Here is a 114,223-nt window from a genome sequence, read left to right on the forward strand (position 1 = left end):
GGACACTGCCAGACTCCCCATTCGAAGCCCAGCTCAAACGAGCTGGGCTTTGTGCATTCTGGCTCGGGTAACGGCCATGCTGGCTGTCCTGATTCCTGTTACTGCCTTCCTTCGCTGACCTTCCCTCCGCACAACGGATTCTTTTGCCCTCTGCGCGCCGCTGATCAGAAAAAAACTATCGTCTGTCGGAAAATTCTTTGCTGTTTTGCTGACGGTTTACGCTAATGGCGTAGAAATTTCTTGAGAATCGCCATGGCCGGGACGCGCTGCCTGCGTGGCTTTACCTTGATTGAGGTGGTGGTGGTGATGGCGGTGTTTGCCATTTTGCTGACCATTGCCTTGCCGTCGATGTCGCAGTTTGTGACGGAGAACCGGATCAAGCAAGCTGCCACCGATTTCGACATGACCTTGCTGAATGCACGCAGCAACGCCATGCGCATGGGTGTGCCTGTGGTGGTGTGCGCTTCCACCGGGGCCACCAGCAATAATGTTCCGAGTTGTGACGCATCCAGCTGGAGTTCCGGCTGGGTATCCTTTGTTGACTATCAGCGTACCGGTAGCCCGACGGCTTCCGGGGTGCTGGTGGTGCATGGTTCGATTCCGTCTTCCTTGTATGTCACCGTGACCCCGAGTGCGACCACGGCCTTCCAGTATCTGCCCGGTGGCCAGTTGCAATTGCAGGCCAGCGGTACTGGCGGATCGGCAGCCACAACCACCACCAAGATTGCCATTTGTGATGTGACAGGCAAGAGTTCGACCATGGCGCAACAGGTCAACATCCTGGCCAATGGCCGTCCGCAGCGCCTGAACCTGGGGACCTGTCCATGAACCGTCCCATGCCAGGAAATATCCGGCATGAGGCCGGGGTGACCATGATCGAGGTGCTGGTAGTACTGGTGATTGTGGCTATTGGCTTGCTGGGTGTTGCTGCCTTGCAGCTGAATAATCTGCGCTATTCCAGCATGAGCAGCGGGCGTCAGCAGGCGGCACTGGTGGCCGAGCAGCTGGCAGACCGTATCCGGGCCAATGCGGCGGCGGACTACTCCACTGCATCCGGCAGTTACAGCGGTAATTGTTATGCTGCTTCCGGCAATTGTCCGTCCACCACGCCAGCCAATCGCGCGGCCTTCGATCTGGCCGAGATGCAGGCCATTGCTGCCAGCAGTGGCCTGAGCAGCCCGGCATTGGCAGTCAGCAAGGTGTCCAGTGGCGGTGTGACATTCGGTTATCAGGTGACGGTGAGCTGGCAGGAGCGGGCGACCAGTGTGGCTTCGCAGACAGCGACCGCGTCCATGTCGGTATTGGTGAAACCATGAGCAAGCATCCTGTGTCCGCATTGCATGGTGGTGGCCGTTTTCAGGCGGGTTTCACCATGCTGGAGTTGATGGTGTCGGTGACCATCAGCTTTTTCATCCTGCTGGCCGTAACCAATATCTTTATTGCCAACCAGCAGACCCTGGCTGCGCAGTCGGGTAATGCGCTGATGACAGATAACGGCCGCATTGGCCTGGCGGTGATTGGCCGTCTGTTGAAGCAGTCGGGTTATTGTGATGAAGCGGCGTATAGCAATACCAATGCCAGTGGTAACTGGGTGGTGCCCTGTAATCACATCAATTCTGCCGCTGCATCGGGTAGTGCCGGGTCGGATGGTTTCAGCCAGATCAGCCTGAGTGCATCGGCTGCGGTGAGTATTGCCAGTGGCACCAGCAGTTTTACCCTGAGCAATGGCAATAGCACCAGCCTGAGTGCCATGGGGCAGAAGAGCGATGAATTGACCATCAGCTACATCACCGGCCCGCAGGCTTCTTCCAATACCGCCATGCCGGATTGTCTGGGTAATCCGTCGCCGGCGGCCAGCAATGTGATTGTGACCAACCGCTTCTACATCAAGGTTCAGGGCGTGGGGACTGGCAGTAGTCCGCAGGTGGTGCGACCGCAGCTGATGTGTGATGTCAGCTGGACCGACATCAATGGCAACGCCCTGTCCAGCGCGCTGACCAGCAGTCTGGTTTCATCGGGCATTGTGGCGGAGAACATCGAACGAATCGGTGTGCTGCTGGGTGTGGACAGTGCCAGCGATGGTCAGCCCGACTATTACACGCCGCCCAGCGCTTCCATCAGCATGAACAAGGTATATGCGGTGCGTGTGGTACTGCTGGCCAGGCAGGACCCGGTTTACAACCAGGCGCGGGCCGAGGCTTTTGGTGGTGCCACCTTCAATATGTTCGGTAGCAATTACGGTGCAACGGTGTCGTCCAGCGACAACTCCTGGGTGGCACCGCTGGCCTCGGGCACGGTGGCGTGCAGTGTCAGCAATCCGTGCTGGGCGCGTCGCCTGTATGACTCCACCTTTGTCTTGCGCAACAGGATGTCGTGATGCGAGCGCTTCCAATCAATCCTGCGCAACGCGGGGCCGCCCTCCTGGTGGTGCTGGTGCTGCTGGTGGCCATGATGCTGATCGGCCTCACTGCGTTTTATTCGTCCAAGCAAGAGGAACGATTGGCGCGCGCCGGGCGTGATGGCTTGCTGGCGCGGGAGGCCGCGGAGGCGGCCTTGCGCTATGCCGAGGGGCAGATTGCCAGTGGCGTGATCAGCGGCAACCTGGGTTTCAACAGCTGTCCCAATAGCGCATCCACCGGGCTGTGTTCCAACTATGCCAGTGGGCCGATGAGTGTTTTGTTGGCCTCTACTGCGATTTCCACCTCGCCCACTACGGTGGCTACGGTGCCCAGCAGTGCCTGGAATGGCGGCAGCCTGGGCAGTTTCAGCTTGCAAGCCCCGCGCTATGCCATTGAAGCCATTCCGGATCAGGCGCCGGGCAGTGATGCGAGCACGGAAAGTTATCTGTACCGGATTACCGCCTGGGGTTTTGGTTTCAACAGCAATATCGTGACGGTGACCGAGTCGGTTTACCGCCCGTCGAAGTAAATGGAGTCGGCAATGAAAACCAGATTGTGCCTGTCGGGAATGTTGCTGTGGGCTTGCTGCCTGTCGCTGGCGCAGGCTGCTTCGGCGGTGTCCATCGGTTCCCTGCCGCTGGCCGGTATCGGCTCTTCCTATGGCCCGAACGTGATGTTTGCCCTGTCGGTGGAATTTCCGACTGCGGGTTCGGCATTCAATACCAAGACATCCATCAGCAGCGTGGCGGACCTGGATGTTTCCGGCGTGGGTAATACCCCGTTTCTGGGATATTTTGATTATGCCAAGTGCTACAAATACAGCGGGTCTGGATCGACCGGCTATTTTTCGCCCTATGCCAGCGCCACGCTGACATCGGTCACGTATAACTCCACTGTTTACAAGATTTATACCTGTGATGGCACGGCCTGGAGCGGCAATTTGCTGAACTGGGCCACCATGACGGCCATTGATATTTTCCGTGCCACCCTGACTGGCGGTAACCGCGCGCTGGGAACCGGGGGCTGGTCATCGGGCAGTACCACAGCATCCACGCTGGTGAGTGATTATTCTGCCGGTGACTCCACCACCACCACCTATTTGCGCCGTGCTGCCGTGGTGCCCGGTCAGAACCAGAGCTACAACCTTACCGGCAAGGCAGTATCCGGCCTGACGGTAAGCGGTACCAATTATCTGGCCAAGGTCACGCCATATGCCAGTACCTATACCAATGTGTGGTTTAGCAACGGCCCCAATTACGGTAGCGGCTCTCATCCGTGGAGTGTGTCCATTTATCGGGCCAGCAGTAATAGCCAACCCAGCACCCCTTATGAAATTGATAACGCCATTGCCAAAGTATGTGTCAGCGGCATGGTGGAAACCGGCAGCACCACGCCTTACACCTGCAAGCAATATGGCAGCAATTACAAGCCGGAAGGGCTGATTCAGTCCAATGGCAGCAAGATGCGTTTTGGTGCTGCCAGTTATCTGGTGAACACCCAATACACCCAGGATGGTGGCGCCTTGCGAGCACGTCTGAAATACCCGGGTATTTCCCAGACAGTGACGGGTGGATCGGGCAGCAGTTACACGCTGGGCGCCGAGTGGAACAGCGATGGGACTTTCGTGGTGAATCCGGATGCCAACGACGCCGTTGCACATACCATTACCTCCACCGATACCTCAACAACCTATGGCAGCACGCTGGCGGTGTCCAATAGCGGGGTAGTCAATTACCTGAACAAGTTTGGCGACACCATTGCCAGCAATATCGGTTACAAGCAATACGACCCTGCCGCCCATCTGTACTATGCCGCGCTTCGCTATTTCCGTAATTACGGCAATTACTCCACCTTTACCAGTTCACTTAGTTCCAATACCAGCTGGCAAGGTGGCTTTCCGGCCATTACCGACTGGGATGATCCCATCCTGAATTCCTGTCAGAAAAACTTCATCATTTATATTGGTGACACCAATACGCACAATGATATTGACGTGCCCGGTTCCAGCTGGTCCGGCGCTGCCGTGCCGACCGATGACACCGCTTTCAACGTGACGACCTGGACCAAGAACCTGGGCACGGATGAGGGCATGACCGGCACCCAATACCAGACGGTGAATACCGGTTCCACCAACTCGCCACCGTATATCGCCGGCATGGCCTGGTGGGCGAATACCAACAATATCCGTACCAAGTCCGGGGACAGCAAAACGGCCAGTGTCAGCTCCTTCATGATTGATGTGGTGGAGGGCGGTAACTACAAAGGGGTTGGTAACTCTCCATGCTCCTCCAATTGGAGTTCCAGTGTCTGCAATGCCTTCTTCATGGCGGCAAAATATGGCGGATTTACCGACTCCAATGCCAATAGCTGGCCGGACCTTCCCAAGGAGTGGGCGTCGGCGGCCAGTGGCAGCACATCCACTACCGGCACCAGCTCCATTTCAGTGTTCCCCAGCCCGGCCACCGGTTATACCGGCACGCCAACCAACTATGCCCCGGCCAATAACCCGGCTGCCATGGTGACTGCGCTTACCAATGCGCTCAGTACAGTGTCCGGTGCTGCCAATGCATCGCAAGCCGGGTTGAGTGGTTCCTTCACTGGCAGCAAGGTGTTCACTGACAGTACCTATATATTCCAGCCAGCGTTCAACTCCACTGACTGGAGTGGTGACCTGATCGCCAACACCTATTCACTGACTACCAGTTCCACCGGTGGCATTACCGTGAGCTACACCCCGGCATGGCAGGCCAAGCTGAAACTGGAAACCCAGCTGAACAACAGTGTGAGCTCGCGTAATGTGCTGACTTACGACTACACCACCATGAGCGGTGCAACATTCAATACCAGCTGGTATTCCGCACTCAGCACCAAGACCGATGTCCCGACCGGTACCACCAGCTTCCAGTACACCGGGCTGAATGCCGGTGGTTACGGTACTTACCGGGTCAACTACCTGCGTGGTGACAAAACCCAGGAGGGCAGCTCCGCTTCGCCACAGTTCCGCACCCGCAACTACCGCATGGGCGATGTGGTGCATTCCACGCCGGTATTCATTCCCACGCCGACGGCGGACCCGAGCGGTTGTTCCTACGATGCCAATCTGTCCAGTCCGGCAACGGACCGGGCGACCATTTTTGCCCGGCCGGCCGCGGTGGCCGTGGCCGCCAACGATGGCTTCCTGCACATTTTCAATGCCACTTACGGCAGCAGTAATGTGGGCAATGAACTGGCTGCCTATCTGCCTGCCAGCATTTACCCCAATCTGCCCAATCTGAGCTCCACCAGCTATTCGCACCAGTTCTTCAATGACGGCTCGCCGCTCTACAAGGATGTGTGCTTCCGGTATGGCAGTAATGGCTCGGCACTGGCAACTCCGGAAGCCCGTTCGGTGGTGGTGGGGACGACCGGGGCGGGTGGCAGCAGCGTGTATGCACTGGATGTCACTCATGTGGACAGCCTGGGCAGCAGCAATGTGCTGTGGGAGTTCTCGGCCAAGGACGATGCCAAGCTGGGCTATACCATTGGCAGTCCTGTCATCACCAAGCTGGCAAATGGCCGGCCGGCCGTGATATTCGGCAATGGCTATAACCAGAGCAGCGGCACCACGGCCTCGCTGTTCGTGTTGTATCTGGACAAGCAGCCCGGCACGGCCTGGACGCAGGGCAGCAATTATTTCCGTATCGACCTGCCCACCCCCACCTTGCTGAATACGTCGCCCAATGGCCTGTCCGAGCCGGGCATCATCATCAGCAATGGTGCAGTAAAAACCGTGTATGCGGGTGATCTGAACGGCAATTTGTGGAAGTTCGACCTGTCATCCGCCACGCCGGGCAACTGGACTGCACCGACCACGCCGCTGTTCACCGCCTGTGCCGGTGCATCCACCGGCCAGACCGGTGGCACCCAGTGCACCGCCAGCACGGTGCAGCCCATCACTTCCGGGGTGAAGGTGACCCGTGACCCGCTGCGTGGTTATCTGGTGTTGTTCGGCACCGGACAATATCTGTCCGGCAATGACCTGAGCCAGAGCAATACCCAGACCCTGTACGGCATCCGCGACGATGGCACCCTGTCCGGCAAAACCACCATCTCGGCCAACCTGCTGGCGCAGAGCATCGGTTCGCAGGTGACGACCAGTACCGATATCAGCAACGGTAACTCGCTGACCTACTACAGCATCAGCAACAACACGACCTCCACCATCTCGTCGTGCTCCGGGGTCAACGGCTATCTGCCCAGTGGCTGCAACGGCTGGTATCTGCCGCTGACCGCCAGCGGTTTCACCAATAGCCGGGTGGTGACCACGCCGGCCTTGTACCAGAACACGCTGTCCTACTTCACCGCCATCACGCCTTCGTCCACCAGCGTGTGCGGCAGTGGTGGCACCACCACCTTGTTCGGCCTGAACTATGCCACCGGTGGCGGCACGACCTCGGCAATTTATGACACCTCAGGCAATGGCTCGATGAACAGCACCGACCAGGCAGCCAACGCGGTGACCAGCAACGGCATTGCGCCCGGAGGCCCCATGCTGGTGATGGTGGCCGGCAAGAGCTATATCCTTAACAGCACCGGCTCCAGCGGGGGAATCAGCATGCAGGGGAATGCCAACTACAGCACCATGTATGGCCGCCTGTCCTGGCGGGAAATCATTCAATCCTGGTGAGCAAGAACATGACGGATAGAAACAGCGGTTTTACCTTGATCGAAATGATGATCACCGTGGCCATCGTCGGCATTCTGGCGGCGATTGCCCTGCCGTCCTATCGCAACTACATCATTCGTGGTCACCGTAGCGAGGCGGAAACCGTGATGTTGCAAGTGGCGCAGGAGCAGGAGCGTTACTACACCATGAACAACCAGTACAACATCGGTGCCACCCAGGTCAGCCCGCTGGGGGCCACCGGCACCTCCATCCTGTACAACATCACCGTGGCCAGCGGCACGGCCCCGGCCGGTTTCCAGGTGAATGCGGTGCCGGCCAACAGCCAGTCTCCCGAGAGCCAGTGCGGCACGCTGACGCTGGATTCATTGGGCAACAAAGGGTCTAGTGGCACCTATTCCACCGCCGATTGCTGGAAGTAGGGCCGCCGCCGCATTCCGGCGCATTGTTTCTGTGTCGGCATGCAGCCTGAGGGCGTGACTACCGTATAATGTCGGCCAGTCACGCTCCTTACAGGCCTTGCCATGTCCTACCCCACACCTGCATTCGAAGACAAGATCTGCCCGCCGGAACAACTGGCACAGCGACTGGCGGCATTGCCGCGTCCCATCGTGTTCACCAATGGATGTTTCGACATCCTGCATCGCGGTCATGTCACCTACCTGGCACAGGCCCGGGCGCTGGGTGCCAGCCTGGTGCTGGGGCTGAATACCGATGCCTCGGTCAAGCGTCAGGGCAAGGGCGAGGACCGGCCCATCAATAACGAGCAGAACCGCGCCGCCGTGCTGGCTGCGCTGGAAAGCATCAGCCTGGTGACCTGGTTTGACAGCGACACCCCGGCCGAGCTGATCGAGCTGGTCAAGCCGGATGTGCTGGTCAAGGGCGGCGACTGGGCGGTGGACAAGATTGTCGGCAGCGCTGAAACCCTGGCCCGTGGCGGCCAGGTGCATTCCATTCCCTTCCTGTTTGCCACCTCCACCACGCAAACCATCAACAAGATCCGCGCAGCCGAGGATCAGGCGTGAGCGAACATGCATTTGCCGTACTGCGCCAGCTCAGCGATGGCCGCTTCCACTCCGGCGCCGACATCGCCCGCGAGCTGGGCTGTTCGCGCACGCTGATCTGGCAGGCGGTACATGCCATCGAACAGGAATTCGGCCTGACGGTATTCAGCGTGCGTGGCCAGGGCTACAAGCTGGCCGAGCCGTTCGAGTGGCTGGACGTGGCCCGCGTGCGCGAGGCGCTGACCTCTCCCGCAGCGGAAACCTTCACGCTGGCGGTGACCGAACGTACCGACTCCACCAACAGCCAGCTGATGGCGCGAGCGGCCAGCGGCGGCCTGCATGGCCTGGTGCTGGCGGCAGAAATGCAGACCGCAGGCCGTGGCCGACTGGGGCGACGCTGGCAAAACCGGCTGGGTGCCGGGCTGACCTTCTCACTGCTGTGGCGCTTTGACCGTGGTCTGGCCGAACTGGCTGGCCTGTCGTTAGCCGTTGGCCTGGCGCTGGCGCGTGCCCTGCACCGGCTGGCGGTGCCGGTACAGCTCAAATGGCCCAATGACGTGCTGCTCAATGGCCGCAAGCTGGCAGGTATCCTGATCGAGCTATCAGGCGATGCACTGGGGCCGGCTGCGGTGGTCATCGGCATCGGCCTGAATATCGACAACCCCGGCGCGGTGGATCAGCCGGTGGCCTCGCTGGCTGAGGCGGGCATCCAACTGGGGCGCAACCAGTTGCTGGCTGCCTTGCTCAGCGAACTGGCCGTGGTACTGGATACCTTCAACCGCGAAGGCTTTGCTGCTTTCCGCGAGGACTGGATTCGCTGCTCCAGCCACGAAAACGCACCGGTGCGGCTGAGTTTTTCCCATGGCGAACCGGTGGACGGCATTGCCCGAGGCGTAGCGGAAAACGGTGCGCTGCAAGTGGAAATGGCAGATGGCAGCCTGCGTATCTTCCATGCCGGTGAAGTCAGCCTGCGGAGCCGCACATGAAGCTGCTGCTGGATGCAGGCAACAGCCGCCTGAAATGGGGCGTGCATGATGGCGAGTGCTGGCAGGCACAAGGTGCGGTCAGTCATGAGCAGATTGCACAGCTGGCCGCGCAATGGGCTGCATGGCCGGTAGACAGCGTTTACGCCGCATCAGTGGCCCGTCCGGCCGTAGCCGATGCCATCACCCAGGCCGCTCCCTGTCCGGTGCAGTGGGTGCGCTCTGCCGCCAGCTTTGCCGATGTGCGCAATCACTACCGCAATCCGGCCGAGCAGGGCGCTGACCGCTGGCTGGCGGTGCTGGCGGCCCGCAGCCTGTGTGCGGGCGATGTGGTAGTAGCCTGTGCCGGTACGGCACTGACGGTGGAAGCCCTTAGCGCAGAGGGCGATTATCTGGGCGGAATGATTTTGCCCGGTCAGGCGCTGATGCTGCGCAGCCTGGCACAGGGAACCGCCCAGTTGGACCGCATTGCAGGCCAGGTGACGCCCTTTCCGCAAGGCACTGAAGACGCGCTGGCCAGCGGCGTGCTGGCCGCCCAGTGTGGTGCCATCGAGCGCATGTGCCAGCAGCTGGCTGTGCATACCGGGCGCACCGTGCCGCAGCTGCTGCTGACCGGTGGCGATGCCGCCTCCATTGCTGCGCAACTCGCCGTCCCGGCGACGATCGTGGATAATCTCGTGCTGATGGGACTCTTGAGAGTAGCGTGCGAATCATGAAGTGGTTTCTGGTACTGATTGTGGTGCTGAATCTGGCGGTGGCCGGTTATGGCAGCTTCAAGCAACGCCCGCCGGCGGACGTGCATGCGCAGGAAATCAGCCCGGAGCAGGTCAAGCTGTTACCGGCCGACTGGCAGCCGGCTTCCGGCCCGGCCGGTGAGGCCAGTGCGCCGCTGAAGGTGTTGGCATCCATGCCGCAAACCGAAGCGCTGAAGCCGGAAGACCTCAGCAAGGCTGCGTCGCAGCCGGTGGCCGCCAAACCGGCCAAGGCTGAGGCATCGGCAGCCACCGCCAAGGCTGAAGCAAAGAACCTGCCGCCAGCCAAACCGGTGGAAAAGCCCGCCGGGAAAACGGCTGAAAAACCCAAGACCGAAGCCATCAAGGCCGAGCCGAGCAAGGCATTGGCCTGCTACGACTGGGGCACGCTGGATGCCAGGCTGCTGACCCGGGTGAAGGGTGGTTTGCCCGGCCTCAAGCTCAAGCCCGAGCAACTGGTGGAAAGCAGCAAGGGCGAGGCCAAGGGCAATGGCAAGTTCTGGGTCTATCACCCGCCGCTGGCTACGCAGTCTGAAACCCAGACGCTGTCTGCCGAATTGAAAGACAAGGGTTTTGACAATTACATCGTGCACAGCGCGGAATTCAAGGGCAGCGTATCGCTTGGCCTGTTCGGCCAGGAGTCTGCTGCCAAGGCCATGCAGGCAAGGGTGAAAGCCGCCGGTTTTGACAAGGTGGCCATCGAGCAGAAAGGGCAGAAGTCTGCCGCGACGGTGCTCAGCTTCAAGGCGCTGGAGCCGCAGCAGGCCGAGCGTCTGCAAGCGCTGCAAAAGCGTCTGACGCCTGGGATTGCCTTGCAGCCTTGCCATTAATCGCGGCGGTCAAGACGGTGTGCTGTTGCTGACCTAAGCGGTGCTGACGAAGCAGGGCGCAACGCCAAGGCATTGCGCTGCCGCAAGCGCGCTGGCAATCAGGCTTGTCAGCAGGGGCTTGCAGGATGGATGATGAACGGCAATGGCGGTTGTCCCGCCTTGCCGTTTTTTCATGGTTCGCTATGTCCCGACGTTCAAGCAATATCACCCGCCTGCTGGACCGTGGCGCGTTCAACGACCGCGTCCTGCGTCAGCTGGGCGGCTCGATGGCCTTTATTGCCGGCGCGCTCAATGCCGGTGGTTTCCTGGCGGTGCAGCGTTACACCTCGCATGTATCCGGGGTGGTGTCCGGCATGGCCGACGACCTGGCCCTGGGTGAAGTCCGCCTGTCGCTATCCATGCTGATCATGCTGCTGTGCTTCATTGGCGGTGCCATGCACTCCACCTGGCTGATCCTGTGGGCCAGACGCCAGCGCCTGCGCGGTGGCTACGGGGTGTCGATGATGGAAGAGGCCGGTTTCCTGCTGCTGTTTGGCGTGCTGGGGGCCGGGCTGGCCAGCCACAAGGGCTTGTTCACGCCTCCCACCGTGATGCTGCTGTGTTTCATCATGGGCATGCACAACACCATTGTCACCAAGCTGTCCGGCGGCCTGCTGCGCTCCACCCACATGACCGGCATTGCCACCGATATCGGCATCGAACTGACCAAGATGAGTTACTACAATCATCTGCACAGCCCCAAGATCAAAGACATCAAATCCAACCGCAGCCGGCTGTGGGTATACAGCATGATTCTGACGGCCTTCTTCCTGGGCGGTGTGGTGGGTGCGCTGGGTTTCAAGCATCTGGGCTATGCCTTTACCCTGCCGCTGGCCTTGCTGCTGTTTGCGCTGGGCTTGCGCCCGGTGTGGTACGACATGCGCTTGCGCTGGCGCTGGTGGCAGCATCACCACGATTTGCGCCAGCCCTGAGGCGTCAACCAGCCTGCGCTGCGCACTGGCTGGCCGTGTCTGCCTGGCGGTTGCCGGGGTGGGCGGCCAGCAGGGCGACGGCGCTATGGTCCGGCCCGTCCAGCCGGGCCAACAAGGCATCACGCGCGCACAGGCTTTGTGTACCCAGCAGGCGACTGGCATAGGCGTCGGCCTCGGCCTCAAAGTCGGCCGGATATTTCATGTCCGCCAGCAGAATGGGTGCCACGGCCAGCAGGGTTGAACGGTCGCCACCAAACAGATTGACTGCCAGCGACACGCCACCGGAGCGGATCAGGCCGCGCAAGCCATGCCGCGCCTCGATATGGCCTACCGCATGGGCCAGCATGGCCTGCATTTCCAGCGGGCTTTTGCTATTGCGTACCAGCTGGTCGGTGACAATGATTTGCCCGCCGGGCAAGGGGATGATGTCCGGCCCCAGCTCGCGCGCATCCACCAGCTGCAAGTGATAACGATAGGGGCTGTTGCCCGGCACCAGCTGCTGCAATTGCTGTTGCAGTGCTTGCTGACGGCTGTCCGGCAAGCGGGAAGGGCGCAACGCGCTGGTTTTCTCCAGCAGGCTCAGGGTGGCGCTGGCCATCGCCTGTTCCACCGCTGGCGGGGTGCGGCGTGCCGCTTCGCTGGCAAGCCAGGGCAGGCCGTTGCGGTAGCCAAACCAGCAGGCCAGCAGCAACAACAGCAAGCCAGCCAGCCGCAGCTGCGGCCAGCAGCGCCGCAGGCCGTCCAGTATCCGCGCGGCCAGTGGCAGGTGGCCGGTCAGTTGCTGGCATTGATAGGCACTGGCCACTTCGATAATGCCGCCGTCCGGCAATTGCAGTCGGTCTGGCCGACCGGCCCGTCCGGGGTGAAAACTGACCTCCCGTGCCGGATAGCGATGCGTGTGCACCCCGTCGGTGAACACCAGATGATGGACATTGCGTTGCAGCATCACGGCTTTGCCGATCTGGCTGCGACCATCCAGATAATTGCCTGGCAGACTCATGGCAGATGAATCCTGTTGCGCGCAACCCGCGAACGGGTGGCAGGCTGGTAAAGGGCTGTGTGTTGTTCTCTTTCCTAATCTGTAGCGCAAGCCGACTGCTTTGGCAACGGTGCGCTCACGCCGGGCAGGCCTTGTCCGCCGCTATGGGCAGCTTGCGGTCTCTGCCAGCTTGCATGCTGCCTGCAGGCTATCGTTTTCTGTGCTGTACTGACAGCATTGTGCCGCTGTGGCACGGTTTGCTTGAAGAAGGGGGTAAGGATGATGCGCAAGCTGGGTGGGTTACTGTTGCTGACACTGGCGCACGGTGTGCTGGCGGCACCGCAGTTATTGCAAGGCAAGGTGGGACAGGCTGCGGTGGTGATGGAGCTGGACATTGCCAAGGACGGTGCGGTGGAGGGGCGCTATTTCTATCGCAAGCATCACCGCGATATCGCCCTCACCGGCAAGCAGCAGGCTGATGGCAGCCTGCAACTGGGTGAAAACCTGCAATACGACGAACAGCGCAATGATATTACCCTGCGCCCGCAAAACGGTGGCTGGGTGGGGGAGTGGCATGGTCCCAAGGCTGCCAGGCCGGTGCCGGTCAGCCTGAGTGCCTATCCCCAGGCGCAGTGGCCGGCCAGTAGCGATAGCGCGCTCAATCCGGTGCGCCAGCGTTCCGGCTACGACTATGCCCGCATGGTGGACTTGCCACTCAAGGCCGGCAAGCGTGAGCGGGTGCAGGGTTATACCCTGCAATGGTGGGACGAGCCGGTCAGCAAGATCCGCCTGTTCCGCGTGGTGGATGGTTATCCACAGGCCAGCCTGCAGCACATCAACCAGTTGCTGGCTGAGCGGCAGTGGCAGGAAGTGGCCAGTTATTTTGACTGCCAGCTGGGCGGCGCACGGACTGCCGGGGCCGACTTCGAACAAACGGTGACGCCGCGTCTGCTGGGTAGCAAGCTGCTGAGTGTCAGTATTTTCACCAGCTATTACTGTGGTGGTGCCCATCCCGACTTTGCCGATAATCCGCTGACGCTGGAGGTGGCCAGCGGCAAGCCCTTGCAGCTGGAGGACCTGCTATGGGCAGGCAAGGGCAAACCGCAACTGGCGCGCAAGGTCAGTGGCGAGCGGGCTGACTTCCAGTACGAGGAGAAGGTACTGGCGCCCTGGCTGGTGAGCACCATGACGCGGCTGTATCCGGCACAAACCAAGCCGGGCAAGGAGGACGAGTGCGATTACCGCGACCCGCAGGTGTGGCAGTTTGTCAGCTGGTATGCCACGCCGCAGGGGCTGGTGCTGGGGCCGTCTTTCGCCCGCGTGGCGCGTGCTTGCGAATATCCGGAATGGAGTGTGCTGCCATGGAGTGTGGTCAAGCAGCATCCGGGTGCGCGGCCCGACCTGCTGCCCTGATCAGGCCGCCTGGTCTGCCTTGGGCTGGGCGCGGTGGCCACGCAGCCAGCGCCCTTCTGCTGCACCGCGCTGCCATTCCATATAGCGTTCCCCGTGTTGCAAGGGCGTAAAACCCAGCTGGCGGTAAAAGTCGCCGGCATCACGCGAAACCAGCAAGAAACGGCGTAACTGTTGCAATTGCGGATGATCCTGTGCGGCGCGGATCATCGCCTGTCCCACGCCCTGACCGCGCCAGTCGGGCAGCACGAAGACATCAGACAGATAGGCAAAGCTGGCGTAATCGGTAATCACCCGGGCAAAGCCGATCTGCCGCTGCTGCTGATAGGCGGCAATGATCAAGGAATGCTGGATGGCACGTTCCAGCAGCGCAGCATCCATGCCGCTGGCCCAGTGCGCCTGGGTGGTGAGGAATTGCAGGATCATGGCGCGGTCCAGCCGTGCCGGGTCGTGCGAGATGTCCAGTTGCATGCGCGCTCCTCCCTCAAGGTGGATGTGGGCAAGTATCCGGCGCTTACATCACCACACCGTGACGGCAGGATGACAAGTCTTTTACCACGACCCCAGCTGGTGTAGCGGCAGCAGCAACAGGCCCAGCAGCAGGATTTCACACACTTCGATGCCTGCGCCCAGGCAGTCGCCGGTCATGCCACCCAGCTTGCGCTTGAGCCAGCCGCGCCACAGCAAGGCGGCCAGCGGTGCCAGCAGCAAAGCCGGGGCCAGCCACAGCGACAGACCCAGCAATGCCAGCAGGCCGATGACTTGTGCCCGCCATTGCGGCTGCCACGCAAAGCGTTCACCGCTGCCGGGTGCCAGTGCAGGCAGGGTGGCCGACCAGAACAGGGCAAACAGCCGCGCCCAGGCCGGTAACAGCAGCAGGCCGGGCAGCTTTTGAGGCTGACTGGCCAGCAACATCAGCAGCACCAGTTTGCTGACGATGGCGCAAATCAGCGCAATCACGCCAAAGCTGCCCACGTGCGGGTCTTTCAGTACCTCGAAAAAGCGCTCGCGCGAGCGATGGGCTGCGCCCATGGCATCACTCAGGTCGGCCAGACCGTCCAGATGCAGGCCACCGGTAATGCCTATCCACAGCAACAGGCCGGCCAGTGCCCCCAGCCAGGGGTCGTGCAAGCTGCCCAGCCACACACCCAGCCATAGCAGGCTGCCCAGCAACAGGCCGACCGGCGCAAACCAGCAGGCGCTGGCTGCCAGCCATTCCGGGTGGAAGGTGCGCAGCTGCGGTGTGGGCAGACGGGTGAGAAACTGGATGGCCAGAATCAGGCTTTGCCACCAGCGGGCGCGAGGGGCGGCTATCGGCTGGCTCATGCTTCGCCGGGGCTTTCCAGATGCATCAGATAGGCCGGGTGGCCTTCCAGAATGGACAGCTGGGCAAAGCCGCCGCGCTGCACGGTCATCAGCTTGGCCACGTCGAACTCAGTGCCTAGCAGCTCGGCCAACAGGGCGGTAATCACCCCGCCATGGCATACCAGTACCCGGTGGCTGCCACGCGCGGTCTGAATCCATTCGCTGAATCCGCTCAGCACCCGGGTGCGGAAGACTTCATAGCTTTCCCCGCCGGGCGGAATCAGCTCGCCCGCCGCCACGCGGCTGCCCCAGTCAGGATGCTGACCGGACAGCACCGCGCGCGACATGCCATCCCAGTCGCCAAAATCGAATTCGGCAAAGCGTTCGTCCACCTTCAGCGGCAGGGAGCCATGCAGGGCCTGATGCACGGCAAACTCGCGGCAGCGTTGCAGCGGCGAGGTGGCCATGCTGGTGACCGGTGCCAGCTGGTTCAGCCGTTGCCAGCTGCGGCTCATCTGCTCGCAGCCCAGCTCATTCAGTGGCAGGTCGGTGCGGCCGATCAGGCGGCCGTCGTGGTCGATTTCGCCGTGGCGCAGCAAGGTGAGCGTATAGGGGTTCATGCCTCAGTCTTTCTCGGTGACACCGGCCTGGGCAAACGTGGCCATTTCGGCGTGCAGCTTGATGGCCAGTTGCAGCAAGGGCACGCAGGTGGCCGCACCGGAGCCTTCGCCCAGCCGCATGCCCAGTGCCACCAGCGGGTTCAGTTGCAGTGCTTCCAGTGCCAGCTTGTGGCCGGTTTCTTCCGAGCAATGGCTGGCCAGCAGCCAGTCGGCCACTGCCGGGTCGATGGCGCGGGCGGCCAGGGCGGCGGCGCTGGCAATGAAACCATCCACCAGCGCAGGCACACCCAGTGCCGCGCCTTCCAGATAAAAACCCGCCATGGCGGCAATTTCCAGCCCGCCCAGTTCGGCCAGCACAGCCTGGCCATCCAGAGACTGGCCTTGCAGACGGTCCAGCGCCTGTTGCACCACGCGGCGCTTGTTGACGAGGCCGGCGTCGTCGATGCCGGTGCCACGGCCGACAATGCTGTCCGCGCTGTAGCCCGCCAGACGGCAGATCAGCGCGGCAGACGGCGTGGTATTGCCAATGCCCATGTCACCGGCAATCAGCAGATTGGCACCGTGTTCCACGGCGCGACGCGCCGCAGCGCGGCCCACTTCCAGCGCAGCAGCGCATTGTTCTGCCGTCATGGCGGCTTCCACTGCCAGGTTGGCGGTACCGGCGGCTACCTTGGCCTGCACAATGGGCAGTTCCGGCAGTTGACCCAGCACACCCACATCCACCACCTCCAGCCGAGCGGCAATGGCGCGGGCCAGCACGCAGATGGCAGCGCCACCGGCAGCAAAATTCTTCACCATTTCGCCGGTCACGATGGACGGATAGGCGGACACACCTTCTGCTGTTACGCCGTGGTCACCGGCAAACACGGTGATGGCCGGCTGCAGGGGGGCCGGAATGGTTTTGCCTTGCCAGGCAGCAAAGCGACAGGCCACCGTTTCCAGTACACCCAGGCTGCCAGCCGGTTTGGTCAGCGAATTCTGGCGTTGCAGGGCGGCTTCATGAAAAGCGTGGGCAGGAAGGGCAATGGCCTGGGGCATGGTGTGGTTTCTCGAGGTTGGCATGGACTAGAGCGCGACTCTAAGACATGGGGGGCAGCACGGCAAGCTGAATGCCCTCATGGCAATGGCATTGCTTGTTGCATATCAAGACTGTTCGTGCCAGATTGCCGCGGTTTCGCTCTATTCTGCCGTATAATCGCTGCCGGACAGGTGTCCGGATTTGCATGATCCGGATGAAACGGGAAGCCGGTACAAGCCGGCGCTGCCCCCGCAACGGTAAGGTCTGGCTGGTGGATACCGGCCCAGTTGTCGCCATTGCCACTGTTGCCCATCAGCAACGGGAAGGCGCGACAGCGCAAGACCAAGCCCGGAGACCGGCCTGTCGCTTATCGTCTGCCGCATGGCAGGCGGTCGCTGTATATCGCGGGGAGGCGATCTGGCAAACAGCAGGCAGGCTCATCAGCCCGTTCCGGTGTCATCCATTCTCCATGGCGCAAGCCATCCTCTTCGAACTTCCTGTGGCTGTGGCAGCGTTTGCCCGGCCGGTTTCATGTTTCTGGAGTGTGTGTTTCATGTTCAAAGCCCGACAATCCCTGTGGCTGCTGGTGTTGGCCAGTGCAGCCCAGGCCGACGTCCTGCCCGTTTTTCAGGGCGATGAAGTAGTGGTGACCGCTACCCGTCAGCCGCAATCGGTGGTCAAGACCTTGTCGGATGTGTCGGTGATCACCCGTGAAGACATCGACCAGTCCTCGGCCACCAATCTGCCGCAGCTGCTGGCGCGGGTGCCGGGCATCGAAGTGGTCAGCTCGGGCAATGTCGGCAGCCAGACCAGCCTGTATCTGCGCGGTAGCAATGCCAACCAGACTATCGTCCTGCTGGACGGCATGCGTATCGTCTCCGCCACCAGCGGCACTACCGCGCTGGAAAACATTCCGCTGGACAGCATCGAGCGTGTTGAAGTGGTGCGTGGCAGCAGCTCCAGCCTGTATGGCGCGGATGCCATTGGCGGAGTAATCCAGATCTTCACCCGTCAGGGTAGTGGTGCACCGCGCTTCAACGCCGCGCTGGGATTTGGCGACCATGGTCTGGTCAAATCCTCGGCGGGTGTCAGCGGCAAGGTGGACAATACCGCTTTCAATCTGCAGCTCAGCCAGGAGCAGACCGAAGGTTTCTCCGCCACGAATCCGCAAAGCAGCAGCTACAATGCCGACCGCGATCCCTATCGCAACCTGTCCTACAACGCCAGCCTCACCCAGACCATTGCCAGCGGACATGATATTTCGTTGCAACTGTTCCAGATCATGAGCAAGCTGGACTACGACGGCTATCAAAGCACCGGTGAGGACTTGCAGCACAGCCGCCAGACCGGCGCGGCACTGGAATCCAGAAACCGCTTCAACGATATCTGGAGCAGCACCCTGCGTTACAGCTACACCATGGACCGCCAGGAACACTGGAATAACGGTAATCTGAGCGCCCGGGTCGACTTGTATCAGACCGCCCAAAATGCCGTTCTGTGGCAAAACGACCTGCAAACCGGCTGGGGCAAGCTGCTGGCCGGTGCCGAATACACCGAACAACATGTGGACAGCAGCACCTCCTACGATGCCCACTCGCGTAGTAACAAGGCCGGCTTCCTCGGTTACAGCGGTGAATTTGGCCGCCATTTGCTGCAAGTCAGTGTCCGTCGCGACCAGAACGAGCAGTTTGGTGGCAAAACTACTGGTCAGCTGGGCTATGGCTACCGTCTGAGCGATGCCCTGATCGCGCGTGGTAGCTACGGCACCGCTTTCAAAGCCCCCACCTTCAACGACCTTTATTATCCGCTGGACCAATATGGCTATGCCGGCAACCCGAACCTGAAACCGGAAACCTCGCACAACAGCGAACTGGCCTTGCAATTCAAGGATAACGGCCGTTCGGCATCGTTGACGCTGTTCCGCAACAGCATCAATAACATGATTGCCATGACCTCCGACTACAGCACCGTGACCAATATCAGCCAAGCCACCATTCAGGGCGGCACGCTGGCCGGAGCCATGGCAACGGGTAACTGGGATTTGTCTGCATCCGCCACATATCAGGACCCGCTGGACAACGCCACTCATCAGCAATTGCAACGTCGCGCCCGTGCCTATGGACAAATGGCGGCTGCCTATGACTGGGGCAAGGTCACCACCGGGGTGGAGTGGCAGTTGAGCGCCAAGCGCCGGGATACCACCGATAGCGGCAGCAATGTCTGGCTGGGTGGCTATACACTCACCAATGTGTATGCCAATTACCGCTTTACCCGCGAGTGGGCGGCCACCGTCAAACTGAGCAATCTGTTTGGCCGTCACTACACCACGCTGTATGGCTATAACACAGCCGGGCTGGGTGGTTTTGTCGGTGTAAGCTACCAGCAGAAATAAACCGGCACGCCCATGGCGTGCTACTCCCGGGGGCACCTGACCCGCCCCCCGGATCATCAGGAAACCAGCATGACCCACCTGATCACCGGCGGTGCGCGTTCCGGCAAAAGCCGCCATGCCGAACACCTGGCCATCCAGCATGGCGGCCCGGTCTGCTATATCGCCACCGCCGAAGTGCGTGACGAAGAGTTTGCCGAACGGGTGCGCCAGCATCGCCTGCAACGGCCAGCGCATTGGCAAGTGCAGGAAGCCGGGCGTGACCTGGCCGGGCTGATTCTGGGCCACGACCAGGAAGACGGCCTGTTGCTGGTGGACTGTCTGGGCATGTGGCTGATGCGCTTTTTCGGTCCGGACGATAGCTTCGACGAAGTGGAATTCGCCCGGCAGCGGCAGTGGCTGCTGGAAGCCATCGATGCAGTACAGGGCCGCTTGCTGCTGGTCACCAATGAAATCGGCTGGGGCGTGATGCCGATGAGCCGCATGGCACGCCTGTATGGCGACCTGCTGGGGCGGCTGAACCAGGACGTTGCGGCCCGCTGTCAGCATGTCACCCTGGTGGCCTGCGGGCTGCCCTTGTTGCTCAAGGGCGGCTGATGCTGCTGCGCGCTTTTGCCCTGTGGCTGCTGTTGTGCGTCGGCCCGGTCCGTGCGGCAGTCAGTGCACCCGATGCCAGTGGCAAACTGCTGACCCTGCCGCAGGCGGCGCAGCGTATTGTTTCCCTGTCGCCCCATGCCACCGAAATGCTGTACGCCATTGGTGCCGGCCCACGGCTGGTGGCCACGGTGGACTACAGCAATTACCCGCCGCAAGCGCGTGTGCTGCCGCGGGTGGGCGGCTATAGCGGCATCAGCCTGGAAGCGGTACTGCGCCAGCGGCCGGACCTGGTGGTGGCCTGGCAGGACGGCGGCAACCTGCGCGAGCTGGAGCGTTTGCGCCAGCTGGGCGTGGCCGTGTTCATCAGCCATCCCTTGCAACTGGATGATGTGGCCACAGAAATGCAAAGCCTGGGCCGCCTTACCGGAACGCAGACCACGGCTGCCGCAGCTGCCTCTGCTTACCGCCAGCAACTGGCCACGCTGCGCCAGCGCTATGCCCGCCGTACACCGGTCAGCGTGTTTTACCAGATCAGTGCCGCGCCCATTTTTACCGTCAGCCAGCGCAGCTTCATGGGTGCCATGATGCAACTGTGTGGCGGGCGCAATGTGTTTGGCAGCCTGGGGCAAGCCGCACCGCAAGTAAGCATGGAGGCGGTTGTGGCGGCCCGGCCACAGGTGATGCTGGCTGCACGCGCTGACATCCTGCGCATGTGGGATCGCTGGTCCGCCCTGCCGGCCGTGGCGGCAGACACCCGTTACGTGCTGGATGAAGACCTGCTGACCATTCCGGGGCCACGTTTGCCGCAAGGTGCAGCGGCACTGTGTGCCACGCTGGACACAGCACGGCACAGACTGGGTTTGACGCTGGACTAGCTGGCCGTTATCCTCGCCGCCATGGACAAGGAACTGGAATATCTCGAATCCCGCGTGCAGGCCCTGGTTGCCCGCATCAAGGAACTGGAAACCCAGAACGGCCGTTTTGCCCAGGCGCTGGCTGAAGCGCTGAAGGAAAACGCCGAGCTGAATTTCCGCGTGAACGAAACACGCAGCCGCGTGGCCGCGCTGGTAGAACGTCTGCCCAAGGCAGAGGAACCGGAGCAGGCTGAAGGAGAGGCAGAATGAGCGATATCGTGCAGGTCGACATTGAACTCCTGGGCCGTCATTTCACCATCGGCTCGCCGGTGGATGAGCGTGAAACCCTGCTGGAGGCGGTACGTCTGCTGCAAGGCAAGATTGATCTGATCCAGCAGCACGGCAAGGTGATGGATGCCGACAAGATCGCCATCATGGCTGCTTTGAACATTGCCCATGATTTGTTGCGTACCAAAGTGGGAGAGGGCTTGGAAATGGCTTCATTCCAGCGTAAAATACGCAACATGAGCGAAGCAGCTGATACAGCGCTTCGCGAAAGCCAGCAAGCCTTGTTCTGATTTCTTACTTCAGGCAGGAACTGGCAGACACCCAGATCAGCTTATCCCCTGCGGTGTTCGTGAAGGCTAACAATTCCTTTGTACCAATGCGTTCGCTTTTGGCCGCCAGCGTGAGTCACGGGTGTGTCGCGTCCCTCGAGGATGCGCCCGAAGTGACTGGCAGGTAGCCCTCCCTGGAAACAGGGTACAAGCGAATTATGCCCAAACGACACTCGCGGGGGTCTCCCTTCCACGACCCGGCGCATCTTGCTCCGGGTCGTTTTCATTTGTCCCTTGATTGTCAGGCTTGCGCCATGTCCACTCCCGACACTGCCGTTAACGACAAGATTGCCCTGCGCAAGGCCGTGCGTCGCCAGCGCATGGCACTGACGCCCGCTTACCGTGCACAGGCCATGCGTGCGGTGGCACGTCATGCCAGCCGCTTATTGCGGCGCGGGCGGCGTATTGGCGGTTATCTGGCGGCCGGTTCCGAGCTGGATGTGGAAATCCTGCTCAGTAGCGCGTTACAGCGTGGTGCCAGCGTATGGTTGCCGCAAATTCCGGCCCGTGGCCGCCGTATGTGGTTCTCGCGTCTGACGGGGGACGGGCGGTGGTATCGCCATGCACGCTACGGCATCGTGGAGTTTGACGGCCCCTGCTTGCGAGCGGAAAAGCTGGATGTGCTGCTGGTGCCATTGCTGGCGGTGGATGAGGACGGTTATCGCATGGGGCAGGGCGGCGGTTTTTACGATAGCAGTCTGGCTTTCCGGCAGCGGCCGCGTCGCTACGGCAAGCCCTTGCTGGTGGGCGTGGCTTTCGATTGCCAGCGGGTGCAGCAGGTGCCGCGTGAAGCCTGGGATGTGCAGCTGGATTATCTGCTGACCGAAAGCGGCCTGCATCGTTTTGCCCGTCGCCAGCGCGCCAAAGCCTCCTGACGGAGGCTGTGGGCGGGATTGTGGCAGGTCGTGGCGGTTGTTTATCGCTCCCAGTGGTGGCCATAGCCATAGGCCGGGACGGCTACAACCGGAACAACGACTTCAGGTCGGTAGGCAACCCGTGGCGGAACAACGACGCAGGCGCTCAATGCACTGGCCAGCAATACGCCAATCAACAGGCTTTTCATGATTCTCTCCGGTGAACAAGGGCCAGACGGCCGCAGTTGTTTGTCTGCTTTCAAGCTTAATCGAACACAGCTGCTGCAAGATGGCGTAAATTGTTAAGACCACCTTCCATTGATTAACAGACATTTCCCATGCGTTATTGGCTGATGAAGTCCGAACCGGACGAAACGTCGATTGATGACCTGATGGCCGAGCCACAGCGGGCATTCGAGTGGACCGGCGTGCGCAATTACCAGGCGCGCAATTTCATGCGTGATGACATGCAAGCAGGCGACCGGGTGCTGTTCTGGCATTCCAGCTGTGCCGAGCCAGGCATTGCCGGTCTGGCCGAGGTGGTGGGCAGCGCCCATGCCGACTCCAGCCAGTTTGACCCGGCCAGCCCGTATTACGACGCCAAATCCACGCCCGAGGCCCCGCGCTGGCAGTGTGTTGACGTGCGCTTCCTGAGCAAGACCCCGCTGCTGACACCTGCCTTGTTACGGCAGCACCCGCCGCTGGAGCAGATGCAGGTGCTCAAAAAAGGCAACCGCCTGTCGATTACCCCGGTCAGCCAGACCGAGTGGGAATACATCACCACCCAGCTTTGCTGAGGCAGTCTGTCTGGAGCGCAATGCTTTATCCGCCGATTGAACCATTCAGCCAGGGCATGCTGCCGCTGGATGGCCTGCATCAAATGTACTGGGAACAATGTGGTGCGCCGGATGGCCAGCCCGTGCTCTACCTGCATGGCGGGCCGGGTGATGGCTGTGCTCCGGCCAGTCGCCAGTTGTTTGATCCCTCCCATTACCGAGCCATCCTGTTTGATCAGCGCGGCAGTGGCCGTTCGGTGCCGCGAGGTGAATGGCGCGACAACACCACGGCGCATCTGATTGCCGATATCGAACGCTTGCGCGAGCATCTGGGCATCGAGCGCTGGCTGCTGTTTGGCGGCTCCTGGGGCAGTACGCTGGCACTGGCCTATGCCCAGGCTCATCCGCAGCGGGTGACCGGACTGGTCCTGCGCGGCATTTTCCTGGGGCGGCAAAGTGAAATCGACTGGTTCATGCATGGCATGGGGCAGTTTCACCCGGAAGCCTGGCAGGAGTTTGTCGCACCGATTCCGCCCGCCGAGCGCGGGCAGCTGCTGCAAGCCTATTACCGCGGCCTGTGCGATCCCGATCCGCAAGTCCATCTGCCGCTGGCGCGCAGCTGGGGCCGTTACGAGGCCAGTTGCGTGGCCTTGCGTCCCCAAGCCGACACCATGCTGCGTGCCGGCAGCGAGTATCTGGCCTTGCCACTGGCGCGGCTGGAAGCCCATTACTTCATCCACCGCATCTTTCTGCCCGAAGGGCAGTTATTGCAACAGCTTCAGCGCATCCGTCACTTGCCGGCCATCATCGTGCAAGGCCGTCATGATGTGATCTGCCCGCCGGCCACGGCGCACGAACTGGCCCGCCACTGGCCGGAGGCCGAATTCCAGCTGGTGGAAGCTGCCGGTCACTCCTTGTGGGAAGAAGGCATTTTGCAGCGGCTGTTGCAGGCACTGGAGCGCTGCAAGCAGCTGCCGCGCTGAACTGCCGGTAGTCGGCTGCCGGTAAAAAAATGCAAACGCCTTTGTGATGGCCCGCTGCCTGGTGCAGCCTGTGTGGCGACTGGCCGGCACCGGGTTTGCCAGGGCTGGCGGCAACGGGGGCAAGCGTTTGTTTTTGTGCAGCTCTTATCGACATGCCCCTCTGGCCGCTATAATGGCCCGATTGAATTTGCGACGGACTGCCCAAGCTGCCCTGCCAGGCGGGGACTTGGGCAGTCCGCCATTTTGTTTTCAGCCTTTCCAGACTAAAGATCGCCATGCAAGAAACCTACAGCCCGCGCGAAGTCGAAGCCGCAGCGCAACAAAAATGGCAGCGCACTGCCGCCTTCAAGGCCGTCGAAGACGCCAGCCGCCCCAAGTACTACGCCTTGTCGATGTTCCCCTATCCGTCCGGCAAGCTGCACATGGGCCATGTGCGCAACTACACCATTACCGACGTGCTGGCCCGCTTCAAGCGCCTGCAAGGCTTCAACGTGTTGCAACCGATGGGCTGGGACGCCTTCGGTCTGCCGGCCGAAAACGCCGCCATGAAAAACGGCGGTGCTCCGGCAGCCTGGACCTACGCCAACATCGAATACATGAAGACGCAGCTGGACAGCCTGGGCTTTGCCCTGGACTGGGAGCGCGAGCTGGCCACCTGCAAGCCCGATTACTACCGCTGGGAGCAGTGGCTGTTTACCCGCCTGTTTGAAAAAGGCGTGATCTACAAGAAAAACGGCGTGGTGAACTGGGACCCGGTGGACCAGACCGTACTGGCCAACGAACAAGTGGTGGATGGCCGTGGCTGGCGCTCCGGTGCCGTGGTGGAAAAGCGCGAAATCCCGATGTATTACTTCGCCATCACCAAGTACGCCGATGAACTGCTCACCAGCCTGGATACGCTGGATGGCTGGCCGGAACAGGTCAAGACCATGCAGAAGAACTGGATCGGCAAGAGCCACGGTTCTGACGTGGTGTTTGCCTACGACCAGGACAGCATCGGCCATGGTGGCGAACTGAAGGTGTACACCACCCGTCCGGACACCCTGATGGGCGCAACTTACGTTGCCGTGGCGGCGGAACACCCGCTGGCCACCCAGGCTGCGGCCAATCATCCGGCGCTGCAGGCTTTCATTGCCGAATGCAAGGCAGGTTCCGTGGCCGAGGCCGACGTAGCCAAGATGGAAAAGAAGGGCATGGATACCGGCCTGTTCGTCATCCATCCGCTCACCGGTGCCAAGCTGCCGGTATGGGTGGCCAATTATGTGCTGTGGGGCTATGGCGAAGGCGCGGTGATGGCCGTGCCGGCGCATGACGAGCGGGACTTCGAATTCGCCAACAAATACAGCCTGCCGCTGCTGCAAGTGTATGCCAAGGTGGCTGGCGACAATGATTTCGATGCCAGCAACTGGCAGGACTGGTATGCCGCCAAGGACGACAGCGTACGCACCGTCAACAGCGGCAAGTACGACGGCAAGTCCTTCAGCGAAGCCTTCGATGCCATCGTCGGTGATCTGGAAGCCAAGGCTGCCGGCCAGAAGAAAACCCAGTACCGCCTGCGCGACTGGGGCATCTCCCGCCAGCGTTACTGGGGTTGCCCGATTCCCATCATCCACTGCCCGACTTGTGGCGATGTGCCGGTGCCGGAAAAAGACCTGCCGGTAGTACTGCCGGAAAACGTGATTCCGGATGGTGCCGGCTCGCCCTTGGCCAAGATGCCGGAATTCTACGAAACCAGCTGCCCCAAGTGTGGTGGTGCCGCCAAGCGCGAAACCGACACCATGGATACCTTCGTGGAATCCAGCTGGTACTACGCCCGCTATGCCAGCCCCAAGTGCGACACCGCCATGCTGGACAAGGCAGCTGCCGACTACTGGCTGCAAGTGGACCAATACGTGGGTGGTATCGAACACGCCATCCTGCACCTGTTGTACGCACGTTTCTTCCACAAGCTGATGCGTGACGAAGGCCTGGTATCCAGCGACGAGCCGTTCAAGAGCCTGCTGACCCAGGGCATGGTGATCTGCGAAACCTTCTACCGCGAGCTGCCCAACGGCAGCAAGGACTGGATCGCCCCGCAAGACGTGGTGCTGGAACGTGACGCCAAGGGCAAGATCACCGGTGCCACCCATCGCGTGGATGGCCTGCCGGTGGTGGTGGGCGGCGTGGAGAAAATGTCCAAGTCCAAGAACAACGGTGTGGACCCGCAGGAATTCATCGAGAAATACGGTGCCGATACCGCGCGCCTGTTCATGATGTTCGCCGCCCCGCCGGAGCAAAGCCTGGAATGGTCCGACGCCGGTGTGGAAGGTGCCTTCCGCTTCCTCAAGCGCCTGTGGAAACTGGCCAAGGAACATGCCGACGCAGGTGTGGTGGCCGCTTATGCCGGTGGCGAGCTGAATGCCAGCCAGAAGGAACTGCGCTTCAAGCTGCACAGCACCATCCAGAAAGTGGCCGACGACTATGGCCGTCGCCAGCAGTTCAACACCGCCATTGCCGCGGTGATGGAACTGTTGAACACCTACGACAAGACCGACCGCAGCGATGCCGCCGGCCGTGCCGTGGCACAGGAAGTGCTGGAAAGCGTCACCCTGCTGCTGTCGCCCATCGTGCCGCACATCACTGACGCCATCTGGTCGGTGTTGCAGCCGGGCAGCGAGCTGCTGGCACAAGCCTGGCCGAAGGTGGACGAGGCTGCGCTGGTGAAGAGAGAGATCGAGATGATGGTGCAGGTGGCTGGCAAGCTGCGTGGCAGCATCACCGTGGCTGCCGATGCCGCCAAGGATGTGATCGAAGCTGCCGCACTGGCGCACGAAAACGTACAGAAGTTCATGGAAGGCAAACCGGCCAAGAAGATCATCGTGGTGCCGGGCCGTCTGGTGAACATCGTCGTGTAAACCCCGGTCCGCCCTTGACGGGGTGGGCCAGCAATCCTGCCGGTCAGCTTTTCCTTCCCCTTCCCGTGGGGCAGGGCCTGACCGGCTCCTGTTACGGAGAACAGGCATGAAGCGAATCCTGCGCGGACTGGTCCTGACCAGCCTGGTGTTCCTGCTTGGCGCTTGCGGTTTTCATCTGAAGGGCATCGGCGGCAATGTCCGCCCGCTGCCGTTTGGCAGTGTGTATGTGGATGAGGGCAGCAGCAAGCTGGGTGGCGTGCTGCGCGAAACCCTGGCCCATAACGACAAGCTGATTGTTCTTTCGGCTCCGAAGCAGGCCGAGGCAGTGGTCAGCGTGGTGAGTGAAAGCCAGTCCAAGGACGTTTCCACCATCAATAGCGGTGGCAAGGTCAACGAGTACCAGCTGAGCTACAGCGCGACGGTGCGTACCGTGATTGGCGGCGTACCCGTCGAGCCGGACATGAACCTGACCGTGCGCCGTTACATGAATTATTCCGACAGCGACGTACTGGGCAAGGAACAGGAAGAAAACCTGCTGTGGAACGACATGCGTCACGACGCCGCCGAGCAGCTGGCCCGCCGCCTGTCCTATCTCAAGCGTCCGGGCGCACAAGGCCAGTCCGGCCCGCAAAGCCTGAAGCCAGTCAATGCCCAGCCTAAGCCCTGATGCACTGGCAGCGGTGCTGGACAAGGCTCTGGCGCCGCTTTATCTGATTCATGGTGAAGAAACCCTGCTGGCGCTGGAAGCTTCCGACAGCCTGCGCCAGCATGCCCGTGACCAGGGTTATCTGGAACGGGAAGTGCTCACCGTGGAGGCAGGTTTTGACTGGTCGCAATTGCGCGATGCCATGAGCAGCGTGTCGCTGTTTGCCAGTCTCAAATTGCTGGAAATCCGCATCCCTGGTGGCAAGCCGGGTACCGAAGGCGGCGAGGCGCTGCAACAACTGGCCGCCAATCCTCCGCAAGACACCATCACCCTGATTACCATGCCAAAGCTGGAAAAGACCCAGCTGCAATCCAAATGGTATCTGGCGCTGGAAAAAGCCGCCGTGGTGGTGGAAGCCAAACCGGTCGGGCGGCATGAGCTTGCCGGCTGGATTGCGCGTCGTCTGAAACGCCAGCAACAGCATCTGTCCCCGGAGGCGCTCAGTTTTTTTGCCGACCGGGTGGAAGGCAATCTGCTGGCGGCACGGCAAGAAGTGGACAAGCTGGCCTTGCTGTATCCGGCTGGCGAACTGAGCCTCGAGCAATTGCGCGAAGCGGTGGCCAATGTCGCACGCTTCGATGTGTTCCATTTGTCCGAAGCCTGGCTGTCCGGCGATGCCGCACGGGTGGAGCGCATGCTGGAAGGTTTGCTGGCCGAAGGCGAATCGCCGGTGCTGGTGTTGTGGGCCTTCACCGAAGATGTACGCATGCTGCTGCGCTTGCGGCAGGGTTTGAAGGACGGGCGTCAGCTGCGCGATCTGGCGCGCGAGCTGCGTTTGTGGGGTGACAAGCAAAGGCTGGCGGAACCGGCCTTGCGTCGTATCGGTCCACGCAAGCTGATGACGGCCCTGACCGAATGCGCGCGCATAGACCAGCAAATCAAGGGGGTGGCCAATGGTGACCCCTGGCATGCCCTGCGCGGTCTGGCCATGTTATTGGCCGCCTGATGCAAAAAAATACAGTCATTTGAAACGGTCAGCGCAAGCTGGCCGTTTTTTTTTCAACTGACATTGTCTTTGATGGTTTTTGTTTAAATTTCTTTTAAGTAAGTATTGAGATTGGACAAGCCCTGCCCTATGATAAGGATAAGTTAATACATTTTAAACAAAATAACATAAAGAACAGGGCATGATGCAAGACGAGGGAGTTCTCAGCGTGGCTGTTGCAGGTGAACACCGTACCCGCAGCAAAATTGTTTTGGTTGAAATCATCCACCAGACCCTGGATGTCCTGTTGACGGCAGAGGATGCGCGGCTGGTGCATTGGGATGGCCGCATCCTGCGGGTTCACAAACTGACATCGCGCAAGGCCAATCAGATTCTGCATGCGCCGGATGCCTATCCCGGGTTCCTGGGGGTGTTTGATCACCGTGCCCGCTATCGGGACCTGGCCGAGCCACTGAGCGAGATTGTGGGCGTGCAGCTGTGAGACCACAGCGCCTGCAGCGCGCATGGCGATAAAAAAGACCTGCGATTGCAGGTCTTGCGAGAGGGATGACCGGAACGGCTTGTCCTGCCCAGGTTTTGTTTTATAGTGCCGACGCCTGAGCATTGCTCAGTGCCGCAGGCAGCGGCAGTTTCTTGCTGCGCAGGATGCCGCCAGGCAGGCTGTCACGGAGGCCGGTGCCACTGCGCGTACGGTAGGACGCCAGCACCTTGGCAACGTAATCGCGTGTCTCTTCATAAGGCGGAATGGTATTGCGGTATTTCTGCACCGCCCCTTCGCCGGCATTGTAGGCGGCAATCACCAGCGGCAGGTCATTGTTGAACTGGCTCAGCAGAAAACGCAGGTAGCGCGCACCGGCACGCAGGTTTTGCCGCGGGTCATCCAGCCGGCTGACGCCAAAGCGCTCACCGGTGGCCGGAATCACCTGCATCAGGCCAATGGCACCCTTGGGCGACACCGCCTGCGGGTTGTAGCCGGATTCCACCGTCACAATGGAGTGCAGCAGATTGGCATCCAGCTTGAATTCGCGCGCGGTCTGGTCGATCAGCGTCTTGTACTGGGCTGCCAGGTGCGGGTTGACCACCGGGGCCGCTACGGTTTTGAGGCCGTCCACCCGCGGGGCAGGCGGGCGGTTGTCGCCGCTCAGCGTTGCGCCCAGGCCCGGTGTGGTGGCATCGTCCAGCGCAGCATTGGCGCTGCTGCCGGATAGCTGGCTTTTCTGATAGAGCTGATAGCGCTCGTCCACCTGCCGGTTGGCAAGGTGAACCTGGCCTTGTTCGTCGACAAAACCGTAAAGATCGGCATGTACGCTGCTGGCAGCAAGACAGGCCAGCAAGGCCAGAAGCCCGTTCAAAAAGCGCAATTTTTTCAAGATCAGCCAGTAAGAATTGGTAAAGTGAGCGCTATTGTACTGATTTTTCTATGCTATTTGGCAAGCAAGAATTGCTGAAGACATTTTAAAGCAGTTTTCGACGAGAGGATGAAAGATGAGCCTGTTTGATCAGTTGGGTGGTTTGCTGGGCGGTTCGGGCAATGAGATGACCGGTGCCGTTGCCGGCTTGCTGGAGCAACACGGCGGGCTCTCCGGCTTGCTGGAGAAGTTCAATAGTGGCGGCATGGGCGAGCTGGTGTCTTCCTGGGTGGGTAACGGCAGCAACCTGCCGGTATCGGTCGAGCAGATCCAGCAGGTACTGGGCAGCGAACAGGTGAGCGCGCTGGCGCAGAAGTTTGGCCTGGACCCGCAACAGCTCAGCCAGGGACTGGCTGATTACCTGCCGCAGGCAGTGGACAAGCTGACGCCGGATGGCCAGTTGCCGCAAGGTGGTGATCTGCTGTCCCAGGGGCTGGGCATGTTGCAGGGCTTTTTCAACAAATCCTGAACAAACTGCCGCGTCATCTCCCGCAAGCCGCCTTTCAGGGCGGCTTTTTGCTGTGCTGGCCGTGGTATGACGACAACAATTCAGCCATTTCTGAATGAAAGATTCCGGTTTCTGGCGCAATGACAGCGCTTGCTGGATTTATGGCAATAGGAAATTTCTATTTTTAACATTTAAACAATCAAGTAGATCAATTGGTGCGGCATGCTTAAGATGCACCCATCGAATGCAAACGCAGCCAACCACTGCACTTTCTTATTTCACCGACTGGAGAACAACATGTCCGTATCGCTGATCAACACCGAAGTCAAACCGTTCAAGGCTACCGCTTTTCACAATGGCAAATTCATCGACGTAAGCGATGCCGACCTGAAAGGCAAATGGTCGGTAGTGTTCTTCTACCCGGCTGACTTCACCTTCGTCTGCCCGACCGAACTGGGCGACCTGGCTGACAACTACGCTGAATTCTCCAAGCTGGGCGTGGAAATCTACTCCGTTTCCACCGACACCCACTTTACCCACAAAGCCTGGCACGACAGCTCGGAAACCATCGGCAAGATCAACTACCCGATGATTGGCGACCCGACCGGCATCATCAGCCGCAACTTCGGCGTGATGATTGAAGAAGCCGGCCTGGCCGAACGCGGTACTTTCGTGATCGACCCGCAAGGCAAAATCCAGATCATCGAAATCAACGCCGGTGGCATCGGCCGTGACGCCAGCGAACTGCTGCGCAAGGTAAAGGCCGCCCAGTACGTAGCCAGCCACCCGGGTGAAGTATGCCCGGCCAAGTGGAAAGAAGGCGAAGCTACCCTGGCTCCGTCGCTGGATCTGGTTGGCAAGATCTAAGCCAATGCAGCCTGCCGTGCCGCGTACTGCGGTACGGCCTCCGGGCCGCAGCCAGCGGCCCGTCCCCCTACCACCCGATTGCAGCGGCAAGCTGTTGGCAGCGCATGAGCTTGCCAGTGCAATTGCCTGAGGATATTCCCATGCTCGACACCACCATCAAGACCCAACTGACCGCCTACCTGGAAAAACTGCAGCAGCCGATCGAACTGATTGCCAGCCTGGATGACAGCGCCAAGGCGCAGGAAATGTTCAGCCTGTTGCAAGACATCGCCAGCCTGTCGCCCAAGGTAACGCTGAACAGCAATGGCCAGGCCGCGCGCCGCCCGTCTTTTGCCATTGCCCGTCCGGGCGAAGCTGGCCGTATCGAGTTTGCCGGCATCCCGATGGGCCACGAATTCACTTCGCTGGTACTTGCTCTGCTGCAGACCGGTGGTCATCCGCCCAAGGTGGACGAGGACACCATTGCCCAGATTCGCGGCCTGCAAGGCAGCTACCAGTTTGAAGTGTTTGTCTCGCTCAGCTGCCACAACTGCCCGGACGTGGTGCAGGCCGTCAACCTGATGGCGGTGCTCAACCCCAATGTACGTAGCGTGATGATTGATGGTGGTGTATTCCAGCAGGAAGTCACCGACCGCCAGATCATGGGCGTGCCGGCCATCTACCTGAATGGCGAACAGTTTGGCAGTGGCCGCATGGGCCTGGAAGAAATCATCGCCAAGCTGGATACCGGTGCCGTGGCACGTGAAGCAGAGAAGATTGCCGCCAAGGAAGCATTCGACGTGCTGATCGTCGGCGGTGGCCCGGCCGGCGCGGCTGCTGCCATCTATGCGGCGCGCAAGGGCATCCGTACCGGTGTGGTGGCCGAGCGTTTCGGCGGCCAGGTGCTGGATACGCTGGCGATTGAAAACTTCATCTCGGTGCAGGAAACCGAAGGACCGAAGCTGGCGATGGCGCTGGAACAACACGTCAAATCCTACGATGTGGACGTGATGAACCTGCAACGCGCTGCTGCGCTCAAACCGGCGCAAAACGGCCAGCTGGCCGAGGTGACGCTGGAAAGCGGTGCCGTGCTCAAGAGCAAGGCGGTGATTGTAGCCACCGGTGCGCGCTGGCGCGAAATGAATGTGCCGGGCGAAGCCGAGTACCGCGCCAAGGGCGTGGCTTACTGCCCGCACTGCGATGGCCCGCTGTTCAAGGGCAAGCGTGTCGCGGTGATTGGCGGCGGTAACTCTGGTGTGGAAGCCGCCATCGACCTGGCCGGCATCGTTACCCATGTCACCCTGCTGGAGTTCGGCGACAGCTTGCGTGCCGATGCGGTGTTGCAGAAGAAACTGCACAGCCTGCCCAATGTGCGCGTCATCACCAATGCCCAGACCACCGAGGTAACCGGCGATGGACAGAAGGTGAATGGCCTGAGCTATCAGGAGCGCATTACCGGCGAGACCCACCATGTGGCGCTGGAAGGCATTTTTGTGCAGATCGGCCTGCTGCCCAATACCGACTGGCTGAAAGGCAGCGTTGCCCTGTCGCCGCGCGGTGAAATCGAAGTGGATGCCAAGGGCCAGACTTCGGCCGAAGGCGTGTTTGCTGCCGGCGATGCCACCACGGCACCGTACAAGCAGATCATCATCGCCATGGGCGAAGGCGCCAAGGCCAGCCTGTCCGCCTTTGACTACCTGATCCGCAGCTAAGCCCTGCTGTAATCAAGCAAAAATCCCCTTGGGTCCGCGATGGACGCAAGGGGATTTTGTCATCTGTCACGCCGTGTCCGGAATGTGCTTTGGCGCGGCTAGCAAGAGCGTAGCGTCGCTGGGGCAAGGCGGCGCAATGCAGCAACAGGGTTTTTGTCAGCGGCGCTTAGTGGTGGTGTGCCTCGCCCGGCTCGCTCACCTGCAACACGGCGGCGGGGGACTTCAGGCTGTGGGCATCCTGGCCTTCGGCCGGAATCTCCACCCAGTTGGTGCTGCCCTGCGCGCATTGCTGCTTCACCTTGAAGAACAGCTTGCCCGGCTGGGCAGCAATGCGGGTCTGGAACACGAATTCATCGTAAAAATCAGCCGGCAGATTGCCACCGCTCCAGCTGATGCGGCTGACATCTTCCTTCACCAGCGTGCCATGATTGTCGAACGGCTTGACTGCGGATTTTTCCACTTGCACCTGCCAGCCGGCCTTGGGCATGGGGCGGGCCAGCTGTGCGCCTGCCGGTAGTTCCACGCTGATGCCGGTGGTGGGGCTGCCATCGCAGCCATGGCCCACTTTCAGCACGGCCTTGTAATAGCTGCCGCTGGCGGCAGTCGGGGTTTCCAGCGTGACGTGTGCCTGTGCGCTGGCGGCTAGCAGCAGGGCAAGGATGGCGAGCTTTTGCATGCTTGATTCCTGGATGAGAACGGTTATCAGCCATGGATTGTAAGGGAAGTCCATGGCCTTACCCTGCGACATCTTGTCGCAGTCATGGCTGCCTCGATGTGCTGGCTGTGGCATGCTGAAGGCTTATTGCAGCAAAGGAGTTGTCGTGCAGCATTACCAGGACATCGAGGATTATCTGTATCAGGCCATCCCGCTGGCACAGGCCATGGGGGTGAAAGTACGTCATGCGGCAGAGGATGCCGTCACCCTGTGGGCACCGCTGGAGCCGAACATCAACCATTGCGCCACCATCTTTGGTGGCAGTGCGGCCGCCGTGGCCACGCTGGCAGGCTGGCTGCTGGTGTATCGCAAGTTGCAGGCCCTGGGGGTGCGTGGTCAGGTGATGGTGCGACGCAGCCAGATGGATTATCAGAAAGCCATGCACGGCGCGTTCACTGCCAGCACCCTGACGGTGGCAGACACGGTCTGGCAGCGCATGGCTGGCGCCTTGGCCAAGGGCCGCATGGCGCGGCTGCAACTGGCGGTGGAACTGGAGTGCGGCGGGGTGAGCGTCGGTCGGCTGGATGGCGAGTTCGTGGTGCTACCGCCCAACTGAGTGCAGCAGGCAAGGGGCGTGGAACCGCTAACAAACCTTGTTCAGCGCCGGTGTTGAGTACCCATGTCGATAACCGCGGCCAAGGCGGCCAGGCGCTGGCGCGGTGGTTTTGTGCCGGGTTTTGTTAGTGGGTTTTATTCGCGGTGGTAGGGGTGATTGTTGAGGATGGAGTAGGCGCGGTAAATCTGCTCGCCCAGCATCACCCGCACCATGCCGTGCGGCAGGGTCATGGCCGATAATTGCAGCAGCACGTCGGCACGCTGTTTCAGCTCGGCCGACAGCCCGTCGGCACCGCCGATGATGAAGCACACGTCATCACCACCGGACATCCAGCTTTTCAGCTCTTCGGCCAGCCGCACCGAAGTCCAGTTCTTGCCGCGTTCATCCATCACCACCAGCTTGCAGCGCGCCGGAATGGCCGCCATCAGCCGTTCGTGCTCGGCGGCAATGCCTTTTTCCGCCGTGACGCCACCACCACGCTTTTCCGGCTTGATTTCTTTTAGCTCCAGGCTGATGTCGCGGCCAAAGCGTTTGGCGTAGTCGTTATAGGCTTCGTCAACCCAGCGCGGCATTTTGGTACCGACGGCGAGAATGGTGATTTTCATGGCAGGAGTCTGGCAGGGCAGGGCAAAGAACAGCGGTGGCAGGAGGGCACCGTGACGGCAGGCGTACCGTCACGGGCGGATCAGACCTGCAAGATCAGGAGTTGGCTTGCCAGGGACGGCCGCCAGCCGGGGTGAAGCTGGGTTTCTGGCCACCCCACAGCTGTTCCAGATCGTAGTAGTCGCGTACGGCCGGCAGCATGACGTGAATCACCACGTCGCCTGCATCCACCAGTACCCATTCGCCACTTTCCTGGCCTTCCGTACCCACCAGTTCCACACCGGCTTCTTTCAGGGTAACGGCCACATTGTTGGCCAGGGCTTTTACCTGACGGTTGGAGTCGCCGGTGGCCACGATCATGCGCTGGAACAGCGAAGTCAGCGTGGTGGTATCCATTTCGATGATGTCTTTGCCCTTGATGTCTTCCAGGGCTGTGACTGCCAGTTTGGCAATGTCTTGAACTTCCATGATGTCCTTTTGATGTCAGTCTTGATACATGGCGGCAGCCGGGCGGCCAGAGGTATCCGGTAAAGAGCGTTTGCCACGACCTGTGGCAAAAACGGGCAAGCGCTGCCCCGCATGCGGGACAGGCCTTGCGGCAGTGTCTGAATTTGCCCTGCCGGGCGGGCCTTGCTAGAGATATAGCCCGTGCTGACGGATATAAGCCAGCACCGGCGCACTCAGCAGGGTGCCGGTATCGGCACCGCTTTGCAGGCGCTGGCGTATGGCGGTTGCCGATACATCCAGCGGTGGCAGGGTCAGGGGGCGCATTGTACCGGAAGGCGCGCCATTTGAAAAATCAGTGACTTGGCGTTGTTGCCATTGTGTGCGCACGGCAGCCGGGAGCCGGGTTTCGTCGAAGCCCGGACGCAGGGCAACGGCGATATTGGCCAGCGCGAACAAATCCTCCCAGCGCCGCCAGGTGTGCAGGCTGGCGAGTGAGTCGCCACCGATCAGCCACCACAAGGGACGTTCCGGGCCGATTTCGGCGCGGATTTCTTCCAGGGTGTCGACGGTATAGGCCGGTTTGTTGCGTTGTACTTCGCGCGCGTCCACGGCAAGGCCGGGCAGGCCGGCAATAGCCAGTTGCACCATCTCCAGCCGTTGCACCGGGCTGGCATGCGGGCCTTGCTCGCGGTGATAAGGTTGACCGGCGGGAATCAGCCGTACCTCGTCCAGCTGCAATTCGCTGCGGAAGGCCTGCGCCATGCGCAGGTGGGCACTGTGGATGGGGTCGAATGTCCCGCCGAACAGGCCCAGTGCCGCCCGGGTGTTCATGCGTGCACGGGGGCCTTGCCGGTGTAGCCGTCGATGATCAGTTCCAGCCGGCCGGTAGAGGGATGAATCACCATGCCGTGCACCGGAATGTCCTTGGGCATCAGCGGATGGTTGCGGATGGTCTGCACGCTGTGGCGCACGCTGTCCGACACATTGTCAAAACCCTTCAGCCAGTTGTCCAGGTCGATGCCGGCATTGCGCAGGGTATCGATGGTTTCTTCGCTGATGCCGCGCTCGGTGGCATGTGCCAGGATCTTGTTGGGGTCGATGGCGCGCATGCCGCAGTCGCGGTGGGCCACCACGCAGATTTCCTCGGCCCGCAATTCATACACCGCCACGATGAGGGAACGCATCACCGAACCCCAGGGGTGGGTAATCAGCGCTCCTGCGTTCTTGATCAGCTTGGCATCGCCGTTTTTCAGGCCCATGGCCTTGGGCAACAGCTCAACCAGACGGGCATCCATGCAGGCGAGCACGGCCAGGCCCTTGTCGGGAAACTTGTCGGTCTTGAATTGTTCGTATTCGTGATTTTCGACGAAGCTCCGATTGTGCTCGAGAATGGTATTCAGCACACCCATGCGCGTGATCTCCTGGCTGAGGTTAGATTGTATGCTCTAATCGCGGCGCCATGCTAACACGGAGTCAGCAGCGAAGAAGGGGTATTTCGCCATGGCAGCCGGCTCGGCAGCGGGGGCTATGGTAGCCAGTTTCCGGGGTGAGGGCCAACTTTGCCGACAGCAGATGATGCGGTGGAGACTGCGTATGTGACGGACCGGCGTGTCGCTCAGTCCTTGGTGTCCAGCTGCTTGCGGAAGGTGCGCTGGCTCAGTGCATAGCCCTGGCGCTGGTAGAAGTCTGCCGCTTCGTCGCGATGGATGGCCGCACGCAGGGTGACGGTGGTGGCCCCTTTGGTGCGGGCCCAGCGCTCCGCCACATGCACCAGCGCCCGCCCGGCACCATGCCGTCGCCAGCGCAGGCTGATGGCCAGCCCGCCTATTTCTACTGCCGCCGGGGCATCCAGTAGCGGCCGCCAGAACGCATGCAGCCAGCCGGCCACTTCGCCCTGGATTTCTGCCACCCACAGCTGGTGCAGGTCCGGACTGCCCAGCAGCATGGTCAGCCGGTCGCTCAGGGCCTGGCTGTCCGCGGGGTAGCCCATTTCCTCGGTCAGCGCGGTCAGTGCGGGGACATCCTGATAACTGGCGGGGCGGATGATGACAGTCATAGCGTTACCAACGGGCATAGTGGTCTTCGGTTACCCCGCTCAGCCCCTGCACCACATGACGTGCACCGCTGACGGGATGGACAAGATGGCCGTCGAAACGACCAATAACCTGAATATAACGGCTAGCGGCGATCAGAAGGTTCTGATTTTTCCGGCACAAGCCTTCCGGGGTGAACTGCAAGTCCAGCAAACCATCGTCATCGCTGATATGCCAGGGACGCAAGGGCTGCTGCGGCTCGAAGTGAAACTGTACACCTTCCAGCGCAAACAGCTGCTGTTCCAGCCAGACGGCGTTTTCGTGCTGGGCCATGTAACCCTGTTGCAGATTGAAGCCAAGCCCCGCCCGGTGCGCGCTGGCCCAGCGCCAGGCCGTCTCGCGGGGCAGCAAGCCGTTGCTGTAATCCAGGCTGGCTACCGCCCCGTCCAGCGAGTAGCGCTGGCCATGGCAGTCGGCAAATCCGCTTACCGCCAGAGCGCCGGATTTGTGCGTGCTGTGGCTGTGTGCACCTAAAGGTGCAATGGCGGCCAGTACCGGCGGCATGGTGCCGATGTCCACATGGGCAGCCAGTTTCAGGGTGGGTGATTGCAGGTCTACCGCCAGATAGCTGCCGCAGGCACTGAAGCGAATGGCAAGGGCGTGGCTGGAAAATGCGGCATCGGCAAAGGGCTGATCGGCGACTTCTGCACCATGGCGGGGAAAGCTGTCGGTGGTGACATCCGCCAGCAGCCGTCCAGTGCGCCGATCAAACAGATAGGCAAAGGCGGCACCGGTCCAGCCGACATCCACCACCGCCAGTGCAATGACATAGTCCGGATGGGTCAAGGCCAGATACTGCCAGCGTTTGTGGCGCAGACGCTGCAGCATGCGCTGCCAGCGGCCTTCGGGCCGGGGCCAGTCCAGTCGGGCAATACAGCCCTGGTAGCGGCCGAACCTGATGTGGCCGTGTGCATCCTGCATACAGTCCGGTGCGACGGGTAAAACGGCTGCTGGCATGACAGGGAGGTCCGGTTTGAAACACACGTTTGAGTCTACAACATATCCAGCGGTATTTTCAGGTAAGCCACGCCATTGCTTTCTGCTGCCGGAAAGCGCCCGGCGCGGATATTCAGCTGGATGGCCGGCAGGATCAGCAGCGGCATCTCCAGTGTGGCATCGCGTGCTTCGCGCAGGGCAATGAAGTCAGCCTGACTGATGCCTTGATGCAGGTGGATATTGTGTTTTTTCTGCTCCGCCACCGTACTTTGCCAGGTAATGGCGCGGCCATTGTTCGGGTAGTCGTGGCACAGCAACAGGCGGGTATCGTCCGGCAGCGCCAGCAGTCGCTGTACTGATTGATACAGCGTGGCCGCATTGCCGCCGGGAAAATCACAGCGTGCGCTGCCTACATCGGGCATGAACAGCGTATCGCCGACAAAAACCGCATCGCCAACCTGATAGGCCATGTCCGCCGGGGTGTGGCCGGGAACCGACAGCGCCCGTGCCGGGAGGGTGCCGATGTAAAAATCTTCCTGATCGGCAAACAAGTGGTCGAACTGGCTGCCGTCGGTGGCAAAATCATGCCCCAGGTTGAACACCGCCTTGAAAATGCCTTGTACCTGCACAATGTCCTGCCCGATGCCAATCAGCCCGCCTGCCTGTTGCTGTAGCCAGGCGGCGGCGGACAGGTGGTCGGCATGGGCATGGGTTTCCAGTATCCATTGCAGCGTCAGGCGCTGAGCGTGCAGGAAGTCCAGCAATTGTTGTGCGCTGTACCGGGCGGTACGGCCGGATTTGGCGTCGTAGTCCAGCACCGGATCGATAATGGCGGCATGCCCGCCGGGATGGTCGTACACCACATGGCTTGCCGTGGCGGTGGCCGGATCGAAAAAAGTGGCGATTTCAGGTTTCGGCATGATGGATTCGGCGCTTCCCTTGGCGGTGTTCGTTAGGGCAGGGCTGACCACAGCGGTCAGCAATACAATATACTATAATATATATTATAATTTGCTACGCATCCTTGCCACGTTCAAGAGACAGTGGCGTGCGTAGTGCCAGAGGGGTGGATAACATGGATTTGAATGTGCTGCGGGCAAATGCCGGCCGGGCTGCGGCCTTGCTCAAGAGCCTGGCCAATCAGGACCGTTTGCTGTTGTTGTGCCAGTTGGTGGATGGCGAAAAGACGGTTTCCGAGCTGGAGTCGCTTACCGGTATCCGGCAACCCACCTTGTCACAGCAACTGGGCGTGTTGCGCAACGAAGGTCTGGTGAATACCCGGCGCGAAGGCAAGTGGATTTACTACAGCATCGCCAGTATCGAAGCGATGACCATGCTGTCTGCCTTGCATGGCCTGTTTTGCGCGGACGAGGCGGCCACGCTGCCTGCCGCCCATACCGAGGAGTGAATGTGAATATTGCCTGGGCTAGCTTTACGCCGGCTGCCGCACTGGCCGGTGGCCTGCTGATTGGCGTAGCTGCCAGCTGGCTGGTGTTGTTCAACGGACGGATTGCCGGTATCAGCGGCATGCTGGGCGGCCTGCTGGACCGGGCGAGTGACTGGTCGTGGCGACTGGCTTTTGTATTGGGCCTGCTGCTGGCACCCTTGTTGTGGTCGGGCCTGATTGGACCGCTGCCTGCCATGCAACTGGACGCGCCATTGCCGCGCTTGCTACTGGCCGGCGTACTGGTGGGTGTCGGTACGCGCCTGGCATCCGGCTGCACCAGCGGACATGGTGTGTGCGGCCTGTCCCGCTTGTCGCCGCGTTCCCTGCTGGCCACGCTGACTTTCATGGCCAGTGCCATGTTGACGGTGCTGGTGGTGCGTCACTGGCTGAACGGGGGCTGAACATGAGCAAATTACTCTCTGCTGCGCTGGCCGGCCTGTTGTTTGGCCTGGGCCTGCTGCTGTCCGGCATGAGCAATCCGGCCAAGGTACTGGGTTTTCTCGATGTCACCGGCCAGTGGGACCCCAGCCTGATGCTGGTGATGGGCGGGGCCATTGCCATTGGTTTTTTCGCTTTTCGCCGGGCCGAGCGGCAAACGCACAGCCTGCTGGGTGAACCCATGCAATTACCGGACAAAAGCAGGCTCACGCCAAGGCTGGTGGTGGGCACTGCCCTGTTTGGCATTGGCTGGGGTCTGGCTGGTATCTGCCCGGGGCCGGGGCTGGTGCTGGTGGGCATGGGGCAGGCCGGAGGCGTGTATTTTGTCGTCGCCATGTTGCTGGGCATGTGGTGCGCCCGCCCGCTGATCAAATGGCTGTCCTGAACCGGGTCTGGCCGGTCTGGCTGACCGCTTACCGGCGGCAGTGGCTGGCCGGTGACCTGAGCGCTGGTGTGGTGGTGACCCTGCTGTTGATTCCGCAAAGCCTGGCCTACGCCTTGCTGGCCGGCCTGCCGGCACAGGCGGGTTTGTATGCCAGCATTGTTCCCTTGCTGGTATATGCGCTGGTCGGGCGTGGTCATGCCCAGTCGGTGGGGCCGATGGCACTGACTTCCTTGCTGACTGCCGCCACGCTGTCGCGTTTTGCCGAGGCCGGCAGTAGCGACTATCTGGCACTGGCGCTGTGGCTGGCTGTGCTCTCCGGGGTCATGCTGCTGTTGATGGGCGTGGCCAGACTGGGCTTTGTGGCGGACTTTCTGTCCGAACCGGTACTCTCCGCCTTTACCACTGCCTCTGCTGTGCTGATTGTGCTCTCCCAGCTTGGCCCGCTGGCCGGTTTGCATCTGCCCGGCAGTTCCCTCCCGCAATGGTTGCTGGGCATCAGCCAGCAGTTTTCCGCCTGGCAGCCTGCCGCGCTGGGGCTGGGCATGCTGGCGCTGTTATTGTTGCTGGCCCTGCGTCAATGGGGTGAGGCGCTATTGCAATGTCTGCGCCTGTCCGCGCCCACTGCCCGCCTGCTGGTGCGTGCCGCTCCGGTGTTGCTGATGCTGGCCAGTCTGCCCTTGTCCGCGCAATGGCAGGTCCCGGTGGTGGGGCCGGTCGATGCACAGTGGCCTGCCTTGGCCATGCCGGCCATCAGCCTGTCCCGCCTGGCGGATCTGGCCATTCCGGCATTTTTCATCGCCCTGATCAACTATGTGCAAAGCCTGTCCGTGGCCCAGCTACTGGCCGCACGACGACAGGAAACGGTGGACCCTGACCGCGAACTGCTGGCCCTGGGGCTGTGCAATGTGGCTGCGGGGCTGGCGGGGGGCTTTCCGGTCACCGGCGGGCTGAGCCGTTCCGTGGTCAATGCCGATGCCGGGGCCAATACCCAGCTGGCTTCGCTGGTGACGGCGGCAGGCATGTTGCTGCTCAGTTGCTGGGGTGGCGCGCTGCTGGCCCGGCTGCCTTTGCCGGTGCTGGCGGCCATCATCATTGCTTCCTTGCTTTCCATGCTGAATGTCGCCAGCCTGCGGCGAGCCTGGCTGGCCGAGCGGGCCGATGCGGTGGCCTGGCTGCTTACCTTCGGGCTGGTACTGCTGCTGGGGGTGGATAGCGGCATCATTGCCGGGGTGATGGTGTCGCTCACCACCTTGCTGTGGCGCAGCAGCCGACCGCATATCGCGGTACTGGGCCGGGTGCCCGGCACCCATCATTTTCGCAACCGCGAACGCCATGCGGTGGAAAGCCTGCCCGGCGTGCTGCTGCTGCGGGTGGATGAAAGCCTGTATTTCGGCAATGCCCGTCAGGTACGGCAGGCCGTGCTGGCCCGCCATGCGCTGGCTACCGGCACGCAACAACTGGTGCTGGTGATGAGCGCGGTCAACCGGGTGGATACTACGGCCTTGTCCATGCTGGCCAATCTGGACCAGACCTTGCAACAGGCCAGCGTGAGCCTGCATCTGGCCGAAATCAAGGGCCCGGTGGCGGACATCCTGCAGCGCACCGGCCTGTCACAGCAATTTGCCGGACGGGTGCATCTGTCCACCCAGGCGGCCTGGCAGGCACTGAGCCGGCCGGCGGATTATCAAATCTGAACAATGCTTCACCGTTTTCCCGACCAGCTGATGCTGGTCGGCCACGGCGTGCAGGGCTATGCTGTGGCGATTCCGGGCGCTGACCGTTTGTCAGGTCAGCTTGCAACCAAATCGCTGCTGCCTGTTCACAACCAAGATGAAAAAAACCTTGCTTGCCAGCTTGCTGGCCATGATGCTGGCCCAGCCACTGCTGGCCTATGCCGACCTGCCTGCCTTGCCCGATCTGGGCGATGTTTCCGATAGCACCCTCTCCATGGCGGACGAAGCGCGCCTGGGGCGCGACTTCATGCGTGCCATGCGCGATGCCGGCGACGTGCTGGACGATGCCGAAGTGAATGATTACATCAACACGCTGGGTCATCGCCTGTCGGCCAGCGTGCGGGTGCCCGGCTTGCAGCTGAGCTACTTTGTGGTCAACGACAAGCAGATCAACGCTTTCGCCATGCCCGGCGGCTATGTTGGCGTGAACAGCGGCCTGGTGGTGGCCACCCAGAGCGAGGGCGAGCTGGCCTCGGTGATCGGCCATGAAACCGCCCATGTCACCCAGCGCCACATTGCCCGCATGCAGGCAGCCACGTCGGCCACCAGCCCGCTCTTGCTGCTGGGTACGGTATTGGCAGCGGTTCTGGCCTCGCGTGCCGGTGGCAGTCAGGCTTCCATCGGCACCCTGTCAGCCGGACTTGGCTTGCAGATTTCCAACCAACTGGCCTTTTCGCGCGATTTCGAACGTGAAGCAGACCGCGTGGGCATGCAATACCTAGCGCAAGCCGGTTTCGACGTGCGCACCATGCCAGCCTTCTTCCAGCGTCTGGAGTCGGCCAACCGTTACAGCGACAACAATGCCTATGCCTTCCTGCGCACCCACCCGGTCACTTCGCAGCGCATCAGCGAGGCACAGAACCGGGCGCTGGAGTATCCGGTCAAGATGAGGGCGGACAGCACCGCCTACCTGCTGGTACGGGAAAAGCTGCGGGTGATGACCCTGGCTCCGGACGAGGCCGTGCGTTTTTATCAAATGATGCTGGATAAAGGTCAGTATCTGAACGAAGGTGCAATGTGGTATGGGCTGTCGCGCGCCCAGCTGGCCGCCCATCACCTGCCTGCTGCCCGCACGGCACTGGGCAAGGCAGAAGCACGTTTGCCGGCCGACCCCATGCTGTTTGGGCAGGAGGCCGCCATTGCTCGCGAGGCGGGCGACTGGGCTGGTGCACTGGCCAGTCTGCGGCGGGGCCAGCAGGCGTTCAAAGACAGCCAGCCCTTGCAAATGGCCGAGCTGGATGTCCTTATAGACAGCGGCAATCGCCCTGGTGCGCTGGCCCTGCTGCGGCAGCTGCAAAGCCGCTATCCGCGTGATGCGGCGCTGTATCGCAGTGAAGCACGCCTGTATGCCGACCGCGACGCCCAGCGTTATCACGCGGCACTGGGCAATGCCTTCTACTTCGAACGGCGTTACGAGGCGGCGCTGGAGCAATATCAGTTTGCTTCCCAGGCCAAGGGCGACGACTTCTACCTGCGTTCTTCCATCGAAGCGCGCATGCGCGAAGTTGAAAAATTGCTGAAAGAGGAAAAGAAGGATTCGGGGAAGTAAAGCGGAGGCGGTGCTGCTGATGGCTGTATCGCAAAAAAACAACATGATGCAGCGCAATATCCTGATAAATGGAGCAAATATTCAGTGATAACCCTAATTGCCTATTCCGTTGTTGCCTCATGAAACTATACACTCCGCAACACCAGAGGGCCTTTTCATAAATGAACATTTTTATTGCGAAAGTGATCGTTTATAATCTGTCCCTAGCGAGTCCGGTTCGTTTTTTCGTTTTCGATCCGGTAACACAATAAAGTGGGTCTGGACCTGATCCCGACCCCGGTCACCCCGATGTGAGGATGAGATATGGCTGCAACCTTCCCTGACGATATCGATCCCCTGGAAACCCAGGAGTGGACTGAAGCGCTGGAGTCGGTTCTGGATACCGAAGGTTCCGAGCGCGCGCACTTCCTGCTGGAAACCATGGTTGAGCGTACCCGCCGCCGTGGCGCCTACCTGCCCTTCGACGCGACCACCGCGTACCAGAACACCATCCCGGTGGGTAAAGAACAGAAATCCCCCGGCAATCACGAGATGGAGCACCGCATCCGCTCCATCAACCGCTGGAACGCCGCTGCGCTGGTTCTGCGCGCCGGCAAGAAAGACCTGGAACTGGGCGGCCACATCGCATCCTTCCAGTCCTCCGCTACCCTGTACGATGTTGGTTTCAACCACTTCTGGCGTGCTCCGAACGACGAGCAGGACGGTGATCTGATCTACTTCCAGGGCCACATTGCCCCGGGCGTGTATTCCCGCGCCTTCCTAGAAGGCCGCCTGTCCGAAGAGCAACTGGACAGCTTCCGTCAGGAAGTGGACGGTAACGGCCTGTCCTCCTATCCGCACCCGTGGCTGATGGACGACTTCTGGCAGTTCCCCACCGTATCCATGGGTCTTGGCCCGCTGATGGCCATCTATCAGGCCCGTTTCCTCAAATATCTGGAAAGCCGTGGCCTGGCCCGTACGCCGGGTCGCAAGGTATGGTGCTTCTGCGGCGACGGCGAGATGGACGAACCGGAATCCCTGGGTGCCATCGCCCTGGCCGCACGTGAAGGCCTGGACAACCTGATCTTCGTGATCAACTGCAACCTGCAGCGTCTGGACGGCCCGGTGCGCGGCAACGGCAAGATCATCCAGGAACTGGAAGGCGACTTCCGCGGTTCCGGCTGGAATGTACTGAAAGTGATCTGGGGCAGCCGCTGGGATCCGCTGCTGGCCATGGACACCAAGGGCCTGCTGAAGAAGCGCATGGACGAATGCGTGGACGGCGACTACCAGACCTTCAAGTCCAAGAACGGTGCCTACGTTCGCGAACACTTCTTCGGCAAGTACCCGGAGCTGCGCGAAATGGTGGCCAATATGTCCGACGACGAGATCTGGGCCCTGAACCGTGGCGGCCACGATCCGCACAAGGTATACGCTGCTTACTACGAAGCCACCCACAATGCCAACGGCCGTCCGACCGTGATCCTGGCCAAGACCATCAAGGGTTATGGCATGGGTTCGTCCGGTGAAGCGCAGAACATTGCTCACCAGGCCAAGAAGATGGATATCGAAAGCCTGCGCAAATTCCGCGACCGCTTCGGTATTCCGGTATCCGACGAAGACCTGCCGAAGGTGCCGTACTACAAGCCGGCTGAAGACAGCCCGGAAATGAAGTACATGCGTGAACGCCGTGCCGCGCTGGGTGGTTACCTGCCGGCCCGCAAACCGGTGAAGGCCCCGCTGGCCATCCCGGGTCTGCACATTTTCGACAGCCAGCTGGGTGATTCGGGCGAGCGCGAGTTCTCCACCACCATGGCCTTCGTGCGCATGCTGGGCACCCTGTTGAAAGACAAGAACATCAGCAAGCAGATCGTCCCGATCGTACCGGATGAATCCCGTACCTTCGGTATGGAAGGCATGTTCCGCCAGTACGGCATCTGGTCCACCCAGGGTCAGAACTACGTACCGCAGGACGCCGACCAGCTGATGTTCTACAAGGAATCCAAAGACGGCCAGATGCTGCAGGAAGGCATCAACGAGCCGGGCGCGATGTCCTCGTGGATTGCCGCAGCTACCAGCTACGCCAACCACGGCATCCCGATGATTCCGTTCTACATCTACTACTCGATGTTCGGTTTCCAGCGTATCGGCGACCTGGCCTGGGCTGCCGGCGACATGCGCGCCCGTGGCTTCATGCTGGGCGGCACTGCCGGTCGTACCACCCTGAACGGTGAAGGCCTGCAGCACGAAGACGGTCACAGCCACATCCAGGCTGGCCTGATTCCGAACTGCGTGTCCTACGACCCGACCTTCGCTTACGAGCTGGCAGTCATCCTGCAGGACGGTCTGCGCCGCATGTATGGCGAGCAGGAAGACGTGTTCTATTACATCACCCTGATGAACGAGAACTACACCCACCCGGCCATGCCGCAAGGCGCCGAGCAGGGCATCATCAAGGGCATGTACCTGCTGAAGGACGGCGGCGACGCCAAGGTGAAGGTACAGCTGATGGGCTCCGGCACCATCCTGCGTGAAGTGATTGCCGCGGCAGACCTGCTGCGCAACGACTTCGGCATCGCATCCGACATCTGGAGCGTGACCTCCTTCAACGAGCTGCGTCGTGACGGCATGGAAGCTTCCCGTTTCAACCTGCTGCACCCGACCGAAGCTGCCCGCAAGTCCTTTGTCGAGCAGCAGCTGGAAGGCCGCAGCGGTCCGGTGATTGCCGCTACCGACTACATCCGCAACTACGCCGACCAGATCCGCGAATACGTACCGGGTCGCTACGTGGTACTGGGTACCGACGGTTTCGGTCGCTCCGACAGCCGCGCCAAGCTGCGCGAGTTCTTCGAAGTGGATCGTCACTACGTCGCCGTGGCTGCCCTGTCCGCCCTGGCCCGCGAAGGCAAGATCGAAGCAGCCAAGGTGGCTGAAGCGATTGCCAAGTACGGCATCAAGGCTGACAAGCTGCCTTCCTGGAAGGCATGAGGCCGGGCCGGATACGGCCAAGCTTGAGGTAGCGAGCCCGCCCCGCCGGGGCTGGCTTGCAACGTAGCCGAATATCGGTGGCGGTACCGTACAGGTGCCGCCGCTCTACGGATGGAAAGCTCATGAGCAATCTGATCGAACTGAAAGTGCCCGACATCGGTGGGCACAGCAATGTAGACATCATCGAAGTATTCATCACCGCCGGTCAGACCGTGGCAGTGGACGATTCGCTGATCACCCTGGAAACCGACAAGGCCACCATGGAAGTGCCGGCCGAAGCTGCCGGTGTCATCAAGGAAGTGAAAGTCGCTGTTGGCGGCAAGATTTCCGAAGGCGACGTCATCGCCATCCTGGAAGTCGGCGCCAGCGCAGCCGCGCCTGCTCCGGCCGCCGCGGCACCTGCTGCTGTTGCACCGGCCCCGGTTGCCGCCGCTCCGGCAGCTGCACCGGTTGCCGCACCTGCCGCTCCGGCTGCCAGCGGTCGCATCGACATCGTGGTGCCGGACATCGGCGGCCACAACGGTGTGGACGTGATCGAAGTATCGGTCAAGGTGGGCGACGTGATCAGCGTGGACGATTCCCTGATCACGCTGGAAACCGACAAGGCCACCATGGAAGTGCCGGCCACTGCCGCTGGCAAGGTAGTTGAAGTCAAGGTTGCCGTTGGCAGCAAGGTAAGCCAGGGCGACCTGATCGTGGTCGTGGAAGGCGCTGTTGCCGCTGCTGCACCGGTAGCCGCTCCTGCTGCCGCACCGGCCCCGGCTGTTGCTGCACCTGCCCCGGCTCCTGTCGCAGCTGCGCCTGCTGCCGCCGCCCCGGCTGCTGCCAGCGCCAGCCTGCCCGCCATCAACGAAGCCAGCTTCTCCAAGGCCCATGCCGGTCCGTCGGTACGCCGTCTGGCCCGCGAACTGGGTGTGGACCTGGGCCGCGTCAAGGGTACGGGCCGCAAGGGCCGCATCATCGACGCCGACGTGAAGGCCTTCGTCAAGAGCGTGATGCAGAACCCGGTGGCTGCCGCTCCGGCCGCTGCTGGTGGTTCCGGCGTGGGTCTGGACCTGCTGCCGTGGCCGAAGGTGGACTTCGCCAAGTTCGGCCCGATCGAAACCAAGCCGCTGTCGCGCATCCAGAAGATTTCCGGTGCCAACCTCAGCCGCAACTGGGTGATGATCCCGCACGTCACGTTCAACGACGAGTGCGACATCACCGAGCTGGAAGACTTCCGCAAGACCATCGGCAAGGAATGGGAAAAGTCCGGCCTGAAGATTTCGCCGCTGGCCTTCATCATCAAGGCCGCTGCCGAAGCCCTGAAGGCATTCCCCACCTTCAACAGCTCGCTGGACGGTGACAACCTGGTGCTCAAGCAGTACTACCACATCGGCTTTGCAGCTGACACGCCGAATGGCCTGGTGGTACCGGTCATCAAGAATGTCGACCAGAAGGGCATCAAGCAGATCGCCAAGGAACTGACCGAGCTGTCGCTGCAAGCCCGCGAAGGCAAGCTCAAGCCGACCGACATGCAAGGCGCCACCTTCACCATCTCCAGCCTGGGTGGTATCGGTGGCAGCAGCTTCACCCCGATCGTGAATGCGCCGGAAGTGGCCATCCTGGGTGTGTGCAAGAGCCAGATCAAGCCGGTATGGAACGGCAAGGAATTCGCACCGCGCCTGATGTGCCCGCTGTCGCTGTCCTTCGATCACCGCGTGATCGACGGCGCTGCTGCCGCGCGCTTCACCGTGCATCTGGGCAAGCTGCTGTCCGACGTGCGTCGCCTGATCCTGTGATGGTAGGGCGGAACCCCGCAGGGGCATTCCGCCTTCTCCTTGCCGCATGAAATACGGCGGAATGCTCCCGGCAAAGCCGTCAGCTTCCGCCCAACGGATGGAAAACCATGAGCAATCTGATTGAACTGAAAGTCCCGGATATCGGCGGTCACAGCAATGTGGACGTGATCGAAGTCTTTGTGAAGCCGGGCGATGTGGTGAGCAAGGACGACAGCCTCATCACCCTGGAAACCGACAAGGCCACCATGGAAGTGCCGGCGGAAACCGCCGGTGTGGTGAAGGAAGTCAAAGTGGCCGTGGGCAGCAAGGTAAGCGAAGGTGACGTGATCGTCATCGTCGAAGCCGCTGCCGCAGCCAGCGCCGCCCCGGCAGAAGCCAAGCCGCTGGAAACCACCGGTGTGGCCTCGGCGCACACCGATGCCGGTTTCGCGCCGCAAGCTGCCCCGGTGGCCGCCAGCCACGCAGGTGGTGCCGATATCGAATGCGACGTGATGGTACTGGGCGGTGGCCCTGGCGGTTATTCCGCCGCCTTCCGCGCGGCCGACCTGGGCCAGAAAGTGGTCATCGTCGAGCGTTACTCCACCCTGGGTGGCGTGTGCCTGAACGTGGGCTGCATCCCGTCCAAGGCCCTGCTGCACAATGCCGCCGTGATTGACGAAGTAAGCCATCTGGCTGCCAACGGCATCAAGTTCGGCAAGCCGGAAGTGGATATCGACCTGTTGCGCGGCTACAAGGAAAAGGTCATCGGCAAGCTGACCGGTGGCCTGGCCGGCATGGCCAAGGCGCGCAAGGTGCAGATCGTACGTGGCAATGGCCGCTTCATCGACCCGCATCACATCGAAGTATCGGTCACCACCGGCAACGGTCGTGAAGAGAGCGGCGAGAAGACCATCGTCAAGTTCAAGAACGCCATCATCGCCGCCGGTTCGCGCGTGGTGAAACTGCCGTTCATTCCGGATGATCCGCGTGTGGTGGATTCCACCGGCGCGCTGGAACTGAAAGCCGTGCCGGAAAAGATGCTGATCATCGGTGGCGGCATCATCGGTCTGGAAATGGGTACCGTTTACTCCACGCTGGGCGCACGCCTGGACGTGGTGGAAATGCTGGACGGCCTGATGCAGGGTGCCGACCGTGACCTGGTCAAGGTATGGCAGAAGTGGAATGCCCACCGCTTCGACAACATCATGCTGAACACCAAGACCGTGGCTGTCGAGCCGAAGGAAGACGGCGTGTACGTTACCTTCGAGGGCGAGCAGGCACCGAAAGAACCGCAACGTTACGACCTGGTGCTGTACGCCACCGGCCGCGCGCCCAACGGCAAGCTGCTGGGTGCGGAAAACGCCGGCGTGGCCGTGACCGACCGCGGCTTCATCCCGGTGGACAAGCAGCAGCGCACCAATGTGCCGCACATCTACGCCATTGGCGACATCGTCGGTCAGCCGATGCTGGCGCACAAGGGCGTGCATGAAGGCCACGTTGCCGCAGAAAACTGCGCCGACCACAAGGCCTTCTTCGATGCCCGCGTGATTCCGGGTGTGGCCTATACCGATCCGGAAGTGGCCTGGGTGGGCATGACCGAAGACGAAGCCAAGAAACAGGGCATCAAGGTGGAGAAATCCGTCTTCCCGTGGGCTGCGTCCGGTCGCGCCATTGCCAATGGTCGTGATGAAGGCTTCACCAAGCTGATTTTCGATCCGGCTACCCATCAGGTGATTGGTGGCGGCATTGTCGGCCCGCACGCCGGCGACATGATCGGTGAAATCTGCCTGGCCATCGAAATGGGCTGCGATGCCGAAGACATCGCCAAGACCATTCACCCGCACCCCACCATGGGCGAATCCATCGGCATGGCTGCCGAAGTATTCGAGGGTAGCTGCACGGACCTGCCGCCGCAGCGCAAGAAGTAAGCTGCCCGTCCGGCCGCAAGGCCGGGCAGGCTGCCTGCAGTCCCGGCCCGCCCCTGGCGGGTCGTGTCTTATCTCTCTCAGTCTTGTGGCGGATCATTCCGCCCTTTTTTTTGGCAGTACCCTCCACCCGTTCTGCCAACAGCCCTCGCCAGACTGAACCAGTTTCGCTACCATCAGTCGGATTCCAGATGAATGCCGACATGCTGCCACGAACCTATCCCCTTGCCTTGTCATCCGCCCTTGCCCTGACGCTGTGTGCCGCACCAGCCTGGGCCAAGGTGGATTACACCGTCAGCGTGGATGCCCCGTCGAGCCTTGGCAGCCTGTTGAATGATCATCTGGAACTGGTTTCCGCCCGCAACGACCCGGACCTGGACGATTTCCAGTTGCAGGCCATCATCAAGGAAACACCGGGTGCGGCCCAGGCACTGCTGGAGACCGAAGGCTATTTCAGCGCCGTTGTCCGGGTGGAGGAGCAGGGCGAGCATCACTATGTCATCAAGGTGGAACCGGGCGAACCGGTCATCATCGATGATGTCACCCTGCAACTGAATGGCGACATCCGCCAGCAAGCCGATTACCGCCAGCGTCTGGCTGCCGTGCTGGAAGCCTGGTCGCTGCCCATTGCGGCACCCTACCGGCAGGACGACTGGAGCAGCAGCAAACGCGCCATCCTGCGCCTGCTTACTGTCGATCGCTTCCCGCTGGCAAAAATCGCCAGGAGTCAGGCCGATATCGACCCGCAGACGCATCGCGCCCAGTTGCTGGTGGAGCTGGACAGCGGCCCGCTGATCCGTTTTGGCCCCACCCATATCAGCGGTAACAAGCGCTACCCGCTGAATGTGGCCACCGGCCTGGCCGACTTCCGCCAGGGCGACCCTTACCAGCAAAAGAAATTGCTGGATTACCAGTCGGCGCTGGAGCAGGCCCCGCAATATTCCGGCGTGGTGGTCAGTGCCGATATGGGCCGCATCAGCGATAACGAAGTGCCGGTCGAGGTAAGCCTGACCGAATTCCCCAAGCAAAAGCTGGAATTGGGCCTCACTTATGATTCGGAAGACGGGCCGGGTGTCCGTATCGGTTACGACTACTACAATCTGTTTGGCAAAGGCTGGACCGGCTCGGCCTTGCTGGACTGGAAAAACAGCGACCGCAATCTCAGCCTCGGCCTGGGTTTCCCGCGTCAGGCGGACAATTACTCGCACTCCATTACATCCACATTCAAGGAAACCGATATCCAGGGGGTGAAAACCACCTCGATCGATGCCGGTGCCTGGCGCATTCGCAGCCACGAAAAAATCAACGCCCGCTTCGGCGTGGAGTTCATCCAGGAAAAGGAAACCATCGGCAACACGCCCAGCAACAATACCCGGGCCTTGCTTGGTGTGTTCGGCTGGACGCGGCGCGATGTGGACGACACCTTGCGTCCCCGCTCCGGCACCCTGCTGGATGCTTCCTTGTCCAGTACGCTGGGCGGCTTGCTGTCCACCACCAGCTTTGTGCGTGGCTATGCCCGCGGTGCCAGTTACTGGAGCCCCTGGCCCAAGTACGGTACCTTGCTGACCCGGCTGGAAGTGGGGCAGGTGTGGGCCAAGGACAGCGATGAGGTGCCGTCCTCCCAGCTGTTCCGTGCCGGTGGTTCCAATAGCGTGCGCGGTTATGATTACCAGAGCCTGGGTCTGCCAGGGCCGGATGGCGCGGTGGTCGGGGGGCGTGTCGTGGCGACAGCCACGCTGGAATACCAGATTCCGGTGGCAAAGGACTGGGCGCTGGCGCTGTTCCATGATGCCGGTAATGCCGCGCAAAGCTGGCAAAGCTTCAAACTGGAACACGCCAATGGTGTCGGTTTGCGCTGGATGAGCCCGGTGGCACCACTCTCTCTGGATATTGCCAAGGCAGAAAAGGACGGTAAGTTGCGCTGGAACATGAGCCTGGGATTGGCATTCTGATGCAGGACGCTCCATTGCCAGACCAGGCCAGCCCGCCACCTCAGCCAAAACCGCCACGCCGCCGCTGGGGCCGTTTGCTCTGCCTGCTGGTGCTGCTTGCGCTGTGTACTGCACTGGGCTGGCTGGGTGGCAGCGCACAGGGCCTGAGCTGGCTTTGCCAGCAACTGCCGGCACTGAGCCAGCAGCAATTGAGCATTGCCCGTAGCGAAGGCAGCCTGTGGTCCGGTTTTACCCTGCACGATATCCGCTGGCGCGCACGCTACCAGGATGTCGACATCGACCGTCTGCAACTGCAATGGCAAGCGTCGGACTTGTGGCAGCGCCGCCTGCAAGTACAGCTGCTTGATATCGGCCATGTCCGGGTGAACAGCCGTCCGGCCCCGGCAACGCCACCTGCCGGTGCGCCCACCTCCCTGTCCTTGCCACTGGATATCCGGGTGGAACGCCTGCAACTGGCCAGCCTCACCCTGCTGCCGGCCGATGTCCGGCTGTATGGCTTGCAGGCCGGTTATGCCTACCAGAACCAGCAGCACCAACTACAGCTGGCGCAATTGCAAACACCTTGGGGCAGCACCAGCGCCCGTCTGTCCATCGCCGACAGCACGCCATTTGCCACTCAGGGTCAACTCAGCGCCCAGGGCGAGCTGGAGCAGATTCCGGTGCAGGCCCGGTTGCAACTGAGCGGCCAGCTGCTTGCCTTGCAAGTGGATGGCACCGGCAGTGGCAAAGGCATGCTGGTAGAAGCGCATGGTGTGCTGCGCCCGTTTGCCCTCAATCCCTACAACCGCTTTGGCCGACTGGATGTGCGGGTAGGCGGCATCAATCCCCAGTCGCTGTTCCCGGCCTGGCCCAAGGCGCGGCTGGGTTTTGCCGTACATGCCGAGCCGGATGGCGGCTCGCGCATCAAGGGCGGCCTGTCGCTGCTGAACAGCCAGCCCGGCCCGGTTTCTGCCAACCAGGTACCCATGTCGCTACTGGTGGGCGAGTTCCGGGCCGATGACAAGGTACTGTACCTGGACAAGCTGATGGCCCAGCTGGGTGAGGGGCAGCTGAACCTGACCGGCAAGGTGGAGCCTGGCTCGCTCGACATGGTGGCGCTGCTGCACAATATCAGCCTGAAAACCCTGTATGCGACCGCGCCGGATGACATCATCAAGGGCACCGCGCGTGTTGTCGGGCCTCTGGCCGGGCCGGACATCCGGGCCAGCCTGTATGGCAAGAGCCTGCAGCTGGAAACCGCGCTGGGTTTCGAACAGGACGCCACAGGCAGAACCCTGTTGCTGCGCCAACTGGCGCTGACGGCAGGTGCCGGCAAACTGCAGGCATCCGGCAAGCTGGGTCTGGAGGGCAAGCAGCTTTACCAACTGGAAGGACAGTTGCAAAAGGCTGACCCGTCCCGCTTGCAAGCTGGCTTGCCGGTGGGCGAGCTCAATGCCGCCATCAAGGCCAGTGGCCAGCTGGCCCAGCCGCTCTCTGGCAAGATCGCCTTGAAGTTTTCTCCCAGCCGCCTGTCCGGCGCGCCCTTGTCCGGCCAGCTCAGTGCTGACTGGCAAGGCCAGCGCCTGCATCAGTTGCTGGCCGACCTCACCCTGGCCAGCAACCGGCTGCAAGCCAGTGGCGCTTATGGCGTGGCCGGGGACAAGCTCAAGCTGCTGATTGACGCTCCCAATCTCTCCCTGCTGGGCCGTGGTTTTTCCGGCACCATCAAGGGGCAGGCGGAATTGAGCGGAACACCCAGGGCACCGCTGCTCAGTACCAGCCTGCGCGCCGAGCGCTTGCACCTGCCTGGGGATCTGTCAGTACAAAGCCTCAGTCTGGATGGCGATATCAAGGCCGATGCGGGCAGCCCCTTCCGCCTGCAACTGGCGGCGGACAAGCTGCAGGCGGGCAGCTTCAGTGCCGAACAACTGCGCGCGCAGGGCAATGGCACCCGTACCCGTCACCAGTTGCAACTGGATGGCCGACTGCGACTGGCCGGGCAAGCCTACCAGCTGCAACTGGCGGCCAGTGGCGGCTTGCCGGCCAACAGCGGGCAATGGCAGGGCATGCTGGAGCGGTTGGAGCTTGCCGGCAAACCGGGCCTCAGCCTGCAAGCGCCGCTGGCGGTTGAGGCCGGGGCTGCGCGGGTGCGGCTGGGTGCGGCACGCTTCCGCTTGCTGGGTGGCAGCCTGTCGCTGGCCGGACTGGAGCGCAGTAACGGCATTCTCACCACCCGCGGCCATGCCGAAGGCCTGCATCTGACCGAGCTGGCACCGCTCTTGTCCCTGCCGGTGGAACAGAACCTGGTGCTGGACAGTGCCTGGTCCCTGAATCTCAATGGTAAACAGCCGCAAGGCGAGCTGTGGCTCAAACGGGTGTCCGGTGATATCCGCCTGCCTGCTGAAGCCGGGCGGCCCGCGCCACTGGGCTTGAAGGCTGCGCAGCTCAACGTGCGGCTGGATGGCGGCAGCCTGCGCTTTGACACCAATATCGACAGCCAGTATGCCCAGCTGTCCGGCAAGGGCAGCCTGCCGTGGAATGGCGGCAATATTGATATGCGCACGCCGCTGGCAGCCAATGTCAGCGTGTCACTGCCATCGCTGGCCGCACTGGCACAGCTGTCTTCACCCGCGCTGGAACTGGGTGGCCAGTTGTCTGCCAACCTGGCCCTGACCGGTCCCCTGGGCCAGTTGCAAGGGCAGGGCAATATCCAGGGCAGCAAGCTGATGCTGGCGGACCACCGTACCGGTATTCATCTGGGCGATGGCGTGTTGCAGGCCCATCTGAATGGCCGCAGCCTGGTGCTGGACAAATTGCGCTTTGCCAGTGGTCAGGGCGATGTGGTGGCCAGCGGCAGCCTGGACTTGCGCGATGCCGGGCCGGATGCCGTGGTACGCGTGGCACTCAACAAATTCAGCGTGTTCGACAAACCCAGCCGCAAACTGGTGGTGTCCGGCAACGCCGAACTGAGCATGGTGGAACACAAGATCGCCCTGACCGGCCGTATCCGGGCGGATCAGGGCCGGATCGACCTGCCCAAGGGCGGTGCGCCGACACTCAGCGACGATGTGATCGTCAAGGGCCGCACCCCTGCCGAACCCTCGGCATTTGCCAGCCTGCCGCTGACCGTGGCGCTGGATCTGGATCTGGGAGACCGCTTCCGCTTTGTTGGCCAGGGGCTGGATGTCGAACTGACCGGGGTGGTCAAGGTCACCGCCAGTCCCGGCTTGCCGCCTGGTGCGCGCGGTCAGGTCCGGGTGGTGAAGGGGCGCTACAAGGCCTATGGCCAGGATCTGGATATCGAACAAGGCATCATCAGTTTTGTGGGCCCGCTGGATAATCCGGTGCTCAATGTGGTGGCTAAGCGCCATTTGTCCCCGGTGGGCGCAGGGGTGGAGGTGTCCGGCAGCGTCGCCGCGCCGCGTATCCGGCTGGTGGCGGATGAATCCATGTCGGAAAAGGACAAGCTGGCCTGGCTGGTGCTGGGGCATGCCGCCAGTGGTGATCGGGATGATTCCGCGCTGGCAGCATCGGCTGGCCTGATGCTGGCCGGGTCCATCAACGATCATGTTGGTCTGTTCGATGAACTGGGCATGGCCAGCCGCAAGGAACGGACCCTGGCCAATGGTACGGTCAGCCCGGCCGAGCAGGTGGTCACCGTTGGACGTCAGCTCACCCGTGAGCTGTATCTGGGTTACGAATATGGCGTGACCAGTGCCGACCAGGCCGTCAAACTGGCATATCAGCTCAGCAAGGGCTGGTCCATGGTGTTGCGTGCCGGTACCAATGCCTCGGTGGAGTCGCGCTACACCCTGCGATTTGACTGATACGTAACGGGTATTTTCCGTCTGCACCCCGTCCGGCCAGGGCTGTCCTGGCCGGCTTGATTCAAACTGCCCTTTCTTCCGGTATCGCAATACCCCGCTTTTCTTTCAGTCTCTGCACTTCCTTCCCTGCACTCGCGGAGACTTCCCACCATGTACAGCCCCATCCTGCCGGGTATCCAGCACATTGCCGATGAAATGATCAGCTTGCGGCGGCAGCTGCATGCCCACCCCGAATTGGGTTTCGAAGAGTTCAATACCAGCCGGCTGGTCAGCGAAAAGCTGCAGGCCTGGGGATATGAGGTGCATCACGGTATCGGTGGCACCGGTGTGGTGGCTACCTTGCGGTGCGGCAAGGGCCCGAGTATCGGTTTGCGCGCCGACATGGATGCCCTGCCCATCCAGGAAACCGGTACGCAGCCCTGGGCCAGCCGGATAGACGGCAAGATGCATGCCTGTGGTCATGACGGCCATACCGCCATCCTGCTGGCGGCCGCCTGCGAACTGGCCCGCAGCCGTCGTTTTACCGGTACCTTGCACCTGTTTTTCCAGCCTGCCGAAGAAGGGCATGGCGGCTCGGGTGCCAAGCGCATGCTGGATGAAGGCCTGTTCCAGCGCTTTCCCTGCGATGCCATTTTTGCCCTGCACAACATGCCGGGCATCCCGTTGGGCAAGCTGGGTTTTCGGGCCGGGGCCTTCATGGCCTCCACCGACACCATCACCATCCGCTTGCATGGCACCGGCGGGCACGGCGCCATGCCACAGCGCGCCATCGACCCCGTGGTGGTGGCCGCAGCACTGGTGATGGCACTGCAAACCATCGTGTCGCGCAATGTGTCACCGCTGGATACCGCGGTGGTGACAGTCGGTGCCTTGCTGGCCGGCGACGCGGCCAATGTCATTCCCGCCAGTGCCGAGTTGCGTCTGACAGTACGCGCCTTGAAGCCAGACATCCGCGAGCTGCTGCATCTGCGCATCCGCCAGCTGGCCGAGCAGCATGCGGCCGCTTACGGCGCGCACGCAGAAGTGATTTTTGAGCATGGTTATCCGGTACTGATCAACGACGACATCATCACCCACCAGGCCAGTCTGCTGGCACGCGAGTGCCTGGGAGCGGGCAATGTGCTGGAAGACCTGCCGCCGCTCACCGGCAGCGAGGATTTCGCCTACTGGCTGGAACAGGTGCCAGGCTGCTACTTCATTGTCGGTAACGGTGATGGTGAAGGCAGCTGCATGGTGCATAACCCCGGCTATGACTTCAATGACGAAGCCCTGCCGCTGGCTGCCAGCTTCTGGGTTCATCTGGTGGAGTACTGGCTGGCCAAGGACGACGTCGCGGCCCATACCTCCCGTTGAATTCCATTGTCCGCGCAAGCAAGGACCTCCCATGCCCCAAAAAATCATTCTCGATTGTGATCCGGGTCACGACGACGCCATTGCCATGCTGCTGGCGCATGGCAGCCCGGCCATTGAGCTGCTGGCCGTCACCACGGTGGCCGGTAACCAGACGCTGGAAAAGGTGACGCGCAATGCACTGGCGGTGGCCGAAATCGCCGGTATCCATGTTCCCATCGCAGCCGGATGTGACCGTCCGCTGGTACGGCCACGCGAAATCGCACCATCCATTCATGGCGACAGCGGCATGGACGGTCCGGTGCTGCCGCCACCCACTCGCCAGACAGATTCCCGGCATGCGGTGGACCTGATCATTGAACTGATCATGACGCACCCGCCGGGCGAAATTACCCTGGTACCAACCGGTGCGCTGACCAATATCGCACTGGCCGTGCGCAAGGAGCCACGCATTGCCGGGCGGGTGCGGGAAGTGGTGCTGATGGGTGGCGGCTATCACACCGGCAACTGGAGCGCAGTGGCTGAATTCAATATCAAGATCGACCCTGAAGCCGCGCACATCGTATTCAACACCCCCTGGCCGCTAACCATGGTGGGGCTGGACCTCACCCACCAGGCATTGGCTACGTCTGAAGTGCAGGCACGCATTGCCGCACTGGCAACCCGTCCGGCCCGCTTCGTGCAGGAACTGTTGTTGTTCTTTGGCGAGACTTACCGCCGTGAACAGGGTTTTGCCTGGCCCCCGGTACACGACCCCTGCGCGGTGGCTTATGTGATCGACCCGCAGGTGATGACGGTACGCAAGGTGCCGCTGGATGTGGAGCTGCAGGGCGCGCTGACGCTGGGCATGACGGTGGCGGATTTCCGCGCCCCGCCTCCGCCCGACTGCCACACCCAGGTTGCGGTAAAGCTGGACCACACGGCGTTCTGGCGCATGGTGGAAACGGCCTTGCGGCAGATCGGGGAGGGTGGCCAATGAATGCCGGCAAATCTCAAGTGCCGGTTGTCAGCCTGATGACCGCATTGCTGGCAGCCTGTGTGGCCTTCCAGCTCAATGCCAGCATGCTCAGCCCGGTATTGGTCACCATGGCCAAGGAGCTGAGGGCCAGTGAGGCCGCAGTGGGCTTGTCGCAAACTGCATTCTTTACCGCTGCCGCGCTGTTTTCCCTGTTCCTGCCACGGTTGGGCGACATGCTGGGGCGACGGCGCGTGTTGCTGGGCATGCTGCTGGTGATGCTGGCCGGCAGTGTGCTGGCCGCTTTGGCACCCTCCATCACCGTGTTGCAGCTGGCGCGGCTGGTGCAGGGTGTGTCCGGTCCGGTGGTGCCGGTGTGTCTGTTGATGCTGTACCACGAGGTGAATGAACCAAGGCGCTACGGGCTGCTGATGGGGGTGATAACGGCCGTGAACGGTGGCATTGCCGGCATCGATGCCATTGCTGGCGGCTGGCTGGCCACCCAGTACGGCTTCCGTGCGGTGTTCTGGTGCATCGCCGTGGTGGCGGCGCTGGCCTGTCTGCTGGTGGCCTGGCTGGCTCCGGAATCGCGGCCATCGCCACGGTCGCGCATGGACTGGCCGGGGGTAGCTGCCCTGGTCCTGACACTGGGCTGCTGGCTGTGGGCATTGCAGCTGGTGGCTGCCGATAGCGGCTGGCCTGCTGTGCTTGGCATGGCGCTGGCCGGGGTGCTGGGTTTGCTGCTGTTTCTGTATCAGGAAAAGCGCAGCCCGCAGCCATTGCTGGCCCTGAGCTTGCTGTGCCAGCGCCGGGTGTGGGCCTTGCTGCTCACCACGGTGCTCACCATGACCGGGGTCTTTGCCATCATCAATGGCCTGGTCATGTCTCACGCTCAAGGGACGGCTGGCCATGGACTGACGGCAGAACAGGCGGCCTGGCTGCTGTTGACCCCCTATGCGCTGATTGGCTGGCTGGTAGGGCCCTGGGCCGGTCAGCTGGCACCACTTCTGGGTTATGGCCGGGTACTGCGCCTGGGGCTGGCGGGCAGCATGCTGGCCATCGTGTTGATGCTGCTCTACGGCTTGTCCAGCCTGTGGTGGATGGTGGCTGCCACCGTGCTGGCGGGGGTGGCTTATGCCGGCACCGCCAACATCATTCTCAATGGGCTGGGGGTGGTACTGTCACCGGCCGATGCACCGGGCCTGCTGCCCGGCCTGAATGCCGGTGCGTTCAATCTGGGGGCCGGGCTGAGCTTTGCCTTGCTGCCGGCCATGGCCTATCAAACCAGCCCGGCTGGCGGCATGCTGCTGGGGTTGGCGGTTCTGATGCTGGCATGGCTGGTGTCCTTGCTGATTCCACGTCCCGGCGCGGCAGAACTGGCTGCAGTCGAGCCTGCTGCTCATCACACGGTCGCGTCGAACTGACTTTCCAGCTTGCTGGCTGTTTGTGGCCGTCCCAGCAGATAGCCTTGTACACCACCGCAGCCCAGCTTGCGCAAATACTGGTGCTGGGCGTCGGTTTCCACGCCTTCGGCCAGCGTGTTCATGCCTAGTGCCCGTGCCAGGTGAATGATGGCCGATACGATTGCGGCGTCTTCGCTGTCGCCGGGTAATTCGCAGACAAAGGAACGGTCAATCTTGATGGTGTCCGGTGCAAACCGTTTCAGGTAGGCCAGGCTGGAATAACCGGTACCGAAATCATCCACCGACAGCCGCACGCCCATGGCCTTGAGGATGGACAGCTGGCGGGCGGCCAGGTTGGCATCTTCCATCAGCGTACTTTCGGTCACCTCGATTTCCAGGTAATGGCCGGGCAGCCCGCTGGCCTGCAAGGCTGCACGGACGTCGTCAATAAAGTCGGTACGGGCCAGTTGTCGTGCCGACACATTCACCGCCATCTTGGGCAGGGGCAGGCCTTGTGCCTGCCACCTGGCCATTTGCTGGCAGGCCTCACGCAATACCCAGCGTCCCAGCTGGACGATCAGGCCACTGTCTTCGGCAATCGGAATGAAACGGGAAGGCATGATCAGGCCATCGGTCGGGTGCTGCCAGCGCACCAGTGCTTCGCAGCCGATCAGGGCATGGCTGTTGATGTCGTATTGCGGCTGGAACAGCAGGAACAGCTCATTTTGCTCCAGTGCATGGCGCAGACGGTTTTCCAGTTGCAGGCGCTCGGCCACCTGGCTGTTCATTTCCCGCGTGTAGAAGCGGAAGGTATTCCGGCCCTGGGATTTGGCATGGTACATGGCCAGGTCGGCATTCATCAGCAGGGTCTGGATATCCTGCCCGTCGTCGGGCAGCAGGCTGATGCCGATGCTGCAGCCGACCACCAGCGAGGCACCGCCCACATCAAACGGGGTTTGCATCGCACGCAGGATGCGTTCTGCCACCTGTGCCGCTTCGTCTGGCTGGCTGATGGCCGACAGAATCAGCACAAACTCGTCGCCGCCGGTGCGGCCCACCGTATCCAGCTCGCGCACTGCACCGCACAGGCGGCTGGCCACCTGCTTGAGCAACTCGTCACCCTTGTTGTGGCCCAGGGTGTCATTGATGTTCTTGAAGTGGTCCAGGTCGACAAACAGCACCGCCAGCTTGCCGGCCAGTCGCTCGGCCTGGCGAATGGCTTGTTGCAGGCGGTCGTGGATGAGAATGCGGTTGGGCAGGTCGGTCAGCGCGTCGAATTCCGCCAGATGCTGGATGCGTGCCTCATGCGCCTTGCGTTCGGAAATATCGTTGAACAGGGCGACATGGTGGGTGATGTTGCCCTGTTCGTCGGTCAGCACGCTGATATTCAGCCATTCCGGGTAGGTTTCCCCGTTTTTGCGCCGGTTCCAGATTTCTCCGGACCATTGCCCGCGCTGGCTCAGGTTATGCCACATCTGCTTGTAAAAATCGGCATTGTGCTGGCCGGATGCCAGCAGGGCAGGGGTACGGCCCAGCACGTCCTGTTCGCTATAGCCGGTAATCTGGGTAAACGCATGGTTGACGGCCAGAATGCGGTTGTCGGCGCTGGTGATCAGGATAGCTTCATTGCTGGATTCGAACACCCGCGCCGCCAGGCGTTGCTGACGTGCCGCATGGTGGCGCTGGCTGATATCGCGTGCGGTGGCGCACAGATAATGCTCATCCTGATAGGCAAGGCCGGTCAGCGTCACTTCCAGGTGCTGGTGCCCATCGGCATTTTCCAGCCGGGTTTCAAAACTGTGCGGCAGGGCGTGATCTCCGGCCGTGGACAGGATGGACATCAGTTGCCGGTGATGGGCCTCGTCTTGCTCCAGATAATCCCGCGCCGCCCGGTTGGCATACACCAGTGTCCCGTGGCTGTCTTGCAGCAGCACCATGTCGGTGGCGTGGTCGATCATGAAGTGGCTGAGCTTCAGCTCGCGGCTATTGGCTTGCAGCTCGGCATGGCTGCGGCGCAAATCATCCTGGTAACGCGCCAGCAGTGCGTTGATCCAGCGGTTGAAAAACCAGTACAGCAGGCTGGCACAGCCCATGGCCAGTAACGTCATCAGCACGGTGGCCTTGATCCGCTGCAGCAACTGGGCTTCCAGCAAGGTGCTGGCCTGCTGGTTCTCCACCTGGATCGACTGCACATGCATGGCATTGATCAGCGTCCAGTTCCAGCCCGGCAGGCGGTGTACATAAGCCAGATGACTGACCGCCTGCTGCTTGTCCGGTTGCGGCACGCTGTAGCTGAGGTAGCCGCCCTTGCTGCCCAGCTGCATGGCTTCGCGTGCCCGGCTGCGCAAAGGCTCGGGCAGCGACTGGTAGTGCTTGCCCTGCAAGTCCGGCTGCGCCAGATACAGTCGCAGCACGCCGCGCTCGTCAATCACCATCAGGTCGTCCTTGTCCCCGTTTGGCTGGCTGCTCGCCAGCAGGGTCAAGGCCTGTTGCTGCAGTTCGGCTTCCACATTGGCCAGGTATTCGCCACTGCCGATCAACCAGTCATAAGGGGCAAAGTGCCGTGCGTAGGCAATCTTGTCCGCCATCTGCCGGGTGCCGGGCAGATACCAGCGATAAGTGGAGAAACCCGCCGCTTGCGGGCCACGCACCGAGGCAATCAGGGTTTGCATGATGTAATGCCCCTGATCGTCGCGGTTATCCAGCAAGGAGCTACCTTCGCGGTCCGGCACCGTGGGCAGCAGCACGCAGCGGCCATCCATGGTGTCGATGAAAAAATAGCCCCGGCCGTCAAAAAAACGCAGCGGGCGCAGCGCCGTCACGATCAGCGCCTTTACCTCGGCCGCCGGCAGGCGCTGGTGTTCATGCTCCCAGATGCGCTGGGCCAGCAGGTAGGCCTGGTCCACCTGGACGCGCAATTGCTGGCGCATGTCCTCGCGGGCACGGCTGCGCATGGCCAGCAGGATGTGGCTGGTCTGCTCTGACGACGATTGCAGGTAGGCACGTGCATGCTGGTAGGCATCGCGTTCCACCTGTTGTTGGCGCGCATGGTAATCCGTCCGGCTGGCAAGCAGGAAGTAGGTGGCCAGGGTCATGGCCAGCAAGAAGATGATCAGCAGGGTGCCTAATAACTGCAAACGCCACAGTCTGGCCTGGTTGCGCAGCATTGATAAACGGATTCCACAAAAATGGCCGGCCAGTATAAATGAATGTCATGGGGGTGCCGGAAAGAAAGTGCCACAACTTTGATCTGCTTCAGGTAAAATCGCCGGTTGGAAGTCAGACAGACAGTCGCCGCGCTGCTGCGCAAGCAGGGGCGGGGAGGAAAGTCCGGGCTCCGCAGAGCATGATGCCGGCTAACGGCCGGGCGCCGTGAGGCGACGGAAAGTGGAACAGAGAGCTGAACCGCCGATGGCTGACTTGTCAGCACAGGTAAGGGTGAAAAGGTGCGGTAAGAGCGCACCGCGGACGTGGCAACACGGACGGCAGGCTAAACCCCATCAGGAGCAAGACCAAATAGGGGGGCGTTAACGTGGCTCGCGTTGTCCCCGGGTAGGTTGCTTGAGACTGTCGGTAACGGCAGTACTAGAGGAATGACTGTCCAACGACAGAACCCGGCTTATCGGCTGACTTCCAATCCCCACCCCTTCTCGCAGTACCCGTCAGTACCATTTCTTCTCGCTATCGATCTTGCTCAAAAAATAAGCAAAAAGGTTTTTACTGCTTAAAAAAAAAGCATTACAATGGCCGCCCTTTTGCTTGTTTGACCGCAGAACACCTGATGCGCATTGGTCCTTACACCCTGAAAAACCGGCTGATCGTCGCTCCCATGGCGGGTGTGACCGATCGTCCGTTTCGCATGCTGTGCAAGAAAATGGGCGCAGCCATGGCGGTGTCGGAAATGATCACGTCCAACAAGTCATTGTGGGCGACGGCCAAGACCTTGCGCCGGGCCGACCACACTGGCGAAGTGGAGCCGATTTCGGTGCAGATTGCCGGTTCGGACCCGGCCCAGATGGCGGAAGCCGCACGCATCAATGTGGAGCAGGGCGCGCAGATCATCGACATCAACATGGGTTGTCCGGCCAAGAAGGTATGCAATGTGGCGGCCGGTTCGGCCCTGTTGCGTGACGAAGCACTGGTGGGCCGCATTCTGGACGCGGTGGTCAAGGCAGTGGATGTGCCGGTGACGCTGAAAACCCGTACCGGCTGGAGTCCCGAGCATCGCAATGCCTTGCGCATTGCACGGCTGGCCGAGGACTGCGGCATCGCGGCGCTGGCGCTGCATGGCCGCACCCGTGAAGACATGTATCGCGGTGCTGCCGAATACGACACCATCCGCGCGGTCAAGGCCAGCATCGGTATTCCGCTGATTGCCAACGGCGACATCGACACGCCGCAAAAGGCGCAGCAGGTATTGCAGTACACCGGTGCCGATGCGGTGATGATAGGCCGGGCGGCGCAGGGGCGGCCGTGGATTTTCCGCGAAATACAGCATTACCTGGAAACGGGTGAATGCCTGCCGCCACCCACGGTGACGGAAATCCGCCAGCTGTTGCTGGAGCATCTGGATGATTTGTACGGGTTTTACGGCGAGTATTCGGGTTGTCGCATCGCCCGCAAGCACATTGCCTGGTACACCAGGGGGCTGAGGGGCTCCAATGAGTTTCGCCAGACCATGTACCAGCTGGAAGAAACCGGCAGCCAGCGCCAGGCGGTGGCAGGCTATTTCGATCAGCTGGCAAGCTTGTCGGAACACCTGGAATACCTGGACGAGCTGGCCGAAGAGACGGTGTCGGCTTGACCGGCAGCCAGCAGCAGGAGGCCCGGGGGCGGGCTACAGTGCAGTACACAGCGTTCACACCATATGTTGAAGACAGAACAATAAACATGCAAAACAACGAACATATTTCCCAGTCGGTGCGGCTGGCGATGGAACAATACTTCCGTGATCTGGACGGCGAAATACCTGCCTCGATCTACGATATGGTGCTGGCCTGTGTGGAAAAACCCCTGATCGAGGTGGTGCTCACCCACACGCAGGGCAACCAGACCCGGGCGGCAGAGCTGCTTGGGCTCAATCGCAACACCCTGCGTAAAAAAATGAAGTCGTATGATTTGATATGAAGATAAACCGGCCATGCCCCACACAGGATGGCCGGTTTTTTTGTGCCTGCCGGCAAGGCAGGGCAAGCCGCATACGGCCTGGTGCGGGCATCAGGCCACAGTAAAAACAGCTTTTTCATTCATTAGCCAAGGTGGTAGAGAAACATGACCAAAATCGAACGCGCGCTGATCAGCGTATCCGACAAGACCGGTGTTCTGGAATTTGCACAGGAACTGGCCGCACTGGGCGTGCATATCCTGTCGACCGGCGGTACCGCCAAATTGCTGGCTGACAACGGCGTGCCGGTGACCGAAGTGTCCGATTACACCGGCTTCCCGGAAATGCTGGATGGCCGCGTGAAGACCCTGCATCCCAAGGTGCACGGTGGCATTCTGGGCCGTCGCGACCTGCCGGAACACGTAGCCAAGATGGCCGAATACGATATCGGCAACATCGACCTGGTGTGTGTGAACCTCTACCCGTTTGAAGCCACCATCGCTAACCCGGACTGTGTGCTGGAAGACGCCATCGAAAACATCGACATCGGCGGCCCCACCATGGTGCGCTCTGCTGCCAAGAACTGGGCCCACGTCGCCATCGTCACCGACGCTGCCGACTACGCTGCGCTGACTGCCGAACTGAAGGCCAATGACGGCAAGCTGGCCAAGACCACCCGCTTCGAACTGGCGAAGAAGGCCTTCACCCACACCGCCGCTTACGACGGTGCCATCTCCAACTACCTGACCAGCCTGGCCGATGGCGTGGTGAGCGGCAAGCCGGAACGCGTGGCTTTCCCGAACCGCCTGAACGCCCAGTTCGTCAAGGTGCAGGACATGCGCTACGGCGAAAACCCGCATCAGTCCGCCGCTTTCTACCGCGACCTGGACCCGGCAGCCGGCACCATCGCCGCCTACCGTCAGCTGCAGGGCAAGGAACTGTCCTACAACAACATCGCTGACGCCGACGCCGCCTGGGAAGCGGTCAAGACCTTCGACCAGACCGCCTGCGTCATCGTCAAGCATGCCAACCCCTGTGGCGTGGCCGTGGCCGGTGACACCCTGAGCGCCTACAAGCTGGCCTTTGCCACCGACACCACCAGCGCCTTTGGCGGCATCATCGCCTTCAACCGCCCGGTAGATGCCGAAACCGTGGAAGCCGTGACCGGCCAATTCCTGGAAGTGCTGATTGCCCCGTCCTTCACCGAAGAAGCCAAGGCCATCATCGCCGCCAAGAAGAATGTGCGCGTACTGGAAATCCCGCTGGAAACCGGTGCCAACCGCTTCGAACTGAAGCGCGTGGGCGGCGGCGTGCTGGTACAGACCCCGGACATCCGCAATGTGGCACTGGACGAACTGCGCGTGGTGACCAAGCGTCAACCCACCCCGCAGGAAATGTCCGACCTGCTGTTCGCCTGGCGCGTGGCCAAGTTCGTCAAATCCAATGCCATCGTGTTCTGCAGCAACGGTCAGACCGCTGGTATCGGTGCCGGCCAGATGAGCCGTGTGGACTCCACCCGCATCGCCGCCCGCAAGGCGCAGGATGCCGGCCTGAGCCTGCAAGGTGCCGTGGCTTCCAGTGATGCCTTCTTCCCCTTCCGCGACGGTATCGACGTGATTGCCGAGCAGGGCATCAAGGCCATCATCCAGCCGGGTGGCTCCATGCGTGACGAAGAAGTGTTTGCCGCCGCCGACGAGCACGGCATTGCCATGGTACTGACCGGCGTGCGTCACTTCCGTCACTAAGCGCGGACTGCCTCCCCGTGCAGGCTGCATCGGGGAGGTGCGCAGTACCTTGCCTTGCTGCCCGCCGGAGAAACCGTGAACAAGACCACCAGGATCATGCTGCTGATTGTGCTGCTATTCGGCGTGGCTGCCACGGTGTACTGGCTGGAACAGCCGGCCCCGACGCCGGCTCCGGCCCCGCTTGCCCAGACTCCCGACCTCAAGCGGCTGGCCGAGCAGGCGCTGGCGGTGTATCGCAGCACGCAGAACATGCAGACCGCTGCCAAACCCGGCCAGTGGAAGCTGGACGCCAAGGCCAGCAACAGCGCAGGCCCGTTTGTCGGTACCTTCGGGCCCCTGCAACTGGCCCGGGACGGCCAGGGCCGTCAGTTGTTGCTGACCACCTTTGTGGCGGATACGGCGGATTCGGCTGGCGAGGGCATGGACAGCTTTGCTGCCTCCGGCATCAGCCGCCTGCTGCTGTTTGTATTGCAGAACGGCCAATACGTGCTGCAAACGGAAAAGCAGCTGGAAATGGGCACCAACGGCATGGCAGCCAGCGCACGCGTGGTCCAGCTGGGCCCGCATGAATGGGGCTGGACCTTGCACAGCAGCTACCTGCAGCAAGGCTATACCGCCAGCACGGTGGAGTTTTTCCACGCCACCGCCACGGATATCCGCAGCATGGGGCATCTGACCGAACAGGCCGACAACAAGGGCGTGTGCGGTGATGCCGGCTGTGATGGTTGCCCGGCGGTGACCGACGTGCAAGCCCGCTGGCAGTGGCAGCCCGTGACAGGCCCTGATGCGCGCTTTTATCCGCTGGATGTGCAATGGCAAGGGCTGATCGACGGCAAGAAAATCAGCCAGCACGCGCAGTTGCTTCCCGATGCAGGCAGCGGGATTTATCCGTTCCCTGCCAATCTGAATGTACAATTCTGAGCGCAGCCCGACAGGGCCTGTCGCTCCATGACGGCAGCCGCATGCTGCCGCTAACGATGAAGGATCTCGCAAGATGAAAGTGTTGGTAATCGGTTCCGGTGGCCGCGAACACGCACTGGCGTGGCGTATTGCCAAGTCCAATCGCGTCTCCAAGGTATTTGTGGCACCGGGCAATGCCGGTACCGCGCTGGACCCCAATCTCACCAATGTCGAGCTGAGCGGCAACGAGGCGCTGGTTGACTTTGCCCGTCGTGAAGACATCCAGCTGACCGTGGTCGGCCCGGAAGCCCCGCTGGCTGCCGGTGTGGTGGATGCCTTCCGTGCTGCCGGGCTGAAGATCTTCGGCCCCACCCAGTACTGTGCCCAGCTGGAAAGCTCCAAGGATTTTGCCAAGGCCTTCATGCAGCGCCATGGCATTCCCACCGCCGGTTACCAGACCTTTACCGATGCGGCTGAAGCCCATGCCTATGTGGCCGGCAAGGGTGCGCCTATCGTGATCAAGGCCGATGGCCTGGCTGCGGGCAAGGGCGTGGTGGTGGCACTGACGCTGGACGAAGCCCATGCCGCCATCGACGACATGCTGGTGGGCAACAAGATGGGCAGCGCCGGTGCGCGCGTGGTGATCGAAGACTTCCTGCAAGGCGAAGAGGCCAGCTTCATCGTGATGGTGGATGGCGACCACGTGTTGCCGATGGCCACCAGCCAGGACCACAAGCGCCTGCTGGACAACGACCTGGGCCCCAATACCGGCGGCATGGGTGCCTACAGCCCGGCACCGGTGGTTACCCCGCAGGTGCATAACCGCGTGATGCGCGAAATCATCCTGCCCACCGTGCAAGGCATGAAAAAGGACGGCCACAGCTACACCGGCTTCCTGTATGCCGGTTTGATGATCGACCATGACGGCAACCCGTTCACCATCGAATTCAACTGCCGCTTTGGCGACCCGGAAACCCAGCCCATCATGGCGCGTCTGAAGTCGGACTTCACCGTGCTGCTGGAAGCCGGTGTCAACGGCAAGCTGGATCAGGTGGAAGCCGAATGGGACCGCCGCGTGGCGCTGGGCGTGGTGCTGGCTGCCGCCGGCTACCCGGATGCCCCGCGCAAGGGCGACGTCATTACCGGCCTGCCGGCGGAAACCGAAGACAGCATGGTGTTCCATGCCGGTACGGCGTTCAACGACAGCAAGCAGGTAGTCAGCAATGGCGGCCGCGTGCTGTGCGCGGTAGGACTGGGCGACAGCGTGAAGATGGCGCAGCAAAAAGCCTATGCGGTGGCGGATGCCATCCATTTTGATGGCAGCCAGCTGCGCCGCGATATCGGCAGCAAGGCAATCAATCGTCCCAAGTAAGCCGGATTGGCAGCATGGCAGACAACGGCACCCAGTGGGTGCCGTTTTTCTTTATCTGTTTTTGATGTCCTGCATGGCCATTTCTATGCGATTTTGACTGACCGAGCACTACATTCTGCTTGTCAGTCATCGTATAGCAGGTGTCCACCATGTCTGCATCGCTTCCCAAGCCCTCATCGCTGCTGTCCAGTGCTCAGGCGCTGTTGCGCCATGCCCGCCGTTGCTGCTGCCGGGTGAGCTACTGGCTGCGCCAGTTCCGCAGCCCGGTCCAGGTCTCGCGCTGTTGTGCCTGGCGTGCCTTGCCGCAGGCCGCGGTAACACAGCAAAAAACCGACCTTTATGGCAGGCCCCCGCAGGCTTGACTAGACTGCAAATGTCGCTGACATCCGGGAGTCGCTGCCATGTCCATCCGTCTGCTCCTTGCCAGCATATTCTTGACCGGCAGCCTTGCTGCCACGGCAGCCCCGCCGCTGCGCATCCTCACCGAGGATTACCCCCCCTTCAACATGATGGGCAGTGGGGGCCGCATCAGCGGTATGTCCACCGATGTCTTGCAAGAAGCGTTTCGCCGTGCCGGTATCAACTATGGCATCGAAATGCTGCCATGGGTTCGTGCACTCAACCTGACCATACTGGAAAGCAATACCTGCCTTTATTCCACCGCGCGTACCGCAGCACGCGAGCAGCAGTTCAAATGGGTTGGACCATTGGTTGATAATCCCTGGGTACTCTATGGCAGAAATGATAGCCGTCATGCCATCAAGTCACTGGAAGAAGCCAGACGTTTCAAGATAGGCGGGTATAGCGGTGACGCCACTGCCCAGTTCCTGATTGATCGCGGATTCGATGTTGATCTGGCCAGCACCGACCAGCTCAATATCAAGAAGCTGCTGGCGGGGCGCATCGACTTCTGGGCCACCGGGAAATATCCTGGTGCAGCCTTGCTGGCCAGAGAGAAAGTCACCCAGCTTCATCCCATCCTCACATTCAACACCCCCATGCTTTATCTGGCGTGCAATCCTGGCATGCCGGACGCCCTGATACAGCAATTGAATGATCAGCTACGCAGCATGCAGCGCGACGGCACGCTGGCACACCTCTACGCCAAATATATTAACCAGAAAGAGTGAGCGGACTGCAGATCGCGGTTTCATCCGGTGCCGCGCTGCCGCTACAATGGCAGCTTCGCTTCAACACCTTGTCAACCTGCATGCCGTCTTCCTGCTTGTCCTCGCCATACCGTCTGCCCAAGGCAGGCCTGCTGATGCAGGCGCGCGCGCGTTTGCGCGCGGGAGGGGTGATTGCCTACTCCACCGAATCCTGTTTCGGGCTGGGATGCCTGCCGCAGGATGTCAGGGCAATCCGGCGGGTGCTGGCCATCAAGGCAAGGCCGAATCACAAGGGCCTGATCGTGATAGCCGCTGACGTCGCCCAGATCCGTCATCTGGTAAAGCCGCTTTCTGCCGCACAATGGGCGGAACTTGGCCGTTACTGGCCCGGTCCCTATACCTTTTTGCTGCCGGCCTCGCGCAAGGTGGCACCGGCCCTGCGTGGCCGGCATGACAAGATCGCCGTGCGCATTACTGCCCATGGCGAGGCAGCCGCCCTGTGCCGGGCTGTGGGCAGTGCGCTGGTGTCGACTTCTGCCAACCGCGCCGGGCAACGTGCGTTAAAGACAGCACGGGCTTGTCGCATGGCATTTGGCAGCGCGGTACTGACCCTGCCGGGGCGGATAGGCAAACGCAGGAAGCCATCCACCATCATTGATTTCACCAGCGGCCGTGTATTGCGCTAGGCCGTTTTAATTCAGACAAGGAAACATCGTGCAGCAGATTTCCATATTCAGCCTGGTGATGAATGCCAGCCTGGTGGTGCAGCTGGTCATGGCAGGCCTGGCCTTGGTGTCGGTGCTGTCGTGGGCGCTGATTTTCAACAAGATTTCCGTATTGCGTGCCGCGCGTCGCCACAGCGACGAGTTCGAACGCAATTTCTGGAGCGGGGCCGACCTGAACCGTTTGTATGAAGACGCCAACCGCCGCAACGACAGCGTGGGCATGGAGCGCATCTTCCAGTCCGGTTTTGCCGAATTCCTCAAGCTGCGTGGCCGTACGGGGGCCGAGCTGTCGGACATCATGGATGGTTCGCGCCGTGCCATGCGCGCTGCCGCCCAGCGCGAACTGGATGCGCTTGACAGCCATACTTCTTTCCTGGCAACAGTAGGCTCGGTCAGTCCCTATATCGGCCTGTTTGGCACGGTGTGGGGCATCATGCATGCCTTTATCGGGCTGGGTAATGTGGGGCAGGCCACCTTGTCCACCGTGGCACCGGGTATTGCCGAAGCGCTGGTGGCTACCGCCATTGGCCTGTTTGCTGCCATTCCGGCGGTGGTGGCCTATAACCGCTTTGCCACCGATGTGGACCGTCTGGCTACCCGCTTCGACACCTATATGGAAGAGTTTTCCAACATCCTGCAACGGCTGGCCACCCGCTGATCCCCACCGGAGGCAGGGGATTGTTCTGGCTGAAGAACAGAGCTTTCCCTGCCGGTGCTTGAGTTTTTTGCAGGCCGAAGGCATGGTGGACGACCACCCACCCCGAGTCCGCCATGTCTGCCCGTCCCGCCGCGCTGTCCTTGCTGACCTTGTCAGCCTTCTTTGCCCTGTACGTGATCTGGGGCTCGACCTATTTCTTCATACGCATCGGTATCGAATCCTGGCCGCCTTTCATGATGGCCGGTCTGCGCTTTCTGTTTGCCGGCAGCGTGATGCTGGCCTTCCTGCTGCTGCGCGGCCATCGTTTGCCCAGCCGGCAGGAGTTGCGTGGCGCAGCCATTCTGGGCGTGTTGATGCCAGCCATCGGCAATGGTTTTGTCACGCTGGCGGAAAAACAGGTGTCATCCGGAGTGGCGGCGCTGGTGGTGGCCACCGTACCCCTGTTCACCGTGCTGTTTGGCCGTTTCTGTTTTGGCTTGCGTGCACGTGGTCGCGAGTGGGCAGGTATCGCGCTGGGCATGCTGGGCATGCTGGTGCTGAACCTGGGTTCCAATCTGCGTGCCAGCCCGATGGGGGCGTTCTGGCTGCTGTTCGCTTCTGCCGGTTGGGCGCTGGGTTCGGCCTGGAGCCGGGTGATTGTTCAGCCCAAGGGGCCGATGGGCAGTGCCTGGATGATGATTTTCGGTGGCCTGGCCTTGTTGCTGGGCAGTGCCGCCACCGGCGAACAGCTGACAGCGATGCCGTCATGGCAAGGTTGGGCCGCCATTGCCTACCTGTCGGTATTCGGTTCCATGGTGGCCTACAGTGCCTATCTGCACCTGCTGAAAACCGTGTCACCGGCCGCTGCCACCAGCTATGCCTATGTCAATCCCATCATCGCCGTCCTGCTGGGCATGTTGTTGCTGGGTGAGCATGTCGGTCAGCAGGAAGTGCTGGCCATGGTGATCATCCTCTCCGGCGTGGTCCTGATCAGCTGGCGCAAATAAAGTCGTCGCCGCGACTTTGTCCTCATCCAGACAGGGGCCCTTCGCGGCCCCTGTTGCATTGCGCCAGTTTCACTGTGGTTTTCTGGCGACGTTACGGCAATTGGCCTGCAGCCCGTGCTACGCCACAGTGCTGCACCTGGCTGCTTGAGACTGTCTGTCTGGCCAGTCATGACACATTCACGATGCTATCCACGTTTTAGTCGCAAAAAACATCCACTTCAATACCACTTTGTCGGTCTCTTGATTTCCTCACCAGTCTTGTCCTGACCCTCTGTACTGCCTGGCTTTCTGTATTTCCTGTATTCCGGTCGCGTCACTTCCTGACATTTGGCAGGGTTATCGTGCAATTGGTATTGACGTGGTATTTAAGTGGTATTAATTTTGCAGCCATGACGGGTGTGGTCTTGCAGGGCAAGGAATGCGATATTCGCCGTGTTACCAATCAGACCAGTTGCAGACCGCTTATGGAAAACCGATGGAGTGCACTCAAGCCGGAAGGCGAGTCCACCACGCCGCTGTATTTGCAGCTTGCCCGCAAACTGGCCGAAGCCATCAATGCCGGCTGGTGGCAGGCAGACGAAGCCCTGCCATCCGAACGCACCTTTTCCGAGGAGCTGGGCATCTCGCGGGTGACGGCACGCAAGGCGATGGATGTGTTGCTGGAGCAGGGGCTGATCCGGCGCCGGCATGGTTCCGGCACTTTCATCACACCAAGACTGGAACAGCCCTTGTCACGGCTGGTGGGTTTTACCGAGCAATTGCGCCAGCGCGGCTTCGAACCTTCCTCGGTATGGCTGGAGCGCGGCATTCATCCGCCCAGCAATGACGAGGTGATCAAGCTGGGCTTGTCCCCCACCTCGCAGGTGGCGCGGCTCAAGCGCCAGCGCCTGGCAGACGGGGTAGTGATGGCAATAGAGATGACCACATTGCCAGTAGCCGTTTTGCCCGAGCCACATAAAGTGGGCAACTCGCTGTATGCCTACCTGGACAGTGCCGGTCATGCCGTGGTGCGCGCCTTGCAGCATATCCGCGCAGTGAATGCCTCGGCCGAGATTGCAGCGCTGGCCGGCATCCGGCAGGGCGAGGCGATGTTGCTGATCACCCGCATCGGCTTCAACACCGATAACCAGGCGATAGAACTGACTGATACCTATTGCCGTAATGATTATTACGACTTTGTAGCTGAACTGAGACGATGACGACACGACATGTACTGCAGGGCCGCATCCTGACTGCCGATGGCTGGCGGGATGGCAGGCTGGAAACCGGGCCGGATGGCCGCATTGCCGCCCTGGACGGCAGCCTGCCGGGTAGTGGCACGGCGGCACGCTACATCCTGCCCGGCTTTATCGACCTGCATGTACATGGCGGAGGTGGAGTGGACATCATGGAGGGGGGGCAGGCGGCCGAATCGGTGGCACGGCTGCATGCCCGCCATGGCACCACCGCCATGCTGGCCACCACCATGACCGCCCCCATGGACGAGATAGAAAACGTACTGGCAGCACTGGGGCCGTCTTGCCGCCAGCGCGCCAGCGGCAGTGCCCGCTTGCTGGGCGTGCATCTGGAAGGCCCGTATATCAACCCCGGCAAGCTGGGCGCACAACCGGACGATGCCTGTCAGGCCGTGCTGTCGCAAATCGAAAAACTGGCTCAATTGGCCCCGATTGCGCTGCTGACACTGGCACCGGAAATTCCCGGCCACATGGACATCATCCGTGCTTCGAGCGATGCCGGCATCCGGGTGCAAATCGGCCACACCCTGGGCAGTTATGAGGATGGCGTGCAGGCCTTGCAGCAAGGTGCCACCGGTTTTACCCATTTGTTCAATGCCATGACCGGCCTGCATCACCGCGAGCCGGGCATGGTGGGGGCGGCGCTGGCCCATGCGGAATACGCCGAGCTGATTCCCGATTTGCTGCATGTGCATCCCGGTGCCATCCGCACCGCCTTGCGCGCCATTCCGCGGCTGTACTGCGTGACCGACTCCACTGCCGCAGCCGGCATGCCGGATGGTGAATACAAGCTGGGCTCACATACCGTGCACAAATGCCTGGGCGGGGTGCGGCTGGCCGACGGCACGCTGGCCGGCAGCACGCTGACCATGGATCAGGCTTTGCGCAATCTGGTGTCCATCGGCCTGCCACTGGCCGAGGCCTCGCACCGGTTGTCGCTGTACCCGGCCGATTATCTGGGCCATGCCGACCGTGGCCGTTTGCAAACCGGGGCATGGACCGATGTGCTGGTGCTGGATGCCGAGCTGAATTTGCTGGATGTCTATCTGGAAGGGGAACACCTTGTCGTCTCTGATGTATGAAGAAGCACTGTCCGCTGCGGATGCCGTGGCCGCCCAACACATGTATGCGGATGAAGGCCTGGCCGTGCTGGGCCGTGAACTGGCCACCACCCCGCCCACGCTGGCACTGACGGTAGCGCGTGGCAGCTCGGACCATGCTGCCAGTTATTTTGCTTACCTGGCCATGCAGCGCCTGGGCGTGCCGGTGGTGTCCTTGCCCATGTCGCTGGTCACCCTGCACCACGCCCCGCTGGCGGTAAAGGGCCAGCTGGCAGTTGCTCTGTCCCAGTCCGGCCAGAGCCCGGACCTGATCGACACCATGAGCCGCCTGGCCGCTGCCGGTGCGCGCACCGTCGCCCTGGTCAACAAGCATGAATCGCCGCTGGCGGCAGCTTGCGAATGGTCGTTGCCGCTGTGTGCCGGTGAAGAAAAGAGCGTGGCCGCCACCAAGAGCTATATCGCTTCGCTTTCCGCTGTAGCCCGTCTGGTAGCGCACTGGCAGGGCGATGCCACGTTGCTGCAGGCACTGGACCAGCTACCCGCACAGTTACAACAAGCATGCCGTCAGGACTGGCGCGCAGCCCTTCCTGTTCTGGCCGGTGCCGAACGCATCATGGTGGTGGGGCGCGGGCTGGGTTTTGCCGTGGCGCTGGAAGCGGCGCTCAAGTTCAAGGAAACCTGTGCCATCCAGGCTGAGGCTTTCTCCGGTGCAGAAATCAAGCATGGCCCGATGGCCCTGATCGACGAAGGTTATCCGCTGCTGGTGTTTGCGCCACGTGGCCCGGAACAGCAAGGCCTGATCGATCTGGCAGCGGAAATGCGCGGTCGTGGCGCACGGGTATTGCTTGCCGCACCAGACACGGTAGCCAGTCGCGACCTGACGCTGAGCGTGGCCGACGATGAGGCGCTGGACCCCTTGCTGGCTATCCAGAGTTTCTACCTGATGGCGGCGCAGCTGTCCGAAGCACGTGGGCTCAATCCTGACACCCCGCGTCATTTGTCCAAGGTTACCCGTACGCATTGAGCGCTGCCCTGAACCCGGCCACCACCAGGTGGCCCATTGCCAAACCGTTACGGCTTGTCGCCGTGCAAGGTGCCATCCGGGCCGTCAGGCGGCCCGGCGGCACCGGCATGGACTGAGCCGCAGGAGTCCCGCCACCCCATCGGCCACTCCTGACCCGACAGGAGGTGTCCGATGTTGTCCCGTCATCCCCGTGCAGGCCCGGCATCCATGGTGCCGCCCCCCATGTCTGCACATCGTCATTGGCCGATAACGGCCACTAGCCTGGTTTTCCGCTTGTCCGATGGGCCCCATGCGCCCCAAAAGCCAGGCATGGTCACGACTACACCCTATCCTGCGCAGCTAGCCTTGCTGGTGACCGCCGCGCAGACAAGACGGAATGGCAACTGACCATTCCACATCCAAAGGAGGCATTGAGGTGAGTACACAAAACAGATTTGCAGGCATTCAGCAGCTGGGCCGGGCCCTGATGCTGCCGATTGCGGTATTGCCGGTCGCCGGCTTGCTGTTGCGGCTGGGGCAGCCGGACCTGCTCAATATCAAGGTGATGGCGCAGGCCGGAGATGCCATTTTCGGTAATCTGGCGCTGATTTTCGCCATCGGCGTGGCGGTGGGCTTTGCCCGCGACAACAATGGCGCGGCGGGCCTGGCCGGTGCCATCGGCTATATGGTGCTGACGGCGGTATTGAAGGTGATGCCGGATACCCTGCTGGCCTATGCGGTGTTCAAGCCGCTGGTGCATCTGGATGCAGAGGGCAAACCGTTTGCCATCAATATGGGTGTGCTGGCCGGGATATTGTCTGGCCTGATTGCCGGAGTGCTGTACAACCGTTACAAGGACATCAAGCTCCCCACCTATCTGGCCTTCTTTGGCGGGCGTCGCTTTGTGCCGATTGCCACCGGTTTTGCCATGCTGCTGCTGGGTGTGGTGCTGGGCCTCGCTTGGCCGCCGGTGCAAAACGGTATTGATGCAGTCGGCAAATGGCTGATCGGCGTTGGCGAAATCGGGCTGTTCATTTATGGCGTGCTCAACCGTCTGCTCATCGTCACCGGGCTGCACCACATTCTCAATACCATGGTGTGGTTCCAGGTGGGCGATTACACCGATGCAGCAGGCAAGCTGGTGCATGGCGACCTGACCCGTTTCTTTGCCGGGGACAAAACCGCCGGCATGTTCATGAGCGGCTTTTTCCCGGTGATGATGTTCGGCCTGCCCGCGGCTTGCCTGGCGATGTACCGGGCGGCCAGGCCGGAGAACAAGGCCGCCGTCGGTGGGGTGCTGTTTTCCATGGCACTGACTGCCTTCCTGACCGGCGTGACCGAGCCGGTCGAGTTTGCCTTCATGTTCCTGGCGCCCATGCTGTATGCCATCCATGCAGTACTCACCGGCATTGCCATGGCCCTGATGTATGCACTGGGCGTGCACCTGGGCTTTGGCTTCTCCGCCGGCCTGTTCGATTACCTGCTTAACTTCGGCATTGCCCAAAAGCCCCTGCTGTTGCTGCCGGTGGGCCTGCTGTACTTCGTCATCTATTACGGCCTGTTCAGTTTCTTCATCCGCAAGTTCAACTTGCAAACCATGGGTCGCGAAGCGGTTGCACAGCTTGCCGTGGTGGCCGTGGAGGGCTCTTCCCGCGCCCATGGTTTCATCCTGGCCCTGGGCGGGGCGGCCAATCTGAAGTCGGTGGATGCCTGCACCACGCGCTTGCGCTTGCAAGTGGCCGACAATGACAAGGTGGACGAAGCCGCACTCAAGGCATTGGGGTCGCGCGGCCTGATCAAACCGGCGGCCGGCAGTGTGCAAGTGGTACTGGGACCGGAAGCAGATCTGATTTCTGATGAAATCCGCACTGCCCTGCAACAGGCTGACAGCAGTCCGGCAGCCCCTGTAGTGGCTGGTCGTGTTTCAGGCGCACATCAGGCAGCGAGCACCAGCATGCAGCGTGAAGACTGGCTGCAAGCACTGGGCGGGCAGGCTAATGTGAAGCGTGTACAAGCGGTGGCCGGTGGCCGCCTGCGTATCGAGGTGACTGACAGCGCGCTGGTGGATATCGCCGCGTTGCAAGCCCTGGGTGCGCGGGGTGTTACCACCTTCTCCTCCAGCTTGTTGCATGTGCTGCTGGCGGAAGACCCTGCTCACTTTGCCAGTTTCCTTCAGGTGTAAAACCTGCATTGCACTACATGGCGGTGAGCCTTGACTGGCAAGGATTTCACCGCTTTGTTGGTAACCCGCACACTACTTTTGTAGTCACTTGCTTACAGCGCAAAAGGAGCAGAAATTGAATGGCGCAGGGCACGAGATGACCCTGCACCATTATCAAATTAGGAGGATGCATCATGACGTTGAAAGTTGCCATTAATGGTTACGGTCGTATCGGCCGCATGGTGGTCCGCGCCTGGCAGGAGCGTTTTGCTGACCGCGATATCGAAATCGTGGCCATCAATGACCTGGGCAAGCCGGAACTGCACGAACACCTCACCCGTTTTGACAGCGTGCATGGCCCCTTTGGTGGCACCATCGCGCTGGAAGGCGATGCCCTGGTGGTGAACGGCAAGCCGATCAAGCTGCTCTCCATCCGCAACCCGGCAGAACTGCCGTGGAAAGAACTGGGCGTGGATGTGGTACTGGAATGTACCGGCATCTTCACCAAGCGTGAAAAAGCTGCGCTGCACCTGGAAGCCGGTGCCAAGCGTGTGCTGATTTCCGCTCCGGCCAACGATGCCGACGCCACCGTGGTATTCGGCGTGAACGATGATGTGCTGACCAGCGCCATGACCGTGGTGTCCAATGCCTCTTGCACCACCAACTGCCTGGCCCCGCTGGTTGAGCCGCTGATCGATACCATCGGTATCGAACGTGGCCTGATGACCACCATCCATGCCTACACCAACGACCAGGTGCTGCTGGATACCGACCACTCCGACCTGCGTCGCGCCCGCTCCGCAGCTGTCTCCATGATCCCCACCAAGACCGGTGCCGCTGCAGCGGTGGGCCTGGTTCTGCCCAAGCTGCAAGGCAAGCTGGACGGCTTTGCCGTTCGTGTACCGGTCAGCAATGTATCGCTGGTGGACCTCACCTTCACTTCCAGCCGTGACACTACGGTGGCCGAAGTGAATGAACTGATCACCACTGCTGCCAAGGGCAAGCTGGCCGGTGTACTGGCCGTCAACACCCTGCCGCTGGTATCGCGTGACTTCCTGCACCACCCGGCTTCCAGCGTGTTTGACTCCACGCTGACCCGCGTGATTGCCGGTCGTGAAGTCAAGGTACTGTCCTGGTACGACAACGAGTGGGGCTTTGCCAACCGCATGCTGGATACCTCGCTGGCCTGGGCTGCTGCCAAGTAATCTGGCAAAAGCGATTTAGCCAATCCGTTCTCCCGGGCAGCGTCAGAACTGCCGGGGAGAAGCCGGTGCAGTAAACCCGGTTGTCATTGGTCAGAAGGTGGCAGCCTGGGTGTTTCGTTCGTAGATGTGCTTCTATATGGTCTCTCCCAAGAGCTTGGCCGAAGAATCAATGATTCTTCGGCCATTTTTTTGCCCATGGCCGGGCATCTGCGCCCGCGAGAGTGATATCCGCCATCCTGATGGCAGGCTTGCCCCCACAGCGTCATGGCTGCGTCCGCTACCTGCCTTGCTCAGTCGTCTGCCAGCAACTGGGGCATGCGTGGCGGAACCGGCATGTCGATGATGATGGAGGTTTTGGTGTCGCCAAACTGCATCAACTGGGCAATCAGGGTTTGCAGGCTGGGCATGGTGTCGACCGCCACTTTCATCATCAGGCCGCTGGTGCCGGTGATGGATGCGCACTCCAGTACCTGGGGCATGCTGCGGATGCGATCAATCACCACGTAATACTCCAGATGCTTCACTGTCAGTTCAATCATGCACAGGATGGGTAAGCCGACCTTGGCCGGGTCGATCTGCGCCCGGTAGCCGGTAATCACGCCCTGCCGCTCCAGTTTGTCCACCCGGTCGGCAATGGCGGGGGAGGACAGATTCACCCGTCGGGCCAGTTCGGCAAAGCTGATGCGGGCATTTTCGTGCAGGCTGCTCAGTATTTTTTTGTCGAATTTATCCAAGTTTGGATTCCAAGGTTTTTTGCTGCAAAAAAGCCATTTTACAAGGTTAAATCAGGAAATTTCCAATATTTCCACATTAAGAAATGGCTTCTTGCTCCGTACAATGCCTGCCTTATCGGAGCTGTTGCGGCACTGTCCCGCCGTGATGGTTCTTGTCTGGATTCGTTGCTGATGGGTACATGTCCCTGTACCTGTTTGAAACTGTCCTGGTGATCTCTTTGTCCCTGGTCTCAAGTCAGACAAACAAATTTTTGACGAAGGCCATTCCGGGTCTGCCATGCGGCAGGCCCGTTTTTTTTGTCGGTATGGCATGGTCTACGTGGCAAGATAGGGTGGTGGCGCACCGGATGACAGGATTTGCAGAAGTTTTGGCAACTATTTAAGAAATGTCATATTTCTGTAATCGCTGCTTTTTATCCTTGCCATCATCAAACCGGGACTGGACCGATACATGGCTGCCAATATTCTGCTTGTCGAAGACGAGCCTGCAATTCAGGAACTGATTGCGTTTAACCTCAACCAGGCTGGGCATCACGTCTTGCGTGCCAGCACGGCCGAGGCTGCGTTGACCCTGGTGCGCAATGCACTGCCGGATCTGGTGCTGCTGGACTGGATGTTGCCGGGTGCGTCCGGGGTGGATATTGCCAAACGCCTGCGTTCGGATGAGCGCACCAAGCATATCCCCATCATCATGCTCACCGCCCGTTCCGATGAGCAGGACAAGATTACCGGGCTGGAATCCGGCGCTGACGACTACATCACCAAGCCGTTCTCGCCGCGCGAATTGCTGGCCCGCATCAAGGCCGTGCTGCGCCGCCGCGCTCCGCAGATGACCGACGATGCGGTCGAGGTGCAAGGCCTGCGCCTGGACCCGATCACCCATCGCGTCAGCGGTAATGGTGACACCATCGACCTGGGTCCGACCGAATTCCGCCTGCTGCACTTTTTCATGACCCACCCGGAACGCGTGCATTCCCGTTCGCAACTGCTGGACCAGGTGTGGGGCGATCATGTATTTGTTGAGGAACGCACGGTAGACGTGCACATTCGCCGCTTGCGCAGTTCGCTGGAAAGCACGGGCCATGATGCCCTGATCCAGACCGTGCGCGGCACCGGCTACCGTTTCTCCACCCAGCAGTGAGGCTGACTTGCGCGAATTCTTGCAGCGTACCCTGGTCTGGCTGATTGTCATCCTCTTCATCGGCCTTGCCTTCTGGGCATTCTCCGGCCCGATCGAAGGCCTGATCGCTGCCGGTGTCGCCCTGCTGGCCTGGCTGGGTTTTCATCTGTACCACATCGCCTTGTTGCTGCGCTGGCTGGAGCAACCTACCGCCGAGCGGGTACCCGATGGCTTTGGTGCCTGGCATACCGTGTTCATGACGCTGTATCGCACCATGCGCAGCCAGATGCAAAGCAAGCGCAAGCTCACCAATGTGCTGGAACGCTTCATCAATGCCGGTGAAGCCATGCCGGATGGCGTGGTGGTGCTGGACGAGAATGATCGCATCGAGTGGATCAACCCGATGGCGATGGAACACCTGAACCTGGATCGCAAGCACGATGTGGGCAACCAGATTCTCAATCTCATCCGCCAGCCCAGTTTTCATGCCTACATGAAAAATGCCAGTTTCAGCCAGCCTCTGGTCTTGCAGCTGACCCAGCCGCGTGAACTGGTGATTTCGGTGCAACTGGTGCCGTTTGACTCCACCCGCAAACTGCTGCTCAGCCGCGACATCACCTCGCTGGAGCGGGTACAGACCGTGCATCGCGATTTTGTCGCCAATGTGTCGCACGAATTGCGCACTCCGCTGACTGTGGTCGGTGGCTTTCTGGAAACCCTGTCCGATATGGAAGAAGTGGACCAGGCCACCCTCAGCCACTTCCTGCCCATGATGATGGAGCAGTCAAGGCGCATGCAGAGCCTGGTGGAAGACCTGCTGACCCTGTCCCGGCTGGAAAACAGCCCCAAGGCGGTGATGGCGGAAAAAGTGAATATGCAGGACATGCTGGATACCCTGATGGTGGAGGCCGAAGGCCTGTCGCAGGGCCGTCATCATGTCCGGCTGGAAAAAGGCTGCAATCAATGGCTGTGGGGCAGTGCGCAGGAGCTGCATTCCGCTTTTGGCAATCTGGTATCCAATGCCGTGCGTTACACGCCGGAAGGCGGCGATATCGTGCTGTCGTGGAAGGCAGAAGGTGAGCGCCTGTGTTTCTCGGTCAAGGACAGCGGTATCGGCATCCCGCGTGAGCACATTCCGCGTCTGACCGAACGCTTTTACCGGGTCGACCGTGGCCGCTCGCGCGGCAATGGCGGCACCGGGCTGGGGCTGGCCATCGTCAAGCATGTGGTGGCACGGCATAACGCCCGGCTGGATATCCGCAGCGAGCCGGACAAGGGCAGTACCTTCAGCGTAATTTTCCAGCGCGAGCGCTCGGCCGAGCCGGAGGCACAGCCGGAAAACCAGGCCTGAACGACAGGCTGCGTACTTGCACGCATGGTCAGTGCCTGGGGAAGGCAGCATAATCAGCGGTTGAATGGAATCCGGGAGTGACCATGCTGCACCATGTCGTGTTGATCCGCTTTCTGCCTGCCGCCACGGCGGAGGACATTGCCCGCATCAGCCAGCAGTTTGCCGGTCTGGCCCGGCAGATTCCCGGCATCCTGACACTGGGAGGTGGCCCGGATGTCAGCCCGGAAGGTTTGCAACACGGCTTCACCCATGGCTGGCTGGTGCAGTTTGTCGATGCCGCCGCCCGTGATGCCTACCTGGTCCATCCGGCCCACCAGGCTTTCGTCTCCATGCTTAAACCGTTTGTTGATGACGTTTTAGTTTCTGATTTCCCGGCAAATTGACAGCATATCGCTGCAATATGGGCTTGGCCTGCCTGCACAGTCGCGCTAGGATGTTCTTCTTTATGCGCCAACTTTCCCGACCCCGGACCACATCATGAATCGTCTGCAATCCATCCGCCCGTTCGGCCAGCGCATCTGGCTGGACAATCTGTCCCGCGAGCTGCTGGCTTCGGGAGAACTGGCCCGTCTGTTGCAAGAAGACGGCATTGCCGGTGTGACTTCCAATCCGGCCATTTTCTACAAGGCCATCAGTACCGATGCCAGCTACCAGGCCGACCTGACCCGCTTGAAAGCCGAGCCGGGACTGGATGCCGAACAACGCTATGAAGCACTGGTAGTGCCTGACATCCAGGCCGCTTGCGATCTGCTGCAGGACCAATACCGCAGCAGTGCCGGCAACGACGGCTATGTCAGCCTGGAAGTGTCTCCGGCCCTGTCGCATGACGAAGCGGGCACGCTGGACGCGGCACGACGCCTGTGGGCTGCCATCGACCGGCCCAATGCCATGATCAAGATTCCGGCCACCGCAGCGGGCATTCGCGCTTTCCAGACGCTGACCGCCGAGGGCATCAACGTCAACATCACCCTGCTGTTCAGCCTGCCGCAAGTGGAAGCCGTGTGGGATGCCTATATCGACGGCCTGAGTGCACGCCTGGCTGCGGGCAAGCCGGTGAGCGGCATCAAGGCGGTGGCCAGCTTCTTCCTGTCGCGGGTGGACAGTCTGCTGGACCCGCAACTGCCTGCCGCCTTGCAAGGCAAGGCGGCCATTGCGCTGTCCAAGGTGGCTTATGCCCGCTATCAGCAGCGTTTCCATGGCAGCGAGTTTGCCGCGCTGAAGGCCGCGGGTGCCTGGCCGCAATTCCTGCTGTGGGCTTCCACCGGTACCAAGAATGCGGCTTATTCCGACGTGTTGTACGTGGAAAGCCTGATTGGCGACGAAACGGTCAACACCGTGCCGGATGCCACCCTGGCCGCCTTCCGCGACCACGGCGTTGCCGCGCTGACCCTGCCGCAGGATGCACAGCAGGCCCAGATCACCCTGCTGGACGTGGCTGAGGCCGATATCGACCTGGTGGCCGTGGGTGACAAGCTGCAACAGGACGGGCTCAAGCTGTTTGAAGATGCCTTTGCTGCCTTGCTGAAGCTGACTGCCTGAGGCAGGGGCCTGAACGCAGGATAAAAAAGGATGCCTAGTGGCATCCTTTTCTGTTTTACGACACCGGCTGTTGTTCAGCAGGCTTGCTGGCGGCGCTGGGCCATGCGCAAGCCTGCATTGCGCAGCTCGTCTGCGTTCAGCGTGGCGGCGGCAGTGGGAATCAGCCAGGCCTCTTCGGAAGCTGCATGTTCCCGGTATTGCCGAACGAATTCGGCCACCGCGTTTTCGCTGATGCTGTCCAGTTCGCCATTGCGCAGGGCGCGCAAGTCGTCGCGGATGGCATTCCAGCACGAGTGCAGATAGCCGTGCTCGGCTTCCAGTTGCTCGATGCGCGGGGCGGCCGTGGGGACGCGTTCCAGCAGGATGGGGAACAGCTCCTCTTCCTCGTCGATGTGGTGGGCCGGGCCGGCGACGTCAAAGTAACGGATCACACCGTCGATGGTGTTCTTCACCGCCTCATTGACGCCATGTTCGGTGATATAGCCGGGCAGTTGGTCCAGTTGATCGCAAAAGCGGCGGATCTTGTCATGACAGGCCAGTAGCATGTCCAGCGGTTGTTCGAAACTGGCGCTGCTGGTGTTGCCAATATCATTCAGGGTAAGCATGGTGGGTGGCCTCAAGCTGGGAGAATGGTTCGAGTGTGCCGTGCTGCAATGCAAAAAACCATGATTCTGCTCAAATGCATCACACAGAATGGGCTACCGGCGTTCAGGCTGGCACAATGCCTTATTGTGCGCCTGGCCTGCCGCTGACGGAAACATTCATGCAGGCCACGCCGCCATTGGCAATTCGAAAGGTGGAAATGGATATTCCCTTTGTCGTCAAGGATGTAACGCTGAGTGACCCGGCCTTGGCCGCGGAGGTATTGCGCATCCAGCTGCAGGCGCATCAGGTGGAGGCGCAGTGGCTGGATTATCCGGCCTTGCCCGTGCTGTGGCGGGATATCGACCAGGTCATGGCCTGCACCGACCGGGTGATCGGTGCATTCGAGGGCGAAACCTTGCGCGGCGTGCTGGTGGCAAGCAGGCGTCAGCAAGGCGGCTGGCATATCGAGCGCGCCGTGGTGGACCCGGCCTGCTTTGCCTGCGGCTGGGGTTATCGCCTGCTCAATCATCTGCTGGCCGGTACTGACGAAGTCAGTGTGGATACGGCTGAAGTCAATCAGGCTGCCATTGCCCTGTACCACAAGGCCGGTTTCGTCCTGCAACAACGCTGGACAGTGCCGGATGGCCTGGTGCTGTGGCGCATGTTGTACTGCGCCAACCGCTTGCAACCGGTGCTGCATCTTGAACCCAGCGGCTGGGTGCGTGAAGCCAGGCAGATTCCCTCGCCCAATTGTGATGCCCGCGAGCATGGCCAGCCGGAGCTGCTGGTCATTCATAACATCAGCCTGCCGCCATACCGTTATGGCAGTCAGGCCGTGGAGCAGTTGTTCACCAACAGCCTGAATCCGGACGAAGACCCGTTTTTCGCCAGCATTCACCAGCTGCGGGTATCGGCCCATTTCTTTATCCGGCGCAGTGGCCAGCTGGTGCAGTTTGTCCCGGTGCAGTCCCGGGCCTGGCACGCCGGGGTCTCCAGCTGGCAGGGCCGCGAGCGCTGCAATGATTTTTCCATCGGTGTCGAGATGGAAGGCTGCGATTTCGAACCCTTTGCCGATGCCCAGTACCAGATGTTGCTGGCGCTGATCGAGACCTTGCGTCAGCACCTGCCGTTACGGGCAATGACCGGGCATGAGGACATTGCTCCGGGGCGCAAGACGGATCCTGGCCCCTTCTTTGACTGGGCCCGTGTCCGTGCCCGGATTGACCTGCCGGCGTAGTGTTGCCACTACATAGTAAAATTTCATCCGTTTTGCATCATTTGGCCGCCTGCTTCGCAGCGGCCATTTTTGTTGCAAGTGGCTGTATCAAAACCTGATTGCAACCTGATTTTTTATATAACTACATGATAAATAAAGAAAATATTGAGTGCTGGATTGGATTTGTAAACGATTACATCGGGTGATTTTGCTTGGGCAAATAAAAAAGGCAGGCTAAAAAGCCTGCCTTTTGATGTAGTGACTTGACTACAGCTCAACCTGGGCACCCAGTTCCACCACACGGTTGGTGGGAATCTGGAAGAAGTCGGTTGCACGCAGTGCGTTCTTGCTCATCCACACGAACAGGCGTTCGCGCCAGCGTGCCATACCCGGCCGCTCGGTGGAAATGATGGTTTCGCGCGACAGGAAGAAGGACGTATCCATCAGTTCGAAGGCCAGGCCATCGCGCTCGCACAGCGACAGTACGTTCAGCACGCTCGGGTCTTCCTTGAAGCCGTAACGTGCCACCACACGCCAGAACGAGGGCGACAGCTGCACCACTTCCAGACGCGAATCCTCATTGATGTAAGGCACGTCCTCGGTGCGGATCGTCATCAGCACGATGCGCTCGTGCAGCACCTTGTTGTGCTTGAGGTTATGCAACAGGGCATGCGGCACGCCATGCAGGGTGCTGGTGAGGAACACCGCCGTGCCCTGTACGCGAGTGGGCGGGAAGGCTTCCAGGTTTTCGATGAAGCTGTCCAGCGGCAGTGCCTGTTCGCGCAGACGGTCGAACAGCAGCTTGCGACCCTGCTTCCAGGTGGTCATCAGCATGAAGATGATCATGCCCAATACCAGCGGCAGCCAGCCGCCGGAGAACAGCTTGAGCAGGTTGGCACTGAAGAAGGCGGTATCAATGATGCCGAAGAAAATGGTAATGCCCAGTGCCAGCGGTAGCGGCCAGCGCCAGTTGACACGTGCCACCACGAAGAACAGCAAGGTGGTGATCAGCATGGTGCCGGTGACGGCAATGCCGTAGGCCGAGGCCAGATTATCCGAACTCTTGAAAATCACCACTACCACCAGCACCGCTACCAGCAAGGCCCAGTTGACGAAGGGCAGGTAGATCTGGCCGATTTCCTTTTCCGAGGTATGGGAAATCTCCATGCGCGGGCTGTAGCCCAGCTGGATGGCCTGGCGGGTAAGCGAATAGGCACCGGAAATCACGGCCTGCGAGGCAATCACCGTGGCCAGGGTGGCCAGGATGATCAAGGGCAGCAGTGCCCATTGCGGTGCCAGCAGGAAGAAGGGATTCTTGATGGTTTCGGGCTTGAGCATCAGCAATGCGCCCTGGCCAAAGTAATTGAGTACCAGTGCGGGCAATACCAGGCCGTACCAGGCACGACGGATCGGCGTTTTGCCGAAGTGCCCCATGTCTGCATACAGGGCTTCGGCCCCGGTCAGCGCCAGCACGACCGAACCCAATGTCAGGTAGGCCCCAACGCCATGGTGGGCGACAAAGTTGTAGGCATACCAGGGATTGATGGCGGCCAGAATGCCGGGTGCCTGGAGGATCTGCAGGATGCCCAGCAAGCCGAGGATGGAGAACCAGGCCAGCATTACCGGACCAAACAGCATGCCCACGCTGGCCGTGCCAAAGCGTTGCAGGGCAAACAGGCCAACCAGCACGGTAATGGCGATGGGCATGACGTAAGGTTGCATGCTGGGGCTGAGTACCTCCAGCCCTTCTGCCGCCGACAGTACCGACATGGCCGGGGTAATGATGGCATCGCCATAAAACAGTGAGGCACCGAATAGCCCCAGCAATACCACCTTCCAGCGTGCCGCATGGGTGACGTAATGCCGGGCCAGCGCCATCAGCGCCATGATGCCGCCTTCGCCGTGGTTGTCGGCGCGCAGCACGAACACCACGTACTTGATGGAAACCACGAAGATCAGGGACCAGAAGATCAGCGACAGGATGCCGAAAATATTGTCAGGCGTAGTGGCAATGCCATGCCCGGTAAAACATTCGCGCAAGGTATACAGCGGGCTGGTACCAATATCCCCGTACACCACGCCCAGCGCAGCCAGCGTCAGGCCGGTCATGGCCTGTTTATTGTGAGCCTGCATGATTTGTGTGTGACTTCTATTGTGGGTTGAGCATGCAACTGCCATTCCTTTCCGTCTTGTTGCGCTGCGGAATTCGGTATGGCCTGTGAGCGCGAAGGTTACTACTGAGTCAGGACAGCGCCAAGCTAATGCTGCAATGCCCGCTGCTTTCCCTCTGGGCTTGTCGGCGGAAAGCCACAATGTCGTCACGATTGATCCGGACAGCTACGCTGTGGGCTTGCACTGTCAGGATGCTTTCCCGTCAGCCGTGCAAAACGCTACAATCAACCCTATTTAGCCGAATACCAAGGACGCATCATGCGCGCATCGCAGTTTTTCATTTCCACCCTGAAAGAAGCCCCCGCCGACGCCGACATCACCAGCCAGAAGCTGATGATTCGTGCCGGTTTCATCCGCAAGGTTGCTGCCGGTATCTATTCCTGGATGCCGATGGGCCTGCGCGTGGTGCGCAAGGTGGAAAACATCGTGCGCGAAGAAATGAACCGTGCCGGTGCCATCGAAGTCTCGCTGCCGGTAGTGCAGCCGGCCGGCCTGTGGCAGGAGTCGGGCCGCTGGGACACCATGGGCGAGGAAATGCTACGCTTCAAGGACCGTCACGAACGTGACTTTGCCCTGCAGCCGACTGCCGAAGAAGTGATTACCGACATTGCCCGCAGCGAACTGCGCAGCTATCGCGCCTTGCCGAAAAACTTCTACCAGATCCAGACCAAGTTCCGCGACGAGCGCCGCCCGCGCTTTGGCGTGATGCGTGGCCGCGAGTTCACCATGAAGGACGCCTACTCCTTCGACCGCAGCGCCGAAGCCGCCGGTGTGAGCTACGACAATATGTATGCCGCCTACTGCCGCATTTTTGACCGTCTGGGCCTGACTTACCGTGCAGTGGCTGCCGATACCGGCGCCATCGGTGGTGACCGCTCGCACGAATTCCAGGTGATTGCCGATACCGGCGAAGATGCAATCATCTACTGCCCGGATTCCGACTACGCCGCCAATATCGAACTGGCCGAGGCCGTGGCACCGGCCGGTGAGCGCCCGGCCGCCAGCGCTGCGCTGACCAAGGTACATACCCCCAAGGTAAAAACCATTGCCGAGCTGGTGGATTTCCTGTCCATCGACATCAAGAGCACCGTCAAGGCGCTGGTGGTGGAAGGCAGCGAAGGCGAAGCCGTGCTGATGCTGGTACGTGGCGATCACGAACTGAACGAAGTGAAGGCCGAAAAAGTGGCGGGTATCAAGAAGCCGCTGACCATGGCCTCGCCGGCCATCATCCGTGAGGCGTTTGGTGCCAATCCGGGCTCGCTGGGCCCGGTCGGCTTCAAGGGTCGCATCATTGCCGACCGTACCGTGGCCAAGATGGCCGACTTTGTCATCGGTGCCAACGAAGACGACCAGCACTACACCGGAGCCAACTTCGGTCGTGACTGTGCCGAGCCTGAAGTGGCCGACATCCGCAATGTGGTGGCTGGCGACCCAAGCCCGGACGGCAAGGGTGTGCTGGCCATCCAGCGCGGCATCGAAGTAGGTCATGTGTTCTACCTGGGCACCAAGTACTCCGCCGCCATGAACGCCACCTTCCTGGACGAAGACGGCAAACCGAAACCGTTCGAGATGGGCTGCTACGGCATCGGTGTTACCCGTATCCTGGGTGCCGCCATCGAACAGAACCACGACGACAAGGGCATGATCTGGCCGGACAATATCGCCCCGTTTGCCGTGGTCATCTGCCCGGTTGGCTACGATCGTTCCGCCGAAGTGAAGGCCGCTGCCGACAGCCTGTATGCCAGCCTGCTGGCCAAGGGTGTGGACGTGATTCTGGATGATCGTGGCGAACGCCCGGGTGCCATGTTTGCCGACTGGGAGCTGATTGGCGCGCCGCATCGCGTCACCATCGGCGATCGTGGCCTGAAGGAAGGCAAGGTCGAGTACCAGCAGCGTCGTGATGCTGCGGCAACGCCCGTCGCTGCAGATGCTATTCTGGAACATCTGCTCGCCAAACTGTCCTGATGAAAATCCTCCTGCCGCTGCTTGCCCTGTCCACCATGCTGGCCTGTTCGCCAGCATGGGCGGGTGCGCAGCGCGAGGAGGCACTGGCTGCCAATGTGGCATCGGCAATGAGCCGTACCATTGCCGATGTCAATGCGCCGCGGCTGGTGTTTGACACCCCGCAGGAAGGCCAGGCCTGGCTGGCCGAGATGTCGCGCCGCCTGCAAAAGCGTATTCCGGACAGCTGGATGCGCGAACACCTGCTCACTGCCATTCAATACGAGGCCACCCGCGCCGGGCTGGACCCGCAAATGGTGCTGGGCCTGATCCAGGTGGAAAGCGGTTTCAACAAATACGCCATTTCCCCTGCCGGTGCCCGTGGCCTGATGCAGGTGATGCCCTTCTGGGTAAGGCAAATCGGCAACCCGCAGCACAATCTGTTCGAACTCACGCTCAACTTGCGCTATGGCTGCACCATCCTGCGCCATTATCTGGACATGGAGCGTGGCAATCTTTATCGCGCACTGGGCCGTTACAACGGCAGCCTGGGTCGGCCGGAATATCCCAATCTGGTGATTGGCGCCTGGAAAAAACAATGGTCCTGGACTGCGCCAGTACCAGTCAAAGTGGCTGGTAGTAACCTGCCTTTAGGTCAGTAGACTTTGCACGCAAATAGCGTGCATTTTTCTTTCCTCTTCGCTTGAGGATGTTGCATGTTTTCCCTTCCCCGCACGGCAACCGCTCCGTTTTGTCCCGCTGAAGTACAAGGCAGCATCCGTATTGATGCCCGCGCGCCCTGGTGGCAGCGGCTGCGCCGTTTTGCCGGCCCCGGTCTGCTGGTGGCGGTGGGGTATATGGACCCGGGCAACTGGGCGACCGATATCGAAGCCGGTTCTCGCTTTGGCTATGGCCTGTTGTGGATTGTGGTGCTGTCCAGCCTGGTGGCCATGGTATTGCAACTGATGGCCGCCCGGCTTGGCCTGGTCACCGGGCAGGATCTGGCCCAGGCCAGCAGCGCCTATTACGGGCCCACCGGCAGGGTGGTGCAGTGGCTGAGCGCAGAAGTGTCGATTATTGCCTGCGATGTGGCCGAGGTACTGGGCTGCGCCCTGGCATTCAAATTGTTGTTTGGTATCCCGCTGGCCTGGGGGGTGGTACTGACGGCATTTGATACCGTCATCGTGCTGGGCATGAAGGGCAAGGGTTTCCGGCAGATCGAGGCCGTGGTGCTGGGGCTGATTGCCACCATCGCACTGTGTTTTGCCATCCAGGTGTTCATGGTGGGGCCGGATTGGCCGGCAGTAGCGCGCGGCTTGTTGCCTTCGAATCCGGGAGGTGATTTGCACCAGGCCGTGGTATTGGGCCTGGGCATTGTCGGTGCCACCATCATGCCGCACAACCTGTACCTGCACTCCTCGGTGGTACAAACCCGCAAGGTGGAAAGCGGCAACCACAGCCTGCGCGATACGCTGGCGCTGTGCCGGGTGGACACGGTGGTATCGCTGCTGCTGGCCATGCTGGTGAATGGGGCCATTCTGGTGCTGGCAGGCAGTGCCTTCCATGCGGTGGGCCAGCCGGTGGTGGACGATATCGAACAGGCTTACCGCTTGATTACCCCGCTGGCTGGCGGTGCGGCGGCCTTGCTGTTTGGCCTGGCCTTGCTGGCGTCCGGGCAAAGCTCCACGCTGACCGGCACGGTGGCCGGGCAGGTGATCATGGACGGTTTCCTGCACATCCGTATTCCATGTTATCAACGTCGGCTGATTACCCGTGGTCTGGCCTTGCTGCCTGCCTTGCTAGGCGTATTGCTGCTGGGCGAGGGTGCGGTGGGACGCATGCTGGTGTGGAGCCAGGTGGTACTCAGCCTGCAATTGCCACTGGCGATGTGGCCCTTGCTGCGCCTGACGTCCAGCCGGCAGCACATGGGCGCGTTTGCCTTGTCTCCGCTGATGCAGGTGGTGGGCTGGTTCTTGTTCACGCTGATCTGCGGGGCCAATCTGCTGCTGATCATCGGCCTGTAAGCAATAAAAAAGCCGCCATAAGGCGGCTTTTTTATTGAGTGGGCGTGGTGTTCAGTCTTCCTGCGTTTGCAGCAGTTTCTTCAACAGGCCAGCCAGCTGTACTTTTTCGGCCTCATCCAGGTTTTCCATCAGTTCGGCCTCGGCAGCCAGATGGTTGACGACGGCTTCTTCGATCACGGCAAAGCCCTTGGCGCTCAGGGTGACAATCACGCCGCGGCGGTCTTCCGGGTCGGGCGAGCGGGTCACCAGGCCCGCTTCTTCCAGGCGGTTGATACGGTTGGTCAGCGCGCCGGAGGAAATCAGCACCATGCCTTGCAGCTGATTGGGCGACAGCTGGTAAGGCTCGCCACGGCGGCGCAAGGCTGCCAGCACGTCAAATTCACCGACATTCAGGTTGTAGCGGGCCAGATCCTGCAGGACACGGCGGGTAATGAAATACTCCATCCGCACGATGCGGCCAATCACGTGGGTGGACGAAGCGTCCAGTTCGGGGCGTACTTCATTCCAGAGGGCGACGATGCGGTCGATCTGATCAGGCTGTTGATGCATTCTGCGATATTCCAGGTAAGGGAGGGGCGTGGCTTTCCGTTCCGGGCGCAAAGCGTATCATGAGTTGTCGGTGAAGTATCTTTTCTTGAAGATATTCACGCGCGGATTTGAGCCATCCGGCAAGGTTATCCGGCTGCCATATCAGGCCAGGCGGGCCATTCGCCCGTTCAGCCAGATCGGGTGTCCATCAACAGCCTGTGGGCAAACTTGCCACAGGCCGGGGACTCAGGCCGCTTGCTTGCCTTTGCCCGGGTGCGGCGCCTTGGGCAAGGTGATCTGGCGGGTGCGGGCCAGCCTGTCGTGCAGGAACAGGCGTTCCTTGTCGTAAAAGGCTGCCAGGTAGGGCAGGGCACACCAGGCCAGTGAAATCAGCAGGGCCTCGCGGCCATGGCCCAGATTGCGCGACCAGGCCAGGTAGGAGATGGCCGGCATGCCGACAAACAGCAACAGGGCGATGACATAACGGAAACCGGCCTGACGCCAGTCAATCAGTTGATTGTCGTCCTGGCGTACCAGCTTGAGACGCCACGCCTTCATGGCAACGGTCTGGCCGGACTTGACCCAGCTGCTGCCGAAATAACCAAACAGACTGCCAGCCAGGGCCAACTGGGTCAGCAGGTCCAGCAGCAGCGAGCGGCCCAGCCAGGCCTGCAGGCCGGTCATCACGGCAGAAACGGTAAGCAACAGGGCGGCAATCAGCAGCAGCTCGTAAAACTGGCTGCACAGTCGGCGGCCAAAACTGGCATCGGGAAACAATGAAGGCATGAAATGGAAGCGAGTAGGGGGTTAACCGGAAGCTTGTGGTCTGGATGCGGCCTGTTTCAGCCGCTGGATGGCTTTTTCCCGCTCGGCCGGTGACAGGCCTTGCAGGGTTTTCCAGTTGTTGCGGATTTGCTGGCGTTGTTCCAGCGTCAGGTCCGACCAGATCTTCAGCTTGCTTTGCAGCCGCAGTTTACCGGCAGCATCCAGACTGCGGTACTCCGGCACGATGGCCAGCAGGTTTTTCTTTTTTTCCGGTGCGTAACGGTCCCATTCGTTGGCCAGCGGTGCCATCACGGTTTGTTGTTCGCTATCCAGCTGGTCCCAGCGCGGGTTATTCAGTGGACTGGCGCTCACCGGCATGGCCAGCAGGCTGCCCAGCAAGACAATTGGCAAGACATGGCGTGGCTTAGTCATGGAGATTGCCTGTGAAGTGCGGGTCCATGAATGCTTCCAGCGGCAGTTCGTGCGACAGGATGGCGGCATCAACGGCTTCTTCTTCCATCAGCAAGCCTTCAGCCAGCCATACGCCGGTGCTGGCTACCATGGCAAAGCCCAGGGCCAGCGCACTGCGGCGAAGTGCCTGGGTATGGCGCAGCACCCATAGGCCAAGTTGTTCACCCGGCGACGGTGGCTGGGCAATGCGCTGGTCAAAGCGCGCCATTGCCTGTTCACGGGCCTGTTGCAGGCCCTGTCTGATCTTGGGGTCCACGTCCTGTGCGGGATGATTCAGGATGCGCTTGACGGAGCGGGTCAGCTTTTCTTCCCCGCCAAGTGGGTGGTTCGAAGGTTTCATAACACCACTCCTTTTTGCTGCAGGATGGCGGCCAGGGTATGCGTGGCGCGCGAACAATGGGTTTTGACGCTGCCTTCCGAACAGCCCATTACCCTGGCCGTCTCGGCAACATCCAGTCCTTCCCAGTAACGCAGCAGAAAGGCCTCGCGTTGACGGGTGGGCAGCAGTTGCACCGCGCCGTCAATCAGTTGGGCCACTTCCTTGCGGGCATACCATTTTTCCGGGTTGCTGCTGGCCTCATCCGCGGCGATGTTGAGCGTTTCCAGCGGGTCGGCCGTTTCGTCTTCCTCACGTACCGGCAGCAGGGACGACAGCAAGGTGCCAAAGAAATTCCTGACCTTGGCCCGGCGGAAATGGTCGCGAATGGTGTTTTGCAGGATGCGCTGGAAGATCAGCGGCAATTCGGCCGCCGGTGCGTGGGCGTAGCGGTCTGCCAGTTTCATCATGGCGTCCTGCACGATATCCAGCGCATTTTCGTCGTTGCGAACGGCGTAAAAGGCTTGCTTGAAGGCGCGGCGTTCCACCGACAGCAGAAAGTCGGCCATTTCCTTGCGGCTTGCCATGTGAGGAGGGGATTCAGGTTGATGCCAGCCGAAGATAGTAGCAGAGCCGGGCAGGCAAGACCACCCCGGGGATTTCCCTGTTTTTACCGTGGCTTAGCGCGTTTTTGCACCTGCACAAAAGCCTTGACCATTATTTGAGGGATACGCTAAGGTCTTTCATCACAACGGGATGAAACACAAGTCAATTGCCAAGATTGACTGCAAGACAAGACAAAGAGGCACAAGATGCAGATATCGGGCGCGGAAATCCTGGTCCGTTGCCTGCAGGAAGAAGGGGTCGAATTTCTGTTCGGCTACCCCGGCGGCGCAGTTCTGGAAATTTATGATGCCATCTTCCGGCAGGACAAATTCAAGCACGTTCTGGTACGTCATGAGCAGGCTGCCGTGCACGCGGCTGATGCCTACTCGCGTTCCAGCGACAAGGTGGGCGTTGCACTGGTGACCTCCGGTCCGGGTGCCACCAATGCCGTTACCGGCATTGCCACGGCCTATATGGACTCCATTCCGATGGTGGTGATTTCCGGTCAGGTGGCCACTCCGGCCATTGGTCTGGACGCCTTCCAGGAAGTGGACATGGTGGGCATTACCCGTCCGTGCGTGAAGCACAACTTCCTGGTCAAGGACATCAACGACCTGGCAGCCACCATCAAGAAAGCCTTTTACATTGCCAAGAGCGGCCGTCCCGGCCCCGTGGTAGTGGATATTCCCAAGGATGTCACCCAGCAAAGTGCCGAATTCCACTACCCGGAAAACGTGCACATCCGTTCCTATGTGCCTGCCACCCGCGGCCATCCGGGACAGATCAAGAAGGCCATCAACCTTCTGCTGGAAGCCAAGCGTCCGTACATTTATGTCGGCGGCGGTGCCGTACAGGGCAATGCCGCGGCCGAAGTCACCGAGCTGGTGAAATCGCTGGGCCTGCCGTGTACCAACACCCTGATGGGCCTGGGTGCCTATCCGGGTTCCGATCCGCAATTCCTCGGCATGCTGGGCATGCACGGTACTTACGAAGCCAATATGGCGATGCAGTACTGTGACGTGCTGATTGCCATCGGTGCGCGCTTTGACGACCGCGTGATCAGTGTGCCCTCGCACTTCCTGTCGCAGCCGAAGAAGATCATCCACATCGATGTGGACCCGTCTTCCATTTCCAAGCGCGTAAAGGTGGATGTACCCATCGTGGGCGACGTCAAGCACGTGCTGCGTGAAATGCTGGACATCCTGCGTCAGTCCGGTCAGAAGCCGGATGCAGGCCATCTGGCTGGCTGGTGGAAGCAGATCGAAGAATGGCGTGGCCACAACTGTCTGCTGTACACCCCGTCCACCGAGCTGATCAAGCCGCAATACGTGGTGGAAAAACTGTACGAGATCACCGGCGGCAAGGCCATCATCGCCTCTGATGTGGGACAGCATCAGATGTGGGCAGCGCAGTATTACAAGTTCGACAATCCAAAGCAGTGGCTCAATTCCGGCGGCTTGGGTACCATGGGCTTCGGTTTGCCGGCAGCCATGGGCGCGCAACTGGCCAATCCGGATGCAACCGTCGCCTGTATCACCGGCGAGGGCTCCATCCAGATGAACATCCAGGAGCTGTCCACCTGCAAGCAATACCATACCCCGGTCAAGGTGGTGGCGCTGAACAACCGCTACCTGGGCATGGTGCGCCAGTGGCAGGAATTCTTCTACGGAACCCGGTACTCCGAGTCCTACATGGACGCGTTGCCGGACTTCGTGAAGGTAGCCGAGGCCTATGGCCACGTTGGCTTCAAGATTGAAAACCCGTCCGATGTGGAACCGGTGTTGCGCGAGGCGTTTGGCCCTGCGTTGAAGGAGCGCCTGGTATTCCTCGACTTCCGTACTGATCAGTCCGAGAACGTGTTCCCGATGATCCAGAACGGCAAGGGCCTGGACCAGATGGACTTGCCGCCGCACATGCGCGATGTCCAGCAGCTTCCTTTCGAGAACAACCGTGACTACGGCAATATGTGCTGAGGCGGACGGTATGAGACATATTCTTTCGATCTTGCTGGAAAACGAAGCGGGCGCACTGTCCCGCGTGGTGGGCCTGTTTTCGGCCCGGGCTTACAACATTGACTCTCTGACGGTGTCGACAACCGAGGACGCGACACTGTCACGGATGACGATCGTCACGCATGGTTCTGACGAAGTCATCGAGCAGATCACCAAGCAGCTCAACAAGCTGATCGAGGTGGTCAAGGTGATAGACCTCAATGAATCCGAGCACATCGAACGCGAGATGATGCTGATCAAGGTGCGCGCTACCGGCAAGGACCGGGAAGAAATGAAGCGCATGGCGGATATTTTCCGCGGTCGCATCATCGATGTTACGGAAAAGACATACACCATCGAGCTGACTGGTACGAGCGACAAGCTGGGGGCCTTTATCGAGGCCATTGACCGCGCAGTGATCCTGGAAACGGTCCGTACTGGCGCATCCGGCATTGGCCGTGGTGAACGGGTTCTGAAAATCTGATATATCTATACATCTGGCGGCGGGCCACAGCAGGTGGCCGCCCGGATAACAAGGGACGAAGCAAATGAAAGTGTATTACGACAAGGACGCGGATCTTTCCATCATCAAGGGTAAAAAAGTAGCCATCATCGGTTACGGCTCGCAAGGCCATGCCCACGCCCAGAACCTGAAAGAGTCTGGCGTTGATGTGATTGTTGGTCTGCGCAAGGACGGTGCGTCCTGGAAAAAGGCCGAAGCCGCTGGTCACAAGGTCAAGGAAGTGGCCGAAGCAGTGAAAAAGGCTGATGTCGTGATGATTCTGCTGCCGGACGAATCGCAGCCGGACGTATACCGCAACGAAATCGCCCCGAACATCAAGAAGGGCGCTGCCCTGGCATTCGCCCACGGCTTCAACGTGCATTACAACCAGATCGTTCCGCGTGAAGACCTGGACGTGATCATGGTAGCCCCGAAAGGCCCGGGCCACACCGTGCGTTCCGAGTACGTGAAGGGTGGCGGCGTGCCGACCCTGATCGCCGTGTACCAGGACAAGTCCGGCAAGGCCCGTGACGTGGCCCTGTCCTATGCTGCTGCCAACGGCGGCACCAAGGGTGGCGTGATCGAAACCAACTTCCGCGAAGAAACCGAAACCGACCTGTTCGGCGAACAGGCTGTATTGTGTGGCGGTGCGGTAGAACTGGTGAAAGCCGGTTTCGAAACCCTGACCGAAGCCGGTTACGCTCCGGAAATGGCTTACTTCGAATGCCTGCACGAACTGAAGCTGATCGTCGACCTGATGTACGAAGGCGGCATCGCCAACATGAACTACTCCATCTCCAATAACGCGGAGTATGGCGAGTACGTGACCGGCCCGGAAGTGGTGACCTCCGCCACCAAGGAAGCGATGAAGAAAGCCCTGTATCGCATCCAGTCCGGCGAATACGCCAAGATGTTCATCCTGGAAGGCAAGACCAACTATCCGAGCATGACTGCCCGTCGTCGCCTGACCGCCGATCACCCGATCGAGAAGGTTGGTGCCGAACTGCGCGCCATGATGCCCTGGATCTCCAAGAACAAACTGGTCGACCAGTCCAAGAACTGATTTCGAAGTCGGTCAGTGTGCAAAGCCGGGGCAACCCGGCTTTTTTCATTGTCACAGCCCTGCCGGGTATCGGTTCTGGCCCGGTTTTGCTGCTGACAGCGGCTTGGATTAAACTAGACGGTTCTGCGCCACGGCGCCCGATTTATCCAGATCGTCGACGCATTGACTACCGGCTTGTATTCCTGCCGGTTCAGCGCCGTATCGACTGTTTCGCTTACGGATAACTTCATGATGCATGACCCCGTTCCGGGCAAGCCTTCCCTGCGCCGTCAGGGTATTTACCTGCTGCCCAACTCCTTTACCCTGGCCGCGCTGTTTGCCGGTTTCTACGCCATCGTGCAGGCGATGAACCAGAACTTCCAGATTGCCGCCGTCGCCATTTTTGTCGCCATGATCCTGGACGGGATGGACGGCCGCGTTGCCCGGCTGACGCACAGCCAGAGTGCTTTTGGTGCCGAGTTCGACAGCCTGTCGGACATGGTGAGCTTTGGTGTGGCACCGGCACTGGTGGCCTATGAATGGCTGCTCAAGGACATGGGCAAGCTGGGCTGGATGGTGGCTTTCATCCATTGTGCCGGCGCAGCACTGCGGCTGGCGCGTTTCAATACCATGCTGGGCAGCACTGACAAACGCTGGTTTACCGGCCTGCCCAGCCCGGCTGCAGCGGCTCTGGTGGCTGGCCTGGTGTGGATCTGCCATGCCTATGACTACACCGGCCTGCCGGGTTTGAAGTGGGTTCTGCTGGGCTTTACCGCCTTTTCCGGCATTACCATGGTGACCAATGTGAAGTTCTGGAGCTTCAAGGAAATCCACCTGCGCCGCCGCGTACCGTTTGTGATGCTGCTGGCGCTGGTGGTGGCTTTGCTGCTGCTGATGTCCGAGCCGCCGCTGGTGCTGTTCGGCTTCTTTGTCTGCTATGCGCTGTCCGGCTATGTGATGGCGGCCTGGCGCTGGTGCAAGCCGAAGCCCGTGATGCTTTGAAGCTGCTGTTGGCTGTACAGATCACCCCGTTGGCGCCTGGCGCAACGGGGTTTTTTATTGCCCGGCGTGATGTAGGTATTGGACAGAATTGTCCAATTCTTGTCTGAATTGTTCTGATGGCTCAATCCGGACACTGACGGCTTTTGGTGTCTGCGGCAGCCAGTTTTTATGAAGTATTAGACTTAATGTCTAATATTTGCATATTTGACACAGGATTTTTGATTTTCCAGGCCATGTTGCACTGCGTGTTTGACGAAATATTGTCCAATCGATACATTGGTTAAAACTTTGCTGCAGGAGCACAACATGCAATTGGACATTGAACGACTGATCGAAGACCTGGGCGGCCCCGGTGCGGTGGCTGAAGGCCTGAGTCAGCTGTTTCCCGATGAGCCGGTCAGCCGTGCAGCAATCTACAAATGGAGAGAACGTGGCAGCCTGCCGCTGTCACAGTTGAACAAACTGGCACAACTAGCCGCCAGCCAGGGCAAGAGATTCGATTTCAACGATTACCTGAACGCCGCCGGGACAGCAGCACAGGGACAAGGGAGAGCATTCGACATGGGCGACCGTCTTTACATTTTTGATACCACCTTGCGTGATGGCGAGCAGTCGCCGGGCGCTTCCATGACCAAGGAAGAAAAGATCCGTATCGCCCGTCAGCTGGAACGTCTGGGTGTGGATGTGATCGAGGCCGGTTTTGCCGCTGCCAGCCCGGGTGATGCCGACGCCATCCGCGCCATTGCCGAGGTAATCAAGGATTCCACCGTCTGTAGCTTGGCCCGCGCCAACGAGCGCGATGTGCGTGCCGCCGGTGAAGCCATCAAGCCTGCTGCGCGTGGTCGCATCCACACGTTCATTGCCACCAGCCCCATCCACATGGAAAAGAAGCTGCGCATGAGCCCGGATGAAGTGGTGGCTGCAGCGGTAAAGGCAGTGCAGATAGCCCGTGAATATACCGACGATGTCGAATTTTCCGCCGAAGACGCCTTGCGTTCGGACATCGACTTCCTCGCCCGCATCTTTGGCGAAGTGATCAAGGCCGGTGCCACCACGCTGAACGTGCCGGATACCGTGGGCTACGCCGTGCCGCGTGCCACCGAGGCCTTCTTCCGCGAGCTGATCAGCAAGACGCCGGGTGGCGACAAGGTGATCTGGTCCGCCCATTGCCACAACGATCTGGGCATGGCGGTGGCCAACAGCCTGGCCGCAGTTCTGGGCGGTGCCCGTCAGGTGGAATGCACCATCAACGGTCTGGGCGAACGTGCCGGTAATGCCGCGCTGGAAGAAATCGTCATGGCTGTGCGTACCCGCAAGGATATCTTTGCCGTGGAAACCCGTGTTGACGCCACCCAGATCGTGCCGGCTTCCAAGCTGGTGTCCACCGTTACCGGCTATCCGGTGCAACCGAACAAGGCGATTGTCGGTGCCAACGCCTTTGCCCATGAATCCGGCATCCATCAGGATGGCGTGCTCAAGCATCGCGAAACCTACGAAATCATGTCCGCCGAAAGCGTGGGCTGGAGTGCCAACCGCCTGACGCTGGGCAAATTGTCCGGGCGCAATGCCTTCAAGACCAAGCTGACCGACCTTGGCATCGTGCTGGACAGCGAAGAGGCACTGAACGCCGCTTTCGCCCGCTTCAAGGACCTGGCCGACCGCAAGCGCGAAATTTTCGACGAAGACCTGCACGCGCTGGTGTCGGACGAAATGGTGTCCACCTTGCAGGAGGACTACAAGTTCGTGTCGCTGAAGATCAACACCGAAACCGGTGAAGCCCCGCAAGCTGCCATCGTGTTTGTCGAACACGGCGTGGAAAAGCGCTGTGAATCCAGCGGCTCCGGCCCGGTGGATGCCGCCTTCAAGGCCATCGAAAGCACGGTCAACAGCGCGGCCGAACTGGAACTGTACTCAGTGAACGCCATTACCAAGGGCACCGAATCGCAGGGCGAAGTCACCGTGCGTCTGGCCAAGGACGGCCGTGTGGTGAATGGCCAGGGTGCTGATACCGACGTGATTGTGGCCAGTGCCAAGGCTTATCTGTCCGCACTGAACAAGCTGAGCAACCGTCAGGAGCGTGTGAAGGCACAAGGCGACGTTTAAGAATCCGATTTTGTTTTCAGCCGGGCTAACTGCCACAGCCCGGGACTGGTCTGACGGATTTTCCCCATCCCGTTCCCGTCAGGCCGGACCCGCCCGGTGGCAGCCATCCGGCAACAGGTTTCAGTTCACCCTTTGATTGAAACCACAGGCTCACAAGGCCGCTTCCCATTCAGCCCCGGCTCACAAGGCCAGTGCGGCAGACAGCCGACCCAGGAGGTCGGCGTTGTCGCGCTGGCGGGCTGACACCCGTCTTACTCTCCCGGCTGTCCCGCGTTATCATCGCGCCTGCTTCATTCATGCAAGGCACCCACATCATGTCCCAGGGATTTTTCATTACCGGCACCGATACCGAAATCGGCAAGACCCATTCCGCCGTCGCGCTGATCCGTCATTGGCAGGCGCAGGGCCAGCGGGTGGTGGCGATGAAGCCGGTGGCTTCCGGTTGCGAGATTCTGCCCGACGGCAGCTGGCAGAATGACGACGTGACCCGGCTGGTGGCGGCAACCGGACAGCAGGATCTGGACCTGATGAACCCCTACCGCTTTTTGCCGCCGGTATCACCGCATATCGCCGCGCGCGAAGCCGGGGTGGAAATTTCACTGGACCGTATTGTCAGCCACTACCGGCAACTGGCGGGGCAGGCGGATACCGTGCTGGTGGAAGCCGCCGGTGGCTGGCTGGCCCCATTGGCCGATGGGGTGTACATGGAAGACATGGCACGGGCGCTGCAACTGCCGGTGATTCTGGTGGTGGGCATGCGGCTGGGCTGCATCAACCATGCCTTGCTCACGGTAAGGGCGATTCAGGCTTCCGGTTTGACGCTGGGTGGCTGGGTGGCCAACCGGGTGGTGCCGCAGCAACTGGCCTACGCCGACAATCTGGCTACTCTCAAGGCAGCCATTACCGCTCCGCTGCTGCTGGAACTTCCCTATGAGGGCACGCCGGTCACTGGCTGAGCGGACTGGTCAGCAGCGTGCTGCTCAAATCCTGGAACAGCATGCTGTCATCCGGCCCCAGCTTGTCCTGTAACAGGCTGACATCCCGTCCCAGATTGCGAAGTCGCCAGGCAACTTCCTGGCAAACCAGCATGATTTCCAGTTGCAGATCGTCTTCCTGCGCCAGTGGGTGGCCGCCCTGCATGCCGGTGCTGAACAGCGAGCGCTGAATGCCATCAAACTGACTCAGGCAGCGCTGCAGTACCGCGGCACCGCTGCTGCCCAGTTTTTCTTCCTGCAAATTCAGCAGCAAATGCGTGATTTCGCCGATGTGCTTGAGCAAGTCATGCAGCATGGCCGTGGCATTGCCTGCTTTGTCGCCAGCGAGCGTGGGCTGCTGTTGCCGTAGCAGACGGCTGAGCAAGGACACCGACGGGCGATGAAATTCCCCCGGGATGATGCGTAGCGCGATATCCAGCCGCTGGTGGGCATGGGTTTGATGCAGCAGCATCTGGGTGGCCATGTCCGCCACGGCAATGATCTGGCCGGTCACACCCAATTGTTTTTCCTTCTCCCGGCGCGGGTAGCCACTGCCATCCAGCCGCTCGTGGTGCTGCAAGATGGCCAGGGCGATGGCTTCCAGCTGCGCATGCTGGCCCAGCTGCAACATCTGGCGATAGCCGATCAAGGGATGCGTCAGGCGCACCCGCCATTGGCTGTCGTCGGTGGTTTTGCTCTGGCGTGGTGTCTGATAAAGCTCCCCGATGTCATGAAACAGGGCTGCCAGCGCAATTTGCTCCAGCAGGGCGCTGGATTGACCTGTACGCATTGCTAGTCCCAGGCTGATCAGGCAGCACAGCAGGCTGTGCCCCAGTTGCTGTTTTTCTTCCAGCATGGCCAACAGCACCAGCAGCGCGTGATTGAGCGGCAAGTCTTCCAGTACGGCAAGGCAGGCATGGCGATGTGCCGGCTTTTCCAGCAGTGTCTGTAACAGCCAGTGTTGTTCCAGTAGCTGGCGAAAGCGCTCGTGCAACACGTGATGGGCAGCGAACTGCGGCAAGGCCAGGCTGGCTTCCAGCGGAGTGCGCAACGGGTGCTGCGGCAGGGCTTGAACGTGTTTTTCCTGCAAGGTCATGCCGCTGCGCAGCAGGATGCTGCCGTCCTGTGCTGCCAGGGTGTGTTCCACCACAATCGGCTGACGGGCCATCAAGCCGGTCAGGGAGGCAAGAAAATGCGGGTTGGCGCTGAACTGATCACGACTGGCATTGGGCATGATGGATGTCTGCGATGTGGGCTGACAGGTTTTAGCAGTAAATGATGCGGACTAATCATCATTATTTGCCATCGTAACCCAATTACAAGTTCATGCATTTTGAATTTACATCACTGCCGCAGTGCGACATGAAAGATTCTTGTTTTTATTTTCATCTGACCTAGCATTGCAAACAGCTGTTGAATTTTGTTGTCAGTGTTTGAACAGGCCGCCAGCCATCCTGCGGCCGGAAAAGGGGGACGCATGTCCTGCCTTCGCCTCTGCGGCATCAGCGCCATATGGTTTGCCCTCCACAGCACCGCCGTGCAAGGGGAAACTGTGGCTTTCAATCTGCAGCCCCCCGCCACTTCTCTGGCCAGACTGGAATACGACCTGCACAGCATGCTGCTGTGGGTGACCGGGCTTATCTTCCTGCTGGTGTCGGGCGTGATGCTGTTTGCCATCGTGCGACACCGCAAATCACGCGCTTACCGCGCCAGAACCTTTCACGAAAACACCACGGTGGAAATCATCTGGACAGTGATTCCATTGCTGATCCTGCTGGCCATTGCCTGGCCGGCCACCCGTGCCGTGCTCAGCCAGAAAAGCACGCATGGCGAGGACATGACCATCCGCATCACCGGCTATCAGTGGAAATGGCGTTACGACTATCTGGATGACAACTTCGGTTTTGTCAGCCATTTGTCCACCCCGCGCACCGCCACGGCGGCCGGTGCTGCTCGGCCGGAACATTATCTGCTGGAGGTGGACGAGCCATTGGTGCTGCCTACCGGGCGCAAGGTAAGGCTGCTGCTGACTGCCAACGATGTCATCCATTCCTGGTGGGTGCCGCAGCTGGGGGTGAAGCAGGATGCGATTCCCGGCTTTCTGCGTGATGCCTGGTTCATGGTGGACAAGCCCGGCATTTATCGCGGGCAGTGTTCCGAGCTGTGCGGCAAGGACCACGGTTTCATGCCCATCGTGGTGGATGCGCGCAGCCCGGAGGACTATGCGCGCTGGCGCGATGCCAGGCTGAAACAGGCGGCGGCTGCGGCGGATGATCCGGCCAGGGTATGGACGCTGGCGGCGTTGCGCCAGCGGGGCGAAACGGTGTACGGCCAGAACTGCCTGCCTTGTCATCAGGCCAGCGGCAAGGGCATTCCCGGTAATTTCCCGGCGCTGGACGGCTCGCCGGTGGTCAATGGCGACAAGGCCGCGCATCTGCACATCGTGTTTTATGGCAGCCAGCGCAATCCGGCCATGCAGGCCTGGGGCAAGCAGTTGTCGGATACCGATATCGCTGCCGTCATCACTTACGAGCGCAATGCCTGGGGCAATCATAGCGGGCAGGTGATACAGCCTGCGGAAATCCACGCGCTGCGCGGCAGTAGCGGTTAGGAGGCGGTCATGGATCCGGCAGGCAATACGGCGCATGGCATGGTACCGGCACACAAGCCGCAAGGGCTGGCGCGCTGGCTGTTTGCCACCAATCACAAGGACATCGGCTCCATGTACCTGTGGTTTGCCTTCTGCATGTTTCTGGTGGGCGGTGTGCTGGCGCTGTGCATCCGTGCCGAGCTGTTCAGTCCCGGCCTGCAATTCTTCCAGCCGGAGCTGTTCAACCAGCTGACTACCCTGCACGGGCTGATCATGGTGTTCGGCGCCATCATGCCGGCCTTCACCGGGCTGGCCAACTGGATGCTGCCCTTGATGATAGGCGCACCTGACATGGCCTTTGCCCGCATGAACAACTGGAGCTTCTGGCTGCTGCCACCCGCCATGATCCTGCTGCTGCTGTCCTTCATCGTGCCCGGCGGCGCGGCAGCAGCGGGCTGGACGCTCTATGCGCCGCTGTCGGTACAGCTGGGCATGGGCATGGATCTCACCATTTTTGCCATTCACATCCTGGGCATCAGTTCCATCATGGGGGCCATCAACATCGTGGTCACCATCATCAATCTGCGTGCGCCGGGCATGCGCATGATGAACATGCCGATGTTTGCCTGGGCCAGCCTGATTACCGCCTATCTCATCATCGCGGTGATGCCGGTGCTGGCCGGTGCCGTCACCATGGTGCTGACCGATCGTCACTTCGGCAGCCACTTCTTCAATGCTGCCGGTGGTGGCGACCCCATCCTGTACCAGCACGTGTTCTGGTTTTTCGGTCATCCGGAGGTGTACATCATGGCCTTGCCGGCCTTTGGCATTGTCAGCCAGGTGATACCCACCTTCGCGCGCAAGCCCTTGTTTGGCTACAGCTCCATGGTGTATGCCACCAGCTCCATCGGCGTGCTGTCTTTCATGGTGTGGGCACACCACATGTTTGTCACCGGCATGCCCGCCACGGCGCAGCTGTTCTTCATGTACGCCACCATGCTGATTGCCGTGCCCACTGGGGTGAAGGTGTTCAACTGGATTGCCACCATGTGGCAAGGCAGCATGAGTTTTGAAACGCCGATGCTGTTTGCCATCGGCTTCATCCTGTTGTTCACCATCGGCGGCCTGTCCGGGGTGACGCTGAGTGTGGCGGCGGTGGATGTCCAGCTGCATGGCAGCTATTACGTGGTGGCACATTTTCACTATGTGCTGGTGGCCGGGGCGCTGTTCAGCCTGTTTTCCGCCGTGTATTACTGGTTTCCCAAGATGACCGGGCGCATGTATGTGGAGCGTCTGGGCCAGCTGCATTTCTGGTGGTCCTTGCTGTGGTTCAACGTCACCTTCTTTCCCATGCACTTTCTTGGTCTGGCCGGCATGCCGCGCCGCATTCCGGATTACGCGCTGCAATTTACCGATTTCAACCGCATTGCCAGTATTGGCGCCTTCATGTTTGGCCTGGGCCAGCTGATATTCCTGCTGAACATCCTGTACTCGCTGCGCCATGGCAAAACCGCGCCGCAACAGCCATGGGAAGGGGCCAACACCCTGGAATGGCAAATACCCACGCCCGCGCCTTACCACAGCTTCAACCCGCCGCCACAGCTGGAAACCGCTGAAAACGGCGTGGTGCTGAGCATGCGGGAAGGCGGGCAGGGCTAGCGGGAGCCGGGCATGGACAGGGTGCGGATGGCCAATGCGGTATTGCTGCGCAAGCTGCTGCTGGCGGTGCTGCTGATGTTCGGCTTTGCCTGGTTGCTGGTGCCCTTGTACCGGGTGCTGTGCGAGGTGAGCGGCCTGAACCGCGTGGTGGCTGCCGATGCCTTGCCGGATGCCACCACCAGCCAGCCGCCAGTCCGCCCGGTGACTCTGCAGCTGGACGCCATGGTGCAGCCCGGCCTGCCCTGGCAGGTGCGGCCGCTGCAATCCCGGCTGCAAGTGCAAACCGGCCAGCTCATCCAGTTGCAGTACGAAATGCGCAATAACAGCGGACAAAGCGTGGTGGGGCAGGCCATTCCGCGCTATCTGCCGGCCGAAGCGGCGGCTTATGTGAAGAAGCTGGAATGCTTCTGTTTTCGCCAGCAAGCCTTCCGGCCGGGCGAGGTAAGGCGTTTCCCGGTGGTGTTGCTGATCGACCGGCAACTGCCCGCCGCTATCGACAGCATCACGCTGGCCTACAGCGTGTTTGATGTACCGGGGCAGGGGCGTGCGCCATGAGCGGCTGGCGCGGCGTGCTGGCCGTGTTGTCGGCTTTTTGCGGTATCCGCCCGCGCAAGGCGGTACAGCAGGACAGCCAGTTGCGACCGTGGCAGCTGATCATCACCGCGCTGTTGCTGGTACTGATGCTGATTGGCTTGCTGCTGGCGCTGGCGCGCTGGATAGGTGCTTGAGGAGAGGGCAATGGAGCATCCCGAACAACCGCTGGCCGGGCCGTATTTCGTGCCGGCCCCGTCGCGCTGGCCGGCGCTGGGCGCGCTGGCATTGTTTTGTCTCGGGCTGGGTGCGGCGCTGGCCGTCAATGCCATGGCGTGGGGTGGCGGGTTGTTGCTGCTCGGCGCGCTATGCCTGTTGCGGATGCTGGTCGGCTGGTTTGGTGACGTGATAGGCGAAAACCAGCAAGGCTGTTACCGGCAGCAGGAGGACCTGTCGTTTCGCTGGGGCATGGGCTGGTTCATTTTTTCCGAAGTCATGCTGTTTGCCGCGTGTTTTGGCGTGCTGTTCTGGCTGCGGCTGGTGGCGCTGCCCACGCTGGGCGGCCTGGATTACAAATGGCTGTATCCGGATTTTTCCCCCAGCTGGCCCTTGCAGACCGCACCGCAGGCCACGCAAGCTTACCGGGCGATGGAGGCCTGGGGCCTGCCCGCGTTCAATACCCTGATTCTGCTGACATCGGGTGCCACGCTGACCTGGGCGCACTGGGGCCTGCTGCAAGGGAGGCGGCAGCAGTTACAAGCCGGTTTGCTTTGTACTTTCAGCCTGGGTGGCTTGTTCCTGTTGTTGCAGGCCTTCGAATACCACCACGCCTGGACGGCCTGGCGGCTTACCTTGTCGGCCGGGGCCTACGGCATGACCTTCTATCTGCTCACCGGCCTGCATGGCCTGCATGTGCTGCTGGGCAGCCTGATCTTGCTGGTGGTATGGCGGCGGGTACGACGTGGACATTTTGACCGCCAGCACCATTTCGCCTTCGAAGCGGCGGCCTGGTACTGGCATTTTGTCGATGTGGTGTGGCTGTTGCTGTTTGTGCTGGTGTATTGCCTATGAGCCGGACTCAACCCGCCTGCTGCGGCCGCCACCAGCCAAACAGTGCGCCCAGCAGCAAGAGCATGAACAGGCCGATGGACAGGCCGACCCGCAAGGTCAGCGAGCGGATCAGCCGTTGCGACCCCGATTCCGCCTTCAGCAGGCCGGACAGCCCCCAGAACAGCGCCAGCACAATACAAGCCAGCAAGAACACGATGATGATTTTCATGGCGGAATCCCCCGGTACTGCCCGGACAGCGAATACATGTATTCAGTCTAGTGGCAAAAATCGCGGTCGTGGGTTTCTGTTGTTATGCGTGTTGTTACCTTTTGTACTGGCGCTGTGGCAATGGCAGCGCGGCATGGACAAATTGGCGCTGGAACAGGCACTGGCCACGCGGCAGGCAGCGCCGCCGGCCCGCATTCTGCCATCGACCGGGATGGGAGATCTGGCGCGCTACCGGTTGCAGGGCGTCCGTGTTGCCGGGCTGCCCATCCTGCTGGCCAACAGTCTCTTGGAGGGCATGCCGGGCCAGCGTGTGCTGCAGCCCATCAGGCTGGCTGATGGCAGCCTGATTCTGGCCGATCTTGGCTGGCGTGCAGCTAACAGCCCCTTGCCGGATCTGACCTTGCCGGCGCAGTTGCCCGGCCAATGGTGGCCCTGGCATGGGCGCTGGACTTTGCCGGGTGCCCGGCTGGGTACGGCAGGTGAAGTCGATGCGGTGGACATGGCTGGCCTGATAAGTCGCTATCCGGGTCACTGGCATGCCGGTGTCTTCATCGCCCAGCCGCCCTTGTCCGGCCTGCAGCCATGGCCGTTACTGCCACCGCTATCTGCCCAACGCCATTTCGCCTATGCCGTGCAGTGGCTGTTGCTGGGGCTTTGCCTGCTGTGGCGCTGGCGGCGGAGTGGGGCATGACAGCGCGTCGCGTCCTGTTGCTGATGCTGCTGTTATGCCTGCTGCCCCCGCTGGCCGCATGGTTCAGTTATCACTGGTGGCAGCCTGAGGCAGGCAAAAGCTATGGCCGCTTGCTGCCCTTGCAAGCCTTGGCAATTGCCGGGCATGCCGCCTGGCCGCAGGGAAGGTGGGTACTGGTGACGCAGCAGGGTGCAGGTGCTTGTGAACAGGCTTGCCAGCAGCGTTTGCATGCCATGCGGCAGATTCATCTGGCGCTGGGCGAGGCGGCCCAGCGCTTGCGTCGGGTGGTGTTGTATCAGCCACCGGCCAGTCCGGCGCAGGGTAATGGCCTGCTGGCCCTGCCCGGAGACATAGCCGGAGCGCAGGAGCCCGGCTTTTACCTGATCGACCCGCAAGGACGGCAACTGCTGTTTTATGCCGACACGCTCAGCCCGCCCGCCATCATCCGCGAGCTGGCCATGCTGTTGCGGGTGAATAACGGACTGGGGTGAGCCTGGCCCGGCAGCATCTTGCCGACGGCAGGACAATAAGGAGACTGCAATGCGAAAGCTGCTCTGGCTGGCGGTGGTGCTGGCCTGCATCCTGTTGCCGCTGGGGGCTTATGTCCGCTTGTCGCAGGCGGGGCTGGGCTGCCCGGACTGGCCCGGCTGCTTCGGCCAGCTCTCCCCGGCACAGGCGGCGCAGGACATTGCCCATGCCATGCGCTTGCAGGCGGACGGCCCGGTGAGCACGGACAAGGCGTGGAAGGAAATGGCGCATCGCTATCTGGCCGGCGGGCTGGGCCTGTTGCTGCTGGCGTATTGCTGGCAGGCCTGGCGCACCCGTCAGCAGCGGCTTGCGGCCAGCGGACTGTTGGTCTTGCTGTTGCTGCAGGCGATGCTGGGCATGTTGACCGTGACCCTGCAATTGCGCCCACTGATTGTCGCCAGCCATCTGTTGCTGGGCATGTGCCTGTTTGCCTTGCTGTGCAGCACGGCCAGCGCGCGCTACTGGCCGTCACAGGCGGTGGCACCGTCTCACTGGCGGCTGGCGGCCTTGCTGCTGCTGGTGCTGGCCGGGCAAATCGCCCTCGGCGGCTGGATGGCGGCCAATCAGGCCGCGCTGGCCTGCCAGGGGTTTCCACGCTGCAACGGTGACTGGTGGCCCGCCATGCAGTTGTCGGCAGCCTGGCCGGGCTGGCAGGGTGCGGGTCCGGACCGTGCCGCGCTGCCCCTGGCTGCGCTGGTGGCGGTGCACTGGTTGCATCGCGTGGGCGCTGCGTTGTTGTCTGGCCTGCTGCTGCTGACGCTATGGCGTTTGTGGTCTTACCCGTCCTTGCGTCGTCAGCTGTGCCTGCTCGGTTTGCTGGCTGGTTTGCAGCTATTGCTGGGCATGACCAATGTCCTGTTGCAACGCCCGCTGCCCATTGCGCTGGCCCACCATGTGCTGGCGATGTTGCTGCTGGCTACGGGGTGGACCTTGCTGTGCCGCCTGCACGCCCGCGCCGCACGGCACGTGTCTGCCATGGTGCAACAGGCAGGCCGTCGGCCATCCGCCTGGCTGGGGAAGGGCATTGGTCCGCATCCGCACTGAATGGCGCTAGCATGCAGCAGTCGCCAGCCCTGGCATTGCTGTGGCGAGTTTCTTGCTGTACCGGTGCTTCGCCAGTATCCTGACAGGCTGTTACATGGCCGGGCCTGCCGCCCTGCCGACTCAATTCCATCTGTCTGCTAGTGGTTACCTGATGCGTTTTCTGTTGCGATTTTTCATGCTTGCCAGCCTGCTGCTGGCCATGGCTGCCTGCGCCCCCAAGGCGGAAGTGAAGCTGGACCTCAAGGGTACCGACATGAGTGGCACCCAGCTGGGTGGCGACTTCAGTCTGACCGATCATCAAGGCAAGCCGCGCAAGCTGTCCGACTATGCCGGCAAGGTGGTTGCCTTGTTCTTTGGCTATACCCATTGCCCCGATGTCTGCCCCACCACCATGCTGGAATATGCAACGGTGATGAAAAAGCTGGGCGCGGATGCCGACAAGGTGCAGGTGCTGTTTGTCACGGTTGACCCGGAGCGTGATACCGGTGCGGTGCTGGCGGGCTATGTGCCGCACTTTGATCCGCGCTTTGTCGGCCTGAGCGGCACGCCGGCGCAGATCGACGCCGTCAAGTCGGCTTACAAGGTAGTGGCGCAAAAGGTGGCCGGAGCCGATGGCTCTTATACCGTGGATCACAGCGCCGGCTCCTATCTGTTCGACAAGAGCGGCAAATTGCGTGTTTATGAGGCCTACGGAACGCCGGCAGACAGCCTGACCCATGATATTCGTCAGCTGTTACGCTAGAATTCAGCCAATGATTCAACTTTAAATCGCGGAAAGAAGCATCCATCGTGAGCCAAGACAATACCGCCGGCATGCCGCATGGCGACCACGCCCAACCCGATCTGTCCAGGTACACACTGGCCACGCCGGTTGAGGTGGTCCACCATCTGGCGTCCATTGCCAAGTCGGGTCATATGGTCACGGTGTTTTCCAACAAGGGCAAAACCTTCATCCTCACCCGCTTTCTGGAGGTGGATGCCAAGCGTGGCGTGCTGCTGCTGGACTGGGGCGCTGACCCGGTCACCAACGATCAGCTGCTGGCCAGCGAGCGCAATGTCTTTGTCTGCTCGCCCGAGGGGGTGAAAACCCAGTTTGTCACCACGGCGGCCCGCAAGGTGATGCTCGAAAGCGGCCCGGCCTTCGAGGTGGACCTGCCGGAGCAGGTGATCAAGCTGCAGCGCCGCGAATTTTTCCGCATCCAGACGCCGGTGAGCAATCCGGTCAGCTGCCATATTGCCGATTACCCCAACCGCCCACTCGACCTGGTGCTGTTCGACATCAGCCTGGGGGGATGCAGCCTGTGGTTGCCGGCGGCGCAAACGCCGGGTTTCGAGCTGGGGCAGCAATATCTGGATTGCAGTTTTGAACTTAGGCCGATTGGCAGCCTGCGGGCTGGCATCGAAGTGCGACACCACCTGACCACCCGTTTGCGTAACGGCAACGACGCAGTGCGTGTCGGCTGTGCTTTCCTGAAAATGACTCCGTCGTCGGAAACGCTGGTGCAGCGTTATGTCGGCCATCTGGAACGCGAACGCCGCGCGCTGGTTGGCTGATGGTCATCCCATTTTTCATTTCTATTGTCTGTTTATCATCATGACCCTGACCATTGCCCTGTCCAAGGGGCGCATCTTTGAAGAAACCCTGCCCCTGCTGGCCGCTGCCGGTATTGTTCCGGCGGAAGATCCGGAATCCTCGCGCAAGCTCATCATCGGCACCAATCATGCCGATGTGCGGCTGGTGATTGTAAGAGCGTCGGACGTCCCCACCTATGTCCAGTACGGCGCAGCCGATCTGGGCATTGCCGGTCGCGACGTGCTGATCGAACACGGCGGTGACGGACTGTACCAGCCGCTGGACCTGAACATTGCCAAGTGCAAGATGATGGTGGCGGTGGAAAACGGCTTTGACTACCAGAATGCCGTGCGCCAGGGCGCACGCCTGAAAGTGGCCACCAAATACCCGAAAATCGCCCGTGAACACTTTGCCGCCAAGGGTGTGCATGTGGACATCATCAAGCTGTACGGCTCGATGGAACTGGCTCCGCTGGTAGGACTGGCGGATGCCATCGTTGACTTGGTATCCACTGGCGGTACGCTGCGCGCCAACAATCTGGTGGCGGTGGAACACATCATCGACATCAGCTCGCGCATGGTGGTGAACCAGGCCGCGCTCAAGCTCAAATACGACCGCATCCAGCCGGTGCTGGATGCCTTTGCCTCTGCCGTGCCGGCATAAGGCAGAAACGGAATCCCATGCTGAAACTGTCTTCGACCCAAGCTGATTTCCAGCAGCAACTGCAAGCACTGCTGGCCTTTGAAACCGCGCAGGACCCGGCAGTGGACAGCGCCGTGGCCGCCATCTGTGATGACGTCAAGGCGCGTGGTGACGCAGCGGTACTGGAATACACCAACCGCTTCGACCGCATGCAGGCCGCTTCCATGGCCGAGCTCACCCTGTCGCGCGAACAACTGGAAGCTGCCTGGCAGCGTCTGCCCGCCGAAGTGCAACAGGCCCTGAGCGCCGCTGCCGAACGCGTACGCCGCTACCACGAGAAACAGCTGGCCCATTCCTGGAGCTACGAGGACGAAGACGGCACCCTGCTGGGCCAGCAAGTCACCGCACTGGACCGCGTGGGCATCTACGTGCCCGGTGGCAAGGCGGCGTATCCCAGCTCGGTACTGATGAACGCGATGCCGGCCAAGGTGGCCGGTGTGGGCGAAATCATCATGGTGGTGCCTACCCCGCAAGGCGAGCGCAACGACCTGGTGCTGGCTGCTGCCTTCATCGCCGGTGTGGACAAGGTATTCACCTGTGGCGGTGCCCAGGCCGTGGCCGCGCTGGCCTATGGCACGGAAACCATCCCGCAGGTGGACAAGATTACCGGGCCGGGCAATGCCTATGTGGCCGCTGCCAAACGCCGCGTGTTCGGCGTGGTGGGCATCGACATGGTGGCCGGCCCGTCCGAAATCCTGGTGATCTGCGATGGCAACACCCCGGCCGACTGGATTGCCATGGACCTGTTCAGCCAGGCCGAGCACGACGAAATCGCCCAGGCCATCCTGCTGTGCCCGTCGGCGGAATACATTGCCGAAGTGGAAGCCAGCATTGCAAAGCTGCTGCCCACCATGCCGCGCCGCGCCATCATCGAAGCCAGCCTGGGCAACCGTGGCGCGCTGATCCAGGTGCGCGACCTGGCCGAAGCCTGCGAGATTGCCAATTACATCGCGCCGGAACATCTGGAGCTGTCGGTGGCTGACCCGGATGCCAGCCTGCCGCTGCTGCGTCATGCCGGTGCCATCTTCATGGGTCGTTTCACCTCGGAAAGCCTGGGCGACTACTGTGCAGGCCCCAACCACGTGCTGCCCACCAGCCGCACCGCACGCTTTGCCAGCCCGCTGGGCGTGTACGACTTCCAGAAACGCTCCAGCCTGATTCGCGTGTCTGCCGCCGGCGCGCAGAAACTGGGCAAGATCGCCAGCGTGCTGGCGCATGGCGAAGGCCTCACCGCTCACGCCCGTGCTGCCGAGCTGCGGCTGGAATCCTGAGAAAATCCTTCAGCTGAAGACAGGGCCGGCGCGATACCGGCCCTGTTTTTTTGTGTGCGGTGAAAATGTCGTCAAATGTCGGTTTCCCGTGCCATCATGCGGGCTGGCCACGGCGCGCAACTAG

Annotated in this window: 108 protein-coding genes, 2 other RNA genes, 1 pseudogene and 1 riboswitch; of the genes and pseudogenes, 85 read left to right on the forward strand and 26 right to left on the reverse strand. The window is 61.0% G+C overall.

From position 1 onward, the window contains the following. The first annotated feature begins 252 nt into the window (after positions 1–252). The 11 genes from ACE3SE_RS05500 (at position 253) to ACE3SE_RS05550 (ending at position 11,602) form a co-directional block, all read left to right on the forward strand. The gene (locus ACE3SE_RS05500) at positions 253–828 is read left to right on the forward strand and encodes a GspH/FimT family pseudopilin (RefSeq protein WP_052693830.1); all 576 of its coding nucleotides are present in this window, start codon (positions 253–255) and stop codon (positions 826–828) included. Between the two features lie 8 nt (positions 829–836). Beyond that, entirely contained in the window at positions 837–1,316 is a 480-nt protein-coding gene (gene pilV, locus ACE3SE_RS05505; RefSeq protein ID WP_165494130.1) for a type IV pilus modification protein PilV, read from the forward strand. Next, the gene (locus ACE3SE_RS05510; RefSeq protein ID WP_374554174.1) at positions 1,313–2,377 is read left to right on the forward strand and encodes a PilW family protein; all 1,065 of its coding nucleotides are present in this window, start codon (positions 1,313–1,315) and stop codon (positions 2,375–2,377) included. The genes pilV and ACE3SE_RS05510 overlap by 4 nt, the downstream gene beginning before the upstream one ends. Then, positions 2,377–2,928: a pilus assembly PilX family protein gene (locus ACE3SE_RS05515; RefSeq protein WP_131357074.1), complete on the forward strand. Its 552-nt coding sequence runs from the start codon at positions 2,377–2,379 to the stop codon at positions 2,926–2,928. The genes ACE3SE_RS05510 and ACE3SE_RS05515 overlap by 1 nt, the downstream gene beginning before the upstream one ends. 12 nt (positions 2,929–2,940) lie before the next feature. Then, the gene (locus ACE3SE_RS05520; RefSeq protein WP_374554175.1) at positions 2,941–7,065 is read left to right on the forward strand and encodes a pilus assembly protein; all 4,125 of its coding nucleotides are present in this window, start codon (positions 2,941–2,943) and stop codon (positions 7,063–7,065) included. A gap of 8 nt (positions 7,066–7,073) precedes the next feature. Next, a complete protein-coding gene (locus ACE3SE_RS05525; protein ID WP_374554176.1) occupies positions 7,074–7,484 on the forward strand; it encodes a type IV pilin protein in 411 nt (136 codons plus the stop codon). A gap of 102 nt (positions 7,485–7,586) precedes the next feature. Then, positions 7,587–8,087 carry a D-glycero-beta-D-manno-heptose 1-phosphate adenylyltransferase gene (gene rfaE2 / locus ACE3SE_RS05530; protein WP_062791484.1) on the forward strand — a complete coding sequence of 167 codons (501 nt, stop codon included), beginning with the start codon at positions 7,587–7,589 and terminating at the stop codon, positions 8,085–8,087. Continuing rightward, entirely contained in the window at positions 8,084–9,052 is a 969-nt protein-coding gene (locus ACE3SE_RS05535; protein ID WP_374554177.1) for a biotin--[acetyl-CoA-carboxylase] ligase, read from the forward strand. The genes rfaE2 and ACE3SE_RS05535 overlap by 4 nt, the downstream gene beginning before the upstream one ends. Continuing rightward, positions 9,049–9,765, forward strand: a complete 717-nt coding sequence (locus ACE3SE_RS05540) for a type III pantothenate kinase (protein ID WP_374554178.1) — start codon at positions 9,049–9,051, stop codon at positions 9,763–9,765. Before ACE3SE_RS05535 ends, ACE3SE_RS05540 begins: the two co-directional genes overlap by 4 nt. Then, positions 9,762–10,631, forward strand: a complete 870-nt coding sequence (locus ACE3SE_RS05545; RefSeq protein WP_374554179.1) for an SPOR domain-containing protein — start codon at positions 9,762–9,764, stop codon at positions 10,629–10,631. The genes ACE3SE_RS05540 and ACE3SE_RS05545 overlap by 4 nt, the downstream gene beginning before the upstream one ends. Positions 10,632–10,813: 182 nt before the next feature. Next, positions 10,814–11,602: a YoaK family protein gene (locus ACE3SE_RS05550; RefSeq protein ID WP_082086342.1), complete on the forward strand. Its 789-nt coding sequence runs from the start codon at positions 10,814–10,816 to the stop codon at positions 11,600–11,602. Positions 11,603–11,606: 4 nt separating this feature from the next. Here the strand turns inward: ACE3SE_RS05550 and ACE3SE_RS05555 are convergent, their stop codons facing one another. After that, a complete protein-coding gene (locus ACE3SE_RS05555; protein ID WP_374554180.1) occupies positions 11,607–12,602 on the reverse strand; it encodes a M48 family metallopeptidase in 996 nt (331 codons plus the stop codon). Positions 12,603–12,860: 258 nt separating this feature from the next. Between ACE3SE_RS05555 and ACE3SE_RS05560 the strand changes: the two genes are divergently transcribed. Continuing rightward, entirely contained in the window at positions 12,861–13,994 is a 1,134-nt protein-coding gene (locus ACE3SE_RS05560) for a hypothetical protein (RefSeq protein WP_374554181.1), read from the forward strand. On the opposite strand, the gene ACE3SE_RS05565 is transcribed toward ACE3SE_RS05560, so the two are convergent. The 4 genes from ACE3SE_RS05565 to cobT form a co-directional block, all read right to left on the reverse strand. Then, positions 13,995–14,462 (reverse strand): GNAT family N-acetyltransferase, encoded by a 468-nt coding sequence (locus ACE3SE_RS05565; RefSeq protein WP_374554182.1) that lies wholly within the window; start codon positions 14,460–14,462, stop codon positions 13,995–13,997. A gap of 81 nt (positions 14,463–14,543) precedes the next feature. Beyond that, a complete protein-coding gene (gene cobS, locus ACE3SE_RS05570) occupies positions 14,544–15,317 on the reverse strand; it encodes an adenosylcobinamide-GDP ribazoletransferase (protein ID WP_374554183.1) in 774 nt (257 codons plus the stop codon). Further along, positions 15,314–15,916 (reverse strand): histidine phosphatase family protein, encoded by a 603-nt coding sequence (locus tag ACE3SE_RS05575; RefSeq protein WP_131357094.1) that lies wholly within the window; start codon positions 15,914–15,916, stop codon positions 15,314–15,316. The genes cobS and ACE3SE_RS05575 overlap by 4 nt, the downstream gene beginning before the upstream one ends. A 3-nt stretch (positions 15,917–15,919) precedes the next feature. Further along, entirely contained in the window at positions 15,920–16,954 is a 1,035-nt protein-coding gene (cobT, locus tag ACE3SE_RS05580) for a nicotinate-nucleotide--dimethylbenzimidazole phosphoribosyltransferase (RefSeq protein WP_374554184.1), read from the reverse strand. 152 nt (positions 16,955–17,106) lie between these two features. After that, positions 17,107–17,312, forward strand: a riboswitch (cobalamin riboswitch). Between the two features lie 175 nt (positions 17,313–17,487). On the opposite strand from cobT, the gene ACE3SE_RS05585 reads away from it, so the two are divergent. From ACE3SE_RS05585 to ACE3SE_RS05615, 7 genes are all read left to right on the forward strand, one after another. Next, on the forward strand, positions 17,488–19,326 hold the full coding sequence (locus ACE3SE_RS05585) for a TonB-dependent receptor domain-containing protein (protein WP_374554185.1): 1,839 nt from the start codon (positions 17,488–17,490) through the stop codon (positions 19,324–19,326). Between the two features lie 69 nt (positions 19,327–19,395). Beyond that, the gene (cobU, locus tag ACE3SE_RS05590) at positions 19,396–19,920 is read left to right on the forward strand and encodes a bifunctional adenosylcobinamide kinase/adenosylcobinamide-phosphate guanylyltransferase (protein WP_374554186.1); all 525 of its coding nucleotides are present in this window, start codon (positions 19,396–19,398) and stop codon (positions 19,918–19,920) included. After that, positions 19,920–20,795: a cobalamin-binding protein gene (locus tag ACE3SE_RS05595; RefSeq protein ID WP_374554187.1), complete on the forward strand. Its 876-nt coding sequence runs from the start codon at positions 19,920–19,922 to the stop codon at positions 20,793–20,795. The genes cobU and ACE3SE_RS05595 overlap by 1 nt, the downstream gene beginning before the upstream one ends. A gap of 21 nt (positions 20,796–20,816) precedes the next feature. After that, a complete protein-coding gene (locus ACE3SE_RS05600) occupies positions 20,817–21,044 on the forward strand; it encodes a hypothetical protein (RefSeq protein WP_045845837.1) in 228 nt (75 codons plus the stop codon). Next, the gene (locus ACE3SE_RS05605) at positions 21,041–21,352 is read left to right on the forward strand and encodes a cell division protein ZapA (protein WP_045845836.1); all 312 of its coding nucleotides are present in this window, start codon (positions 21,041–21,043) and stop codon (positions 21,350–21,352) included. The genes ACE3SE_RS05600 and ACE3SE_RS05605 overlap by 4 nt, the downstream gene beginning before the upstream one ends. Positions 21,353–21,394: 42 nt before the next feature. After that, a non-coding RNA gene (gene ssrS / locus ACE3SE_RS05610) (6S RNA) lies at positions 21,395–21,577 on the forward strand. A 68-nt stretch (positions 21,578–21,645) separates the two neighbouring features. Beyond that, entirely contained in the window at positions 21,646–22,266 is a 621-nt protein-coding gene (locus tag ACE3SE_RS05615) for a 5-formyltetrahydrofolate cyclo-ligase (protein WP_374554188.1), read from the forward strand. Positions 22,267–22,307: 41 nt separating this feature from the next. Here the strand turns inward: ACE3SE_RS05615 and ACE3SE_RS05620 are convergent, their stop codons facing one another. Beyond that, complete coding sequence (locus ACE3SE_RS05620) at positions 22,308–22,454, reverse strand: hypothetical protein (protein WP_165494134.1); 147 nt, start codon at positions 22,452–22,454, stop codon at positions 22,308–22,310. 129 nt (positions 22,455–22,583) lie between these two features. On the opposite strand from ACE3SE_RS05620, the gene ACE3SE_RS05625 reads away from it, so the two are divergent. The 6 genes from ACE3SE_RS05625 (at position 22,584) to ACE3SE_RS05650 (ending at position 29,031) form a co-directional block, all read left to right on the forward strand. After that, positions 22,584–23,042: an EVE domain-containing protein gene (locus ACE3SE_RS05625; RefSeq protein WP_374554189.1), complete on the forward strand. Its 459-nt coding sequence runs from the start codon at positions 22,584–22,586 to the stop codon at positions 23,040–23,042. Positions 23,043–23,062: 20 nt separating this feature from the next. Continuing rightward, positions 23,063–24,004 carry a prolyl aminopeptidase gene (gene pip, locus ACE3SE_RS05630; RefSeq protein WP_374554190.1) on the forward strand — a complete coding sequence of 314 codons (942 nt, stop codon included), beginning with the start codon at positions 23,063–23,065 and terminating at the stop codon, positions 24,002–24,004. A 275-nt stretch (positions 24,005–24,279) separates the two neighbouring features. Next, positions 24,280–26,898, forward strand: a complete 2,619-nt coding sequence (leuS, locus tag ACE3SE_RS05635; protein WP_374554191.1) for a leucine--tRNA ligase — start codon at positions 24,280–24,282, stop codon at positions 26,896–26,898. A gap of 106 nt (positions 26,899–27,004) precedes the next feature. Next, positions 27,005–27,565, forward strand: a complete 561-nt coding sequence (locus tag ACE3SE_RS05640) for an LPS-assembly lipoprotein LptE (protein ID WP_062790437.1) — start codon at positions 27,005–27,007, stop codon at positions 27,563–27,565. Beyond that, positions 27,546–28,550: a DNA polymerase III subunit delta gene (holA, locus tag ACE3SE_RS05645; protein WP_374554192.1), complete on the forward strand. Its 1,005-nt coding sequence runs from the start codon at positions 27,546–27,548 to the stop codon at positions 28,548–28,550. Before ACE3SE_RS05640 ends, holA begins: the two co-directional genes overlap by 20 nt. Before the next feature lie 181 nt (positions 28,551–28,731). Further along, entirely contained in the window at positions 28,732–29,031 is a 300-nt protein-coding gene (locus ACE3SE_RS05650; protein WP_231588823.1) for a hypothetical protein, read from the forward strand. A gap of 100 nt (positions 29,032–29,131) precedes the next feature. Here the strand turns inward: ACE3SE_RS05650 and ACE3SE_RS05655 are convergent, their stop codons facing one another. Further along, positions 29,132–29,902, reverse strand: coding sequence for a lytic transglycosylase domain-containing protein (locus tag ACE3SE_RS05655; protein WP_082086351.1), 771 nt, complete (start codon positions 29,900–29,902; stop codon positions 29,132–29,134). A 133-nt stretch (positions 29,903–30,035) separates the two neighbouring features. Between ACE3SE_RS05655 and ACE3SE_RS05660 the strand changes: the two genes are divergently transcribed. From ACE3SE_RS05660 to ahpF, 3 genes are all read left to right on the forward strand, one after another. Beyond that, on the forward strand, positions 30,036–30,428 hold the full coding sequence (locus tag ACE3SE_RS05660) for a YidB family protein (RefSeq protein WP_374554193.1): 393 nt from the start codon (positions 30,036–30,038) through the stop codon (positions 30,426–30,428). A 276-nt stretch (positions 30,429–30,704) separates the two neighbouring features. Beyond that, complete coding sequence (gene ahpC, locus ACE3SE_RS05665; RefSeq protein WP_045845828.1) at positions 30,705–31,274, forward strand: alkyl hydroperoxide reductase subunit C; 570 nt, start codon at positions 30,705–30,707, stop codon at positions 31,272–31,274. Between the two features lie 140 nt (positions 31,275–31,414). Then, positions 31,415–32,965 carry an alkyl hydroperoxide reductase subunit F gene (gene ahpF / locus ACE3SE_RS05670; RefSeq protein ID WP_131357117.1) on the forward strand — a complete coding sequence of 517 codons (1,551 nt, stop codon included), beginning with the start codon at positions 31,415–31,417 and terminating at the stop codon, positions 32,963–32,965. Positions 32,966–33,131: 166 nt separating this feature from the next. Here ahpF and ACE3SE_RS05675 read toward each other — a convergent pair whose 3' ends face one another. After that, positions 33,132–33,641: a YcnI family copper-binding membrane protein gene (locus ACE3SE_RS05675; protein WP_374554194.1), complete on the reverse strand. Its 510-nt coding sequence runs from the start codon at positions 33,639–33,641 to the stop codon at positions 33,132–33,134. 145 nt (positions 33,642–33,786) lie between these two features. Between ACE3SE_RS05675 and ACE3SE_RS05680 the strand changes: the two genes are divergently transcribed. Further along, on the forward strand, positions 33,787–34,236 hold the full coding sequence (locus tag ACE3SE_RS05680; RefSeq protein ID WP_374554195.1) for a YiiD C-terminal domain-containing protein: 450 nt from the start codon (positions 33,787–33,789) through the stop codon (positions 34,234–34,236). Positions 34,237–34,370: 134 nt separating this feature from the next. Here the strand turns inward: ACE3SE_RS05680 and rlmH are convergent, their stop codons facing one another. The 7 genes from rlmH to ACE3SE_RS05715 all read right to left on the reverse strand — a co-directional run bounded on the left by rlmH (position 34,371) and on the right by ACE3SE_RS05715 (position 39,235). After that, positions 34,371–34,841, reverse strand: a complete 471-nt coding sequence (gene rlmH, locus ACE3SE_RS05685) for a 23S rRNA (pseudouridine(1915)-N(3))-methyltransferase RlmH (RefSeq protein WP_374554196.1) — start codon at positions 34,839–34,841, stop codon at positions 34,371–34,373. 94 nt (positions 34,842–34,935) lie between these two features. Next, complete coding sequence (gene rsfS / locus ACE3SE_RS05690; protein ID WP_045845822.1) at positions 34,936–35,307, reverse strand: ribosome silencing factor; 372 nt, start codon at positions 35,305–35,307, stop codon at positions 34,936–34,938. Between the two features lie 165 nt (positions 35,308–35,472). Continuing rightward, positions 35,473–36,117, reverse strand: coding sequence for a nicotinate-nucleotide adenylyltransferase (gene nadD / locus ACE3SE_RS05695; protein ID WP_374554197.1), 645 nt, complete (start codon positions 36,115–36,117; stop codon positions 35,473–35,475). Continuing rightward, complete coding sequence (locus ACE3SE_RS05700) at positions 36,114–36,695, reverse strand: beta-class carbonic anhydrase (RefSeq protein WP_045845820.1); 582 nt, start codon at positions 36,693–36,695, stop codon at positions 36,114–36,116. Before ACE3SE_RS05700 ends, nadD begins: the two co-directional genes overlap by 4 nt. A gap of 206 nt (positions 36,696–36,901) precedes the next feature. Next, entirely contained in the window at positions 36,902–37,342 is a 441-nt protein-coding gene (locus tag ACE3SE_RS05705) for a GNAT family N-acetyltransferase (protein ID WP_062790422.1), read from the reverse strand. A 4-nt stretch (positions 37,343–37,346) separates the two neighbouring features. Then, positions 37,347–38,336: a DUF2804 domain-containing protein gene (locus ACE3SE_RS05710; RefSeq protein WP_374554198.1), complete on the reverse strand. Its 990-nt coding sequence runs from the start codon at positions 38,334–38,336 to the stop codon at positions 37,347–37,349. Positions 38,337–38,371: 35 nt separating this feature from the next. Beyond that, on the reverse strand, positions 38,372–39,235 hold the full coding sequence (locus ACE3SE_RS05715) for an MBL fold metallo-hydrolase (RefSeq protein ID WP_374554199.1): 864 nt from the start codon (positions 39,233–39,235) through the stop codon (positions 38,372–38,374). A gap of 128 nt (positions 39,236–39,363) precedes the next feature. On the opposite strand from ACE3SE_RS05715, the gene ACE3SE_RS05720 reads away from it, so the two are divergent. The 13 genes from ACE3SE_RS05720 (at position 39,364) to uriT (ending at position 60,006) form a co-directional block, all read left to right on the forward strand. Further along, positions 39,364–39,723 carry an ArsR/SmtB family transcription factor gene (locus ACE3SE_RS05720; RefSeq protein ID WP_445290647.1) on the forward strand — a complete coding sequence of 120 codons (360 nt, stop codon included), beginning with the start codon at positions 39,364–39,366 and terminating at the stop codon, positions 39,721–39,723. A gap of 2 nt (positions 39,724–39,725) precedes the next feature. Next, positions 39,726–40,163: a YeeE/YedE family protein gene (locus ACE3SE_RS05725; RefSeq protein WP_045845867.1), complete on the forward strand. Its 438-nt coding sequence runs from the start codon at positions 39,726–39,728 to the stop codon at positions 40,161–40,163. A gap of 2 nt (positions 40,164–40,165) precedes the next feature. Then, positions 40,166–40,585 carry a DUF6691 family protein gene (locus ACE3SE_RS05730; RefSeq protein WP_131357137.1) on the forward strand — a complete coding sequence of 140 codons (420 nt, stop codon included), beginning with the start codon at positions 40,166–40,168 and terminating at the stop codon, positions 40,583–40,585. Next, positions 40,573–42,279: a SulP family inorganic anion transporter gene (locus ACE3SE_RS05735; RefSeq protein WP_374554200.1), complete on the forward strand. Its 1,707-nt coding sequence runs from the start codon at positions 40,573–40,575 to the stop codon at positions 42,277–42,279. The genes ACE3SE_RS05730 and ACE3SE_RS05735 overlap by 13 nt, the downstream gene beginning before the upstream one ends. A gap of 136 nt (positions 42,280–42,415) precedes the next feature. Then, complete coding sequence (locus tag ACE3SE_RS05740) at positions 42,416–43,867, forward strand: M48 family metalloprotease (RefSeq protein ID WP_045845814.1); 1,452 nt, start codon at positions 42,416–42,418, stop codon at positions 43,865–43,867. A gap of 303 nt (positions 43,868–44,170) precedes the next feature. Then, positions 44,171–46,834, forward strand: a complete 2,664-nt coding sequence (aceE, locus tag ACE3SE_RS05745) for a pyruvate dehydrogenase (acetyl-transferring), homodimeric type (RefSeq protein WP_062790434.1) — start codon at positions 44,171–44,173, stop codon at positions 46,832–46,834. Between the two features lie 122 nt (positions 46,835–46,956). Beyond that, positions 46,957–48,615 (forward strand): dihydrolipoyllysine-residue acetyltransferase, encoded by a 1,659-nt coding sequence (aceF, locus tag ACE3SE_RS05750; RefSeq protein ID WP_374554201.1) that lies wholly within the window; start codon positions 46,957–46,959, stop codon positions 48,613–48,615. A gap of 107 nt (positions 48,616–48,722) precedes the next feature. Beyond that, positions 48,723–50,522 (forward strand): dihydrolipoyl dehydrogenase, encoded by a 1,800-nt coding sequence (gene lpdA, locus ACE3SE_RS05755; protein ID WP_045845811.1) that lies wholly within the window; start codon positions 48,723–48,725, stop codon positions 50,520–50,522. Between the two features lie 200 nt (positions 50,523–50,722). Next, positions 50,723–52,471, forward strand: a complete 1,749-nt coding sequence (locus ACE3SE_RS05760; protein ID WP_374554202.1) for an autotransporter assembly complex protein TamA — start codon at positions 50,723–50,725, stop codon at positions 52,469–52,471. Next, complete coding sequence (locus tag ACE3SE_RS05765; protein ID WP_374554203.1) at positions 52,471–56,277, forward strand: translocation/assembly module TamB domain-containing protein; 3,807 nt, start codon at positions 52,471–52,473, stop codon at positions 56,275–56,277. Before ACE3SE_RS05760 ends, ACE3SE_RS05765 begins: the two co-directional genes overlap by 1 nt. Before the next feature lie 150 nt (positions 56,278–56,427). Then, entirely contained in the window at positions 56,428–57,630 is a 1,203-nt protein-coding gene (locus tag ACE3SE_RS05770; protein WP_374554204.1) for a M20 aminoacylase family protein, read from the forward strand. Positions 57,631–57,661: 31 nt separating this feature from the next. Then, positions 57,662–58,606, forward strand: coding sequence for a uridine-preferring nucleoside hydrolase UriH (gene uriH, locus ACE3SE_RS05775; protein WP_374554205.1), 945 nt, complete (start codon positions 57,662–57,664; stop codon positions 58,604–58,606). Then, the gene (gene uriT / locus ACE3SE_RS05780; protein ID WP_374554206.1) at positions 58,603–60,006 is read left to right on the forward strand and encodes a uridine transporter UriT; all 1,404 of its coding nucleotides are present in this window, start codon (positions 58,603–58,605) and stop codon (positions 60,004–60,006) included. The genes uriH and uriT overlap by 4 nt, the downstream gene beginning before the upstream one ends. On the opposite strand, the gene ACE3SE_RS05785 is transcribed toward uriT, so the two are convergent. Then, entirely contained in the window at positions 59,985–63,152 is a 3,168-nt protein-coding gene (locus ACE3SE_RS05785) for a bifunctional diguanylate cyclase/phosphodiesterase (RefSeq protein WP_374554207.1), read from the reverse strand. The two genes, uriT and ACE3SE_RS05785, sit on opposite strands and share 22 nt — an antisense overlap. Positions 63,153–63,260: 108 nt before the next feature. On the opposite strand from ACE3SE_RS05785, the gene rnpB reads away from it, so the two are divergent. The 16 genes from rnpB to gap all read left to right on the forward strand — a co-directional run bounded on the left by rnpB (position 63,261) and on the right by gap (position 79,249). After that, positions 63,261–63,623: RNase P RNA component class A (gene rnpB / locus ACE3SE_RS05790), an RNA gene on the forward strand. A 143-nt stretch (positions 63,624–63,766) separates the two neighbouring features. Beyond that, positions 63,767–64,789 carry a tRNA dihydrouridine synthase DusB gene (dusB, locus tag ACE3SE_RS05795; protein ID WP_374554208.1) on the forward strand — a complete coding sequence of 341 codons (1,023 nt, stop codon included), beginning with the start codon at positions 63,767–63,769 and terminating at the stop codon, positions 64,787–64,789. A gap of 86 nt (positions 64,790–64,875) precedes the next feature. After that, on the forward strand, positions 64,876–65,112 hold the full coding sequence (locus ACE3SE_RS05800; protein ID WP_045845804.1) for a helix-turn-helix domain-containing protein: 237 nt from the start codon (positions 64,876–64,878) through the stop codon (positions 65,110–65,112). 144 nt (positions 65,113–65,256) lie between these two features. Further along, positions 65,257–66,834 (forward strand): bifunctional phosphoribosylaminoimidazolecarboxamide formyltransferase/IMP cyclohydrolase, encoded by a 1,578-nt coding sequence (gene purH, locus ACE3SE_RS05805; RefSeq protein WP_062790014.1) that lies wholly within the window; start codon positions 65,257–65,259, stop codon positions 66,832–66,834. A gap of 75 nt (positions 66,835–66,909) precedes the next feature. Continuing rightward, positions 66,910–67,755 (forward strand): hypothetical protein, encoded by an 846-nt coding sequence (locus ACE3SE_RS05810; RefSeq protein ID WP_374554209.1) that lies wholly within the window; start codon positions 66,910–66,912, stop codon positions 67,753–67,755. Positions 67,756–67,828: 73 nt separating this feature from the next. Next, positions 67,829–69,106, forward strand: a complete 1,278-nt coding sequence (gene purD, locus ACE3SE_RS05815; protein WP_045845801.1) for a phosphoribosylamine--glycine ligase — start codon at positions 67,829–67,831, stop codon at positions 69,104–69,106. Between the two features lie 149 nt (positions 69,107–69,255). Further along, positions 69,256–69,468, forward strand: a complete 213-nt coding sequence (locus tag ACE3SE_RS05820) for a hypothetical protein (protein ID WP_374554210.1) — start codon at positions 69,256–69,258, stop codon at positions 69,466–69,468. 39 nt (positions 69,469–69,507) lie between these two features. Continuing rightward, the gene (locus ACE3SE_RS05825; RefSeq protein ID WP_131357166.1) at positions 69,508–70,236 is read left to right on the forward strand and encodes a substrate-binding periplasmic protein; all 729 of its coding nucleotides are present in this window, start codon (positions 69,508–69,510) and stop codon (positions 70,234–70,236) included. Between the two features lie 80 nt (positions 70,237–70,316). Then, positions 70,317–70,901: an L-threonylcarbamoyladenylate synthase gene (locus tag ACE3SE_RS05830; RefSeq protein ID WP_374554211.1), complete on the forward strand. Its 585-nt coding sequence runs from the start codon at positions 70,317–70,319 to the stop codon at positions 70,899–70,901. Positions 70,902–70,929: 28 nt separating this feature from the next. Continuing rightward, the gene (tolQ, locus tag ACE3SE_RS05835) at positions 70,930–71,598 is read left to right on the forward strand and encodes a protein TolQ (RefSeq protein WP_082086339.1); all 669 of its coding nucleotides are present in this window, start codon (positions 70,930–70,932) and stop codon (positions 71,596–71,598) included. Positions 71,599–71,711: 113 nt separating this feature from the next. After that, a complete protein-coding gene (gene yedA, locus ACE3SE_RS05840; protein ID WP_045845799.1) occupies positions 71,712–72,584 on the forward strand; it encodes a drug/metabolite exporter YedA in 873 nt (290 codons plus the stop codon). A 464-nt stretch (positions 72,585–73,048) separates the two neighbouring features. Continuing rightward, on the forward strand, positions 73,049–73,783 hold the full coding sequence (locus ACE3SE_RS05845) for a GntR family transcriptional regulator (protein ID WP_374554212.1): 735 nt from the start codon (positions 73,049–73,051) through the stop codon (positions 73,781–73,783). Continuing rightward, entirely contained in the window at positions 73,780–74,901 is a 1,122-nt protein-coding gene (nagA, locus tag ACE3SE_RS05850) for an N-acetylglucosamine-6-phosphate deacetylase (protein ID WP_374554213.1), read from the forward strand. The genes ACE3SE_RS05845 and nagA overlap by 4 nt, the downstream gene beginning before the upstream one ends. Continuing rightward, complete coding sequence (locus ACE3SE_RS05855; RefSeq protein ID WP_374554214.1) at positions 74,882–75,904, forward strand: SIS domain-containing protein; 1,023 nt, start codon at positions 74,882–74,884, stop codon at positions 75,902–75,904. The genes nagA and ACE3SE_RS05855 overlap by 20 nt, the downstream gene beginning before the upstream one ends. Positions 75,905–76,319: 415 nt before the next feature. Beyond that, positions 76,320–78,065, forward strand: a complete 1,746-nt coding sequence (gene nagE, locus ACE3SE_RS05860) for an N-acetylglucosamine-specific PTS transporter subunit IIBC (protein ID WP_374554215.1) — start codon at positions 76,320–76,322, stop codon at positions 78,063–78,065. 173 nt (positions 78,066–78,238) lie between these two features. Continuing rightward, positions 78,239–79,249 (forward strand): type I glyceraldehyde-3-phosphate dehydrogenase, encoded by a 1,011-nt coding sequence (gene gap, locus ACE3SE_RS05865; protein ID WP_374554216.1) that lies wholly within the window; start codon positions 78,239–78,241, stop codon positions 79,247–79,249. A 290-nt stretch (positions 79,250–79,539) separates the two neighbouring features. Here gap and ACE3SE_RS05870 read toward each other — a convergent pair whose 3' ends face one another. Then, entirely contained in the window at positions 79,540–79,983 is a 444-nt protein-coding gene (locus ACE3SE_RS05870; protein ID WP_062790046.1) for an Lrp/AsnC family transcriptional regulator, read from the reverse strand. 451 nt (positions 79,984–80,434) lie between these two features. Here ACE3SE_RS05870 and phoB point away from each other — a divergent pair, with 451 nt between their 5' ends. The 4 genes from phoB to tal all read left to right on the forward strand — a co-directional run bounded on the left by phoB (position 80,435) and on the right by tal (position 83,993). After that, on the forward strand, positions 80,435–81,124 hold the full coding sequence (gene phoB / locus ACE3SE_RS05875; RefSeq protein ID WP_045845792.1) for a phosphate regulon transcriptional regulator PhoB: 690 nt from the start codon (positions 80,435–80,437) through the stop codon (positions 81,122–81,124). A gap of 7 nt (positions 81,125–81,131) precedes the next feature. Further along, a complete protein-coding gene (phoR, locus tag ACE3SE_RS05880) occupies positions 81,132–82,454 on the forward strand; it encodes a phosphate regulon sensor histidine kinase PhoR (protein ID WP_045845791.1) in 1,323 nt (440 codons plus the stop codon). A gap of 83 nt (positions 82,455–82,537) precedes the next feature. Further along, on the forward strand, positions 82,538–82,837 hold the full coding sequence (locus ACE3SE_RS05885; RefSeq protein ID WP_062790093.1) for a Dabb family protein: 300 nt from the start codon (positions 82,538–82,540) through the stop codon (positions 82,835–82,837). 94 nt (positions 82,838–82,931) lie between these two features. Continuing rightward, complete coding sequence (gene tal, locus ACE3SE_RS05890; protein WP_045845790.1) at positions 82,932–83,993, forward strand: transaldolase; 1,062 nt, start codon at positions 82,932–82,934, stop codon at positions 83,991–83,993. Positions 83,994–84,067: 74 nt separating this feature from the next. Here tal and ACE3SE_RS05895 read toward each other — a convergent pair whose 3' ends face one another. After that, the gene (locus tag ACE3SE_RS05895; protein WP_062790049.1) at positions 84,068–84,598 is read right to left on the reverse strand and encodes a hemerythrin domain-containing protein; all 531 of its coding nucleotides are present in this window, start codon (positions 84,596–84,598) and stop codon (positions 84,068–84,070) included. Between the two features lie 197 nt (positions 84,599–84,795). Here ACE3SE_RS05895 and ACE3SE_RS05900 point away from each other — a divergent pair. Further along, positions 84,796–85,230 (forward strand): annotated as a pseudogene (locus ACE3SE_RS05900) (GNAT family N-acetyltransferase); the annotation flags it as partial. A gap of 9 nt (positions 85,231–85,239) precedes the next feature. Continuing rightward, positions 85,240–85,815, forward strand: a complete 576-nt coding sequence (ampD, locus tag ACE3SE_RS05905; protein ID WP_233160661.1) for a 1,6-anhydro-N-acetylmuramyl-L-alanine amidase AmpD — start codon at positions 85,240–85,242, stop codon at positions 85,813–85,815. Positions 85,816–86,061: 246 nt separating this feature from the next. On the opposite strand, the gene kup is transcribed toward ampD, so the two are convergent. Beyond that, positions 86,062–87,927, reverse strand: coding sequence for a low affinity potassium transporter Kup (gene kup, locus ACE3SE_RS05910; protein ID WP_374554217.1), 1,866 nt, complete (start codon positions 87,925–87,927; stop codon positions 86,062–86,064). A gap of 297 nt (positions 87,928–88,224) precedes the next feature. Here kup and ACE3SE_RS05915 point away from each other — a divergent pair, with 297 nt between their 5' ends. The 3 genes from ACE3SE_RS05915 to ACE3SE_RS05925 are packed head-to-tail and all read left to right on the forward strand — an operon-like array spanning position 88,225 to position 91,931. Continuing rightward, entirely contained in the window at positions 88,225–89,931 is a 1,707-nt protein-coding gene (locus ACE3SE_RS05915; RefSeq protein ID WP_374554218.1) for a proline--tRNA ligase, read from the forward strand. Further along, positions 89,931–90,569, forward strand: coding sequence for a lytic transglycosylase domain-containing protein (locus tag ACE3SE_RS05920; protein ID WP_374554219.1), 639 nt, complete (start codon positions 89,931–89,933; stop codon positions 90,567–90,569). The genes ACE3SE_RS05915 and ACE3SE_RS05920 overlap by 1 nt, the downstream gene beginning before the upstream one ends. A gap of 54 nt (positions 90,570–90,623) precedes the next feature. After that, positions 90,624–91,931: an Nramp family divalent metal transporter gene (locus tag ACE3SE_RS05925; protein ID WP_374554220.1), complete on the forward strand. Its 1,308-nt coding sequence runs from the start codon at positions 90,624–90,626 to the stop codon at positions 91,929–91,931. Positions 91,932–91,982: 51 nt separating this feature from the next. Here the strand turns inward: ACE3SE_RS05925 and ACE3SE_RS05930 are convergent, their stop codons facing one another. The 5 genes from ACE3SE_RS05930 to ACE3SE_RS05950 form a co-directional block, all read right to left on the reverse strand. Beyond that, on the reverse strand, positions 91,983–92,480 hold the full coding sequence (locus ACE3SE_RS05930) for a MarR family winged helix-turn-helix transcriptional regulator (RefSeq protein WP_045845784.1): 498 nt from the start codon (positions 92,478–92,480) through the stop codon (positions 91,983–91,985). A 225-nt stretch (positions 92,481–92,705) separates the two neighbouring features. After that, positions 92,706–93,245, reverse strand: a complete 540-nt coding sequence (locus tag ACE3SE_RS05935) for an RDD family protein (protein ID WP_062790068.1) — start codon at positions 93,243–93,245, stop codon at positions 92,706–92,708. Positions 93,246–93,266: 21 nt separating this feature from the next. Next, complete coding sequence (locus tag ACE3SE_RS05940; protein ID WP_374554221.1) at positions 93,267–93,656, reverse strand: DUF3106 domain-containing protein; 390 nt, start codon at positions 93,654–93,656, stop codon at positions 93,267–93,269. Beyond that, positions 93,649–94,035: a DUF3619 family protein gene (locus tag ACE3SE_RS05945; protein WP_374554222.1), complete on the reverse strand. Its 387-nt coding sequence runs from the start codon at positions 94,033–94,035 to the stop codon at positions 93,649–93,651. The genes ACE3SE_RS05940 and ACE3SE_RS05945 overlap by 8 nt, the downstream gene beginning before the upstream one ends. Next, entirely contained in the window at positions 94,032–94,598 is a 567-nt protein-coding gene (locus ACE3SE_RS05950; protein ID WP_062790077.1) for an RNA polymerase sigma factor, read from the reverse strand. The genes ACE3SE_RS05945 and ACE3SE_RS05950 overlap by 4 nt, the downstream gene beginning before the upstream one ends. Positions 94,599–94,823: 225 nt before the next feature. Here ACE3SE_RS05950 and ilvB point away from each other — a divergent pair, with 225 nt between their 5' ends. The 6 genes from ilvB (at position 94,824) to bioD (ending at position 102,213) form a co-directional block, all read left to right on the forward strand. After that, the gene (ilvB, locus tag ACE3SE_RS05955) at positions 94,824–96,590 is read left to right on the forward strand and encodes a biosynthetic-type acetolactate synthase large subunit (RefSeq protein WP_045845779.1); all 1,767 of its coding nucleotides are present in this window, start codon (positions 94,824–94,826) and stop codon (positions 96,588–96,590) included. 10 nt (positions 96,591–96,600) lie between these two features. Then, positions 96,601–97,092, forward strand: coding sequence for an acetolactate synthase small subunit (ilvN, locus tag ACE3SE_RS05960; RefSeq protein ID WP_045845778.1), 492 nt, complete (start codon positions 96,601–96,603; stop codon positions 97,090–97,092). Positions 97,093–97,156: 64 nt separating this feature from the next. After that, positions 97,157–98,173 carry a ketol-acid reductoisomerase gene (ilvC, locus tag ACE3SE_RS05965; RefSeq protein ID WP_045845777.1) on the forward strand — a complete coding sequence of 339 codons (1,017 nt, stop codon included), beginning with the start codon at positions 97,157–97,159 and terminating at the stop codon, positions 98,171–98,173. Between the two features lie 231 nt (positions 98,174–98,404). Next, positions 98,405–99,154: a CDP-diacylglycerol--serine O-phosphatidyltransferase gene (gene pssA, locus ACE3SE_RS05970; RefSeq protein WP_374554283.1), complete on the forward strand. Its 750-nt coding sequence runs from the start codon at positions 98,405–98,407 to the stop codon at positions 99,152–99,154. A 306-nt stretch (positions 99,155–99,460) separates the two neighbouring features. After that, complete coding sequence (locus tag ACE3SE_RS05975; protein ID WP_131357201.1) at positions 99,461–101,257, forward strand: 2-isopropylmalate synthase; 1,797 nt, start codon at positions 99,461–99,463, stop codon at positions 101,255–101,257. 314 nt (positions 101,258–101,571) lie between these two features. Beyond that, entirely contained in the window at positions 101,572–102,213 is a 642-nt protein-coding gene (bioD, locus tag ACE3SE_RS05980) for a dethiobiotin synthase (protein ID WP_374554223.1), read from the forward strand. Here bioD and ACE3SE_RS05985 read toward each other — a convergent pair. Beyond that, a complete protein-coding gene (locus tag ACE3SE_RS05985; RefSeq protein ID WP_374554224.1) occupies positions 102,203–103,465 on the reverse strand; it encodes an HD-GYP domain-containing protein in 1,263 nt (420 codons plus the stop codon). The two genes, bioD and ACE3SE_RS05985, sit on opposite strands and share 11 nt — an antisense overlap. Before the next feature lie 243 nt (positions 103,466–103,708). Here ACE3SE_RS05985 and coxB point away from each other — a divergent pair, with 243 nt between their 5' ends. Genes coxB through ACE3SE_RS06010 form a run of 5 tightly spaced genes read left to right on the forward strand, consistent with a single transcriptional unit; the run spans position 103,709 to position 108,082 of the window. Next, on the forward strand, positions 103,709–104,842 hold the full coding sequence (gene coxB, locus ACE3SE_RS05990; protein WP_374554225.1) for a cytochrome c oxidase subunit II: 1,134 nt from the start codon (positions 103,709–103,711) through the stop codon (positions 104,840–104,842). 9 nt (positions 104,843–104,851) lie between these two features. Beyond that, positions 104,852–106,480 (forward strand): cytochrome c oxidase subunit I, encoded by a 1,629-nt coding sequence (gene ctaD / locus ACE3SE_RS05995; protein WP_374554226.1) that lies wholly within the window; start codon positions 104,852–104,854, stop codon positions 106,478–106,480. Between the two features lie 12 nt (positions 106,481–106,492). After that, on the forward strand, positions 106,493–107,035 hold the full coding sequence (locus tag ACE3SE_RS06000; protein ID WP_374554227.1) for a cytochrome c oxidase assembly protein: 543 nt from the start codon (positions 106,493–106,495) through the stop codon (positions 107,033–107,035). Next, positions 107,032–107,208, forward strand: a complete 177-nt coding sequence (locus ACE3SE_RS06005) for a DUF2970 domain-containing protein (protein WP_082086336.1) — start codon at positions 107,032–107,034, stop codon at positions 107,206–107,208. Before ACE3SE_RS06000 ends, ACE3SE_RS06005 begins: the two co-directional genes overlap by 4 nt. A 10-nt stretch (positions 107,209–107,218) precedes the next feature. Then, entirely contained in the window at positions 107,219–108,082 is an 864-nt protein-coding gene (locus ACE3SE_RS06010; RefSeq protein WP_045845772.1) for a cytochrome c oxidase subunit 3, read from the forward strand. 7 nt (positions 108,083–108,089) lie between these two features. Here ACE3SE_RS06010 and ACE3SE_RS06015 read toward each other — a convergent pair whose 3' ends face one another. After that, positions 108,090–108,290: a DUF2909 domain-containing protein gene (locus ACE3SE_RS06015; protein WP_045845771.1), complete on the reverse strand. Its 201-nt coding sequence runs from the start codon at positions 108,288–108,290 to the stop codon at positions 108,090–108,092. A gap of 88 nt (positions 108,291–108,378) precedes the next feature. Here ACE3SE_RS06015 and ACE3SE_RS06020 point away from each other — a divergent pair, with 88 nt between their 5' ends. The 7 genes from ACE3SE_RS06020 to hisD all read left to right on the forward strand — a co-directional run bounded on the left by ACE3SE_RS06020 (position 108,379) and on the right by hisD (position 114,099). Beyond that, positions 108,379–108,981: an SURF1 family cytochrome oxidase biogenesis protein gene (locus ACE3SE_RS06020; protein ID WP_374554228.1), complete on the forward strand. Its 603-nt coding sequence runs from the start codon at positions 108,379–108,381 to the stop codon at positions 108,979–108,981. Then, positions 108,978–109,472 carry a hypothetical protein gene (locus tag ACE3SE_RS06025; protein ID WP_374554229.1) on the forward strand — a complete coding sequence of 165 codons (495 nt, stop codon included), beginning with the start codon at positions 108,978–108,980 and terminating at the stop codon, positions 109,470–109,472. The genes ACE3SE_RS06020 and ACE3SE_RS06025 overlap by 4 nt, the downstream gene beginning before the upstream one ends. A 49-nt stretch (positions 109,473–109,521) precedes the next feature. Further along, the gene (locus ACE3SE_RS06030; RefSeq protein ID WP_374554230.1) at positions 109,522–110,553 is read left to right on the forward strand and encodes a COX15/CtaA family protein; all 1,032 of its coding nucleotides are present in this window, start codon (positions 109,522–109,524) and stop codon (positions 110,551–110,553) included. Between the two features lie 151 nt (positions 110,554–110,704). Continuing rightward, positions 110,705–111,295: an SCO family protein gene (locus ACE3SE_RS06035; protein WP_242673596.1), complete on the forward strand. Its 591-nt coding sequence runs from the start codon at positions 110,705–110,707 to the stop codon at positions 111,293–111,295. A gap of 47 nt (positions 111,296–111,342) precedes the next feature. Beyond that, positions 111,343–112,107 (forward strand): flagellar brake protein, encoded by a 765-nt coding sequence (locus ACE3SE_RS06040; RefSeq protein ID WP_374554231.1) that lies wholly within the window; start codon positions 111,343–111,345, stop codon positions 112,105–112,107. 40 nt (positions 112,108–112,147) lie between these two features. Beyond that, positions 112,148–112,789: an ATP phosphoribosyltransferase gene (hisG, locus tag ACE3SE_RS06045; RefSeq protein ID WP_045845855.1), complete on the forward strand. Its 642-nt coding sequence runs from the start codon at positions 112,148–112,150 to the stop codon at positions 112,787–112,789. Between the two features lie 17 nt (positions 112,790–112,806). Further along, entirely contained in the window at positions 112,807–114,099 is a 1,293-nt protein-coding gene (gene hisD / locus ACE3SE_RS06050; RefSeq protein WP_131357230.1) for a histidinol dehydrogenase, read from the forward strand. The last annotated feature ends 124 nt before the right edge of the window (positions 114,100–114,223 follow it).

Source organism: Aquitalea pelogenes (assembly GCF_041914625.1).
Lineage (GTDB): Bacteria > Pseudomonadota > Gammaproteobacteria > Burkholderiales > Chromobacteriaceae > Aquitalea > Aquitalea pelogenes.

Coding starts and splice junctions, on each gene's coding strand:
- ctaD (WP_374554226.1), top strand. CDS start 104,852: ATGGATCCGGCAGGCAATACGGCGCATGGCATGGTACCGGCACACAAG.
- ACE3SE_RS05545 (WP_374554179.1), top strand. CDS start 9,762: ATGAAGTGGTTTCTGGTACTGATTGTGGTGCTGAATCTGGCGGTGGCC.
- ACE3SE_RS05760 (WP_374554202.1), top strand. CDS start 50,723: ATGCTGCCACGAACCTATCCCCTTGCCTTGTCATCCGCCCTTGCCCTG.
- ACE3SE_RS06025 (WP_374554229.1), top strand. CDS start 108,978: ATGACAGCGCGTCGCGTCCTGTTGCTGATGCTGCTGTTATGCCTGCTG.
- ampD (WP_233160661.1), top strand. CDS start 85,240: ATGTTGTACTGCGCCAACCGCTTGCAACCGGTGCTGCATCTTGAACCC.
- nagA (WP_374554213.1), top strand. CDS start 73,780: ATGACGACACGACATGTACTGCAGGGCCGCATCCTGACTGCCGATGGC.
- rlmH (WP_374554196.1), bottom strand. CDS start 34,841: ATGAAAATCACCATTCTCGCCGTCGGTACCAAAATGCCGCGCTGGGTT.
- ACE3SE_RS05640 (WP_062790437.1), top strand. CDS start 27,005: ATGAAGCGAATCCTGCGCGGACTGGTCCTGACCAGCCTGGTGTTCCTG.
- ACE3SE_RS05595 (WP_374554187.1), top strand. CDS start 19,920: ATGCTGCTGCGCGCTTTTGCCCTGTGGCTGCTGTTGTGCGTCGGCCCG.
- ACE3SE_RS05895 (WP_062790049.1), bottom strand. CDS start 84,598: ATGCTTACCCTGAATGATATTGGCAACACCAGCAGCGCCAGTTTCGAA.
- ACE3SE_RS05550 (WP_082086342.1), top strand. CDS start 10,814: ATGTCCCGACGTTCAAGCAATATCACCCGCCTGCTGGACCGTGGCGCG.
- ACE3SE_RS05565 (WP_374554182.1), bottom strand. CDS start 14,462: ATGCAACTGGACATCTCGCACGACCCGGCACGGCTGGACCGCGCCATG.
- ACE3SE_RS05820 (WP_374554210.1), top strand. CDS start 69,256: ATGTCTGCATCGCTTCCCAAGCCCTCATCGCTGCTGTCCAGTGCTCAG.
- ACE3SE_RS05735 (WP_374554200.1), top strand. CDS start 40,573: ATGGCTGTCCTGAACCGGGTCTGGCCGGTCTGGCTGACCGCTTACCGG.
- ACE3SE_RS05705 (WP_062790422.1), bottom strand. CDS start 37,342: ATGACTGTCATCATCCGCCCCGCCAGTTATCAGGATGTCCCCGCACTG.
- hisG (WP_045845855.1), top strand. CDS start 112,148: ATGACCCTGACCATTGCCCTGTCCAAGGGGCGCATCTTTGAAGAAACC.
- cobT (WP_374554184.1), bottom strand. CDS start 16,954: ATGCCCCAGGCCATTGCCCTTCCTGCCCACGCTTTTCATGAAGCCGCC.
- coxB (WP_374554225.1), top strand. CDS start 103,709: ATGTCCTGCCTTCGCCTCTGCGGCATCAGCGCCATATGGTTTGCCCTC.
- ACE3SE_RS05945 (WP_374554222.1), bottom strand. CDS start 94,035: ATGAAACCTTCGAACCACCCACTTGGCGGGGAAGAAAAGCTGACCCGC.
- ACE3SE_RS05615 (WP_374554188.1), top strand. CDS start 21,646: ATGTCCACTCCCGACACTGCCGTTAACGACAAGATTGCCCTGCGCAAG.
- ACE3SE_RS05930 (WP_045845784.1), bottom strand. CDS start 92,480: ATGCATCAACAGCCTGATCAGATCGACCGCATCGTCGCCCTCTGGAAT.
- kup (WP_374554217.1), bottom strand. CDS start 87,927: ATGCAGGCTCACAATAAACAGGCCATGACCGGCCTGACGCTGGCTGCG.
- ACE3SE_RS05575 (WP_131357094.1), bottom strand. CDS start 15,916: ATGAACCCCTATACGCTCACCTTGCTGCGCCACGGCGAAATCGACCAC.
- cobU (WP_374554186.1), top strand. CDS start 19,396: ATGACCCACCTGATCACCGGCGGTGCGCGTTCCGGCAAAAGCCGCCAT.
- ilvB (WP_045845779.1), top strand. CDS start 94,824: ATGCAGATATCGGGCGCGGAAATCCTGGTCCGTTGCCTGCAGGAAGAA.
- ACE3SE_RS05510 (WP_374554174.1), top strand. CDS start 1,313: ATGAGCAAGCATCCTGTGTCCGCATTGCATGGTGGTGGCCGTTTTCAG.
- ACE3SE_RS06035 (WP_242673596.1), top strand. CDS start 110,705: ATGCGTTTTCTGTTGCGATTTTTCATGCTTGCCAGCCTGCTGCTGGCC.
- ACE3SE_RS05515 (WP_131357074.1), top strand. CDS start 2,377: ATGCGAGCGCTTCCAATCAATCCTGCGCAACGCGGGGCCGCCCTCCTG.
- ACE3SE_RS05605 (WP_045845836.1), top strand. CDS start 21,041: ATGAGCGATATCGTGCAGGTCGACATTGAACTCCTGGGCCGTCATTTC.
- ahpC (WP_045845828.1), top strand. CDS start 30,705: ATGTCCGTATCGCTGATCAACACCGAAGTCAAACCGTTCAAGGCTACC.
- ACE3SE_RS05975 (WP_131357201.1), top strand. CDS start 99,461: ATGCAATTGGACATTGAACGACTGATCGAAGACCTGGGCGGCCCCGGT.
- ACE3SE_RS05935 (WP_062790068.1), bottom strand. CDS start 93,245: ATGCCTTCATTGTTTCCCGATGCCAGTTTTGGCCGCCGACTGTGCAGC.
- ACE3SE_RS05540 (WP_374554178.1), top strand. CDS start 9,049: ATGAAGCTGCTGCTGGATGCAGGCAACAGCCGCCTGAAATGGGGCGTG.
- ACE3SE_RS05740 (WP_045845814.1), top strand. CDS start 42,416: ATGAAAAAAACCTTGCTTGCCAGCTTGCTGGCCATGATGCTGGCCCAG.
- ACE3SE_RS05730 (WP_131357137.1), top strand. CDS start 40,166: ATGAGCAAATTACTCTCTGCTGCGCTGGCCGGCCTGTTGTTTGGCCTG.
- ACE3SE_RS05520 (WP_374554175.1), top strand. CDS start 2,941: ATGAAAACCAGATTGTGCCTGTCGGGAATGTTGCTGTGGGCTTGCTGC.
- ACE3SE_RS06000 (WP_374554227.1), top strand. CDS start 106,493: ATGGACAGGGTGCGGATGGCCAATGCGGTATTGCTGCGCAAGCTGCTG.
- ACE3SE_RS05765 (WP_374554203.1), top strand. CDS start 52,471: ATGCAGGACGCTCCATTGCCAGACCAGGCCAGCCCGCCACCTCAGCCA.
- holA (WP_374554192.1), top strand. CDS start 27,546: ATGCCCAGCCTAAGCCCTGATGCACTGGCAGCGGTGCTGGACAAGGCT.
- ACE3SE_RS05715 (WP_374554199.1), bottom strand. CDS start 39,235: ATGCCGAAACCTGAAATCGCCACTTTTTTCGATCCGGCCACCGCCACG.
- ACE3SE_RS05560 (WP_374554181.1), top strand. CDS start 12,861: ATGATGCGCAAGCTGGGTGGGTTACTGTTGCTGACACTGGCGCACGGT.
- gap (WP_374554216.1), top strand. CDS start 78,239: ATGACGTTGAAAGTTGCCATTAATGGTTACGGTCGTATCGGCCGCATG.
- ACE3SE_RS06005 (WP_082086336.1), top strand. CDS start 107,032: ATGAGCGGCTGGCGCGGCGTGCTGGCCGTGTTGTCGGCTTTTTGCGGT.
- ACE3SE_RS05625 (WP_374554189.1), top strand. CDS start 22,584: ATGCGTTATTGGCTGATGAAGTCCGAACCGGACGAAACGTCGATTGAT.
- ahpF (WP_131357117.1), top strand. CDS start 31,415: ATGCTCGACACCACCATCAAGACCCAACTGACCGCCTACCTGGAAAAA.
- ACE3SE_RS05940 (WP_374554221.1), bottom strand. CDS start 93,656: ATGACTAAGCCACGCCATGTCTTGCCAATTGTCTTGCTGGGCAGCCTG.
- ACE3SE_RS06030 (WP_374554230.1), top strand. CDS start 109,522: ATGCGAAAGCTGCTCTGGCTGGCGGTGGTGCTGGCCTGCATCCTGTTG.
- ACE3SE_RS05785 (WP_374554207.1), bottom strand. CDS start 63,152: ATGCTGCGCAACCAGGCCAGACTGTGGCGTTTGCAGTTATTAGGCACC.
- rsfS (WP_045845822.1), bottom strand. CDS start 35,307: ATGGAAGTTCAAGACATTGCCAAACTGGCAGTCACAGCCCTGGAAGAC.
- ACE3SE_RS05500 (WP_052693830.1), top strand. CDS start 253: ATGGCCGGGACGCGCTGCCTGCGTGGCTTTACCTTGATTGAGGTGGTG.
- tal (WP_045845790.1), top strand. CDS start 82,932: ATGAATCGTCTGCAATCCATCCGCCCGTTCGGCCAGCGCATCTGGCTG.
- ACE3SE_RS05950 (WP_062790077.1), bottom strand. CDS start 94,598: ATGGCAAGCCGCAAGGAAATGGCCGACTTTCTGCTGTCGGTGGAACGC.
- ACE3SE_RS05555 (WP_374554180.1), bottom strand. CDS start 12,602: ATGAGTCTGCCAGGCAATTATCTGGATGGTCGCAGCCAGATCGGCAAA.
- uriT (WP_374554206.1), top strand. CDS start 58,603: ATGAATGCCGGCAAATCTCAAGTGCCGGTTGTCAGCCTGATGACCGCA.
- ACE3SE_RS05620 (WP_165494134.1), bottom strand. CDS start 22,454: ATGAAAAGCCTGTTGATTGGCGTATTGCTGGCCAGTGCATTGAGCGCC.
- ACE3SE_RS05885 (WP_062790093.1), top strand. CDS start 82,538: ATGCTGCACCATGTCGTGTTGATCCGCTTTCTGCCTGCCGCCACGGCG.
- nadD (WP_374554197.1), bottom strand. CDS start 36,117: ATGAACACCCGGGCGGCACTGGGCCTGTTCGGCGGGACATTCGACCCC.
- ACE3SE_RS05985 (WP_374554224.1), bottom strand. CDS start 103,465: ATGCCCAATGCCAGTCGTGATCAGTTCAGCGCCAACCCGCATTTTCTT.
- ACE3SE_RS05600 (WP_045845837.1), top strand. CDS start 20,817: ATGGACAAGGAACTGGAATATCTCGAATCCCGCGTGCAGGCCCTGGTT.
- cobS (WP_374554183.1), bottom strand. CDS start 15,317: ATGAGCCAGCCGATAGCCGCCCCTCGCGCCCGCTGGTGGCAAAGCCTG.
- ACE3SE_RS05650 (WP_231588823.1), top strand. CDS start 28,732: ATGATGCAAGACGAGGGAGTTCTCAGCGTGGCTGTTGCAGGTGAACAC.
- pip (WP_374554190.1), top strand. CDS start 23,063: ATGCTTTATCCGCCGATTGAACCATTCAGCCAGGGCATGCTGCCGCTG.
- ACE3SE_RS05770 (WP_374554204.1), top strand. CDS start 56,428: ATGTACAGCCCCATCCTGCCGGGTATCCAGCACATTGCCGATGAAATG.
- ACE3SE_RS05825 (WP_131357166.1), top strand. CDS start 69,508: ATGTCCATCCGTCTGCTCCTTGCCAGCATATTCTTGACCGGCAGCCTT.
- leuS (WP_374554191.1), top strand. CDS start 24,280: ATGCAAGAAACCTACAGCCCGCGCGAAGTCGAAGCCGCAGCGCAACAA.
- ACE3SE_RS05585 (WP_374554185.1), top strand. CDS start 17,488: ATGTTCAAAGCCCGACAATCCCTGTGGCTGCTGGTGTTGGCCAGTGCA.
- ACE3SE_RS05845 (WP_374554212.1), top strand. CDS start 73,049: ATGGAAAACCGATGGAGTGCACTCAAGCCGGAAGGCGAGTCCACCACG.
- rfaE2 (WP_062791484.1), top strand. CDS start 7,587: ATGTCCTACCCCACACCTGCATTCGAAGACAAGATCTGCCCGCCGGAA.
- purD (WP_045845801.1), top strand. CDS start 67,829: ATGAAAGTGTTGGTAATCGGTTCCGGTGGCCGCGAACACGCACTGGCG.
- yedA (WP_045845799.1), top strand. CDS start 71,712: ATGTCTGCCCGTCCCGCCGCGCTGTCCTTGCTGACCTTGTCAGCCTTC.
- uriH (WP_374554205.1), top strand. CDS start 57,662: ATGCCCCAAAAAATCATTCTCGATTGTGATCCGGGTCACGACGACGCC.
- hisD (WP_131357230.1), top strand. CDS start 112,807: ATGCTGAAACTGTCTTCGACCCAAGCTGATTTCCAGCAGCAACTGCAA.
- dusB (WP_374554208.1), top strand. CDS start 63,767: ATGCGCATTGGTCCTTACACCCTGAAAAACCGGCTGATCGTCGCTCCC.
- ACE3SE_RS05710 (WP_374554198.1), bottom strand. CDS start 38,336: ATGCCAGCAGCCGTTTTACCCGTCGCACCGGACTGTATGCAGGATGCA.
- ACE3SE_RS05915 (WP_374554218.1), top strand. CDS start 88,225: ATGCGCGCATCGCAGTTTTTCATTTCCACCCTGAAAGAAGCCCCCGCC.
- pilV (WP_165494130.1), top strand. CDS start 837: ATGCCAGGAAATATCCGGCATGAGGCCGGGGTGACCATGATCGAGGTG.
- ACE3SE_RS05700 (WP_045845820.1), bottom strand. CDS start 36,695: ATGGGTGTGCTGAATACCATTCTCGAGCACAATCGGAGCTTCGTCGAA.
- ilvC (WP_045845777.1), top strand. CDS start 97,157: ATGAAAGTGTATTACGACAAGGACGCGGATCTTTCCATCATCAAGGGT.
- bioD (WP_374554223.1), top strand. CDS start 101,572: ATGTCCCAGGGATTTTTCATTACCGGCACCGATACCGAAATCGGCAAG.
- ACE3SE_RS05675 (WP_374554194.1), bottom strand. CDS start 33,641: ATGCAAAAGCTCGCCATCCTTGCCCTGCTGCTAGCCGCCAGCGCACAG.
- ACE3SE_RS05660 (WP_374554193.1), top strand. CDS start 30,036: ATGAGCCTGTTTGATCAGTTGGGTGGTTTGCTGGGCGGTTCGGGCAAT.
- ACE3SE_RS05525 (WP_374554176.1), top strand. CDS start 7,074: ATGACGGATAGAAACAGCGGTTTTACCTTGATCGAAATGATGATCACC.
- ACE3SE_RS06015 (WP_045845771.1), bottom strand. CDS start 108,290: ATGAAAATCATCATCGTGTTCTTGCTGGCTTGTATTGTGCTGGCGCTG.
- purH (WP_062790014.1), top strand. CDS start 65,257: ATGACCAAAATCGAACGCGCGCTGATCAGCGTATCCGACAAGACCGGT.
- ACE3SE_RS05830 (WP_374554211.1), top strand. CDS start 70,317: ATGCCGTCTTCCTGCTTGTCCTCGCCATACCGTCTGCCCAAGGCAGGC.
- phoB (WP_045845792.1), top strand. CDS start 80,435: ATGGCTGCCAATATTCTGCTTGTCGAAGACGAGCCTGCAATTCAGGAA.
- ACE3SE_RS05800 (WP_045845804.1), top strand. CDS start 64,876: ATGCAAAACAACGAACATATTTCCCAGTCGGTGCGGCTGGCGATGGAA.
- ACE3SE_RS05920 (WP_374554219.1), top strand. CDS start 89,931: ATGAAAATCCTCCTGCCGCTGCTTGCCCTGTCCACCATGCTGGCCTGT.
- ilvN (WP_045845778.1), top strand. CDS start 96,601: ATGAGACATATTCTTTCGATCTTGCTGGAAAACGAAGCGGGCGCACTG.
- aceF (WP_374554201.1), top strand. CDS start 46,957: ATGAGCAATCTGATCGAACTGAAAGTGCCCGACATCGGTGGGCACAGC.
- pssA (WP_374554283.1), top strand. CDS start 98,405: ATGCATGACCCCGTTCCGGGCAAGCCTTCCCTGCGCCGTCAGGGTATT.
- aceE (WP_062790434.1), top strand. CDS start 44,171: ATGGCTGCAACCTTCCCTGACGATATCGATCCCCTGGAAACCCAGGAG.
- ACE3SE_RS06010 (WP_045845772.1), top strand. CDS start 107,219: ATGGAGCATCCCGAACAACCGCTGGCCGGGCCGTATTTCGTGCCGGCC.
- lpdA (WP_045845811.1), top strand. CDS start 48,723: ATGAGCAATCTGATTGAACTGAAAGTCCCGGATATCGGCGGTCACAGC.
- ACE3SE_RS05925 (WP_374554220.1), top strand. CDS start 90,624: ATGTTTTCCCTTCCCCGCACGGCAACCGCTCCGTTTTGTCCCGCTGAA.